97 protein-coding genes and 2 pseudogenes (2 of these 99 cut by a window edge) are annotated in these 115,343 nt (G+C 70.9%); 43 read left to right on the top strand and 56 right to left on the bottom strand.

Annotated elements, in window-relative coordinates; genetic code table 11:
* Positions 1 to 1,770: the 5' portion of a SpoIIE family protein phosphatase gene (locus tag ACWD4G_RS09725; RefSeq protein ID WP_451291971.1), read on the bottom strand. The gene continues 375 nt to the left of window position 1, outside the view; the window shows 1,770 of its 2,145 coding nt (coding positions 1-1,770); it begins with the start codon at positions 1,768 to 1,770; its stop codon lies off the left edge, out of view.
* 168 nt (positions 1,771 to 1,938) lie between these two features.
* Between ACWD4G_RS09725 and ACWD4G_RS09720 the strand changes: the two genes are divergently transcribed.
* On the top strand, positions 1,939 to 4,368 hold the full coding sequence (locus ACWD4G_RS09720) for a SpoIIE family protein phosphatase (protein WP_451291969.1): 2,430 nt from the start codon (positions 1,939 to 1,941) through the stop codon (positions 4,366 to 4,368).
* Positions 4,369 to 4,422: 54 nt separating this feature from the next.
* Here the strand turns inward: ACWD4G_RS09720 and ACWD4G_RS09715 are convergent, their stop codons facing one another.
* The 4 genes from ACWD4G_RS09715 to ACWD4G_RS09700 all read right to left on the bottom strand — a co-directional run bounded on the left by ACWD4G_RS09715 (position 4,423) and on the right by ACWD4G_RS09700 (position 8,661).
* Positions 4,423 to 5,319 carry an RNA polymerase sigma-70 factor gene (locus ACWD4G_RS09715; protein WP_451291967.1) on the bottom strand — a complete coding sequence of 299 codons (897 nt, stop codon included), beginning with the start codon at positions 5,317 to 5,319 and terminating at the stop codon, positions 4,423 to 4,425.
* Entirely contained in the window at positions 5,316 to 6,509 is a 1,194-nt protein-coding gene (locus tag ACWD4G_RS09710; protein WP_451291965.1) for an NAD(P)/FAD-dependent oxidoreductase, read from the bottom strand. The genes ACWD4G_RS09715 and ACWD4G_RS09710 overlap by 4 nt, the downstream gene beginning before the upstream one ends.
* Positions 6,510 to 6,617: 108 nt before the next feature.
* A complete protein-coding gene (locus tag ACWD4G_RS09705; RefSeq protein ID WP_451291964.1) occupies positions 6,618 to 7,337 on the bottom strand; it encodes a TetR/AcrR family transcriptional regulator in 720 nt (239 codons plus the stop codon).
* Positions 7,338 to 7,431: 94 nt separating this feature from the next.
* The gene (locus ACWD4G_RS09700) at positions 7,432 to 8,661 is read right to left on the bottom strand and encodes an FAD-dependent monooxygenase (RefSeq protein ID WP_451291962.1); all 1,230 of its coding nucleotides are present in this window, start codon (positions 8,659 to 8,661) and stop codon (positions 7,432 to 7,434) included.
* Positions 8,662 to 8,775: 114 nt separating this feature from the next.
* On the opposite strand from ACWD4G_RS09700, the gene ACWD4G_RS09695 reads away from it, so the two are divergent.
* The gene (locus ACWD4G_RS09695) at positions 8,776 to 9,279 is read left to right on the top strand and encodes a metallophosphoesterase family protein (protein ID WP_451291960.1); all 504 of its coding nucleotides are present in this window, start codon (positions 8,776 to 8,778) and stop codon (positions 9,277 to 9,279) included.
* A gap of 50 nt (positions 9,280 to 9,329) precedes the next feature.
* Here ACWD4G_RS09695 and ACWD4G_RS09690 read toward each other — a convergent pair whose 3' ends face one another.
* Entirely contained in the window at positions 9,330 to 10,478 is a 1,149-nt protein-coding gene (locus ACWD4G_RS09690; protein ID WP_451291958.1) for an XdhC family protein, read from the bottom strand.
* A 473-nt stretch (positions 10,479 to 10,951) separates the two neighbouring features.
* On the opposite strand from ACWD4G_RS09690, the gene ACWD4G_RS09685 reads away from it, so the two are divergent.
* On the top strand, positions 10,952 to 12,814 hold the full coding sequence (locus ACWD4G_RS09685) for a cellulase family glycosylhydrolase (RefSeq protein WP_451291956.1): 1,863 nt from the start codon (positions 10,952 to 10,954) through the stop codon (positions 12,812 to 12,814).
* A 35-nt stretch (positions 12,815 to 12,849) separates the two neighbouring features.
* Here ACWD4G_RS09685 and ACWD4G_RS09680 read toward each other — a convergent pair whose 3' ends face one another.
* Complete coding sequence (locus tag ACWD4G_RS09680; RefSeq protein ID WP_451291954.1) at positions 12,850 to 14,121, bottom strand: YncE family protein; 1,272 nt, start codon at positions 14,119 to 14,121, stop codon at positions 12,850 to 12,852.
* A 205-nt stretch (positions 14,122 to 14,326) separates the two neighbouring features.
* Between ACWD4G_RS09680 and ACWD4G_RS09675 the strand changes: the two genes are divergently transcribed.
* Entirely contained in the window at positions 14,327 to 14,989 is a 663-nt protein-coding gene (locus ACWD4G_RS09675) for a TetR/AcrR family transcriptional regulator (protein ID WP_451291952.1), read from the top strand.
* 13 nt (positions 14,990 to 15,002) lie between these two features.
* Here the strand turns inward: ACWD4G_RS09675 and ACWD4G_RS09670 are convergent, their stop codons facing one another.
* A complete protein-coding gene (locus ACWD4G_RS09670; RefSeq protein WP_451292297.1) occupies positions 15,003 to 16,229 on the bottom strand; it encodes a glycosyltransferase in 1,227 nt (408 codons plus the stop codon).
* 190 nt (positions 16,230 to 16,419) lie between these two features.
* Between ACWD4G_RS09670 and ACWD4G_RS09665 the strand changes: the two genes are divergently transcribed.
* Entirely contained in the window at positions 16,420 to 17,799 is a 1,380-nt protein-coding gene (locus ACWD4G_RS09665) for a hypothetical protein (RefSeq protein ID WP_451291950.1), read from the top strand.
* A 325-nt stretch (positions 17,800 to 18,124) separates the two neighbouring features.
* Here ACWD4G_RS09665 and ACWD4G_RS09660 read toward each other — a convergent pair whose 3' ends face one another.
* A complete protein-coding gene (locus ACWD4G_RS09660) occupies positions 18,125 to 18,490 on the bottom strand; it encodes a nuclear transport factor 2 family protein (RefSeq protein ID WP_451291948.1) in 366 nt (121 codons plus the stop codon).
* A gap of 164 nt (positions 18,491 to 18,654) precedes the next feature.
* Between ACWD4G_RS09660 and ACWD4G_RS09655 the strand changes: the two genes are divergently transcribed.
* Positions 18,655 to 18,954 carry a hypothetical protein gene (locus ACWD4G_RS09655; RefSeq protein WP_451291946.1) on the top strand — a complete coding sequence of 100 codons (300 nt, stop codon included), beginning with the start codon at positions 18,655 to 18,657 and terminating at the stop codon, positions 18,952 to 18,954.
* Between the two features lie 195 nt (positions 18,955 to 19,149).
* Complete coding sequence (locus ACWD4G_RS09650) at positions 19,150 to 20,610, top strand: aldehyde dehydrogenase family protein (RefSeq protein ID WP_451291944.1); 1,461 nt, start codon at positions 19,150 to 19,152, stop codon at positions 20,608 to 20,610.
* Here ACWD4G_RS09650 and ACWD4G_RS09645 read toward each other — a convergent pair.
* Together ACWD4G_RS09645 and ACWD4G_RS09640 are read right to left on the bottom strand one after the other, a co-directional pair.
* Positions 20,598 to 22,391: an ABC transporter ATP-binding protein gene (locus ACWD4G_RS09645; protein ID WP_451291942.1), complete on the bottom strand. Its 1,794-nt coding sequence runs from the start codon at positions 22,389 to 22,391 to the stop codon at positions 20,598 to 20,600. The two genes, ACWD4G_RS09650 and ACWD4G_RS09645, sit on opposite strands and share 13 nt — an antisense overlap.
* Before the next feature lie 47 nt (positions 22,392 to 22,438).
* On the bottom strand, positions 22,439 to 22,990 hold the full coding sequence (locus ACWD4G_RS09640; RefSeq protein ID WP_451291940.1) for a rhodanese-like domain-containing protein: 552 nt from the start codon (positions 22,988 to 22,990) through the stop codon (positions 22,439 to 22,441).
* 84 nt (positions 22,991 to 23,074) lie between these two features.
* Here ACWD4G_RS09640 and ACWD4G_RS09635 point away from each other — a divergent pair, with 84 nt between their 5' ends.
* Positions 23,075 to 23,362: a metal-sensitive transcriptional regulator gene (locus tag ACWD4G_RS09635; RefSeq protein ID WP_451292295.1), complete on the top strand. Its 288-nt coding sequence runs from the start codon at positions 23,075 to 23,077 to the stop codon at positions 23,360 to 23,362.
* A gap of 62 nt (positions 23,363 to 23,424) precedes the next feature.
* Here ACWD4G_RS09635 and ACWD4G_RS09630 read toward each other — a convergent pair whose 3' ends face one another.
* A complete protein-coding gene (locus tag ACWD4G_RS09630) occupies positions 23,425 to 24,171 on the bottom strand; it encodes a sulfite exporter TauE/SafE family protein (protein WP_451292293.1) in 747 nt (248 codons plus the stop codon).
* A 162-nt stretch (positions 24,172 to 24,333) separates the two neighbouring features.
* A pseudogene (locus tag ACWD4G_RS09625) lies at positions 24,334 to 24,492 on the bottom strand (rhodanese-like domain-containing protein); the annotation flags it as partial.
* 388 nt (positions 24,493 to 24,880) lie between these two features.
* On the opposite strand from ACWD4G_RS09625, the gene ACWD4G_RS09620 reads away from it, so the two are divergent.
* The 9 genes from ACWD4G_RS09620 (at position 24,881) to ACWD4G_RS09580 (ending at position 36,066) form a co-directional block, all read left to right on the top strand.
* The gene (locus ACWD4G_RS09620) at positions 24,881 to 25,969 is read left to right on the top strand and encodes an S-(hydroxymethyl)mycothiol dehydrogenase (RefSeq protein WP_451291938.1); all 1,089 of its coding nucleotides are present in this window, start codon (positions 24,881 to 24,883) and stop codon (positions 25,967 to 25,969) included.
* Positions 25,969 to 26,598 carry an MBL fold metallo-hydrolase gene (locus tag ACWD4G_RS09615; RefSeq protein WP_451291936.1) on the top strand — a complete coding sequence of 210 codons (630 nt, stop codon included), beginning with the start codon at positions 25,969 to 25,971 and terminating at the stop codon, positions 26,596 to 26,598. Before ACWD4G_RS09620 ends, ACWD4G_RS09615 begins: the two co-directional genes overlap by 1 nt.
* A 256-nt stretch (positions 26,599 to 26,854) precedes the next feature.
* Positions 26,855 to 27,769, top strand: a complete 915-nt coding sequence (locus tag ACWD4G_RS09610; protein WP_451291934.1) for an SDR family oxidoreductase — start codon at positions 26,855 to 26,857, stop codon at positions 27,767 to 27,769.
* Positions 27,770 to 27,892: 123 nt separating this feature from the next.
* Complete coding sequence (locus tag ACWD4G_RS09605; protein WP_451291932.1) at positions 27,893 to 28,480, top strand: hypothetical protein; 588 nt, start codon at positions 27,893 to 27,895, stop codon at positions 28,478 to 28,480.
* A gap of 31 nt (positions 28,481 to 28,511) precedes the next feature.
* The gene (gene pabB / locus ACWD4G_RS09600) at positions 28,512 to 30,635 is read left to right on the top strand and encodes an aminodeoxychorismate synthase component I (protein ID WP_451291931.1); all 2,124 of its coding nucleotides are present in this window, start codon (positions 28,512 to 28,514) and stop codon (positions 30,633 to 30,635) included.
* Entirely contained in the window at positions 30,632 to 32,287 is a 1,656-nt protein-coding gene (locus ACWD4G_RS09595; protein WP_451291929.1) for an AMP-binding protein, read from the top strand. The genes pabB and ACWD4G_RS09595 overlap by 4 nt, the downstream gene beginning before the upstream one ends.
* A gap of 69 nt (positions 32,288 to 32,356) precedes the next feature.
* Positions 32,357 to 33,940, top strand: coding sequence for a class I adenylate-forming enzyme family protein (locus ACWD4G_RS09590; RefSeq protein ID WP_451291927.1), 1,584 nt, complete (start codon positions 32,357 to 32,359; stop codon positions 33,938 to 33,940).
* The gene (locus ACWD4G_RS09585; protein WP_451291925.1) at positions 33,937 to 35,145 is read left to right on the top strand and encodes an FAD-dependent monooxygenase; all 1,209 of its coding nucleotides are present in this window, start codon (positions 33,937 to 33,939) and stop codon (positions 35,143 to 35,145) included. The genes ACWD4G_RS09590 and ACWD4G_RS09585 overlap by 4 nt, the downstream gene beginning before the upstream one ends.
* A gap of 108 nt (positions 35,146 to 35,253) precedes the next feature.
* Positions 35,254 to 36,066 carry an aminotransferase class IV gene (locus tag ACWD4G_RS09580; RefSeq protein WP_451291923.1) on the top strand — a complete coding sequence of 271 codons (813 nt, stop codon included), beginning with the start codon at positions 35,254 to 35,256 and terminating at the stop codon, positions 36,064 to 36,066.
* 170 nt (positions 36,067 to 36,236) lie between these two features.
* Here the strand turns inward: ACWD4G_RS09580 and ACWD4G_RS09575 are convergent, their stop codons facing one another.
* On the bottom strand, positions 36,237 to 36,722 hold the full coding sequence (locus tag ACWD4G_RS09575; protein ID WP_451291921.1) for a carboxymuconolactone decarboxylase family protein: 486 nt from the start codon (positions 36,720 to 36,722) through the stop codon (positions 36,237 to 36,239).
* A gap of 133 nt (positions 36,723 to 36,855) precedes the next feature.
* Between ACWD4G_RS09575 and ACWD4G_RS09570 the strand changes: the two genes are divergently transcribed.
* Positions 36,856 to 37,551 (top strand): L,D-transpeptidase family protein, encoded by a 696-nt coding sequence (locus tag ACWD4G_RS09570; protein ID WP_451291919.1) that lies wholly within the window; start codon positions 36,856 to 36,858, stop codon positions 37,549 to 37,551.
* 66 nt (positions 37,552 to 37,617) lie between these two features.
* Here the strand turns inward: ACWD4G_RS09570 and ACWD4G_RS09565 are convergent, their stop codons facing one another.
* The 4 genes from ACWD4G_RS09565 to ACWD4G_RS09550 all read right to left on the bottom strand — a co-directional run bounded on the left by ACWD4G_RS09565 (position 37,618) and on the right by ACWD4G_RS09550 (position 42,134).
* Positions 37,618 to 38,820, bottom strand: a complete 1,203-nt coding sequence (locus ACWD4G_RS09565) for a Gfo/Idh/MocA family protein (protein ID WP_451292292.1) — start codon at positions 38,818 to 38,820, stop codon at positions 37,618 to 37,620.
* 94 nt (positions 38,821 to 38,914) lie between these two features.
* The gene (locus tag ACWD4G_RS09560; protein WP_451291918.1) at positions 38,915 to 40,258 is read right to left on the bottom strand and encodes an ABC transporter substrate-binding protein; all 1,344 of its coding nucleotides are present in this window, start codon (positions 40,256 to 40,258) and stop codon (positions 38,915 to 38,917) included.
* 10 nt (positions 40,259 to 40,268) lie between these two features.
* A complete protein-coding gene (locus ACWD4G_RS09555; RefSeq protein WP_451291916.1) occupies positions 40,269 to 41,216 on the bottom strand; it encodes a carbohydrate ABC transporter permease in 948 nt (315 codons plus the stop codon).
* Between the two features lie 18 nt (positions 41,217 to 41,234).
* Positions 41,235 to 42,134, bottom strand: coding sequence for a carbohydrate ABC transporter permease (locus ACWD4G_RS09550; protein WP_451291914.1), 900 nt, complete (start codon positions 42,132 to 42,134; stop codon positions 41,235 to 41,237).
* A 196-nt stretch (positions 42,135 to 42,330) separates the two neighbouring features.
* Here ACWD4G_RS09550 and ACWD4G_RS09545 point away from each other — a divergent pair, with 196 nt between their 5' ends.
* Positions 42,331 to 43,515, top strand: coding sequence for an ROK family protein (locus ACWD4G_RS09545; protein ID WP_451291912.1), 1,185 nt, complete (start codon positions 42,331 to 42,333; stop codon positions 43,513 to 43,515).
* A 67-nt stretch (positions 43,516 to 43,582) separates the two neighbouring features.
* Positions 43,583 to 43,771 carry a hypothetical protein gene (locus tag ACWD4G_RS09540; protein ID WP_451291910.1) on the top strand — a complete coding sequence of 63 codons (189 nt, stop codon included), beginning with the start codon at positions 43,583 to 43,585 and terminating at the stop codon, positions 43,769 to 43,771.
* A gap of 137 nt (positions 43,772 to 43,908) precedes the next feature.
* On the opposite strand, the gene ACWD4G_RS09535 is transcribed toward ACWD4G_RS09540, so the two are convergent.
* The 3 genes from ACWD4G_RS09535 to ACWD4G_RS09525 form a co-directional block, all read right to left on the bottom strand.
* Positions 43,909 to 45,279, bottom strand: a complete 1,371-nt coding sequence (locus tag ACWD4G_RS09535) for a S1 family peptidase (protein WP_451291908.1) — start codon at positions 45,277 to 45,279, stop codon at positions 43,909 to 43,911.
* Between the two features lie 124 nt (positions 45,280 to 45,403).
* Positions 45,404 to 45,925, bottom strand: a complete 522-nt coding sequence (locus ACWD4G_RS09530; protein ID WP_451291906.1) for a GNAT family N-acetyltransferase — start codon at positions 45,923 to 45,925, stop codon at positions 45,404 to 45,406.
* Positions 45,925 to 46,770, bottom strand: a complete 846-nt coding sequence (locus tag ACWD4G_RS09525; RefSeq protein ID WP_451291904.1) for an SAM-dependent methyltransferase — start codon at positions 46,768 to 46,770, stop codon at positions 45,925 to 45,927. The genes ACWD4G_RS09530 and ACWD4G_RS09525 overlap by 1 nt, the downstream gene beginning before the upstream one ends.
* Before the next feature lie 279 nt (positions 46,771 to 47,049).
* On the opposite strand from ACWD4G_RS09525, the gene ACWD4G_RS09520 reads away from it, so the two are divergent.
* Positions 47,050 to 47,682: an HAD family acid phosphatase gene (locus ACWD4G_RS09520; protein ID WP_451291902.1), complete on the top strand. Its 633-nt coding sequence runs from the start codon at positions 47,050 to 47,052 to the stop codon at positions 47,680 to 47,682.
* An 89-nt stretch (positions 47,683 to 47,771) separates the two neighbouring features.
* The gene (locus ACWD4G_RS09515; RefSeq protein ID WP_451291900.1) at positions 47,772 to 48,161 is read left to right on the top strand and encodes a PPOX class F420-dependent oxidoreductase; all 390 of its coding nucleotides are present in this window, start codon (positions 47,772 to 47,774) and stop codon (positions 48,159 to 48,161) included.
* 35 nt (positions 48,162 to 48,196) lie between these two features.
* On the opposite strand, the gene ACWD4G_RS09510 is transcribed toward ACWD4G_RS09515, so the two are convergent.
* The 5 genes from ACWD4G_RS09510 to ACWD4G_RS09490 all read right to left on the bottom strand — a co-directional run bounded on the left by ACWD4G_RS09510 (position 48,197) and on the right by ACWD4G_RS09490 (position 53,314).
* Positions 48,197 to 48,880, bottom strand: coding sequence for a hypothetical protein (locus ACWD4G_RS09510; RefSeq protein WP_451291898.1), 684 nt, complete (start codon positions 48,878 to 48,880; stop codon positions 48,197 to 48,199).
* Positions 48,881 to 49,098: 218 nt separating this feature from the next.
* A complete protein-coding gene (locus tag ACWD4G_RS09505) occupies positions 49,099 to 49,785 on the bottom strand; it encodes a response regulator (protein ID WP_451291896.1) in 687 nt (228 codons plus the stop codon).
* Positions 49,786 to 49,903: 118 nt separating this feature from the next.
* Positions 49,904 to 51,907, bottom strand: coding sequence for an FtsX-like permease family protein (locus ACWD4G_RS09500; RefSeq protein ID WP_451291894.1), 2,004 nt, complete (start codon positions 51,905 to 51,907; stop codon positions 49,904 to 49,906).
* Positions 51,908 to 52,187: 280 nt separating this feature from the next.
* Positions 52,188 to 52,871, bottom strand: coding sequence for an ABC transporter ATP-binding protein (locus ACWD4G_RS09495; protein WP_451291892.1), 684 nt, complete (start codon positions 52,869 to 52,871; stop codon positions 52,188 to 52,190).
* Positions 52,872 to 52,945: 74 nt separating this feature from the next.
* Positions 52,946 to 53,314, bottom strand: coding sequence for a DUF4333 domain-containing protein (locus ACWD4G_RS09490; protein WP_451291890.1), 369 nt, complete (start codon positions 53,312 to 53,314; stop codon positions 52,946 to 52,948).
* Between the two features lie 183 nt (positions 53,315 to 53,497).
* On the opposite strand from ACWD4G_RS09490, the gene ACWD4G_RS09485 reads away from it, so the two are divergent.
* From ACWD4G_RS09485 to ACWD4G_RS09475, 3 genes are all read left to right on the top strand, one after another.
* Positions 53,498 to 54,781: a sensor histidine kinase gene (locus tag ACWD4G_RS09485; protein ID WP_451291888.1), complete on the top strand. Its 1,284-nt coding sequence runs from the start codon at positions 53,498 to 53,500 to the stop codon at positions 54,779 to 54,781.
* 76 nt (positions 54,782 to 54,857) lie between these two features.
* Positions 54,858 to 55,637, top strand: coding sequence for a peptidoglycan-binding domain-containing protein (locus ACWD4G_RS09480; RefSeq protein WP_451291886.1), 780 nt, complete (start codon positions 54,858 to 54,860; stop codon positions 55,635 to 55,637).
* 92 nt (positions 55,638 to 55,729) lie between these two features.
* Positions 55,730 to 58,120, top strand: coding sequence for a SpoIIE family protein phosphatase (locus ACWD4G_RS09475; protein WP_451291884.1), 2,391 nt, complete (start codon positions 55,730 to 55,732; stop codon positions 58,118 to 58,120).
* Positions 58,121 to 58,474: 354 nt separating this feature from the next.
* On the opposite strand, the gene ACWD4G_RS09470 is transcribed toward ACWD4G_RS09475, so the two are convergent.
* Together ACWD4G_RS09470 and ACWD4G_RS09465 are read right to left on the bottom strand one after the other, a co-directional pair.
* Entirely contained in the window at positions 58,475 to 60,403 is a 1,929-nt protein-coding gene (locus ACWD4G_RS09470) for a phosphatase PAP2 family protein (RefSeq protein ID WP_451291882.1), read from the bottom strand.
* Positions 60,404 to 60,569: 166 nt separating this feature from the next.
* On the bottom strand, positions 60,570 to 61,469 hold the full coding sequence (locus ACWD4G_RS09465; protein ID WP_451291880.1) for an N-acetylglucosamine kinase: 900 nt from the start codon (positions 61,467 to 61,469) through the stop codon (positions 60,570 to 60,572).
* Positions 61,470 to 61,791: 322 nt separating this feature from the next.
* Between ACWD4G_RS09465 and ACWD4G_RS09460 the strand changes: the two genes are divergently transcribed.
* The 6 genes from ACWD4G_RS09460 (at position 61,792) to ACWD4G_RS09435 (ending at position 70,024) form a co-directional block, all read left to right on the top strand.
* Positions 61,792 to 62,922, top strand: a complete 1,131-nt coding sequence (locus tag ACWD4G_RS09460; RefSeq protein ID WP_451291878.1) for an ROK family transcriptional regulator — start codon at positions 61,792 to 61,794, stop codon at positions 62,920 to 62,922.
* A gap of 276 nt (positions 62,923 to 63,198) precedes the next feature.
* Positions 63,199 to 64,521, top strand: a complete 1,323-nt coding sequence (locus ACWD4G_RS09455; RefSeq protein WP_451291876.1) for an ABC transporter substrate-binding protein — start codon at positions 63,199 to 63,201, stop codon at positions 64,519 to 64,521.
* A gap of 125 nt (positions 64,522 to 64,646) precedes the next feature.
* Positions 64,647 to 65,567, top strand: a complete 921-nt coding sequence (locus ACWD4G_RS09450) for a carbohydrate ABC transporter permease (RefSeq protein ID WP_451291874.1) — start codon at positions 64,647 to 64,649, stop codon at positions 65,565 to 65,567.
* The gene (locus tag ACWD4G_RS09445; protein ID WP_451291872.1) at positions 65,564 to 66,466 is read left to right on the top strand and encodes a carbohydrate ABC transporter permease; all 903 of its coding nucleotides are present in this window, start codon (positions 65,564 to 65,566) and stop codon (positions 66,464 to 66,466) included. The genes ACWD4G_RS09450 and ACWD4G_RS09445 overlap by 4 nt, the downstream gene beginning before the upstream one ends.
* 2 nt (positions 66,467 to 66,468) lie before the next feature.
* Complete coding sequence (locus ACWD4G_RS09440; protein WP_451291870.1) at positions 66,469 to 68,178, top strand: hypothetical protein; 1,710 nt, start codon at positions 66,469 to 66,471, stop codon at positions 68,176 to 68,178.
* Between the two features lie 13 nt (positions 68,179 to 68,191).
* Positions 68,192 to 70,024 carry a hypothetical protein gene (locus ACWD4G_RS09435; protein WP_451291868.1) on the top strand — a complete coding sequence of 611 codons (1,833 nt, stop codon included), beginning with the start codon at positions 68,192 to 68,194 and terminating at the stop codon, positions 70,022 to 70,024.
* Positions 70,025 to 70,046: 22 nt separating this feature from the next.
* Here ACWD4G_RS09435 and ACWD4G_RS09430 read toward each other — a convergent pair whose 3' ends face one another.
* The 7 genes and pseudogenes from ACWD4G_RS09430 to ACWD4G_RS09400 form a co-directional block, all read right to left on the bottom strand.
* Positions 70,047 to 70,349 carry a hypothetical protein gene (locus ACWD4G_RS09430; RefSeq protein WP_451291866.1) on the bottom strand — a complete coding sequence of 101 codons (303 nt, stop codon included), beginning with the start codon at positions 70,347 to 70,349 and terminating at the stop codon, positions 70,047 to 70,049.
* Between the two features lie 115 nt (positions 70,350 to 70,464).
* Positions 70,465 to 71,154: a nucleoside/nucleotide kinase family protein gene (locus tag ACWD4G_RS09425; protein WP_451291864.1), complete on the bottom strand. Its 690-nt coding sequence runs from the start codon at positions 71,152 to 71,154 to the stop codon at positions 70,465 to 70,467.
* Between the two features lie 64 nt (positions 71,155 to 71,218).
* A complete protein-coding gene (locus ACWD4G_RS09420; protein ID WP_451291862.1) occupies positions 71,219 to 72,367 on the bottom strand; it encodes a serine hydrolase domain-containing protein in 1,149 nt (382 codons plus the stop codon).
* A 151-nt stretch (positions 72,368 to 72,518) separates the two neighbouring features.
* Positions 72,519 to 73,795 (bottom strand): annotated as a pseudogene (locus tag ACWD4G_RS09415) (CAP domain-containing protein).
* Between the two features lie 40 nt (positions 73,796 to 73,835).
* Positions 73,836 to 74,153 carry a YkvA family protein gene (locus tag ACWD4G_RS09410; protein ID WP_451291860.1) on the bottom strand — a complete coding sequence of 106 codons (318 nt, stop codon included), beginning with the start codon at positions 74,151 to 74,153 and terminating at the stop codon, positions 73,836 to 73,838.
* Positions 74,154 to 74,257: 104 nt separating this feature from the next.
* The gene (locus ACWD4G_RS09405; protein WP_451291858.1) at positions 74,258 to 74,641 is read right to left on the bottom strand and encodes a hypothetical protein; all 384 of its coding nucleotides are present in this window, start codon (positions 74,639 to 74,641) and stop codon (positions 74,258 to 74,260) included.
* A gap of 255 nt (positions 74,642 to 74,896) precedes the next feature.
* Entirely contained in the window at positions 74,897 to 75,820 is a 924-nt protein-coding gene (locus ACWD4G_RS09400) for a MurR/RpiR family transcriptional regulator (protein ID WP_451291856.1), read from the bottom strand.
* A gap of 226 nt (positions 75,821 to 76,046) precedes the next feature.
* Between ACWD4G_RS09400 and ACWD4G_RS09395 the strand changes: the two genes are divergently transcribed.
* A complete protein-coding gene (locus tag ACWD4G_RS09395; RefSeq protein ID WP_451291854.1) occupies positions 76,047 to 76,430 on the top strand; it encodes a hypothetical protein in 384 nt (127 codons plus the stop codon).
* 39 nt (positions 76,431 to 76,469) lie between these two features.
* On the opposite strand, the gene ACWD4G_RS09390 is transcribed toward ACWD4G_RS09395, so the two are convergent.
* Positions 76,470 to 78,182 (bottom strand): cholesterol oxidase substrate-binding domain-containing protein, encoded by a 1,713-nt coding sequence (locus ACWD4G_RS09390; protein WP_451291852.1) that lies wholly within the window; start codon positions 78,180 to 78,182, stop codon positions 76,470 to 76,472.
* 148 nt (positions 78,183 to 78,330) lie between these two features.
* Between ACWD4G_RS09390 and ACWD4G_RS09385 the strand changes: the two genes are divergently transcribed.
* Complete coding sequence (locus tag ACWD4G_RS09385; protein WP_451291850.1) at positions 78,331 to 78,843, top strand: DUF6328 family protein; 513 nt, start codon at positions 78,331 to 78,333, stop codon at positions 78,841 to 78,843.
* 90 nt (positions 78,844 to 78,933) lie between these two features.
* Entirely contained in the window at positions 78,934 to 82,146 is a 3,213-nt protein-coding gene (locus ACWD4G_RS09380; RefSeq protein ID WP_451291848.1) for an amidohydrolase family protein, read from the top strand.
* Between the two features lie 86 nt (positions 82,147 to 82,232).
* Here the strand turns inward: ACWD4G_RS09380 and ACWD4G_RS09375 are convergent, their stop codons facing one another.
* From ACWD4G_RS09375 to ACWD4G_RS09365, 3 genes are all read right to left on the bottom strand, one after another.
* The gene (locus ACWD4G_RS09375; RefSeq protein WP_451291846.1) at positions 82,233 to 83,519 is read right to left on the bottom strand and encodes a 4-hydroxybenzoate 3-monooxygenase; all 1,287 of its coding nucleotides are present in this window, start codon (positions 83,517 to 83,519) and stop codon (positions 82,233 to 82,235) included.
* Between the two features lie 64 nt (positions 83,520 to 83,583).
* Entirely contained in the window at positions 83,584 to 84,549 is a 966-nt protein-coding gene (locus tag ACWD4G_RS09370; protein WP_451291844.1) for a pyridoxal-phosphate dependent enzyme, read from the bottom strand.
* Between the two features lie 57 nt (positions 84,550 to 84,606).
* Positions 84,607 to 84,963, bottom strand: a complete 357-nt coding sequence (locus tag ACWD4G_RS09365; protein WP_451291842.1) for a UBP-type zinc finger domain-containing protein — start codon at positions 84,961 to 84,963, stop codon at positions 84,607 to 84,609.
* A 273-nt stretch (positions 84,964 to 85,236) separates the two neighbouring features.
* Between ACWD4G_RS09365 and ACWD4G_RS09360 the strand changes: the two genes are divergently transcribed.
* The gene (locus tag ACWD4G_RS09360; RefSeq protein WP_451291840.1) at positions 85,237 to 86,109 is read left to right on the top strand and encodes a universal stress protein; all 873 of its coding nucleotides are present in this window, start codon (positions 85,237 to 85,239) and stop codon (positions 86,107 to 86,109) included.
* Between the two features lie 69 nt (positions 86,110 to 86,178).
* Here ACWD4G_RS09360 and ACWD4G_RS09355 read toward each other — a convergent pair whose 3' ends face one another.
* On the bottom strand, positions 86,179 to 87,426 hold the full coding sequence (locus tag ACWD4G_RS09355; protein ID WP_451291838.1) for a DUF4032 domain-containing protein: 1,248 nt from the start codon (positions 87,424 to 87,426) through the stop codon (positions 86,179 to 86,181).
* A gap of 192 nt (positions 87,427 to 87,618) precedes the next feature.
* The gene (locus tag ACWD4G_RS09350) at positions 87,619 to 89,532 is read right to left on the bottom strand and encodes an AMP-dependent synthetase/ligase (protein ID WP_451291836.1); all 1,914 of its coding nucleotides are present in this window, start codon (positions 89,530 to 89,532) and stop codon (positions 87,619 to 87,621) included.
* Positions 89,533 to 89,847: 315 nt separating this feature from the next.
* Between ACWD4G_RS09350 and ACWD4G_RS09345 the strand changes: the two genes are divergently transcribed.
* A complete protein-coding gene (locus ACWD4G_RS09345) occupies positions 89,848 to 90,372 on the top strand; it encodes a hypothetical protein (RefSeq protein WP_451291834.1) in 525 nt (174 codons plus the stop codon).
* On the opposite strand, the gene ACWD4G_RS09340 is transcribed toward ACWD4G_RS09345, so the two are convergent.
* From ACWD4G_RS09340 to ACWD4G_RS09330, 3 genes are read right to left on the bottom strand one after another with little or no spacing between them, the layout of a single operon-like run.
* The gene (locus ACWD4G_RS09340) at positions 90,329 to 91,840 is read right to left on the bottom strand and encodes a tripartite tricarboxylate transporter permease (RefSeq protein WP_451291832.1); all 1,512 of its coding nucleotides are present in this window, start codon (positions 91,838 to 91,840) and stop codon (positions 90,329 to 90,331) included. The genes ACWD4G_RS09345 and ACWD4G_RS09340 overlap by 44 nt on opposite strands.
* A 1-nt stretch (position 91,841) precedes the next feature.
* Complete coding sequence (locus ACWD4G_RS09335; RefSeq protein ID WP_451291830.1) at positions 91,842 to 92,381, bottom strand: tripartite tricarboxylate transporter TctB family protein; 540 nt, start codon at positions 92,379 to 92,381, stop codon at positions 91,842 to 91,844.
* Positions 92,378 to 93,361 carry a Bug family tripartite tricarboxylate transporter substrate binding protein gene (locus tag ACWD4G_RS09330; protein WP_451292290.1) on the bottom strand — a complete coding sequence of 328 codons (984 nt, stop codon included), beginning with the start codon at positions 93,359 to 93,361 and terminating at the stop codon, positions 92,378 to 92,380. Before ACWD4G_RS09330 ends, ACWD4G_RS09335 begins: the two co-directional genes overlap by 4 nt.
* Before the next feature lie 315 nt (positions 93,362 to 93,676).
* Between ACWD4G_RS09330 and ACWD4G_RS09325 the strand changes: the two genes are divergently transcribed.
* Positions 93,677 to 95,401, top strand: a complete 1,725-nt coding sequence (locus ACWD4G_RS09325; RefSeq protein ID WP_451292288.1) for an ATP-binding protein — start codon at positions 93,677 to 93,679, stop codon at positions 95,399 to 95,401.
* Positions 95,398 to 96,096 carry a response regulator gene (locus ACWD4G_RS09320; protein ID WP_451291828.1) on the top strand — a complete coding sequence of 233 codons (699 nt, stop codon included), beginning with the start codon at positions 95,398 to 95,400 and terminating at the stop codon, positions 96,094 to 96,096. Before ACWD4G_RS09325 ends, ACWD4G_RS09320 begins: the two co-directional genes overlap by 4 nt.
* Here ACWD4G_RS09320 and ACWD4G_RS09315 read toward each other — a convergent pair.
* The 5 genes from ACWD4G_RS09315 to ACWD4G_RS09295 are packed head-to-tail and all read right to left on the bottom strand — an operon-like array spanning position 96,048 to position 101,371.
* The gene (locus ACWD4G_RS09315; RefSeq protein WP_451291826.1) at positions 96,048 to 96,947 is read right to left on the bottom strand and encodes an STM4011 family radical SAM protein; all 900 of its coding nucleotides are present in this window, start codon (positions 96,945 to 96,947) and stop codon (positions 96,048 to 96,050) included. The two genes, ACWD4G_RS09320 and ACWD4G_RS09315, sit on opposite strands and share 49 nt — an antisense overlap.
* An 8-nt stretch (positions 96,948 to 96,955) precedes the next feature.
* Positions 96,956 to 98,350 carry an STM4012 family radical SAM protein gene (locus ACWD4G_RS09310; protein WP_451291824.1) on the bottom strand — a complete coding sequence of 465 codons (1,395 nt, stop codon included), beginning with the start codon at positions 98,348 to 98,350 and terminating at the stop codon, positions 96,956 to 96,958.
* Positions 98,347 to 99,171 carry an STM4013/SEN3800 family hydrolase gene (locus ACWD4G_RS09305; protein WP_451292286.1) on the bottom strand — a complete coding sequence of 275 codons (825 nt, stop codon included), beginning with the start codon at positions 99,169 to 99,171 and terminating at the stop codon, positions 98,347 to 98,349. Before ACWD4G_RS09305 ends, ACWD4G_RS09310 begins: the two co-directional genes overlap by 4 nt.
* 34 nt (positions 99,172 to 99,205) lie before the next feature.
* Positions 99,206 to 100,381: an STM4014 family protein gene (locus ACWD4G_RS09300; protein ID WP_451291822.1), complete on the bottom strand. Its 1,176-nt coding sequence runs from the start codon at positions 100,379 to 100,381 to the stop codon at positions 99,206 to 99,208.
* 21 nt (positions 100,382 to 100,402) lie between these two features.
* Positions 100,403 to 101,371: an STM4015 family protein gene (locus tag ACWD4G_RS09295; RefSeq protein WP_451291821.1), complete on the bottom strand. Its 969-nt coding sequence runs from the start codon at positions 101,369 to 101,371 to the stop codon at positions 100,403 to 100,405.
* Positions 101,372 to 101,631: 260 nt separating this feature from the next.
* On the opposite strand from ACWD4G_RS09295, the gene ACWD4G_RS09290 reads away from it, so the two are divergent.
* Positions 101,632 to 101,958 carry a hypothetical protein gene (locus ACWD4G_RS09290; protein ID WP_451291820.1) on the top strand — a complete coding sequence of 109 codons (327 nt, stop codon included), beginning with the start codon at positions 101,632 to 101,634 and terminating at the stop codon, positions 101,956 to 101,958.
* A gap of 137 nt (positions 101,959 to 102,095) precedes the next feature.
* Entirely contained in the window at positions 102,096 to 103,175 is a 1,080-nt protein-coding gene (locus ACWD4G_RS09285; RefSeq protein ID WP_451291819.1) for a DUF6745 domain-containing protein, read from the top strand.
* Between the two features lie 37 nt (positions 103,176 to 103,212).
* On the opposite strand, the gene ACWD4G_RS09280 is transcribed toward ACWD4G_RS09285, so the two are convergent.
* From ACWD4G_RS09280 to ACWD4G_RS09265, 4 genes are all read right to left on the bottom strand, one after another.
* Positions 103,213 to 103,833 (bottom strand): L-threonylcarbamoyladenylate synthase, encoded by a 621-nt coding sequence (locus ACWD4G_RS09280; protein ID WP_451291817.1) that lies wholly within the window; start codon positions 103,831 to 103,833, stop codon positions 103,213 to 103,215.
* 192 nt (positions 103,834 to 104,025) lie between these two features.
* Positions 104,026 to 105,390: an FAD-dependent oxidoreductase gene (locus ACWD4G_RS09275; protein WP_451291816.1), complete on the bottom strand. Its 1,365-nt coding sequence runs from the start codon at positions 105,388 to 105,390 to the stop codon at positions 104,026 to 104,028.
* A gap of 190 nt (positions 105,391 to 105,580) precedes the next feature.
* A complete protein-coding gene (locus ACWD4G_RS09270) occupies positions 105,581 to 106,564 on the bottom strand; it encodes an aldo/keto reductase (RefSeq protein WP_451291814.1) in 984 nt (327 codons plus the stop codon).
* An 82-nt stretch (positions 106,565 to 106,646) separates the two neighbouring features.
* Positions 106,647 to 107,612, bottom strand: a complete 966-nt coding sequence (locus ACWD4G_RS09265; protein ID WP_451291812.1) for a DUF1152 domain-containing protein — start codon at positions 107,610 to 107,612, stop codon at positions 106,647 to 106,649.
* A gap of 174 nt (positions 107,613 to 107,786) precedes the next feature.
* Here ACWD4G_RS09265 and ACWD4G_RS09260 point away from each other — a divergent pair, with 174 nt between their 5' ends.
* The gene (locus ACWD4G_RS09260) at positions 107,787 to 108,668 is read left to right on the top strand and encodes an alpha/beta hydrolase (protein WP_451291810.1); all 882 of its coding nucleotides are present in this window, start codon (positions 107,787 to 107,789) and stop codon (positions 108,666 to 108,668) included.
* On the opposite strand, the gene ACWD4G_RS09255 is transcribed toward ACWD4G_RS09260, so the two are convergent.
* The 3 genes from ACWD4G_RS09255 to ACWD4G_RS09245 all read right to left on the bottom strand — a co-directional run bounded on the left by ACWD4G_RS09255 (position 108,601) and on the right by ACWD4G_RS09245 (position 113,362).
* Complete coding sequence (locus ACWD4G_RS09255; protein ID WP_451291808.1) at positions 108,601 to 109,386, bottom strand: hypothetical protein; 786 nt, start codon at positions 109,384 to 109,386, stop codon at positions 108,601 to 108,603. The two genes, ACWD4G_RS09260 and ACWD4G_RS09255, sit on opposite strands and share 68 nt — an antisense overlap.
* A 213-nt stretch (positions 109,387 to 109,599) precedes the next feature.
* Positions 109,600 to 110,487 carry a Gfo/Idh/MocA family protein gene (locus ACWD4G_RS09250; RefSeq protein ID WP_451291807.1) on the bottom strand — a complete coding sequence of 296 codons (888 nt, stop codon included), beginning with the start codon at positions 110,485 to 110,487 and terminating at the stop codon, positions 109,600 to 109,602.
* A gap of 109 nt (positions 110,488 to 110,596) precedes the next feature.
* Positions 110,597 to 113,362, bottom strand: coding sequence for a SpoIIE family protein phosphatase (locus ACWD4G_RS09245; protein ID WP_451291805.1), 2,766 nt, complete (start codon positions 113,360 to 113,362; stop codon positions 110,597 to 110,599).
* Between the two features lie 204 nt (positions 113,363 to 113,566).
* Between ACWD4G_RS09245 and ACWD4G_RS09240 the strand changes: the two genes are divergently transcribed.
* The gene (locus tag ACWD4G_RS09240) at positions 113,567 to 113,929 is read left to right on the top strand and encodes a hypothetical protein (RefSeq protein ID WP_451291803.1); all 363 of its coding nucleotides are present in this window, start codon (positions 113,567 to 113,569) and stop codon (positions 113,927 to 113,929) included.
* A 673-nt stretch (positions 113,930 to 114,602) separates the two neighbouring features.
* A protein-coding gene (locus ACWD4G_RS09235; RefSeq protein WP_451292284.1) for a hypothetical protein crosses the window boundary here: on the top strand, positions 114,603 to 115,343 show its 5' end (the start). Its footprint extends 771 nt past the window's final position; the window shows 741 of its 1,512 coding nt (coding positions 1-741); its start codon is at positions 114,603 to 114,605; its stop codon lies beyond the right edge, outside the window.

Genomic DNA, 115,343 nt, shown 5'->3' with positions numbered 1-115,343 from the left:
GAGCCGCAGATACAGACAACTGGCGAACAACTCCGAACCCAGATCGATGAGCAGCCGATTGGTGCTGCTCATGACATCCCCCGGCGCCTGCCCGACGGTCGTGTACGCCCGTACGGCCGTACGCAGCTGCCCCATCAACCCGGCCGCCGTCACGTTGTGCCCCTGCACATCGCCGATCACGGCCGACGCCCGCCCGTGCGAGAGCACGAGGTCGAAGAAGTCGCCCCCGATGTCCATGCCCCGGGTCGCGGGCAGATAGCGGGAGGCGGCCTCGATACCGGGGATCGACGGCAGGGAGTGCGGCAGCAGCGCCGCCTGCAGCCCGTGCGCGAGCTGGTGCTTGGCGTCGTACACCATCGCCCGGTCCAGGGCCTGCGCGATGAGCCCGCTCAGACTGGTGAGCACGGCCCGCTCGTCGGCCGGGAAGGGATGCGGCTCCGCGTACCCGAGCACACAGGTGCCCACCGGCCGCCCCGAGGCGATCAGCGGCAAATACGCCCACGCGGCCAGCCCGTCCGGCGAGGACCCGCGCGTCGGATACAGGTGCTCCAACTGCTGCCGGTTCTCGAAGAACGCGGGGACCCCGCTGCTCAGGGCATGCGCCCCGGCGGTCTGGGCGGTGAGCGGCATCCCGTCGAAGCGTTCCACCACGCGCGCGTCGGCGTAACCGCGGTGCCCGAGCACATGCAGGCGCCCCCCGCGCGAGCCGAGCATGACGAACGCCTGGCTGCCCACGGCCGGCGCGATCTCGCCCGCCACCAGCTCCACCACGTCCTGCACCCCCACGGCCTCGGTGAGCGCGCTCGCCACGTCCAGCACATGGTGGATGGTGACCAGCCGACGCGATCCGTCGCCCTCCCCGCGCGCGGCCGCCTCCATCTCGGTGACCGCGCGGGCCGGGGCGATCCGCACGCTCAGCCCGTTCGTCCCCGGGTACAGCCGGAACGACAGCCAGTCCTTCGGCGGCTTGAGCGCCACGAACGACGTGACCTGCTGGCTCATCAGCGCCGCCCGGTACCGGTCCTCGTAGGAGGGATCGTTCAGCCAGGGCACGGACGCCCACAGCTGGGTGCCCAGCAGACCGCTCACCGGGATGCCCAGCAGCTCCGCCGTCGCCGCGTTGGCGAAGGAGATCCGCCCGTGCAGATCCAGCGCGCACATCCCGTACGGCAGCCGCGCCACCATCCGCGCCGCCTCCACCGTGCCGAGCGTGCCCGCGACGGTCGTGGTGGACGGCGCCGACAGATCCGGCTCGGGCAGCACCGGCCGGCCCTCGTCCTCGGCGCGCTTGAGCCGGATCGCGAGCCGGTCGCACGCCGAGGTGAGCGTGTCCCGCTCGCGTTCGCTCAGCTCCGGTGGATGGGAGCCGGGCCACGTCAGGAAGACGGCCCCGTACGTCGTGTCACGGGTCGCCACCGGCAGCGCGGCCAGGGCGAAGGGGTAGGGGAGGACCACGGCGATCCGGGGGTAGCGGCGGGCCATCTGCTCCTCGCCGCTCACCCACACCAGCCGCCGGTCCCGTACGGCCTCCGAGACCGGCACCGGCGCGCTCAGCCCGACCCGCTCCCACGGCGCGGCGAACGACCTGGGCAGCCCCGCCATGACGGCCATCTCCAGCACGGGCTCGTCGGGGGCGAGGAGATACACCGCGCCGGAGTGGGCCTGGACGTCGTCCAGCATCGAGGCCAGCGCGAGCGACAGCAGCGGATGGCCGACACGGGCCGCGGTCTCGACCGTCGTCCGCTCCCCGGACGCGCGCCTGTCGGGCACGGCGACCACCTCCTCGCACCAGCGCGACGGGCCCCCGCGTCAAGGCTCCCTCCTGCCGGACACACCCGCACGGCGAACAGCGCGGCCCCTGTGACCGTTCCGGGCGCGGGCTCCCCGGAACGGTCACAGGGGCTGCGCGAAACGGGCAGAAGCGCTGTAATTGCGGACGTGGTCAGTGAGGGCGCAGCGGGACGCGGGACGAAGACGCTGCGTGCCGAACTCGCCTTGAAAACCCTCACCGGCGACCTCGATCCCCATGAGCGCCTCCACGCCATCCTCGAACAGGTGCTCGTCTTCACGGAGGCGACCCACGCAGCCGTGTACACCCCGGACGGCGACGGCGAACTGCTCTCCCTGATCGCGTCGGCCGGCGTCCCCAGAGGCATGTACGGGCTGCGGGACAGCTACCGCTGCACCGGTGACGCCCCGGTCGCCGAGGTGTGCCGCTCCCGGGAGCCCCGCTGGCTGGACGCGGGCGACCTCCGGCAGCCGGCCGATGTCTCCCGCTCCCGGCCCCGGGACCGCTCGATGGGTGTGCTGCCCCTGGGGGAGCGCGGCTGCCTGGTCGCCGTCAGCGACGACGTGGACGGCTTCGGCGCCGAGGACCGGCAGTGCCTCGAACTCCTGGCCGAGGCCGCCGCCCACGCCGCCCCGGCCCCGCCCGCCGGCGCCGCTTTCGAGTACTCCATGGACACCGGGCTCGTCGAGGTCGACGACGAACTGCTGGAACTGCTGGGTATCGGCCCCGGCGAGTTCGACGGTCGGGTCGAGACCCTGATGGCGATGACCGTGCCCGAGGACCTGCCCGCGCTGATGTCCGTCGTGGAGGCGGACCACATGACCCTCGGCGACCGCGAGCTGGAGTTCCGCATCCAGCGGCCCTCCGGCGAGCAGAAGTGGCTGCGGCTGCGCGGCCGGATGGTGGCCGGCGGCGAGGGCCGCCCCACCCGGCTGGTGGGCACCGTCGCCGACGCCTCCACCATGCGTTCCGGCCTCAACGACGTGGCCCGCATCCAGCGCCTCGCCGCGGCCCTCGCCACCGCCGGCACCGTCCGCGACGTCAGCCAGGCCGTCGTCACCGCCCTGCGCAAGCCCCTCCAGGCCGACCGGATCGCCCTCGCCGAACTGGAGGGCGACCGGCTGGTCGTCACCGTCCTCGATCCGCCGCAGCCGGAGGCATGGCCCGAGGTGTGGCGTGCCGAGTGGCGCTCGGAGTGGCCCGACGCGCCCGTGCGCACCATGCCGACCCTCGCCGCCGCCCTGCGGGAGGGCCGTACCGCGATCTGGCCCGCCGGCACCGATCTGGAGCCCGCCCTCGCCGAGGTCGGCCCCGGCGGACTCGCCGTCCTGCCACTGCCCGCCGGCGGCCGGATGGCCGGCGCCTGTCTGATCGGCTGGGACGTCCCCCACGACTTCGGCACCGACGAACGCGCCCTCCTCACGGCCGCCGCCGGTCTCGCCGGCCAGGCCCTGGTGCGCGCCCGCGCCTTCGACGCCGAGCACGAACTCGTCGACATGCTCCAGCGCACCCTCCTCCCACGCCGACTGCCCCAGCTCCCCGGCGCGGTCGCCGTCGCCCGCTATCTGCCCACCACCGCCGGTCTGGAGGTCGGCGGCGACTGGTACGACGTCATCCCGCTGCCCGACAACCACGTCGCCCTCGTCATCGGCGACGTCCAGGGCCACAACGTCGGCGCCGCCACCCTCATGGGCCAGATGCGCACCGCCCTGCGCGCCTACGCCGTCGAGGGCCACCCGCCCGACGTGGTCGTCTCCCACGCCAACCGGCTCCTCGTCGACATGGAGACCGACCTCTTCGCCACCTGCTGCTATGTCGACATCGACATGGAGGAGGGCTCCGCCTGGTACGTCCGGGCCGGCCATCTGCCGCCCGTGCTGCGCCATCCCGACGGCACCACCACCATCACCGAGTCGGAGGGCGGACCCCCGCTCGGCGTCGTCCGCCAGGCCGACTTCCCGATGACCCCGCTGCGCCTGACCCCCGGCACGCTGCTCGCCCTGACCACGGACGGCCTCGTCGAGTCCGCCCAGATCGACATCGAGGACGGCCTCGACCATCTCGCCGACCAACTGTCCGCCGCCGACCCCGCCCACCTGGGAGCCGTCGCCGACACCCTCCTCGGGGGCGCCAACCGCGACGACGACGTGGCCCTGCTCCTCATGCGCTACGAGGGCATGGCCCTGCGCCCGCAGCGCGAGAACTGGACCGTGTGGCGCGTGCCCCAGGCCGTCGGCCAGGCCCGCCGCTACTCCCGCCGGGTGCTCAGGGCCTGGGGCGTCGAGTCCGAGTCCGACACCGTTCTCCTCGTCGTCTCCGAACTCGTCACCAACGCCCTCGTCCACACCGACGGCCGTGTCCGCCTCGACCTCACCCTCCTCTCCGACCGCCTGCGCGTGTCGGTCACCGACACCTCGCCCCGCACCCCGAGAAAGCCCCCCAACATCGGCTGGGAGGCCACCGGCGGCCGAGGCATCCTCCTGGTGGAGGCCATGTCGACCGCCTGGGGCACCCTCCCGGTCAGCGGCGGCAAACAGGTGTGGGCGGAGATCCCGATGGGGGAGTCCGCCCAGGAGTGAGCCGCTCCAGGGGCCACCTCACCCGGGTGGCCCCCGTGTGTTTCTCGGCGGTGGTCAGCGGGAGGTGAGCGGGGTCGCGGACTCGACGCGGGTGAGCTTCTCGGGGTTGCGGACGTAGTAGAGGCCGGTGACGCGGGCGTTCTCCACGCGGAAGGCCAGCACGCCGTCGATCTCGCCGTCCAGACGAAGGATCAGTCCGGGGTTGCCGTTGACCGTCGTCAGCTCACCCACGAGGGTGCCGCCGGCCTTGCCCATACTGCCGGCCATGTAGCGGAGCACCTTGTCGGCGCCGACGACCGGCTGCAGGGCCGCCCGTTTGAGGCCGCCTCCGTCGCTGACGAACACGACGTCCGGGGCGAGTACGTCGAGCAGGCCCCGCACGTCCCCGGTCTCCAGCGCGCGCTGGAACGACTCCAGCGTGGCCCGCGCCTCCTCCGGGGAGACCGGTGTGCGCGGCCGGCGGGCGTCGACGTGCCGGCGTGCGCGGTGGGCGATCTGGCGCACGGCGGCGGGGCTCTTGTCGATCGCGGCGGCGATGTCCTCGTAGCCGATGTCGAAGACCTCGCGCAGCACGAAGACGGCGCGTTCGGTCGGCGAGAGGGTTTCGAGGATGAACATCAGCGCCAGCGACAGGCTCTCGGACAGTTCGACGTCCTCGGCGACGTCCGGCGTGGTGAGCAGGGGCTCGGGCAGCCAGGGACCGACATAGGTCTCCTTGCGCCGTTTGAGGGCGCGCAGCCGGTTGAGCGCCTGCCGGGTCGTGATCCGGACCAGGTAGGCACGCGGGTCCCGCACCCGCGCCAGGTCCACCTCGACCCATCGCAGCCAGGTCTCCTGGAGTACGTCCTCGGCGTCCGCCGCGGAGCCCAGGATCTCGTAGGCCACGGTGAACAGCAGGTCCCGGTGCGCGACGAAGGCCTCGGTCGAGGGATCGGTGACGTGGTCGTTCACGACGTGCGCTGTTCCGGCCGGGGCGTCTCCGGGCGGTCGGTGCGGTCGGTGCGGTCGCCGTGGTCGCCGTGGGATGCGTGGGAACCGGCCTTGCGGGCCCCGGACACCAGCTTGTTGAGGGTGAACCGGCAGGCGATCTCCTTGACACCGGCGCCCGTCCGCCCGCTGATGCGGAGCGCGTTCACCTTGTCGTTCGGGTAGGAGAACTGGGTGACGCCCTCGTTGCGGCCGAGGCTGAGGCACTGCCCGGCGAAGAACATCCGCACGGGAGAGGGTGACCTCCCCGCGATCCGGCGCAGGATCGTGGCGGCGGCCGCCGGACCCAGCTGCACGGCGGCCTGGCAGCTCATCCGGAACGGGTGGTCGGTCATCACCGCCGCGTCCCCGGCGGCGACGATGCGCTCGTCGTCCACGCTGGTGAGCGTCCCGTCGGTGACCAGACGGCCCGCGCCGTCGGTGCGCAGCCCGCTGCGGGCGGCCAGATCCGGGACACGGAATCCCGCTGTCCAGATCGTCACCGCGCTGGGCAGCTCACGGGCGCCGTCCAGCCGTACGCCGTCACGGGTCACCTCGATCACCTGCGCGCCGGGACCTTCGAGGACGGTCACACCCAGTCTGGCGAGCCGGCGGGCGACCGGGCGGCGGACGCGGGCGTGCAGGGAGGGGCCGAGCACATCGCCGCAGACCAGGGTGACCTTGCGGCCCGCTTCGGCCAGCTCGGCGGCGGTCTCCAGTCCGGTCGGGCCGGCCCCGACCACGGTCACCGGAGCCGCTGCGGGTTTCGCGTCCAGCGCCGACCGCAGTCGTTCCGCCCCTTCCAGGTCCGACACCCAGTGGGCGAACTCGGCCGCCCCGGGGACGCCTGGATCGGCTGCGCCGCTGCCCACCGCGTAGACGAGGTAGTCGTAGGAGACCGTGTCGCCACCCGCCAGGGACACCCGGCGCCCGGCGGCGTCGATCCGGGTCGCGGTGTCGACCACCACACGGACGTTCGCGCCCAGAACCTCGTCGAAGCCGATGACCGCGTCGTCGGAGCCGGTCACGCGCTGGTGCAGGCGGATGCGCTCGACGAAGTGGGGACGGGGATTGACCAGGGTCACCGACACACCAGCGCGGCGGGCCAGGCTGTTGGCCGCCGTCACACCCCCGTATCCGCCGCCGATCACGACCACCTCGACGTTCCCGCTCATCATGTCTCCTCGTTCCTCTGGACTCGGCATTGAGACACCGGCCGGGCATCGGGTGTGACAGTTCGCGGATGTGACGTGGCGCACAGGAGGGGCCCTGGAGGGCGCGGGTCATCGGGTGCCGGCGGCGCCCGTCGCGACGAGTCCCAGGAGGTTGTCGTGGATCTCGGTGAACCGGGCCCGCACCGCCTCCGCCGCCTCGGCGACCTCGCTCGCGGCGGGGTCGTGAGGCCGTTCGAGGAGCAGATGGACGGTGTCGGCGAGGGCGGTTTCGGGATCGTCGACGCTGAGTGAACCCGCGACATGGCCGTCGTTCATGACGGTGAGGAACCCGACCAGCACGGCGTGCAGGGCGTACATCTGCCGGGCCGGCGGGAGATCGTCGCGCACGATCCCGTGGTCGCGCAGGATCGTCAGGACCGCGTTGCCCATCGCGCTGGTGGTGGCCTCGGCGAAGCGCTCCTGGTCGGCGGGGCGGTGGAGCAGCTGGCGCAGTGCGCTGTCGTCGCTGCGGAGCCATCGCAGCCATGGGTTGTCGAGTGTCGTGCGGATGAGCAGCGGAGCGAGACGGCGGGGCAGGACGGACTGCGGGTCCTCGGCGATCCGGTCGTCGACGGTCTCGATCCAGGCCATCACCTCACGCGCGGCCAGCCCGACGAACAGGTCCTCCTTGGTCTCCCAGTACAGGTAGACCGTGCCCTTGCCGACGCCCGCGGCCGAGGCGATCTCGGCGATGGTCACCTTGCCGACGCCGTGTGCGAGGACCAACTCGCGTGCGCTGTCGAGGATTCTGGCCGCCTTGACGGAGTCGTGTTCGATCAGCCGGCTCACCGTCGTGGTTCCTCCCGTTCGCTCTCCGGCGTCATGACGTCACGGGAGTGCACGGAGGCGATGAGCCCATTGCGCGGCGGCCCCTGAGGCCGGGTCAGGCCAGGCCGATGTCGACCGTCTTCATCCGGGAGGCCTTGCTGTGGTGCTCCAGCTTCGACACGAGCGTCCTGCCGAGCGTCGTCCCCACCACATGGTCGAAGACGGACCGGATCTCGTACTCGGCGCGGTCGGCCGGGACGAAGAGCTTGCGCATGACCATGCCGCTGCCCTGGTGGAACTCGATGAAGGGGCGGAGCTTCGCCTCCCATGCCGCCAACGCCCGAGGCACGTCCGCCGGATACCGCTCCAGCATCGTGCCCAGCATGTCGGCCCCGGCCAGGCCGCTGGAGGCCCCCATCCCGGAGTAGAGGGTCAGACACCACGCCGAGTCGCCGACGAGCACCACCCTGCCCCGGTGCCAGGTGTCGAGGCGCACCTGCTCGGCGGTGTCGAACAGATGGTCAGGCGCCTGCTCGAACCGGTCGAGGAGCCAGCCCAGCGTCGAGCCCGTGGGCTCCGGTCCGAACACCGCCCGCAGCGAGTCGATGGCGGGCCGGGTGAACTCGCCGTCCACGTCGTCGGTCCGGTAGGTGAACAGCACCGTCGGCGGCCGGTCGGCGAAGGCGAACACCCATGCCGAGCGGCCCAGTTCGGACATCACGATCCCGTCCGTGCTCCGGAAACCGGGCACCGGGCCGGGCAGGGCGCACGCCGCCCGCATGTAGCCGAGACGGTGGATACGGCCGTCATCCGGCCCGAACGCCAGCCGGCGCACGGTGGAACGCAGCCCGTCCGCCCCGACCACGAGGTCGAACCGTTCGGTGGTCACCGCCCCCGAGGCCCGGTCCTCGATGTCGACCCGCACACCGTCCGTGTCTTCCGCGCTCTGGTGGAGGGCGACCGGAACGGACGAGTACCGGATCTCGACGTCCTCGGGCAGGGCGTGGAACGCGGCCTCCTCGACGTCGCCGCGCACGACCGGGCGTGACGCGCCGGGCACGGCCTCGGCGAAGCCCATGCCGCGCCGCCGCCGGCCCGCGCGATCGACGTTGTAGTAGGCGATCTCCTCCGAGAAGCGGTCCGGCACCTCGATTCCCAGGCGCTCCGCCGCGGTGATCCCGGTGCCGAAGAGGGTGAGGAAGTACCCGCCGCGGCGGCGCTCGGCTGCCTTCTCCAGGACGACAACGTCCCAGCCCGCCCTGTGCAGCCGCAGCGCGGAGGCGGTTCCGCTGACACCGAGCCCGACTACGAGAGCCCGCTGTCGCGGGGTGGTGTTCGTCTTCATGCGCCCGCGTAGACCGACTGACTAGATTGGTTATTTAGTCAGTCGGCGAGTGTGAACTCGGTCTTGGGTGCGGTCGGCCCTCCGACGGCACCCTGTCGATGGCACCCTGGCCGGGTGCGACTCCTGTTGATGTCCGACACCCATCTCCCCAAGCGCGCCAAGGCCCTGCCCGAGCCGCTGCTCGCCGAGCTTCCCCGGGCCGATGTGGTCGTCCACGCCGGTGACTGGGTCGACGAGGCCACCCTCGACCTCCTCGAAACCCGCTCCCGCCGTTTGATCGGCGTCCACGGCAACAACGACGGCCCCGGACTGCGCGCCCGCCTCCCCGAGGTCGCCCACGCCGAACTCGACGGCCTCCGGCTCGCCGTCGTCCACGAGACCGGCCCCGCCCAGGGCCGCGAACGCCGCTGCGCCGACCGCTTCCCCGACACCGACGTGCTGGTCTTCGGCCACAGTCACATCCCGTGGGACACCACCACGGACTCGGGCCTACGCCTCCTGAACCCCGGCTCACCCACCGACCGCCGCCGCCGGCCCCACTGCACCTATATGACGGCGACGATCACGAACGGCACCCTGACGGACGTACGTCTGCACCGCTTGCCGCCCCGCGCCTGACGGCCACCTCGGACCGGCCGCCCCACCACCGCGCACGCGGATGAACGGGGTCACCATCCCCGTGGATGAATGGCCCCGTCCGTCACCGTGAGCGGCGCCCCGCTGCCTCCCCAGCGCAGCGCGACGATCTCGGCGGCGACCGACACGGCCACCTCCTCGGGTGTACGGGCCCCGAGGTCGAGCCCGATCGGGGAGCGCAGCCGTGCCCGCTCGGCCCCGGTCAGCCCGGCCTCGTCCAGCCGCCGCATCCGCTCCTCATGCGTACGGCGGCTGCCCATCGCCCCGATGTACGCGGCCGGCCGCCGCAGCGCCTCCTCCAGCAGCGGCACATCGAACTTGGGGTCATGGGTGAGGACACAGACGACCGTGCGGTCATCGGTCGCGGTGTCCCGCAGATAGCGGTGCGGCCACTCGACGACCACCTCCACGGCGGCGGGGAACCGCTTCGGCGTGGCGAAGACGGGCCGGGCGTCGCACACGGTCACCCGGTAGCCGAGGAAGTCGCCGATCCGGGCGACGGCGGCGGCGTAGTCGATGGCGCCGAAGACCAGCATGCGCGGCGGCGGCGCGAAGGACTGAAGGAAGACGGTGACGGCGTCCTCGCGGCGCTCGCCGTGCGGCCCGTAGTGCCGCTGCCCGGTGGCGCCCTGGGCCAGCTCGCCGCGCGCGTCGGCGGTGACCGCCACATCCAGCCCCGCCGAGCCGAGGGAGCCCAGAGTACTGAGGGGGCCGAGGGAGCCGAGGGTGCTGAGGGGGCCGGACACCGCTTCCGGCCACACGGCGAGCGTGGCCCCACGCGGGGCCGGCCCGTCGATCACGGTCGCCACGGTCACCGGACGCCCGTCGCCCACGGACTCGACGATCGCCCCGAACGCCGGGTCCTCCTCCGGCGTCACCCTCCGCACCAGCAGGGTGATCTCGCCGCCGCAGGTCAGCCCCACCGCGAACGCGTCCTCGTCGCTGTACCCGAAGGTCGCGAGCCGTGCCCCGCCGGAGGCGACCACCTCCTGGGCCAGCTCGAAGACGGCCCCCTCCACACACCCGCCCGACACACTGCCCACGACCTCGTCACCGGGCCCCACCGCCATCGCGGCCCCCGGCCCACGCGGCGCACTCCGGCTCACCGCGACGACGGTGGCGAGACCGAAGGGCACGCCCGCCGCCCACCACTCACCGAGCCCCGGGAGGATCTCACGCATCACAGCTCCCCTCCAGAACCGGAACCTGACCACCCCCTCTGCCAGCCTCGCACCACCCCCCGAACACCGCGCCCCACACCACCCACCCGCAGTCCCCAACCTGCCCGCACAGGCCCCTACCCCGCCGCTCCTCCTCCCGGACCGGCACGCCTCCTACGTGCCCGCGCAGGCCCCCGGTCCCGCCGCTCCTCCTCCCGTCCGCAGGCCCCCCGGCCCCGCCGCTTTCCTCCCGACCGCACGCCCCCCCACCTGCCCGCACAGGCCCCCACCCCGCCGCTCCTCCACCCACCCGAACGCCCCACCCGCACGCCCCCGACCCGCCCGCACAAGCCCCCCTCAAGCCGTGTGAGGGCAAAGAATCGGTCGTGGCAGGTGAACTCTCTTGAGAATTCGGGTACTTACTCGTGCGTCAGATGCTATTGACGGCTCGCCTGCCCATTGGGACCGTTGGGAACATGTCGAATGTGGCGGACATGTCAAGATTGCGTACCCGTCTGCTCGGTGTCCTCGTACTCGTCACCGGCTTCCTGACCACGGCGGGCCCCCAGCCCTCCTCCGCTCTCACTGATGAACTCTGGTTCGACGCCCAGGCCGCGGCCACCCTCACGGTCGACGGCGGCACGTTCAAGGACGGCCTCGGCCGCGAGGTCGTCCTGCGCGGCTACAACGTCTCCGGCGAGACGAAGCTCAAGGAGAACAACGGTCTGCCCTTCGCCTCGGTCGCCGACGCCAAGAAGTCGGCCACCGCGCTGAGGGCCCTCGGCGGCGGCAACTCCGTCCGCTTCCTGCTGTCCTGGGCCTACGCCGAACCGGTGCGCGGCCAGGTCGACACCACCTACCTAGCGGCGGCCACCGCCCAGATGGGCGCCTTCCTGGACGCCGGGATCAGGGTCTACCCGGACTGGCACCAGGACCTGTACTCCCGCTGGCTGTTCGACTCCGACAGCTGGTACACCGGCGACGGCGCCCCCAAGTGGGCCGTCGACCTCGGCGACTACCCCGACGAATACTGCGGGATCTGCCCGTTCTGGGGCCAGAACATCACCTCGAACGCGGCCGTCACGGAGTCGACGTACGACTTCTGGCACAACACCTACGGCCTCCAGGACTCCTTCCTGAGCACGGCCCAGAAGACGATGACGTACATCAAGGCGAACCTCACCACCGAGCAGTTCCAGGGTGTCGTCGGCTTCGACCCGTGGAACGAGCCGCACTTCGGGACCCTCGACTCGGGGCAGACCAGCAGGACCTGGGAGAAGGACGTCCTGTGGCCGTTCTACGTCAAGTACCGCGCCCGGATGGACGCGGCGGGCTGGCAGTCCAAGCCGGCCTTCGTCGAGCCGAACCTCTTCTGGAACGCCAACCTCGACTTCCAGAAGCAGGAGGGCGGACTGCTGGACGCCGGCACGATCGGCCCGCGCTTCGTCTTCAACACCCACTTCTACGACCAGAAGGCGATCTCCGGCGTCTTCATGTGGGGCAAGGCGGAGAACGGCCAGTACGTGACCGACTTCGGGACCGTCCGTGACCGGGCCGCGGCGAACGGCACGGCCGCGATCATCAGCGAGTTCGGGCACCCGCTCAGCGGATCGGTCTCCGACAAGGCGCCCACCGTCTACAAGGCCATGTACCAGGCGCTCGACTCCCGCGTGAAGGGCGTCGACTGGTGGTCCGACCCGGCGGCCTCCGGCCCGGTCCTGTCCGGCTCCCAGTGGCAGTGGGACATCTACTGGGGCCGCCACAACGAGCTGATGAACGACAACCCCGACAAGGTCCAGATCGAGGGCGACGCCTGGAACGGCGAGGACCTCTCCGCCGTACGCCTCGACGACTCCGGTACGCCCGTGCTCCGCCAGGACGCCCGGATGCTGGACCGTGTCTACCCGAGCGCCACGGCCGGCAGCGCCCTCGCCTTCACCTTCGAGGACCGCTCCCGCGACGGCTCCACCACCCTGACGTGGAACCCGGTGCCCAGCTCACTGCCGAACGTCTCCTCGCTCGTCGGCTCCGGCCAGTACGCCCTTCTCGTCTGGCGCTCCGACGGCAGCACCGAGCCGAGCGAACTGCACCTTCCGGCGTCCTTCCCGACGGCCTCCACCACAGTGGTGTCCGACCTCGGGGTGACGTCCTCGCCGCCGGCGTACACCACCTCGACACCGATCGCCGCCGCCAAGGAACCGGGCGGCACCGGCAGCCGCCGGCTGCTGCTCACCGCCGCCGACTCGGGCAGTCTGCACTACGCCCTGGTCACCAACGGCGCGACAGCCCCGTCCTCGACGCTGCTGAACGCGGCGCGGACGGAGCTGTCGAACTGGCTGGCCTCGGAATTCGGTTAGCCGAGGAACTCGGCCGACGGAAGAATCCAGTGGATTCAGTCGGCCGAGGTTCCGGTCCAGTCGGCGGGCACCTGCGCCAGCCGCACCCGCTGGGGGTGGTCGCCGACTGCGACGGACACGGTCTTCTGCCCGGTGGCGAAGTCGATCGCGGTGACCTGGTCGGCGCCGCTCTCGGAGACCACACAGGACTTGCCGTCACCGCTGACGGTCGCCCAGTACGGCTTGGAGGCGGTGACGAGCGGGCCCTCCTGGAGGGTCGCGCGGTCCACCACGGTCGCGTAGTCGTCCATGGTGCCCGCGACACACAGCTTGGTGCCGTCCGGTTTCATCGAGATGCCGTGGTGGCGGGAGTCGTTGACCATCGTGGTGCGGTCGTCGCTGGTCGCCGGGTTCTTCGGCAGGGTCTTCGTACGGGTGATCCTGTCGGTGGCGATGTCGTACTCGAAGAAGCCGTTGAAGAAGGACACCTGGAAGTACAGCTTCGTCTCGTCGGGGGAGAACGCGGCGGGCCGTACGGCGTCGGAGTAGTCGGTCAGACCGATCGCGTCCAGCCGCTCACGCATGTCGATGATCTTGACCTGCTGGTAGGTGTTCGCGTCGACGACCGTGATCTTGCGGTCGCCCTTCGTCCAGTCCAGCCAGGGGTCGTCGGTCTGGGTGTTCACATCGCCGATGGCCATGTTCCAGATGTATTTGCCGTCGCTGGTGAAGATGTTCTCGTGCGGCTTGTCGCCGGTCTTGAACGAGCCGAGCTGGCTGCCGGTGACGATGTCCAGCACATGCACGGTGTTCGATGTGGAGGCCGAGACGGCGACCCGCTTGCCGTCGGGGGAGACCGCCATGTGGTCGGCGCGGTAACCCGACACGGGGAAGCGCCAGTTGATGTCGCCGGTGGCCAGGTCGATCGAGACCACGTCGGCGAAGCTGGGGCGGGAGACGACCATCGACGAGCCGTCGGGCGTGGAGTACATGTCGTCCACGAACTGGTCGTGGCCCTCGCCGACGCTGTTGCGGATCGCCATGAAGTAGATCCACTTGATCGGATCGGCGTTGATCTCCGCCATCCGCTCGTCCTTGTCCGGGATGACGTTCACCCGGCCGATCTTCGCGAAGTCACCGGAGGACTTGATGACGTCCGCCGTGCCCTCCCAGTTGTTGCCGACGAACATCACCTCCCGGAGGGCGGCGGCTTCGGCGGTGGGCGCGGCGGACGCGGACGCGGCGGCCGTGGCGGTCAGGGTGAGGGCGGCGGCGACGGCACACAGATGCCGGGCTCTGAGACGGCGGGGGCCGGGGGCGGCTGACATGGGTGTCTCCTCCTGCTGGCGGTGGCCATGGCAAGGCGGCTCAAGGGAGTCGGGTATCGGAACTCTGAATACCCCTGCGTTCAGAGTTGACTTACTGGAAAGTAAGGAACGCGCCTGCTTCGCCACAAGACCGCGGACACGACAAAATCGACGGACGGCCGAACAAGCCGTCGAACGGGTGGAACGCACGGGCGGGAGGAGAAGCGTGGCGGGCAGGCTCAAGCAGCCCACCGGACGTTACGGGGGGAGGTCCGCCGAGGAGCGACAGGCGGAGCGCCGCCGCCGTTTCCTGGAGGCGGGACTCCAGCTCTTCGGCGACAGCCCCGGCTATCGGGGGACCACGATCGCGGCGCTCAGCGAGGCGGCGGGGCTGTCGACCCGTCAGTTCTACGAGGAGTTCCGCACCTTGGAGGACGTGCTCGCCGCCCTCCATCTCCAGGTCAACGACTGGGCGGAGGAGGCCGCGCTGGCCGGGCTCGCCACGGCGGAGGGGAAACCGCTGGTCGAGAGGGTCACCGCCACGTTCCGCGCCTACGCCGCGAACGTCACCGACGATCCGCGCCGGGCGCGCATCACCTACACGGAGATCATCGGCGTCAGCCCGCGCATGGAGCGTCAGCGACTCGAACGCCGCTCCCGCTGGATCGACTTCATCTGCGCCGAGGCCGCGGCGGCCGCCGCACGCGGAGAGGCCGCCGACCGCGACTACCGCATCGCCGCCACCGCCTTCATCGGCGGAGTCAACGGTCTCCTCCACGACTGGCAGGCCGGCTGGGTGGACGCCGACCTCGACGAGGTGGTCGACGAACTGGCCCGCCTGCTGCTGGGGATCTTGAGGCCACCGGGGTGGCGACCTGAACACCACTGAACCGGCCTCGTCCTCAGACGAGCCGGTCCAGCGCCGCCAGCACCGGGGCCGTACCGTCCTCCGTCCGCAGCTCCTCCGCCAGGGCCCGGGCGCGTCGGCCGTACGACGGGTCGCCGGTCGCCCGGCGGAGCAGCGCCGCCAGGGCGTCCGAGGTGAAGCCGCGCAGCGGTACGGCGCCCGGCGACACACCGAGCGCGGCCAGCCGGGCGGCCCAGAAGGCCTCGTCGAACTGGACCGGCACGGGCACGGCCGGGACCCCGGCGCGCAGCCCGGCCGCCGTGGTGCCCGCCCCCGCGTGATGCACCACCGCCGCCGTCCTCGGGAACAGCAGCGAGTGCGGCACCTCGCCCACCGTGAACATGTCGTCCCCCTCACCCCGCAGCTCCCCCCACCCCCGCTGGATCACCCCACGCAACCCGGCCGCCCGCAGGGCCCGTACGACCGACGCGCTCATCCGCTCGGCGTCGGGCACGGTCGCGCTGCCCAGGCCCACGAAGACCGGCGCGGGCCCGGCGTCGAGGAAGTCCAGCAGCGGGGCGGGCAGTTGCTCCTCACGGTCGTACGGCCACCAGTACCCGGTGACGTCCAGCCCTGCCCGCCAGTCGTCGGGCCGGGGCACCACCCGGGGGCTGAAGCCGTGGAAGACCGGCCAGCCGCGCCGCTCCCGGGCCTGCCGCGCGGCGAACCGGCCGGTGCGCGGCAGCCCGTACTGGGTACGCAACCGCCGTACCTCCTCCGTGAAGACCCACTCCACGGAGAGGTTCACCGCGTGCCCCGCCGCCCGGTTGAGGACCGGGCCCCATGACCGCACCCCGGTCATGGGCGGCGCGAACTCCCTTGTGGGCGCGAGCGGTTGGAGGTTCACCCCGAAGCTCGGCACCCGCAACCCCTCGGTGACCGTGTGCACCAACGGCGCCAGCGTGCCCGCCACCAGCACGGCCTCGCTGCTGCGTGCCGCCGCCTCCAGATCGCCGGCCATCCGACCGATCACCGTCCGCGCCAGCCGCACCGCCCGCAGCAGCTTCCCGGCCCCCGTGCTGCTCCGATGCAGATCACGGCCGCGCTCCGACTCCAACTCGGCCCTCGGATCGACGGGCAGGGAGTGGAAGGAGACCCCCGACCCCGCCACCAGAGGCTCGAACCGGGCGTGCGTCACCAAGGTGACCTCGTGCCCGGCCCTCACCAACGCATGCCCCAGCCCGGTGTACGGCGCCACATCGCCCCGGGAACCCGCCGTCATGATCGCTACGCGCACGCCCGCCAGTATGGCCGCCGGGCCCCACAGGAACCGGCGGATCGGACGGCGATGACCCGAAAGAGGCCCTGCCCGGCGCGGAGGGGCCCTGTGACGGACAGATGGCTGCCCCGCCGACAGCTCCATTGCGACCGTACGATGATCCTTCCACGGGGCGAGGCGGGGGCGAGCGGCGATGAACCTGCGGTACGAGATTCTTCAGGGGCTGGCCCGGAACACGGCCGCGAGCGCGGACGTACTGCTCCGTCTCCTCCACCCCGAGGCCAAGGCCGCCTGGCGGTGGCTGTGCACCCGGCGCGGGCTCCCGCCCGTCGTCGTCGCCGCCCTGGTCACCCACCCCGACTGGCGAGTGCGCGGCGAGTTCGCCCAGAGCCCCGGAGCCGCCCCGGCGGACCGGACACGGCTCGTCGACGACCCCGAGAGCAGAGTGCGGGAGGCCCTGGCATACGGCCCCGAGCCGCACTGGGGGCCGGCCGAGCCGCTCGCCGACGCGACGTACCGGCGACTGCTGGCCGACCCCGAGCCGGGCGTACGTGAGGACGCGGCCCGGTCCTGGTCCGTCCCCGACCGCGTCCTCGCCGATCAGACCGCTCACCCCGACGCGGCGGTCCGCCGAGAGGTGTGCCGGGTCTGGGACGTCCTGGAACCCGCCGCCCGCGAGGCACTGCTCGCCGACCCCGACCCCGCCGTGCGCCGGGCGGCGACCCGGCAGGCGTGCCGTACCGACGCGCGCCTCACCGACGACGTGCTCGCGGCGGCCAAGGGGTTCGAGCGCGGCGAGGTCCTGGCCGAGGCCCGGCTGTCCCATGCCATCGGCGAGCGGCTCATGGACCTCGACGACCCGTACGAGAGGCGGGCCCTCGCCCGCAACGCCTCACTGCCACCCCCACTCGTGGCGCGGCTCGCCGCCGACCCCGAGCACGACGTACGCCTCCAGGTCTCCGCCCGTCCGGAGCTGACGGAGGAGCAGCGGGCGGCGATCGACCACGAGGTCGCGCGGACGGACCGGCTCCGCCCGCTCGCCTGGGTCCTGGCACTCGACGCCGACGCCCTGCGCCCCGTCGCGACCTCCGCCCATCGCTGGCTGCGCCGGAGCGCGGCCGTCCACCCGGAACTCCCGGCCGATCTGGTGGAACGGCTCGCGCAGGACGAGGACTTCGGGGTGCGGCTGATGATCTGCGAGCGGCAGCCGGACGCCCCTGCCGAGGTCCTGCTGCGGACCGTTCTGGAGTGGGACGGCTATTCGAGCCACACCATGCTGCGCCTGCCGCAGTTCCCGAGGAAGGGGCTGGCCCGATACGCGGACGATCCCTCTCCCGCCCTACGGCGTCTCGCGGTGTTCGATCCGGACGCGTCGCCGGAGCTGATCGAGAGGCTCAGCCGGGACGAGTCGGTGTGGGTCCAGAAGTTCGCGGCGGCGGATGAACGGCTGCCGAGGACCCGGATCGAGGAGTTGCTGGGAGAGGTGTCGCTCGCCCAGCAGGCCGCCACCAACCCCGCGCTCACCGACGCCGACACGCACCGCCTCCTCGACGAACTGGGCGTCCCCGACTGACCGCCAGCCGCCCACCCCGCGGCGTCGCGCGCAGCGCCGCGCCGACCAGGGCGGCACAGAGGCGCCGCCCGGCCGCCGTGAACGGACCGCGATGCCCGGCCCGGGCTCCTCGGCTCAGATCCGCCTGCACCGAGAAGGACCAGGTCAGCCGGGAGGAGACCCGGAAACGAGCCATGGGGCGCCCCCTGTGCGGTTTCGTGTCCGCGCTCGTCGTGATCGGCTGCTCGTCCCAGGGACCGGAGATCAACTACTCGTCCAGGGACCGGAGATCAACTACTCGTCCAGGGACCGGAGATCGGCTGCTCGTCCAGGGACCGGAGGTCGGCTACTCGTCCCAGGCCTGGATCAGGGTGTGGTCGACGATCTTGCCGTCGCGCAGGGTGATCATCGAGCTGGCCAGGACGCGCACCCCGTCGGGGTACTCGCAGGACTCGGTGTAGGCGACCTGGTCGCCCTGGACGACGCACTGCTCCAGCTTGTGCGTCATCTCCCGGCCGCAGACGTCCTCCAGCATCTCGCCGATCTCGGACCGGCCGTGCATGACCTTGGGATGGCTGGGCTGGGTGTTGCGGTCCACGACGCGCATCTCGGCGTCGTCCGCGTACAGCGACAGCAGTGTCGCCGCGTTCGCTTGCTCCGTGCCCCGGCGCAACGCCTCGGTGTCGAAGGCGGGGCTTGTCGCGGTGCCCATGGGTGACCTCCTTCGCAGGCCCCGGCCCGGCGGGGAGGCGGGCGGTCAGGGGCCCCACCTATGAGGCTCCTCCGCCGTGCGGGACCCGGCAAGCGCGGCCGGCGCCGTGGGCCACACGGGTGAGCGGCGGTGACCGCCCCCGGCCGGGCGGCGTTGCGCAGGGCATGATCTCAACTCGACGTATCGCCGCCGCCGTGGGTCTCGCCATCGGGGTCACGGGCCTCACCGCGACGACGGCGAACGCGGCCGACGCCGCCTCGGACGTGACCGGGCTCAGCCTGATGTCCACCCTCGACTCGCTCGCCGTCAGCGACATCCCGGAGCGGCACAAGGCGGCGATCCCGCGCCCCTCCGAGCAGCTCCAGAGCCTCAACAAGGTGCATGAGCTGAACCGGCTGAACGAGTTGCACCAGATCACCGACCTGGCCGCGCCCGCCCTCGGTCTGCTGGGTGCCATCGAGTAGCGGAACCGGCGACGGAGCCGGTCCCGTACGGGTGCTTCCGATGCCGACAGCCCCGCCGTGTGACAGCACGGCGGGGCTCTTGACTTTCCCGGCGGCCGGGCAGAGCATCACGGGACAGTAAAGGTGAATTGAATTTCACTTCGCGAACGAAATGTCATGCATTGTCGTCATCCCGTACCCCGAGGAAGCCGCACCATGGCCATAGCGCGTGACCTGTTGATCGGTGGCAAGGACGTGCCCGCCGCGTCCGGACGGACCGCCGAGGACCTCGACCCGTTCACCGGGGAGGTGTACGCGACGGTCGCGGCGGCGGGACCGGAGGACGTCAAGCGGGCGGTGGACGCCGCCGACGCGGCGTTCGAGGAGTGGGCGGCGCTCGCGCCCTTCGCCCGGCGCGCGATCTTCTTCAAGGCCGCCGAACTCCTGGAGAGCCGGGGCGACCAGGTTGCCGACATCATGGCCCGCGAGGCGGGCGGCACCCGGCCGTGGGCGTACTTCAACGTGGCGCTCGCGGCGAACATCCTGCGCGAGGCCGCCGCCGCGATCACCGCGCCGCGCGGTGAGGTGCTCAGCACCCAGGAACAGGGCGCCCTCGGACTCGCGGTGCGCGAACCCCTCGGTGTGGTCGCGGCGTTCGCGCCGTGGAACGCGCCCGTCATCCTCGGCGTACGCGCGGTCGCCGCGCCCCTGGCCGCCGGCAACACCGTCGTCGTCAAGCCCAGCGAGGACGCCCCCATCGCGTGCGGACTGCTGGTCGCCGACGTCTTCCGGGAAGCGGGTCTGCCCGACGGCTTGCTGAACGTGGTCACCAACGACCCCGCCGACGCGGCGGAGATCGCCACCGCGCTCATCTCCGACCCGCGGGTGCGCGCCGTCAACTTCACCGGCTCCACCGGGGTCGGCCGCATCATCGGCGAGCAGGCGGGACGCCTTCTCAAGCCCGCCGTACTGGAGTTGGGCGGCAAGAACGCGGTCATCGTCCTCGACGACGCCGATGTGGACTACGCGGTCGACGCGGCCACCTTCAGCGTCTTCATGAACGCCGGGCAGATCTGTATGTCCGGCGACCGCATCCTCGTCCATGAGTCGCTGGCCGAGGAGTTCGCGCAGAAGTTCACCGCCAAGGTCGCCACGCTCCAGGCGGGAGACCCGAGCGACCCGCACACGGTCATCGGCCCGCTGGTCAGCGCCAAGGCAGCCGAGCGGGTCGCCGCGCTGGTGGAGGACGCGGTGGCCAAGGGCGCCACCGTGCTCACCGGCGGCGGGCGGCCCGAGGGCGCGGTGCACGCCGCGACCGTCCTCACCGATGTCCCCAAGGACGCCGACCTCTACTACACGGAGTCCTTCGGCCCCCTCTGCGTGCTGGAGACATTCAGCGAGGACGATGCCGCCGTGGCCATCGCCAACGACACCGACAACGGCCTGACCTGCGGCATCATCACCGAGAACGCCACCCATGGGCTCGTCGTCGCCCGCCGCGTCCGCACCGGCATCGTCCACATCAACGACCAGTCCGTGGCCGACGAACCCCAGGTCCCCTTCGGTGGAGTGAAGGCCTCCGGTTACGGCCGCTTCGGTGGACGCTGGGGCATCGAGGCCTTCTCGAACACCCGCTGGGTGACCATCGCCACCCAGCAGGCGCACTATCCGTTCTGACCGACGGGGGCCGGCTCGTCCAACTGCTCCGAAGCCAGGAACTGCGTGGCCGCCAGCTCCGCGTACAGCGGGTCGGCGGCCACCAGTTCACGGTGGGTGCCGACCGCGCGGACGCGTCCGGCGTCCATGACCACGATGCGGTCGGCCATCGTCACCGTGGACAGCCGGTGGGCTACCACCAACACCGTGGTCGTACGGGCCACATCGGCGACCGTGTCGCGCAGCGCCGCCTCGTTCACCGCGTCCAACTGGCTGGTGGCCTCGTCGAGGAGCAGCAGCCGGGGGCGGCGCAGCAGGGCGCGGGCGATGGCCACCCGCTGACGCTCACCACCGGAGAGCTTGGTGCCCCGGTGACCGACCAACGTCTCCAGGCCCTGGGGGAGTTTGGCGACCAGGGCGTCGAGCCGGGTCGTCTTCAACACCCGGGTGAGGTCGCTCTCCTCGGCCGCCGGGTTGCCCAGCAGCAGGTTGTCGCGCAGGGAGCCCGACAGCACGGGCGCGTCCTGCTCCACGTAACCGATCGCGGACCGCAGTCGGGGAAGCTCCCACTCGGTGATCTCGCGGCCGTCGACCGTGATGACACCCGACTCGGGGTCGTAGAACCGCTCGATCAGTGAGAACACGGTGGTCTTGCCCGCGCCGGAGGGGCCCACGAACGCGGTCATGCCCCGGCCCGGCACCTCGAAGGTCACACCGTGGTGGACGTACGGCAGATCGTCGGCGTAGCGGAAGCGGACGTCGTCGAAGGCGAGTGCGGCGGGCTCCGCGTCCGGTGCCGGCAACGGCGCGGGCTCCGCGACCGGTTCGGCGGGCAGCCGCAGCGCCTCCTGGATGCGGGAGAGCGCGGCGGCGCCGGTCTGGTACTGGGTGATGGCGCCCACGACCTGCTGGATCGGCGACATCAAGTAGAAGACATACAGCAGGAACGCCACCAGCGTGCCCACGTCGATCACGCCGGTCGCGACCCGGCCGCCACCCACCGCCAGCACGGTGATGAACGCGATCTGCATCGCGAGCCCGGCCGTGTTGCCCGCGGCGGCCGACCACTTGGCGGCCCGTACGCTCTGCCGCCACGACTCCGTGGCCGCCGCGTGGATGGTCTCCTCCTCCCGGTGCTCGGCGCCGGACGCCTTGACCGTGCGCAGCGCTCCGAGGATGCGCTCCAGCGAGGCACCCATCGCGCCGACCGCGTCCTGCGCGGCTCTGCTCGCCCGGTTGATACGCGGCACGATCACCCCGAACACCACACCCGCGCCCGCGATCACCCCGAGCGTCACGGCCAGCAGCACCGGATCGACGAAGGCCATCAGCGCCACCGTCGCCACCAAGGTGAGCCCGCCCGTGCCCAGACCGACGAGCGTGTCCGTGGCGACCTCGCGCAACAGCGTCGTGTCGGAGGTGATCCGCGCCATCAGATCGCCCGGCTCGGTGCGGTCCACCGCCGATATCCGCAGCCGCAGCAGATACGACGACAGCCTGCGCCGGGCCCCGAGCACCACGGACTCGGCCGTGCGCCGCAGGACGTACGAACCCAGCGCGCCCACCGCCGCGTTGGTGAGAACAAGCAGCGACATCAGCAGCAACGCCCAGGTGATGGCACGGTCGTGCGACAGGTCGTCGATCAACTCCCGTGCCACCAGCGGCAGCGCCAGCCCGGTGGCACCGGTGACGAGGGACAGCAGCGCGCCCAGCAGAAGTGCCCAGCGATGGGGTCGTACATAGTCGAGCAGCAGCCGCCAGGTGGGCGGCTGCTGCTCGACTCCGGTGTCAGGGGTGCTCACGAGGCTCCTCGGCAGATCGGTCGGGGAGTGGGGACGGGCGCGGAGCTTCAGCGTACGTCGGCGGGGCGCGGTCGGTTGTGGGGGAGCTTGCCCAGCGGCGCGGCCATGCCGCGGGTGTTGGTCAGCGCGGAGAAGACCAGGCCGCCCGCGACCCCGGCGGACAGCAACTGCCAGGCGGGGTGCGGCAGTCCGAGGCCCAGCCCGATCAGGACGAGGGCACCGGCGGTGAACCTGACCTGACGGTCCATCGCCCAGGTGGCGCGTGCGCCGTCTCCGGCCGGGCGGTGCAGTTCGTGGCCACCGGCCGCCCAGGCGCTCGTACCGCCGGTGAGGGTGGCCGCCGGGATGCCGTGTCCGACGAGCACCGCGCACGCCTTCTCGGACCGGGCGCCCGAAGCGCACACGACCAGCAGGTCGCCCGCGGACTCCTTCAGCACGGGCAGCGCGCTGTCCAACTGGTCCAGCGGGATGTTCAGGGCACCCGGCAGATGTCCGGAGGCGTACTCGCCCGGGGTGCGGACATCGAGGACGGTCAGCTCCGGCAGCCGCTCTCGGGCCTGTGCCGGGTCCAGACGACGGGGGGTGAGGGGAGAGGCCATGGGGTACTGCGATCCTTTCGTGAGAGCCCACGAGGGGGAGGTAAAATACCCCCAAGGGTATGTAGGTGGAGGGAGTGGGTGGCAGTGGAGCTGCAGTTCGAGGGCGATGAGCTGAAGTCGGTGCTGAACCGGCTGCGCCGGGCGCAGGGTCAGATCTCCGGAGTGATCAAGATGATCGAGGAGGGCCGCGACTGCGAGGACGTCGTCACCCAGCTCGCGGCGGCCTCCCGCGCACTCGACCGCGCGGGCTTCGCGATCATCGCCACCGGTCTGCAGCAGTGCCTCACCGACACCGACGGGAACGAGCGGAACGGTGAGACGACGGAGCAGATGAAGGCCCGCCTGGAGAAGCTGTTCCTCTCACTGGCCTGAGAGGGGGGTGACGGGTCGGCCGGCCTCTGGTTCGGTCGGTCGCGCCGCCGCGTCCGGCCGGGTCACATCACCGCGTCGACCAGCATGAACGCGGCCACCGCCAGCAGCACCCAGGCGAACAGTCGGCGGAGCGTGTCGCCGGAGACCTTGGCGGCGAGACGCTTGCCGTCCCAGGCGCCGAGCACGGCGGCGCCCGCGAAGGGGGCGACGACGGCCCAGTCCAGCCCCTCGGCGGAGCCGGTACGGGCGGCGAGCGCGGCCAGTGAGTTCACGGTGATGACGAGCAGGCTGGTGCCCACGGCGTCCCGCATCCGCAGGCCCACCACGTTCACCAGGGCCGGGACGGCGAGGAAGCCGCCGCCCACACCGAGGACACCGGTGACCGAGCCGAGCCCGGCGCCGGAGAGGGCGACCCGGCTCGTCCGTACCGTCGAGGCGTCCCGCCGTGTCGCCGAGGGGCGCAGCATCCGATGGGCGGCCACCCCCGCGACCAGCGCGAACGCCCCGGCCAGCAGGGTCGGCGGCAGCTCCGCGGACAGCGCCCCGCCGAGCGCCGCCGGTACGAGGCCGGCCGCCGCGAACAGGCTCCCGCCGGCCCAGCGGACGTTGCCCGCCCGGGTGTGCGCGGCCAGCGCGGTCGCCGAGGTGAGCGTGACGATCACCAGACTCGCGGTGGTGGCCGCGGCCGGTGAGAACCCGAGCAGATAGATCAACGCGGGCACCGCCAGCACACTGCCGCCACCGCCCAACGCCCCGAGCGACAGCCCGATCACCCCACCGGCGACCAGCGCGAGAACGAGCGCGCTCACGCCGCCGGGCCACCGCTCGTACCGGCCGGGGCCCGCGTCACCACCGGCAGCCCCGCCTCCGTCCAGGCCACCATCCCGCCGAGGACGTCCACCACGTCCGCGCCGCCGCGTGCGGCGGCCCGAGCGGCAGATCACCACGAGGGGGCGGTCCTGGGCGTGCCAGGGGAGGAGCGCGTCGGCCGTCAGGTCCGACAACGGGACGTGCACGGCGGACGGGGCATGGACCTCGGCCCATTCGTCCCGTTCCCGTACGTCGAGGAGTACGGCGTCGCCGTCGGCGCCCGTGCGCGCGTGGGCCCGGGCCGGGGTGATCCGTGACATCGGGAGCCCGGCGTCGAAGGCGGCGGCGAAACCGTCGTCCACGGCGACGACCGCGCGCCCGGCCGCGTCGAGCAGCGAGGCGGCGATTCCCGCCCGCATACCGGCCGCGCACTGCACCCACACCGTGCCATCGGGTATCTCGCCCAGCCGGTCGCGCAGTCGGTGCACGGGGATGTGGAGCGACCCGGCGATGTGCCCACCGGCCCGCTCGGAGTCCCGCAGCGCTCCTCTCCTCGTTCGTTACCGGACGACCCCTCGGGCTGGGTACCCCTGGGGGTATTCAGGGAAGGGGGGAGGGGTGCACATCACAGCGCCCTACCGGCTGGTCAGTCCGTAGGGTGACCATGGGCGGGGGACCGCCCGCCTTGTATCGACGGAAAGGTTCGCCATGGCGCAGGAAGTACGCGGCGTGATCGCACCCGGCAAGAACGAGCCGGTGCGGATCGAGACGATCGTCGTCCCCGACCCGGGTCCGGGCGAGGCCGTGGTGAAGGTGCAGGCGTGCGGGGTCTGCCACACCGATCTGCACTACAAGCAGGGCGGCATCAACGACGAGTTCCCGTTCCTGCTCGGCCATGAGGCCGCCGGTGTGGTGGAGTCGGTCGGCGAGGGCGTCACCGAGGTGGAACCCGGTGACTTCGTCATCCTCAACTGGCGTGCGGTGTGCGGCAATTGCCGCGCCTGTCGACGCGGCCGGCCCTGGTACTGCTTCGCCACGCACAACGCCAAGCAGAAGATGACGCTCGCCTCGACCGGCCAGGAACTGTCACCCGCCCTCGGTATCGGCGCCTTCGCGGAGAAGACGCTCGTCGCCGCCGGGCAGTGCACCAAGGTCGACCCGGCCGCCGCCCCCGCGGTCGCCGGACTGCTGGGCTGCGGCGTGATGGCGGGCATCGGCGCCGCGATCAACACCGGCAATGTGGGCCGGGGCGACAGCGTCGCCGTCATCGGCTGCGGCGGCGTCGGCGACGCGGCCATCGCCGGGTCCCGGCTGGCCGGCGCCGAGAAGATCATCGCCGTCGACATCGACGACCGGAAACTGGCCACCGCCAAGAGCATCGGCGCCACTCACACGGTCAACTCCAAGGAGACCGACGCCGTCGAGGCGATCCGCGAGCTGACCGGCGGTTTCGGCGCCGACGTCGTCATCGAGGCGGTCGGCCGCCCCGAGACGTACAAGCAGGCCTTCTACGCCCGTGACCTCGCCGGCACGGTCGTCCTCGTCGGTGTCCCGACCCCCGAGATGAAGCTCGAACTCCCCCTGCTGGACGTCTTCGGCCGGGGCGGCGCGCTCAAGTCCTCGTGGTACGGCGACTGTCTGCCCGACCGCGACTTCCCCATGCTGATCAACCTCTACCTCCAGGGCCGGCTCGACCTGGAGGCCTTCGTCACCGAGACCATCGCCCTCGACGAGGTCGAGAAGGCGTTTGAGCGGATGCACCACGGTGACGTGCTGCGCTCGGTGGTGGTCCTCTGATGGCCGCGCGCGTCGAACACCTCGTCACCTCGGGCCAGTTCAGCCTGGACGGCGGCACCTGGGACGTCGACAACAACGTCTGGATCGTCGGCGACGACCACGAGGCCGTCGTCATCGACGCCGCCCATGACGCCGACGCCATCGCCGAGGCCGTGGGCGGGCGCACCCTGCGGGCGATCGTCTGCACCCACGCCCACAACGACCACATCGACGCCGCCCCCGCGCTCGCCGAGCGCACCGGCGCGCCGATCTGGCTCCACCAGGACGATCTGCCGCTGTGGAAGCAGACCCACCCCGACCGGCTGCCGGACCAGTGGCTGACCGACGGCCAGATCATCGAGACGGCCGGCGCCGACCTGCGCGTCCTGCACACCCCGGGCCACGCCCCGGGCGCGGTCTGCCTCTACGACCCCGGCCTCGGCACGGTCTTCACCGGCGACACCCTGTTCGCCGGCGGCCCCGGCGCCACCGGCCGCTCCTTCTCCCACTTCCCGACGATCATCGACTCCATTCGGGACCGTCTCCTGGCCCTCCCCCCGGAGACGGTGGTCCACACGGGCCACGGCGACAGCACGACAATCGGCGCCGAGGCCCCACACCTCCAGGAGTGGATCGACAGGGGCCACTGATCAAAGGGTGCGAATGACCGGCCGGGGCCCGGCTGCCGAGAAGGCATGGCAGCCGGGCCCCGGTACCTTGTGGCTCCCGCTGAGGGCAGCGCCCTGAAGAGGCGCGGGGAACTGCGCGACAAGCCACGTACAACTCGCGGCCGCCAAATCACCCGACTGATCGAGCTCTTGGGCGACACCCAGAAAACCCGACAGCAGATGTCCGACTTCCACGACACCCTCGTGCCAAAGAACCCGCACACAGGAGGTCGGACCCATGGCAAAGCCACTCACAGGCAAGGTCGCCCTGGTAGCGGGCGCCTCACGAGGCGCCGGCCGTGGCATCGCCGTAGAACTGGGCGCAGCCGGAGCCACCGTCTACGTCACCGGCCGCAGCACGCGTGCACACCGCTCGGAGTACGACCGTCCCGAGACCCTGGAGGACACGGCCGACCTGGTCACGGCGGCCGGAGGCCACGGCGTCGCCGTACCCACCGACCATCTGGACCCGGCCCAGGTGAAGACCCTGGTGGACCGTATCGCCGCCGAGCAGGACCACCTGGACGTGCTCGTCAACGACATCTGGGGCGGCGAGAAGCTCTTCGAGTGGGACTCCCCGGTCTGGGAGCACGACCTCGACAACGGCCTGCGGCTGCTGCGGCTGGCCGTCGAGACGCACGCGATCACCAGCCACCACGCCCTGCCCCTGCTGCTGCGCCGCCCCGGCGGACTGGTCGTGGAGATGACCGACGGCACCGACGAGTACAACCGCGCGAACTACCGGAGCTCCTTCTTCTACGACCTGGCCAAGGCATCCGTCCTGCGGATGGCGTTCGCCCTCGGCCATGAACTCGGCCCGCGCGGCGCCACGGCGGTCGCCCTCACCCCGGGCTGGCTCCGCTCGGAGATGATGCTCGACACGTTCGGAGTCACCGAGGACAACTGGCGCGACGCCCTCGCCCGCGTCCCCCACTTCGCGATCTCCGAGACCCCGCGCTATGTCGGCCGCGCGGTGGTCGCCCTCGCCGCCGACCCGGATGTGGCCCGGTTCAACGGCGACTCCCTCTCCAGCGGCGGCCTCGCCCAGGTGTACGGCTTCACCGACCTCGACGGCAGCCGCCCCGACGCCTGGCGCTATCTCGTGGAGGTCCAGGACGCGGGCAGACCGGCGGACACGACGGGCTACCGCTGAGCCGACAGCCGCCCCGAAAAACAGGACGTGTGACCCCCCTGCCGCAAACTCGCACGATACGGACACTTGAAAAAGTTTCGTTGAGATTTGAACGGGGCCCGACTTTCTCGCGTATTCGACGTCGTGAGCAGGAATCCCGTTACCGTCACCGTCGCATACCAGGTGGTGCCGGGGCGTGAGGCCGACTTCCACTCATGGGGGTGGGCCGCGCTGCGTACGACCGCGCAGCAGCAGGGTTTTCTGGGGGGAGGCATACTCGTCGACGGAGAGGCGGAGTGGCATATGGTCTACCGCTTCGAGAGTGAGACTCTCTCCCGGAACTGGGAGAACTCCTTGGCCTGGGCCCAATGGACGGCCCGCGCCGAAGGGCTGGCATGGGAGACCGGACGCCGCACGGTGGTCGGCTCCAAGGCCTGGTTCGACTCCCAGGCGCACCGGGACCCGGCGCCGTCCGCCCCGCGCCCACCCCCGAAATGGAAACTGTGGCTGGTGAACATGAGCGCGGTTTTCCCGCCCGTTCTCCTGTTCAACCTGCTCATTCTTCCTTATCTCAATGATCTCAATCCGCTATTTCGCACACTCTTACTGTGTCTGTCGGTGACGGCCATCGTCACCTGGATTCTCATGCCGAGACTCCAGCGATTTCTCAAGAAATGGCTGTACCCGCCGCTGCAGGCGCTGCGCGGCCGGCACAAACGTCGGACCGCCTAGGTCAGAGAACCATCAGAGGGGGGTGGGCCGGATGAAAACCCTGCTCATCGACAATTACGACTCGTACACCTACAACCTGTTCCAGCTGATCGCCGAGGTGAACGGCGAGGAACCGGTGGTGATCCTCAACGACACTCCGGTCGACGAGATCCCGCAGCTGCGCGGCTTCGACAACGTGGTGGTGTCGCCGGGACCCGGCCACCCCGCCGAACCGCGTGACCTCGGTGTCGCGGCCAGAGTGATCGCCGAGGCCGAGATCCCCGTACTCGGGGTCTGCCTGGGACATCAGGGCATCGCGGTGGGCGAGCGGGCCGATGTCGAGCCCGCGCCCTGGCCCCGGCACGGGCATCTGTCCACGGTGCGGCACGACGGCCGGGACCTGTTCCACGGCCTGCCGCAGAACTTCACCGTGGTCCGCTACCACTCCCTGTCCGTGCGCGAGCCGCTGCCGCCCACCCTGGAAGCCACCGCCTGGTCGGAGGACGGTGTCCTGATGGGCCTGCGGCACCGCACCCGGCCACTGTGGGGCGTGCAGTTCCACCCCGAGTCCGTGCTCACCGACCACGGCCACCGCCTGCTGGTCAACTTCCGCAATCTCACGGCGGAACGGGCCGGCAGCCCCCGTACGAAGAAGACCACGGTCACCCCTCTCACCGGCACCATCCCCCGCCCCCGACGAGCCCCCGGCCCCGCGTACCGGCTGCACACCCGCCGTATCGAGGGCGCCGTCGACACGGAGGCCGCCTTCCACCGGATGTACGGCGACTCGCCGCGCGCGTTCTGGCTGGACAGCTCCCGCGTCGAGGAGGGCCTGTCGCGGTTCTCGTTCCTCGGCGACGACAGCGGCCCGCTCGCCGAGTACGTCCGCTACGACGTCGACGCCAAGGTCTGCGAGATCGAGCGCGCCGGACGGCCCACCCGCAAGGTCCAGGCCAGCGTCTTCGACTACCTCAAGCGGCAGTTGGCGGCCCGCAAGGTGGACGCCACCGGCCTCCCCTTCGACTTCACCGGCGGCTATGTCGGCTACTTCGGCTACGAGCTGAAGGCCGACACCGGCTCCCCGAACCGGCACTCCGCCGAAACCCCGGACGCCTGCTGGCTGTTCGCGGACCGGCTGATCGCCGTCGACCACGAGGAGGGCTTCACCTACGCCCTCTGTCTCGCCGAGGACACCCCGGCCGCCTCCCGCGAGGCCGGCGACTGGCTCGACACGGCGCTGGCCCAGCTGACCTTCGTCGCCGCCCGCACCGACACGCCGTCGCCCTCACCCTCCGGCAAGGCCTACCCGCGCGCCGCCGAGCCCTGGCTCGTCCGCGACCGCGCCACCTACCTCGCCGACATCGACGCCTGCAAGGCCGAACTCAACGCCGGCACCAGCTACGAGGTCTGCCTCACCAACGCGGTCCGGTTACCCGCCCCGTACGACCCGTACGACTTCTACCGGGTGCTCCGCCGCATCAACCCGGCCCCGTACGCCGCCTACCTGAGGTTCGGCGACCTGGACGTGGCGGGTTCGTCCCCCGAACGCTTCCTCCGCGTCACCCGCGACGGCATCGCCGAGGCCAAGCCCATCAAGGGCACCGCACCGCGCGGCTCCACCCCGGAGGAGGACGAGAAGCTGCGGCACGAACTGGCGCGGGACGCCAAGACCCGCGCCGAGAACCTGATGATCGTCGACCTGCTCCGCAACGACCTCGGCCGCGTCTCGAAGACCGGCACGGTCCGCGTCTCACGCCTGATGGCCACCGAGACCTACGCCACCGTCCACCAGCTGGTCTCCACGGTCGAGGGCAGACTGCGCGACGACACCGACGCCGTCGACTGCGTCCGGGCCTGCTTCCCGGGCGGCTCGATGACCGGCGCCCCCAAGCTCCGCACGATGGAGATCATCGACTCGCTGGAGACCGAGGCCCGGGGCGTCTACTCCGGAGCCATCGGCTACCTCGGCTGCGGCGGCGGCGCCGACCTCAACATCGTCATCCGCACAGCGGTCTTCCAGGGAGGCCGGATGCACCTGGGAGCGGGCGGCGCGATCGTCCTCGACTCCGACCCGGCCGCCGAGTACGACGAGATGCTCCTCAAGACCGCCGCCCTCATGCGAGCCCACCGGGAGCACGCCTCCGCCCCGGTCGTCACCGAGGAGACCACCGGATGACCGCCACATCGGAGCCCGCCCTGATCCGGGCCGGCCTCAACATCCCCGCCCAGCGATCCGCCTCCGCCCCCCTCCCAGCAGCCACGAACGCCCCCGGCAACCTGGCCGCCCACCTCGCCGACCTCTCCGAACGCCGAGGCTGGACCCCCCGCCCGGCCTTCTACCAGGGCCACCGGGCGCATACACACGGGGAGATCCACGACCTGGCGTCCCGCGCCGCAACGGTCCTGTCCGAGCACGGGGTACGCCCCGGAGACAGGGTCATGCTGGCCCTACCGGACTCGGTGGCCTGGGTGACAACTTTCCTGGCCCTGGCCCGCTTGGGCGCGGTAGCGGTCCTGGTGAATCCGGAACTGACCCCACCCGAACTCCGGTTTATGGCGGAGGATACGGAGGCTGTTCTTTGGGTGACGGGCCCAGGGCTGGAGAATCACATTCCGGTTCACACGGGCGCGCCCTTGAAGGGGCGCGGGGAACTGCGCGACCAGCCACAAACAACCTGCACTGTCCCCACAACCGTCACGAGGCACATCACCTCCGACCACCTCACAGCCCTGAGCACCACCGCCAACCCAATGGCAACGGCACACCCGGTAGACGCCCACACCCCCCTCTACGTCCAGTACACCTCCGGCACAACTGGCGGAGCCAAGGGCGTCGTACACGTACACGGCGACCCCAAGACCTACCACGACCTCATCGGCCGCCGTCTCCTCCGCGTCGCCCACGACGACGTCACCCTCTCCGTCTCCCGGCTGTACTTCGCCTACGGCTTCGGCAACGCCTTCGTCTTCCCCCTCTTCTCCGGCTCCAGCGCGGTGCTCACCGACCGCCGCCCCACCCCGGCGATCGTGGACGAACTCGTCGCCCGCCACCGCGTGACCCTGCTGTACTCGGTCCCCTCGGCATACGCCGCCCTCGTCACGGACCGGGCAGGCGGCCACGAGGGCTGCTTCGCCTCGGTGCGCGCGGCGGTGTCGGCCGGCGAGGGGATGCCCGCGGGGCTCGGCAAGCAGGTCACCGAACTCCTCGGCGCCCCGGTCCTGGAACAGATCGGCTCCACCGAGGCCGGCCACGCCTTCTGCGCCAACAGTTTCGACCACAACCACCCCGGCACCGTCGGCCGCCCCGTCCCCGGCTTCGAGGTGGAACTGCGCGACCGCGCCGGCAACCAGGTCCCCGACGGCGAGACCGGTGAACTCTGGGTACGCGGCCCGACGATCACCCCGGGTTACCTCAACCGGCCGGAGGAAGCGGAACGCATACTCGTCGGCGGCTGGCTCAACACCCGCGACCGGGCACGCCGGGAACCCGACGGCACCTACCGGCACCTCGGCCGCGCCGACGACATGGAGATGGTCGGCGGTATCACGGTCTCCCCGCTGGAGGTGGAGGCGTTGCTGCGCACCCACCCGGCGGTCCGGGACGTCGCCGTGGTGGCCGTCACCGACGACCGGGGCGCCAGCAGGCTGCGTGCCTTCGTCATCCCCGTCCCCCCGATCCCGGTGGGCCTGGAGGCCGAACTCATCTGCATGGCCCGCGACAAGCTGGCCGCCTTCAAGGTCCCCCGCAGCGTCAGCTTCGTCCCCACCCTGCCCCGCACCGCGACCGGCAAGCTCCGCCGCCACCTCGTCCGCCAAGGGGCCTGGTGAGCCATGCCCGACACCCCCGCCCCCACGGAGGGGGCCGAACCCCCCACCCCCGCAGAAAGGTTGGGCACCATGCGAGACCAGCAGGCCGCTCGACAACCCGCGCTCGCCACAGGCCGCGGCTTCTATCTGGGCTCCATGCTCAGGGAGGCCGCCGAGCGCCACGGCCCCGTCTTCGTCACCCTGGACCGGCCCCTCGACGTCAACCCCGATGTCGGCACCGACCTCTCCTACGTCAATCTCGCCGATCTGGTCGACGAACTCTCCGGCTGGCTCTGGGAAGCGGGTGTCCGCCCCTCCGAAGAGGTCGTCGTCCACAAGACGGACAACGTCGACATCGTGCTGCTGACCTGCGCGGTCTCCCGTATCGGCGCCGTCCCCGTACTGCTGTCGCCCGGTCTCGCGGGCGCGACGGCCGGTCAGCTTCTCGAACGGCTGCACAAGCCCTGGCTGATCACCGACCGCGCCAAGCTCGAAGGCCCCCTGAAGGGCGTCGAACTCACCGAACTCGTCCGCCGCACCCTCTCCGTCGACGACGCCCCAGGCGCCGAACCCCTCCAGAAGTACGCCGGTGCCGCGACCCCCAACGCGGTCCGCCTCCACCCCCGCGACCCCTCGCTCATCACCCACAGCTCGGGCACGACCGGCATCCCCAAGCTGGCGGTGCACAGCCCGAACACGATGTGGAACCGGCTCGTCCCGCAGAAGGCGATGGGCTGGCCCACCCGGGGCGAGACGGCCGCGCTGCACATGTCGTTCGTGCACTCGCGCTTCTACCATCTGCTCGGCGTCCTGCTGCACTTCGGCAGCCCGCTCGTCCTGATCACCGACCCGGAGCCGTCGAACGTGGGCCCGCTGCTGGCCCGCCACCGCCCCGGCATCGTCGAGACCCACCCCAACACCTTCGTCCTGTGGGAGGAGTTGGCCGACGCCCCCGGCGCCCCGCTGTCCCGCGTCCGCTCGTACGGCTCCACCTTCGACGCCATCCATCCGCGTACCGTGCAACGGCTCCTTGACGCCTCCAAGCGGCGCTCGCCGTGGCTGATCCAGCTGTACGGGCAGAGCGAGACGGGGCCGGTCGCCTTCCAGTGGTTCACCCGCCGCAGCGCCGCACGCGCGGACGGACGCCGGGTCGGGATCGGCATCCCCGGGTTCACGAGTGTCCGTGTCGCCGACGAGTCCGGTCGGCGGGTCGCGCCCGGGACCGCCGGCCGGATCGAGGCCCGTACCCGGGGCCGTATCCTCACCTACCTCGGTGCCCGTGAACGCTATCTCCGCCAACTCAACGACGGCTGGTGGGAGATGGGCGACATGGGCTACCAGAGCCGCTGGGGAGGCCTCTACCTCATCGACCGGGAGATCGACCGGATCGACTCCGTGCACAGCAACCTGGAGGTCGAGGACACCCTGATGTCCCGCCTGGAGGAGCTGCGCGAGGTCGTCATCGTGCCCGGCGCCGACCGTGAGCCCGTCCCCGTGGTGTGCGTGCGCGGCGAACGCCCCCTCGACCCCGAGCGCTGGGCCGAGGCAACCGCCGATCTGCCGACGATGGCGGAGCCGAGGCAGTGGCGGTTCGAGGAGCTGCCCATGACCGCCACCTGGAAGGTCAAGCGGGTCGAGATCACCCGCATGCTCGCCGAGGGCGCCCACGCATGACGAAACCGGTACCGGGCCCGTCGGCCGGCTCACGTGTGCTCGTCGTGGGCGCGGGCCCCGTCGGACTCTCCGCCGCCCTCGCCCTGCGCGCCCACGACCTCCCCGTCACCCTCCTCGAAGCCGACCCGGAGAGCCGCGAACGCCCCGGCAGCCGCGCCCTGTTCGTCCACCGCGAGACCCTCGAACTCCTCGACGGGATGCGCCCGGGCCTGGCCGCCGAGATCGCCGCGTACGGCCAGACCTGGCACACCAAACGCACCCTCTACCGGGGCCGAGAGGTGTACGCCCGCACCTTCCCGCCGTCCACCGGCACCCCGCCCTTCACCAGCCTCCGCCAGGTCGACACCGAGCGTTTCCTGCTCATCGCCTGCCGGGACGCCGGGGTGGAGTTCGTGTGGGACGCCCGCGTCACCGGCGTACGCACCGACCCTTCCGGGGTGACCCTCACCGACGACGACGGCCGCACCTGGAAGGGCACCCACGCCATCGCCGCCGACGGCGCCCGCTCCGCAGTACGCCGCGAACTCGGCATCCCCCTGGAGGGCACCCACGGCGAGGGCTTCCACGTCGTCGCGGACATCGCCGACATCCCCGGCGCCGAACTGCCCCTGGAGCGCGTCTTCCACTACGAGCACCCGGCGCTCGGCGGCCGCAGTGTGATGCGGGTGCCGTTCACCGGCGGCTTCCAACTCGACCTCCAGTGCCGCGACGACGACGCCACCGACGAGTACGGCACCGAGGAGGCCGTACGGCGCTGGCTGCCGGAGGTCGTCGGCGACGGGTACGACGAGCGCGTCCTGTGGGTGTCCACCTACCGCTTCCTGCGGAAGGTCGCCGCCATCTTCACCGACCCCCACCACCGGGTGCTGCTCGCCGGTGAGGCCTGCCATCTGTTCCCGCCGTTCGGGGCGCGCGGTATGAACAGCGGGATCGCGGACGCCGCCGCGGCGGCCCGCGCCATCGCCGACGGCTCGCCCGAGGCGGTCGCCTCCTTCGCCGGCATCCGGCGCTCGGCCGCCCTGTTCAACAGCGCCGCCGCCGGTACGGCGCTCGATCATCTGCGGCCCCGGAGGCGTATCGTCCGGGTCAAGCAGCGCGCGGCGGCGGCCCTCGCACCGGTCGTGCCGAGGTGCGGCGCCTGGCTGGAACACGCCCCCTACGGGCCCCGGCACGGCTCCCCGGCCGTCGCGGGCCGCAAGTACTGAAGGCGTCGCGGGCCGCGAGTACGGAAACAGTCGCGGGCCGCGCGCGTACGGAAAGAAGCGAACCGGGCCAACCCGAGGAGTATCGGGACGAGCATCAGGAGTACGGAAGTGACACAACCCGCCATCGCGGAAGGGCTGTCGATCTGGTCGCCCGAACACGGTCTGACCCCCGACCGGACGGCCCCGCCGGGCCAGGCACAGGGCGGGCGGCTGCTCGTCGCCGACTCATGGCTGCTGCGCGACGGACGGGTGCGCGCCTTCGACCGGCACCGGGAGCGGTTCCTGCGGGGCTGCGGAGAGTGCGGGGCACCGCCCCTGGGCCGGGTCGTGGAGTTCCTGAAGAACGTGACCACCGCGCTGCCCCGGACGGGGGAGTGGTTCCCCCGGATCGAACTCGCCGCCGGATCACTGGAGTTGAGGCTCCTGCTGCGGCCCGCACCGCCCATCACGGCCGACGTCCGGGTCTGGGCCGCCGGCCAGCTGGACCCGCGAACCGTGCCCCGCCGCAAGGGACCCGACCTCGACACGCTCGCCAGGGTGCGCGGCCGGGCGTCCGGTGCCGGCGCCGACGAGGCCGTGCTGATCTCGCCCTCCGGGCTGGTCCTGGAGGCGGCCAGTAACAGTGTGCTGTGGTGGGAGGACGACACCCTCTGCCTGCCCCCGGCCCACTTCCCGCTGCTCGCCGGGGTGACCGTGGGGCTCATCCAGGAGCGCGCGGCCGAGATCGGTGTCCAGGTCGCCCATCGCGAGCGCTCCCTCGGTGAGTTGGCGGGCCGCGAGGTGTGGCTCGTCAACGCCCTGCACGGTATCCGCCCGGTCGCCGCCTGGACCGGCCGCCCGATGACCGCAGGCGCGGCCGTGCACGCCCCGGAATGGCGCACCTGGCTGGACGGCCTGGCGGAGCCACTGCCCGACAGCTGAATTCGACAGCCGCACAAGCCGTACAAGTCGCACAAGCCGCACACACAAGCGCCGGGCCGCATTCGATACGGCCCGGCGCAATTCGGCGTTCCTGAATTATGTCCCGGATATGGGAAACGTCTTCCCGGAGATTTTCGGATGTTTTCGGAGGTATTCGAAGGCTTTCCCGGCTACTTCTTGACCGGCTGATAAGCCCCCGGAACCAGCCGCTGCGCGATGGCGATCCGGTTGTACGCGTTGATGACCGTGGCCGCCCAGATCAGTGCCGCGATCTGCTGCTCGTCGAACACCTCGGCCGCCACCGCGTAGACCTCGTCCGGGACATGACCGTCGTGGACCAGCGTCACCGCCTCGGTCAACGCCAGTGCGGCGCGCTCGCGGGCGGAGAAGAAGGGGGTCTCCTCCCAGGCGCTCAGCGCGTAGATCCGCTGCTCGGTCTCGCCCTGGGCGCGGGCGTCCTTGGTGTGCATGTCCAGACAGAACGCGCAGCCGTTGATCTGTGACGCGCGAATGCGGATCAGTTCCAGGATCTCCGGCTCGACCTTCGCGTCCGTCGCCGCCGAAACGGCGGCGGCGTGCAGGGAACCCATCGCTCCGGACACATCGGGGGTGATTTTCTTCAGGGCCACGCGAGATATGGAAGCGCTGTTGCTCATGAGGAGAACTCTATATCCGAAATTCTCGCCGTGTAACTGTTTCGTCTCGACCGGGCCGACACCACAACCGCCGAGCCACGCACGGTGTCTACCTCCCCGTCCGGACAATGCGCAGGAAAGGGAAACACCCACCATGGGGGATATCGGAAGAAAAGGCGCGATAGCGCTCGCCGTCACCGGGCTGCTGACCCCGCTCGCCCTCGTGGCGACCGCCGCGCCCGCACAGGCCGAGAGTTGTACGACCAGCGCCGGGCCGTACCAGAAGCAGGTCGAGAAGTTCCTCGGCCGCCCGGTCGACGGCAAGCAGTCCGCAGCCGACTGCAAGGCCATCAAGGCCTTCCAGACGAAGCACGGCATCACGCCGAACATCGGCTACGCGGGGCCCGTCACCTGGGGCGTGATGGACCTCATGAACAAGCAGAAGGCCGTGGGCAAGAACCCCAACAAGGCCGGCAAGTGCCCGACCAACAAGGGCCGTATCGCCTGTGTGAACCTCACCCTCCAGCTGAGCTGGATTCAGGACGGCAAGAAGCTCGTCTACGGGCCTGTCCCGGTGCGCACCGGCCGCAACGGCTACGAGACCCGCACCGGTCTGAAGAAGATCTACTGGCGGCACATCGACCATGTGTCGTCGATCTACCACGTCCCCATGCCGTACAGCCAGTTCTTCGACGGGGGCCAGGCCTTCCACTCCGTCGGCGTCAGCATGTGGAACCCGCCCGGCTCCCACGGCTGCGTCAACATGACGAAGACGGACGCCAAGAAGTACTGGTCGCTGCTGAAGAAGGGCGACGACGTCTACGTGTACGGCCGCAAGCCGGGCACCTGACGGAAAGCCAGGAGCCCGGCGGGCCACCGGTGGTGAAACGTCACGCCTCCAGCGGGCGGCGCAAGGTCACGCCTCCGGCGCGTCCCCGAAGTCCGGGATCTCCAGCCGTACCCCACCCTGCCGCGCGGAGTCGTGCGCGACGATGCCCGGCAGGGTGTAGCGGGCCGCCACCCAGGCGTTGACCGACGGCAGCGTCCGGGTGTTCACGGCGGTCACGAAGTCGTCCACCAGGAAGTGGTGGCTGCCCTCGTGTCCGTTGTGCAGCTCGTCGAACTCGCGCGGCAGCCGCGCCCGGTCGTGCACCGGCGCCGACCCGGAGGTGAACGCCGCCCGCAGATCCGGCGCGATATGCCGCAGGGAGGGGTCGTCGGGGGACAGCGTGGGCTTGGGCTCAAGGAGTTCGCTGATGTCCTTCACCCCCTTCTTGTCCTGCCACAGCGCGACCGTGGCCAGCTGTTCCATGCTGGCCTCCGTCCCGAAGAACCGGAAGCGGGACTCCCGGATGTGCGAGGGATAGCCGACCCGCCGGAACTCGTTCGTACGGAACGAACCGCCGCCCGCCACCTCGAACAGCGCGGTCGCGTTGGAGAAGTCGTTGCCGAACCGGCTGACCTCCTTGTCGAACACCCCGTCCCCGCGCTCGTCGACGACCCCGAGCGCGGACACGCTCACCGCGTGCGTCTGCCAGGCCCCGAGGACGCCGCCCACCGAGTGCGTCGGGTAGAGCAGCGGGGGATAGCTGGCGGTCTCCTTCCACCGCTCGCCACCGCTGTACTGGTACGCCTCGTAGAACCCCAGGTCCATGTCGTGGACGTAGTCGCCCTCGGCGTAGAAGATCCGCCCGAAGGCGCCCTCGGCGATCTGGTTGCGGGCGTGCACCGTGGCCGGGTTGTACTGACTCGTCTCACCCATCATGTACGTCAGCCCGGTCGCCCTGACCGCGTCGATGATGGCCGCTATCTCGTCCCGCGTGATCGCCATCGGAACCGCGGAGTACACATGCTTGCCGGCGCCGAGGCCCTGGAGCACCAGGGGCCCGTGTGTCCAGCGCTGGGTGAAGATCGCGACGGCGTCGACCGCCTGCGACTCCAGCATCGCCTCGTACGAGGGGAAGGTCCCGGCCAGGCCCTGCGCGGCGGCCAGCCGCTCGGCGCGCTCGGGCAGCAGATCGGTGACGTAGACGTCGCCGACGCCGGGATGGGCGTGGAACAGCGTGGCGAACTGGCCGGAGAACTGGCCGGCACCGACGATGCCGAGGGAGAACGTCATGTAAGGCGTGCCCTTCATGGGTCGGGAGATCACTGAGGAACTGGAGGGACTGGAGGAACCGGAGGAGCTGAGGTAGTTGGAGGAGTTGGCGGAACTACTGGGAGAGGATCAGATTGATCTGGTCGTTGGTCTCGTCGAGGCTGGTCACGGATCGGCCGTTGCCATAGATGTCCTCCATCGCGGGCGCCATCAGCGCGGTCACATCGGCCGCGTAGTTGGTGATCGGGTACGAGAAGGTCCTGAAGTTCTTCTTGTCCGCCACGGGTTCGGTGAATGCCGTGACGTCGATGCCCTTCTCCTCGAACGCGGCGATCGCGGCCTCGGTGCCCGCCGGGGTGGCGGGGAAGACGGCCCCCGCCTCGCCCACGACGGTCTGGCACTTGTCCGAGGCCAGATAGGCCACCCACTTGCGGGCGCCCGCCTTGTTCTTGGCGGCCTTGGTGATGGAGTCGGCGAGGCCGTTCATCATGGTGGCCCGCTTGCCGGTCGGACCGACGGGTGTCAGGGCGGTCTTGATGTCCATCCCCTTGAAGCCGTGGTACGTGGAGATCATCCACGCGCCGTCGAAGGAGGCGGCGGCCTTGCCGGCGGCGACCTGGGTGTTGCTCGGGTTGGACTGGACGTTGTAGTCGGACAGCGGCGCCAGATAGCCCTTCTCCGCCAGACCGAAGTACCAGTCGATGACGTCCTTGAAGGTCTCGCTGTCGTACTGGTACTCGGTCCCCCAGCGGGCCTTGTCCGTGTAGCTCCACCCTGCGGAGGCGGCGAACATGCTCCACTGCGTCTGCCCGTCCCCGAAGCCGCCGCCGTTGCTGGCCAGCCCGTACACCTTGACGTTGTTCTTGTCGAAGCCGGGCTCGTCGCCCCGCCGGCCCTTGTCGTCGACGGTGAGACGCGCGAGGGCCTTCTCGAAGGTGCCGCCGTCCTTCGGGTTCCAGTCGAGGTCGTCGAGTTCCCCGGCGGTGAGTCCGGCGTCCTTCGCCATCTTGTCGTTGTAGAAGAGCGCGACGGTGTCCCAGTCCTTGGGGGTGCCGTAGCGATGGCCGTCCTGCCCGATCCAGTTGGCGGCGAGCCCCGGCTGGTAGTCGGAGTCCTCGATGCCCAAGTCGTCCAGGGGCTCCAGCACTTGGAGATCGGCGAACTGGCCGAACTTCTGGATGTGGTCGGTGAAGACGTCCGGCTGGGTGCCCGCGATGAACCCGGCGGTGAGCTTGGTCCAGTAGTCGCTCCACCCCAACTGTGTGATCTTCACATCGAGTCCGGGGTTCTCCTCCTCGAACCCCTTCGCACACGCCTGGTAGGCGGGCAGTTGGTTGGCGTCCCACAGCCAGTAGGTCACCGTGTCCGAGGACGCCCCGGTGCTGTCGCCCTGCGCGCATCCGGAGACCAGGGCCAGCGTCAGCGCGCAGGCCGGCGCGGTCAGCGTACGAAGTCGCATGTCCGTTCCCTCACTTGATCCCGGTGAAGCCGATGGAGCTGACGATGCGGCGGGCGAAGCAGGCGAAGAGCACCAGCATCGGCAGCGCGGCGATCAGCGTCGCCGCCATGAGCCCCGACCAGTCGACACCACTGGCCGGGGTCTGCGCCCGGAAGATCGCCAGCGCCACGGTGAGCACACGTGAGCTGTCGCTGTAACTGACCATCAGCGGCCAGAAGTAGTCGTTCCAGGACGTGATGTACGTCAGCACGGCCAGCGTGATGATCGGTGTGGACGCCATGGGCAGGACCACCCGGAAGAAGATCCGTACCTTCCCCGCCCCGTCGAGCAGCGCCGCCTCCTCGACCTCGTGCGGGATGTTCAGGAAGAACTGCCGCAGGAAGAACACCGCGAAGGGCGTCATGAAGAGGCTGGGCAGGGCGATGCCGAGCAGGGAGTCCACCAGGTGGAGCTGCTTGATCAGCACGAAGTTCGGCAGCAGGGTGAACAGGGTCGGCACCATCAGTCCGGCCAGGAACAGCCCGAACACCGTGTCCCGGCCCCGCCAGCGCAGCCGGGCGAAGGCGTACGCCGCCATCGCGGAGAAGAAGATCTGGCAGCCGGTGATCAGCGTCGACACGATCACCGAGTTCAGCAGATACCGCCAGAAGTCCAGCCCGCCGCCCGCACCGCCCTGCGCGATCACCTCCTCGGCCGACTGAAGGCCCAGCGCCCGTTCGAAGCCGCTGGTGGTGAGGCCGACCGGGAGGGGGTTCGCGGGGTCGGCGCCCAGACCGGCGTTGGTGGAGAGCGCGGTGCGGACGATCCAGTAGAACGGCAGCAGGGTGATCAGCACGATCAGCCCCAGCCCGGCCCAGGCGGCTGCCCTCCCGAAGGACAGGCGGCGCCCGGTCGGTCGTACGGTCGGCTCGGTCGCCGGGGGTGCGGCCGGTGTCGCGGGTGTGGTCATGGTGGCCATGTCGGCGGTTCCCCTCCCTCAGCCCAGATCGCTTCGGCCGGCCCGGGTGAGCCGGTACTGCAGGACGGTGATCGCGCTCAGCACGACCAGCAGGGCGACGGACATCGCCGAGGCATAGCCGAACTGGAAGCGGCCGAAGGCGGAGCCGTAGATGTAGTACTGGAGCACGTTGGTCGCGTTGGCCGGGCCGCCCGCCGTGGTCACCGCCACGGTGTCGAAGACCTGGAACGACCCGATCACCGTCATGATCAGCACCACCGCCAGCACCGGCCGCAGCAACGGCATGGTGATCCGCCAGAACATCCGCCACTCGCTCGCTCCGTCGACCCTGGCCGCCTCGTACACGTCGTTCGGGATGGCCTGGAGACCGGCGAAGAGCAGCAGCGCGGTGTAGCCGACGTGCCGCCAGACATTGATCAGGGCGATGGTCGGGACGGCCCAGGTCTCGTCGTTGAGGAACGGGATGCGGTCGGCACCGAGCGCGCTGACGATCTCGTTGCCGATGCCGAGCTGGGTGTCCAGTATCCACAGCCACACCAGACCGGCGACCACGTTGGACATCAGATACGGCGTGAGCACGATGCCGCGCAGCACGGCCGACTGGGTCAGCCGTTGCAGCAGTACGGCGATGGCGAGGGCGGCGAACGTCTGCACACCGATGTTGATCACCACATACTCGACGGTGACCACCAACGAGTCCCAGAAGATCGGGTCGTTGACCATCCGGACGTAGTTGTCGAGGCCCACCCACTCCGCCGGTGTCAGCAGATTGAACCGGGTGAAGCTCAGATAGATCCCGCGCAGTGTCGGCCAGGCGAGGAACACCAGGAAGCCGAGCATCGCCGGGGCGATGAACACGGCGGCCAGCGCGCCGTCACCTCGCCGGGGTATCGGTGGACTGGTGGAGGCGATGGTCATCGGGACTCCCTCGACGGCGCTCAATGGGCGGCTCTGCCTCAAGCTCGGACCACTTACTTTTGACGCGAAATAATTCCCGCGTCAAGGGGTGCGGCGGATCGGGGTCGGATCGGCCCTCGTGGCGGATTCGATGACCTTCGATGGGGCTTGTTACTTCCATTGCGAAACAAACGCCTGGGGTGGGAGTCTGATCCCCATGACCGCACTCGCCGCCAGCTGGCTGCCGCTGAGCCCCGGGGAACGCGCGGTGGCGATCGAGGTACTCGTCCACGGCCCGCTCTCCCGGACCGAACTCGCCCGCCGCCTCGGCCTCTCCGCGGGCAGCCTCACCCGGCTGACCAAACCGCTGATCGAGTCCGGCCTGCTGATCGAGGCCGTCGAGGGCGCCGCCGCGCTCGGCGAGTCCCGGCAGGGGCGCCCCTCACAACCGCTGGACATCGTCGCCGAGTCCCGCTCCTTCCTCGGCTTCAAGATCACCCAGGACATGGTGTACGGCGTCGTCACCACCCTCAGGAGCGACATCGTCACCCGGTACGACCGCCCGCTCACCACCCACGACCCGGAGCGCGTCGCCGACCAACTCGCCGGCATGGCCGGTGAACTAGCCCGCACCCACCCCTCGATCGCCGGGATCGGCATCGGAGTCGGAGGCCTCGTCGAGGACCGGGCGGTCGTCGGGGAGTCACCGTTCCTGGGCTGGCGGGATGTGCCGCTGGCCCGGCTCGTCGAGGAACGCACGGGGCTTGCCGTGGTCATCGAGAACGATGTCGCCGCGCTCGTGGAGGCCGAGACCTGGTTCGGCGCCGGGCGGGGCCTCGACCGGTTCGTCGTCCTCACCATCGGCGCGGGCGTCGGATACGGGCTCGTCCTCGGCGGAGCGCGCGTCCTGTGCGCCGAGCAGGACCGGGGATTCGGCCGCCACTGGATCGTGGACCCCTCCGGCCCGCTCACCCCCGAAGGCGAGCGGGGGAGTGCCGTCTCGATGCTGAGCATCCCCAGCATCCGCTACCAGGTCCAGGCCGCCACCGGGCGCGAGACCACCTACGAGGAGATCCTGGCCGGGGCCGCCGCCGGTGAGCCCCTGCCGACGCGGGTTATGACCGAGGCGGGCCGGGCTCTTGGCACCCTCGTCGCCCAGATCTCCAACTTCGTGATGCCGCAGAAGATCCTGCTCGCGGGGGAGGGGGTCGGACTGATGGAGGTCGCCGGGAAGGCCGTCGACGAGGCGATCCGGGCGAATCGGCATCCGCTGGCCGGGCCCGTGCCGCTGGAGACCAAGGTGTCCGATTTCCATGACTGGGCCCGGGGGGCCGCTGTGCTGGCCATCCAGGTGCTGGTGCTCGGGGCGGCCGAGTCCCCGACGGGTGTAAGCGCAGAGTGATCAGGTTCACGTTCCGTAATGTCTGAAGTGGGACCTTTACTCACATCGCCTTCACGTTCGAGGTCATATGGTTTACAGCATGTCCACTACCCCTGATGTCGTCCTGGAAAGATCGGAAAGTTCGGCACGAACGGCCGCCGAGGTCAACGAGGAGATCCGGGCGCTCTGGTTCCGGAGCGGGGGGACGTTGAACACGGAGCAGCGCGGTGAGTACGAGCGCCTCGTGCTGGAGTGGGCGGTGCGCTCCGCGGAGTAGGTCGATGAGGGGATTCGTCTGCCGGGTTCGGTTGGTCGCCGACTGCGGGTTGGGTGTGGCTGGTCGCGCAGTTCCCCGCGCCCCTGGGTAAGTTGGGCGCGTCCCATGTCCCATGACGCGCCCCTTGTCTTTGCTCCTCAGCCCCAGCTCTGGGAGTACTGGCGGCGGTATGCGGCCCTGTCCTGTTCGGTGCGGATGAAGCGGGTCGCGGCCAGCGCCACCAGGCTGCCCGCGATGACCAGCATGCCGGGGCCCACGTTGCGCGGGTCGGCGAGGCGGTCGACGATCTCCGAGAGCGCGCCGGCGCCTTCCACCTGTTCCAGGGCGCCCGGCTCGACGGCGTTCGGGGCGGTGCTGTCCTCAGGGGTGTCTCCCGTGGCGCCCGCGGAGGCCGTGGCCTGGGGGGCCGCCTGAGGAAGGCCGGCGAGCTGGACATTGAGGTCTTCCAGGGCCGGAGTCAGGGGCTGGAAGAACGTCGTGCCACCCGACTGGCAGTCCCCGTTGCCACCCGAGGTCACGCCCAGGGCCACTCCCTCGGAGAAGAGTGGACCGCCGCTGTCGCCGGGCTCGGCGCAGACCGTGGTCTCGATGAGACCGGTGACCGTGCCCTCGGGGTAGTTGACCGTCGCGTCGAGGCCGGTCACCTCGCCGTTGCGGAAACCGCTGGTGCTGCCGCTGCGGAACACCCGCTGGCCCACCGCCGCCTCCCCGACGGAGGTGATGCGGACCCCTCGGCCGTCACCGACCGCGACCACGTTGGAGGAGTTGCTGGGCGCGTCCTCCAGATACCGCACCAGCGAGTAGTCGGCGCCGGGGAAGTTCGTCGCGGTCGTCCGGCCGATCTCCTGCTGCCCCTGGTCGTCGGAGAACCACACCGAACCCTCGGGGCCGCAGTGCCCTGCGGTGAGCATGAACTCGTTCTCGCCGTCGGTCACATTGAAGCCGATCGAACAGCGACCGCCGGTGCCGAAGATCGGCTGGGCGCCGTTGAGGCGCATCGTGTACGAGCCCTCGGTGCGCTCCATCCGCACGGACCCGCCGATCTCCTCGGCGAGGCCCGTCAGCTTCTTCCAGTCCTTGGCGGAGACCGTGCTGTCGGCCCGGACGACGACCTCGTTGGACGCGGGGTCGATCGCCCACGAGGTGCCCGACACCCGGGGCGCCGAACGCAGGGCCTCCGTCGCGGACTTCAGGTCCTTCCCGCTGTACTCGACCATCTTGGGCCGGGCCCCGGCCTCCTCGACCTCGGCCGCCGCCTCCTCGTCGGTGACGGCGACCACGGGCCGGCCGTCGTCGGCGATCCAGGTGCCCGCCGTGCGGTCGGAGCCCAGCTTCGTCACCAGGCCCGTACCGGTGCCCGATGCCGCCAGCACCGCGCTCCGGGCGGGCGGTTCGGCGGATTCGGTCGCCATCGCCGCCTGTGTGACCATCAAGGCCCCGCAGAGCAGTCCACCGACCGCTGTCAGCCGTGCCACTCGCTTCACGACTCGTCGTCGTGCGTGCCTCATTACCTGGCTCCCGAACCCCGTCCGACACGGCGTCAACACCGCGAGGGCGTCCGGTCCTTGAGCGCCCTCCCTCTATACGTGCGGCGGTCGCCGAGTGTTCACCGGTCGGTGTCGATGCACATGGTCACCAGTCCGCTTCGACGTACCCGAGCGTCCGGTTCATGGCGATCGCGTGGGCGTTGGCGGGATGGTGCAGCGTACGGACGGTGCTGACCCCGCACATCCCGGCGAAGCCGATGCCGAACGTCTTCATGGCGAGCGAGAGGCCCCGGCCCCGGTGGCAGGACCGTACGCCGGTCATCTCGTTGAAGACGAAACCCGACTTCCGGCGGTCCGAGGTGGCCGCCATCCCGACCCACCGCTCCCCGTCGAGGGCCACCACGACCCCGCGCGGATCGTAGGCGGGCGCCTCGAAGCGGAGCCGGTGGTACTCCTCGTAGGAGAAGAACTCGCCGCGCTCGGGGATGTCCGCCGAGCAGACCTTGTTGAGTTCGTACAGTGCCCGGCGGTTGTCCGGGGTGTCGCCCAGCTCCGAGAGCGTCGTCAGCCTGATCCCGGAGGTGCGGCACTTGTCGACGTACGGCTGGAAACGCGCCAGGTCGAAGTCGGTGACGTCCAGTTGCAGCCTGACCCAGTCGATCGTCATCAGAGCTTGCCTCCCACTCCGCAGTACATGGCAACTTCCTTGGGTTCACCTGGTGGGGGGTTGTCCGGGCCCGTCGGCTCCGGGCGCCAGCGGGTGCACGAGACGACGCCCGGATCGAGGAGGTCGAGCCCGTCGAAGAAGCGGGCGATCGCCGCCGGAGTGCGCTGGGTCAACGGAGGGGTGCCGTGCGCGTTCCACCAGGCGGCCGCCACGTCCACGTCGGGCCACTCCGGGCTGGTGATGGTGTGCGAGAGCACCAGATGACTGCCCCTGGGCAGGGCGTCCATCAGACGGCGCGCGATGCCGTACGGGTCCTCGTCGTCGCGGACGAAGGCCAGCACGTCGAGCAGCATCAGCGCGACCGGCTGGGTCAGGTCCAGGGTGCGCGCGGCGTGTTCGAGGACCGAGTCGACGTTGCGCACGTCCTCGTCGACGTGGTCCGTACGGCCCTCGGGCGCGCTCGTCAGCAGGGCGCGGGCGTGGACCAGGACCAGCGGGTCGTTGTCGACGTAGACGATCCGGGAGTCCGGGGCTATGCGCTGGGCGACCTCATGGGTGTTCTCGGCGGTCGGCAGTCCCGCCCCGATGTCCAGGAACTGCCGGAGTCCCAGGTCGGCGGTCAGATGGCGCACGGCCCGCCTCAGGAACTGCCGGTCCGCGAGGGCGTAGTCGCGGATGCTCGGATGCAGTCGATGTATCTCGTCGCCGGCCTTCCGGTCGACCTCGTAGTAGTCCCCGCCGCCGAGCCAGTAGTTCCAGATCCGGGCGGCGCGCGGCCGTGTGGTGACGATACGGCTGTTCAACGACGAGGAGGGGAAGTCCGAGGCTGCCGGGTTGTCCGTCACGGCACCAACTCCTGGATCTTCTGTGAAGGTGCATAGTCAACGGGCAATGTAGACCCGCAGGTTGGTGTTCGCCCCCACTTCGGCGATCTTCATAGGGTCCGGGACGGCCTGCCCCTCGGGGCGATCTTTCCGCGGGCCGCCGGGTGAATGAACGTCGAACCCCTTCTACCAATCGGTAACTTCTGTGTGGTCTTCCGTCCATGAATGGGCATGAACATGTCGGGCGCGGTGAAGGTCGGATCGATCTCACCGCTTTGACATCGGAAAAAGGGGACGAACATGACAGCAAGCGGTGTGGGACGCCGTATCACGACGGTCGCGGCGGTGGCCGCGCTCGGCCTCGGCGGCTCGGTGACGGCGGCGGTCCCGGCGGCCGCGGCGCCGAGCGAGGCCGCCGTCGCCGCGGCCGCCGCCGAGGTCGACTACGCGACCTGGCAGCAGGATGTGAAGGCCGTCATCGACACGGCGACGCCCTACATCACCCAGCGCACCGCGAATGCCTCCGGCCAGAAGCTCGCCATCGTCTTCGACATAGACAACACCACGCTGGAGTCGCACTACACGCCCTGGTACCAACTGCCCACCCCGGCGCTGAAGCCCTCCCTGGACCTGGCCACATACGCCAAGTCCCGTGGCGTCGCGGTCTTCTTCGTCACCGCTCGCCCCGGCATCATCCACAGCGTCACCGACTGGAACCTCAAGACCGTCGGCTACCCCGTCGACGGCCTGTATGTGCGCGACCTGCCCGACCTGTTCGAGGAGGTCTCCGCCTACAAGACCGCCTCGCGCGCGGACATCGAGTCCGACGGCTACACGATCATCGCCAACGTCGGCAACAACACCACCGATTTGGTCGGCGGCCATGCCGAGCGCACCTACAAGCTCCCCGACTACGACGGCCTGCTCGACTGACACCGTCCACGGTTCCCGGACGTGCGCCCGCCGGCCCCGGTCGACGGGCGCACACCCGACCGATGAAGGGGCGGCCTAGACTCCCGTCCATGGCCGACGACACCGCGCTCGACGCGCTCGCTGCGGGCAACTACCTGCTGATCACCACCTACCGCAAGAACGGCACCGCCGTCCCGACCCCGGTCTGGGTGGTCCGCGACGGGGACGCCCTCGGTATCTGGACGGTCAGCGACTCCTGGAAGGTCAAACGGATTCGCAACCGCGCGGACGTCCTCGTCGGCCCATGCGACCTGCGCGGCAACCCCACCGGCGATTCCGTCCCCGCCCGCGCCGAGATCCTCGATGCCGCGGGCACCGCCCACTACCGCCGTCTCCTCGCCCGCAAGTACGGCCTCCTCGGCCGACTCACCCTCCTCGGCAGCCGCCTCCGCCGTGGGACTTCCGGCACGACGGGCATCCGCGTCACCCTCACCCCATGAGACCCCCATGAGACACCGGATGGGATGACGTCGCCTCAGGCGTAGAACGGGGCCGGCGTCGCCCAGGTCGTCGAACCGAAGACATGCGGATCGTCGATGGTGATCCTCACATCACTCACCTTGAGACCGTACTGGGTCGCGGTCATCCCCTCGGGGCAGTTCACCTCCACCGGGGCGAAGTTGACGAAGAAGGGCGGACCGAAGTCCCGGTCCGGGTAGTCGCGGAACTGGGTCAGCAACCAGCGGCTGTCGGGTTCGAAGTAGACCGGCGACAGGGGCTGTTGGACCGTGCGGACGACGAAACTCGTGTCATGGTCGAAGCTTCCGTCGGCCCGCAGACAACCGAAGGTCCGGGCCGTGTCCGCGTACGCCTGGAAGTACCCTCCCTCGCTGTTCAGCCCTGCTGTGTATCCGGGCTGGGCGCGGACGTTGTGCAGGGTGGCCTTGAGCTCGAAGCCCCCGCAGCCCGGAGTCGCGAAGTACTGGTGGTACCGCAACAGACACTGACGTTCGCCGGAGGATGCGTTGGGGTCGGGACTGTAGGGCTGGGGGACGACGGCCCGCCGGAACTCCACGGTCGCCGAGATACCACCCTCCGTGGGCGCCGGAACCTCGACCGTGGTACTCGCCCGGGCCGCCCCCGGACCGGCGAGGACAAGGCCCGCCCCCACGAATAAGGCGACGATCAGACGCACCGACAGCGCACGCATGCTTCTCATGACTCGGAACACCCCCCTTGTGCACCTGGGTGCACACTCACTCGAACAGTGGCATGTGCACGCTATCGAGGAAGAGGCTGCCTATCCGGCATACGTCCCAACCCTCACAAACGGAGCGCACACCCCACGGCCGCCGAGAACACATCCGAGCCGCTGCCACCCGGGCTTCCCCGGGCTGAGGGCCGGCGGCTGCCGGGCGTCGACTTCGATGGCACCCCCTACGACCCCTCGCCCGCATGCCCCGTCCGCCATGCCCAGGCCGCGATCTCCACGCGGTTCCGGGCGGCGAGCTTCAGCTGGATGCTCGCCAGATGGGTCTTGACCGTGGAGAGGGAGACGAACATCGACGCGGCGATCTCGGCGTTGGTGTGGCCGAGAGCGACGAGACGTACGACGTCGAGCTCGCGGTCGGTCAGCGCCTCCTGGGGACGGCTCACCTCCGGGGCGCCGACACTGTCCTGCTTCTCCGCCGTGACGTGCTTCAGAAGGCGGACCGTCACCGACGGGGACACCAGGGAATCGCCGACCGCCGCCGCGCGTACCGCCTCCGCCAGCAGCGTCGGACCCGAGTCCTTGAGCAGGAAGCCGCACGCACCGCCGCGCAGCGCGCCGTACACATACTCGTCGAGGTCGAACGTGGTCACCACGACCACCCGCATGGGATCGGCGACACCGGGCCCGGCCAGCAGCCGGGTCGCCTCCAGGCCGTCCAGCTTGGGCATACGAATGTCCAGCAGACAGACATCCGGCCGCATCTCGCGGGCCAGCCGTACGGCCGTCTCGCCGTCGGAGGCCTCGGCCACCACGGTGATGTCCGGCTGTGCGTCGAGAAAGAAACGGAAGCCGGTGCGGACCATGTCCTGGTCGTCGGCGATCAGGACGCGGATCGGGCTGCGGTCGGTCATGGGCGCATCATGCCTGAGTCGAGGAGACGGGACAGAGAGCGGGTGGCTGGACGGGGTCGTCGCGTCGGCCGGGGGCCCGCCCGTCGGACGGGCCTCCAGGGGCCCTCGGCGCTCTCCGTCAGTCCGGGTCCTGGGCACGCTCGGCCGTCACCTTCCGCAGCAGCGGCCTGCTTCCGGCGAGCGCCGCGAACATGGTCACCGTGCCGACCACCACACAGAAGGCGAGCCGTATGGCGCCGGAGTCGTCCGGTGCCGCATGGAACGCCTCGTTGACCTTCATCCCGGCATAGATGCCGGTCGCCGTCGTCCCCCCGGCCAGGACCACCAGCGGTACCGCGGTCTCCCGAATCCGCGCCCGGTCGAGGACCTTGAGCGGCGTACCGGCCAGCCGCAGCAGTCCGTACACCCGCCGTCGGTCCAGTACCGTCGCCGCCGCCGTGAGCCCGGCGGAGGCCGCAGCGACGAGGAAGCCGACGGCGAGGACCGCGAGCCCCATCTGACCGATCAGCCTGGTCGTCATGTCGCTCTCGACCTCGATGTAGTCCTGTGTGAACGGCAGGTTCCCCGGCGAGAGCGACAACAGCGCCGTCGTGGCCTCGTCGATCCGCGCCTGACCGCCCTCGACCTTCGCCACGATTCCGGCGTAGCCGGTCAGCAGCCCGTCCCACTGGTCGTCGCCCCGCGCCCGCACGGTCGCCCTCACCCCTGCCTCGGATAGCAACTCACGGGCCTTGACGGCGAGTTCACGTGGATTCTGGTCCGAAGCGCGCACGGCGACCTGATCGGGATACCCCGTGCCGACGACGCCGATCTGACCGACGGTGAAGAACCCGGCGACGAGGCCCGCCAGCACCAGCCCGCTGACGGTCCGCCAGGCACCACGCGGATCGTCACTGAGCCGGCGCGCGGCCAGCAATGTCGCCGGACGGCGCGCGAAGCGCCCCAGCACCCTGCCGAGCATGTCCACGACCCACGGGCCCAGCGTCCAGAACGCCCCGTACACCAGGATGATCAGCGCGATCTGCTGTCCGGTGCTCAGCCCGCCCCCGTGTGCGCTCACCACCACGTACAGCAGGACGGCCACGAACAACACCAGCCGGATCATCCGTGTCCGCCGGGGATTCGCCTGCTGCGCCACACCCAGCGGTGACCGCGCCACACCGCGCAGCATGCTCGTCGCGCTGACCGCCGTGAGGACGGCGACGACCGCCACCATCGCGAGCACCCACCCGAGGCCGACCCACAGATCACCGGAGTACCAGGTGCCGATGCCGTACGGCAGCCCCGCCAGGACCGGGATCGACAGGCCGTAGGCGAGTGCGCCCACGCAACCGCCGGCCAGGCCGACCACCGCCGACTCGGCACCGGTCATCGCGAGGATCTGCCTCGGTGTCGCACCCGCCAGCCGCAGGGCCGCGAGACGCTGCTCACGACGGGCCGCACCGAGCCGACCGGCGGCCGAGGCCAGCACGATCACCGGTACGACGAGGATGGCTCCGCCCATGACCGCGGTCTGCTGGTCGAACTTCGTGAACTGGCTCGGTCTCGTCCCGGCGAAGCCGTCGACGCGGGCGTGTCCGGCCAGGGTGTCGAAGTCGTCTCCCTCCGGCGCTCGGGTGATCGCCGGGTCGTCGGGGGCGTGGCCGACGACCGCGACGAGTTCCTCGGGGGAGCCGAGACCGGCCTCGCCGATCGTGCCGTAGTCGGTACTGCTGGAGAACCGGGCCGCGAGTCGCTTCTTCGGCAACTCCCCCATCAGCTTCTCCAGAGCGGGGGAGAGATAGGTGTGGCCGGGGGACGGGAAGCTGTCCAGGCCCGGTGGGGCGGGGGTCGCGGGGCGGTTCGGGAGCTGGGCCAGTGAGACTACGGTGATCGGCTTGTGGTCCACATACATGGTGGCCAGGGTCTGTACGGCCGTGGCCTCCTTCGCGGGCACGGCGTCAGGGGTGCGCCAGGCCGTTCGGTCGGCGCGGGTGCCCGCGCCGAGGGCGGCGGCGAGCAGCAGAAGCAGGACGAGGGCGCCGACGGCTGCCGCGGCGGCCGAGAGAAGCTGGCTCTGCAGGCCACGTCGGCCCGAGGAGCGGGCCAGGTGCCAGGTGAGGGGGAGGACGGGGGAGCGCATTTGGGTACTCCGGAGAGGACTTTGGTGCCTGATAGCTCGGTCGGGATGGTGAGTTGGCGGGTACGGGTGGGTGCGGGCCGGTCGCGCCCACGCGGCGGAGCCGCACATCGATAGAGCCCCACGCCCCTCGAATGTCGGGTTGCGCCCTCCTGCGAGGCCGGGCTGCGCCCTCCGCCAGAGGCAGATGGCCGGGCTGCGCCTCCTTCAAGGCCCGGCTGCGCCCTCTACCGGAGGCTTCGGCCCGCACTGTGGCGTCGGTCTTTGCCGGAGGCGGTGGTGTTCACACCACCGTGTACTGGCTGAAGCCGCTGATCTGGCCGTCTCTCACCTGGAGTATGCGGTCGCAGTGGGCGGCCACCTCGGAGTCGTGGGTGACCATGACCAAGGACGCGCCCTGGTCTCGGGTGACCGAGGTGAGGAGGCGGATGACCTCCTCGCCGGTGCTCTGGTCGAGGGCGCCGGTCGGCTCGTCGGCGAAGACCACGTCCGGTTCCACGGCGAGGGCGCGGGCTATGGCGACCCGCTGGGCCTGACCGCCGGAGAGCTGGCCGGGGCGGCGCCGTTCCAGCCCGGTGAGGCCGAGTGGGGCGAACCAGCGGCGGGCCCGCTTGACGGCCTGGCGGCGGGGCACGCCCTCCAGCATCAGCGGCAGCGCCACATTCTCCTCGGCGGGCAGCTCCGGCAGCAGCTGGCCGAACTGGAAGACGAACCCGAAGCGCTTGCGACGCAGGGCGCTGAGCCTGTTCTCCCCCCAGTGGTCGATGCGGTCGCCGCGCAGCAGCACCTCACCGTCGTCGGGGCGGATGATGCCGGCGAGGGTGTGCAGAAGCGTGGACTTGCCCGAGCCGGAGGGGCCCATGATGGCGAGGGACTCACGCTCGGCGACGCTCACGTCCACCCCGGCCAGGGCGGTGGTCTTGCCGTACTTCTTGACGAGGCCGTGACCGGCCAGAACGGTGCTCATGGGAGGGCGGGTTCCTTTCCTCTGCCCTGACCGCCGGTGACATGGGCCTTGATCACCGGCGCGTGCGGATCTGACTACTGACGCTCGAACTTCCACGTGACCTTGGTGTCGCTCGCCTTGACCACGGTCACCGGTATCGAGAGCGCCTCGCCGTCTCCGCCCTTCGCCGTGCAGGTGATCTCCGTGCCCGACTCCGCCTTGAGCGCGGGGCACTTCACGTCCGACAGGTCGGTGCCGACCCAGGGCAGCGGGCTGTACTTCGACTCGGTGCGACCGGCGACGATGTTGCCGTTCAGCGCCTTGGCGCCGTCGACCTTGACCGTGTTGTACTCGTCGAGTCCGGTGGTCGACTCGGTGCCGCTCAGCGCGTAGGTGAGAGCGCCGCCGCCGACGGCCACGGCGGCGATCGCGGCGCCGGTGATGATCAGAGGCTTGCGTTCCATCGAGTGCTCCAGTGTCGGGAGAGGGAAGGTGCGGTCGAGGTCGTCCGCTGTGACGTCACCAACATCTCCCGGCGCCGGGGGCGCCCGCCTCGGCCGAACGGCCAGGCTTCCCGGCCCGTCCGGCGGGCCTCCTCAGCCGTACGGCCGATACGGCGGGCCTCGTGGCTGCCTACTGTGATGGGCGTGAACCTCGCGCTCGACATCAAGGAACCCACGGACGACGGCACCCAGGGGCCGGCACGTCCCCCCCGACCGGGCTGCCTGCGTATAGGCGGCATCGTCGCCCTGCTGCTGCTCTGCGCGTCCGACTTCCTGTTTCTCGAGGAGGAGTCGGATGTCGGCACCCTCTGGTTGCATCTGATCGTCCTGCTCGTCGGCCTGGCGGCACTGCTGTGGCCGGTGCGTCGGCGGCCCGACTGGCTCACGCCTCAGCTGCGCACCGGCGTGCCTGCCGTCGTGACCATGGCGTACCTGACGGTCCTGCTCGTGGTCGGAGACGTGGGCGGCTTCGGCCCGGGGCTCGCGGTCGTGTTGGTGAGCCTGCTGATGACCGCCATCCGCACCTGCCCACCCGGCTGGGCCCTGTCCTGCGGCCTGCTCGACGGCACCGCCCTGCTCGCCCTCACGCTTCCGTACTACTCCGTCGATTCCGACGCCAGCCTCTTCGGCGTGGCCACGGGGACGCTGTTGATAGGCGGGGGCCTGGCCGGGCTCGCCGCCTATCTGCGTACCCTCGACCACCGGCGCGGTCAGGCCGTCATCGAGACCCGCCGCTCAGAGCGCCTCGCCATGGCCGCCGACCTGCATGACTTCGTGGCCCACCACGTCACCGGCATACTCGTGCAGACCCAGGTCGCCCGGCTGATGGCCACCACCGAGGCCGAGCGAGCCCACACGGAGGCTTCCCCCGACGAAGCCTGGGCCAGGCTCGACCCCGTGCTCGCGGGCATAGAGCGCGCCGCGACGGAGGCGCTGGCCTCCATGCGCCGCACGGTCGGCGTTCTGCGTGAACACGACGACGACACCGAGGCCGACCGCCGCCCGGTCGGCGACCTGGCGGCCATCGACGAGCTGGTCCGGGGCTTCGACGGCGTCGGCGGTGTCGACGGACGCACGGCCCGGCTCGACCGTGCCCCCTCCCTCCCCGACGATCTGCCGCACGAAGTGCAGACCGCCGCCTTCCGCGTGGCGCAGGAGGCTTTGACCAATGTCCGCCGGCATGCCGCCGACGCCACCGAGGTCACCGTCTCCCTCCGCTATGCCCGCGGCGACCTGGAGGTCGCGGTCCGCGACGACGGCCGGGGCGGCGCCCGGCTCCCCGAGGCGGCCCGCGGCGGCGGCTTCGGACTGGTCGGCCTCACCGAACGCGTCACCGCGCTCGGCGGCCGTATACAGGCCCGCCCCCGCGAGGACGGCCCAGGTTGGGAGGTCCTCGCCGTGCTCCCGGCCGAGCCCGCCGCCGGATGAGCTGAACTTCCGGGCCGGGCTTCCCGTATCTCCTCACGGGGATGGCGGGAGACCGCGTGTACGGAGGGAGACCAGCGTGTCCACACCGCCCGAGCCCGGGCAGAGGGCGAAGCGGCCCACGATCGAGCCGACGTATGTCATACGCCGACGCCGGACCGAGGCCCTCGCGGAGCTGCTGCGCGAGATGGAGCTGTACAAGGGGACGATCACCCCGGACGACGAGTACGAGACCGTCGCTGTGCCGCCGGTGACGGAGTCCACCCCGGGCCCGAAGCCGTCCTCGGCCTCGCCCCGGCCTTCGGCCAGGCGTCGGGGGCGAATCCTGCCGCAGCCGGAGGAGCCCGAGACCGAGGAACTGCCCCCGGTGGTGGTCGGCGAGGACTTCGGCGCCGACCAGGTGGTCTCTGGCGGACGACGGCAGCGGCGCCGCCCGGCACCCGCGGGCGCCGGTCTGAAGCGGGCCGCGGTGGTCGTCGGCGTGGGCGCGGCGGCCCTCCTCGGCTTCGGCGCCGCCCTGCTGCTGCCCGGCGCCGACAAGGACAGCGAGGCGAGCCCGGCCCCCACCCCGACCCCCACGGCCCCCGACACCCCCGCCCCCGCACCGGATGACGGCGTCGACCCCGACGGCGCCGGCACCCTTCGCGAGGGGGACACCGGCCCCGAGGTCTCCGAACTCCAGGAGCGGCTGCGCCGCATCCCGAACGTGTACGACAACGGCTCCACCTCGGGTCAGTACGACGTCGTACTGCGGGAGGCGGTGGCCCGCTTCCAGCTCTGGTACGGCATCCGGGGCGACGAGACGGGTGTCTACGGCAACGACACCCGCAAGGACCTGGAGTCCCGCACGACGCTCTAGCCGCTCGGGCGGGGCCGAACCCCGGTGCAGACCCGGCGCACCCCCGCTGTACCCGGGTTGTTGCCCCGCCCCGAACGGACCATCCTTGCCATATGGTGACGAAGGGGTCGGGTTCGTCCTGGGCTGCCCCGGGCGGTGAGGCGATGGCGGTGGTCGACGCGCACGGCCTCGTCACCGGCTGGAGCGAGGGCGCCCGGCGCCTCACCGGGTGGGCGCCCGAGGAGGTGTCCGACCGCCCGGTGGTGGATCTCGTCCACGGCGATGTCTCCATCCTTTGGCGCACCCTGCTGAGGTACGGCGACGGACTGGTGATCCTGCGGTACCGGGACGGGCGCCTCCAGGAGCTGAGGGTGCGGATGTCCCCGCTGCGGGGTGCGGGCGGCGGGCGGCACGGTTTCGTCTTCACGGTCTCCCCCAACCCCGATGAACGGGCTCTTGGCGAGCTGGCCTTCAAACAGGCCTCGATGTCCATGTCGATCTTCGACACCGGCCAGCGCTATCTGCGCATGAACGACTGGGCGTGCCGGGTCATGGGCCAGCCCGAGGAGGAGTTTCTGCACCGCTACTTCCCGGACACCGTGGAGAACGCCGCGCACAGCCGGGGTTTTCTCCGGCATCTGGAGATCGTGGTGGAGACCGGGCAGCCGGTGCACTACGAGAGCTGGACCCGTTCGCCGTCCGGGCGGCGTATGCACGCCTGGAGCTTCGAGATGTGGCCGGTGCACGACCACGCCGGAGAGCTGATCGGCACCGCGCTCGCCGGATTCGACAGCAGCGAGCAGTACTGGGCCCGCCAGCGCCTCGCCCTGCTGAACGAGGCCGCCGGGTCCATCGGCACCAAGCTCGACCTCTTCCAGACCGCCCGCGAACTCGCCGAACTGGTCGTGCCCCGGTTCGCCGACTTCGCCAGTGTCGATCTGCTGGAGTCCGTCCTCCAGGGCGAGGAACCGGAGACGGTCCCGATGGACGGCGGTGTGCGACTGCGCAGGGCCGCCCACCAGTCCCGTACGCCCGGTGTCCCGGAGGCGGCGATCGGCCTGGGCTCCGCCGATGTCTACCCGGCCTTCTCACCACCTGCCCGAGCCCTGCTCACCGGCGAAGCCGTGCTCACCCGCACCGGCGACCACCACCTCGACACCTGGTTCGCCCGGCACGGGCCGCGCTCCGCCAAACTCGACGAGGCCGAGGACCACGAGCTGTCGTTCATGGCCGTACCGCTCGTCGCCCGGGGCACCACCCTGGGCGTGGCCGTCTTCGTCCGCGTACTGACCCCGGAACACCCCGACGCGTTCGACCAGGAGGACGTCTCACTCGCCGAGGAACTGTCCAGCCGGGCCGCCGTCTGCGTCGACAACGCCCGCCGCTACACCCGGGAACGCACGACCGCGCTGGCCCTCCAGCGCAGTCTGCTGCCCAAGGCGATGGCGGGACAGGCGGCCGTGGAGTTCGCCTCCCGCTATCTGCCGGCGCTCTCCCAGGCAGGGGTCGGCGGCGACTGGTTCGATGTGATCCCGCTGTCCGGGACCCGGGTCGCACTGGTCGTCGGTGACGTCGTCGGCCATGGTCTGCACGCCTCCGTCACCATGGGGCGGCTGCGCACGGCGGTGTGGGCGCTCGCCGATGTCGATCTGCCGCCCGACGAACTCCTCACCCACCTCGACGACCTCGTCGAACACCTCGCGGCCGGCGACGGCACCGGAAACAGCGAGATCGGCGCCACCTGTCTGTACGCCGTCTACGACCCGGTCACCCGCACCTGTTCCATGGCCTCCGCCGGGCATCCGCCACCCGTGGTCGTCCGCCCCGACGGCGGTATCGAGGTCATCGAGGTGGCCGCCGGACCGCTGCTCGGCGTCGGGGGACTGCCGTTCGAGGCCACCGAGTTGGAGCTGCCCGAGGGCTCGGTGCTGGCCCTCTACACCGACGGTCTGATCGAGGCCAGGGACCGCGATGTCGACACCGGTACGGCCGCGCTGTGCGACGCCCTGCGCGGGCCGATGGACAGTCTGGAGCGCGCCTGCGACACCGTGCTCAAGGATCTGCTGCCCGAGACGCCCGCCGACGACGTGGCCCTGCTCATCGCCCGCACCCGTGCCCTCGACGCCGAACAGGTCGCGGTGTGGAACCTGACCGACGACCCGGCGCTCGTCGCGGGCGCCCGCAAGCTCGCCACCGACCAACTCGTCACCTGGGGCCTGGAGGAGGCAGTCTTCGTCACCGAGCTCGTCGTCAGCGAACTCGTCACCAACGCCATCCGCTACGGCGGCGCCCCCATCCAACTCCGCCTCATCCGCGACCGCACCCTCATCTGCGAGGTCTCCGACGCGAGCAGCACCTCACCCCATCTGCGGCGGGCCCGCAGCTTCGACGAGGGTGGCCGGGGCCTCCTGCTCGTCGCCCAGCTCACCGACCGCTGGGGCAGCCGCCCCAGCGGCGCCGGCAAGACCATCTGGGCCGAACAGGCACTGCCTCCGGTCCTGTGACCACGACCGTCGCCGTCCACGACCGTCGTCGACCGCGACGGTCGGTCCCGTGCAAACGTCCTCGACCCCCGCGAAAGACCGCCGACCGACCACCGGCCGACCGACCACCGGCCGACCGACCATCGGCCGAACGCCGAACGCCGAACGCCGAACGCCGAACGCCGAACGCCGAACGCCGAACGCCGAACGCCGAACGCCGAACGCCGAACGCCGTACCCGACTACCGACTACCGGCCGGGCCACCGGCCGACGGTCGACCGCCGACTTCCCACCGACCGACCACCGTCCACCCCCTGAAACGACTGTTGGGGGATGGCCCCAGCCACCCCCCAACAGCCCCGCGATCAGCCGGAGTTACCGCTTCCGCAGCCGCACCGACACCCCGTGCGCCGTGAAGACCTGCTCCGCCGTCCACCCCTCGACGGCCACGCTGACCTCGGCGAACCGGCCCTGCAGGGCGCGCGCCCCGATGACCGCCACCGTGCTGCCGTCACGCGGCGCCTGCTCGGCGTCGAAGCGGATCACCAGCGAGGCGCCCTTCTCCAGGACCGCACGCCCGTCCACCACGAGGGCCGCGTCGCCGCCCCGGTCCAGCGTGACGTCGAGGACACCGGCCTGCGCGTACGCGCCCCGCACCCGCACGGTGCGGTCGCCGGTGCGCAGCGTGCCGCCTGCCACCTTGACGTCACCGCGCCCGAACGCCTCCCTCGAACCCGCCGCGAGGACACCCGCCTCGACGGTGGTGCCGCCGGTGTAGCGGTTGGCGCCGGCCAGCGTCAGCGTGCCCGTGCCCCGCTTGACCAGACCGCCGGAGCCGGAGATGTCGTTGCGCCAGGTGTCGGCCGCGTGGAAGCCGCCGAGCGAGGCGTCCATCGTCACCTTCACGTCCGCCGCGAACGCGCCGTAGGCGTCCGCCGCCGCGAACAGGTTGAGCCGGCCCCACTGCTCCCAGCCGTCCAGCAGGACGTACCCGGAGGGCAGCGCGGTGGTGCGCAGCACCTCACGCCGCTGCTCGGCGTCGAGGTACGGCAGCCGCGTCTCCAGCAGGACCTCGGCGCCCTTGGGCACGGTCAGGTCCTCGGACTTGCCGCGCCGGGTCAGCACATACGTCAGCTTCGGCTCGACGAGACGCGCGTTGGCCCTGCGGTCGGCGTACGGGTCGTCGGCGTCCGAGTGCGCGTATGCGAGGAGCGTGTCGGCGGTGGTGCCCGTCTTCGCCGTGAAGTACTCCAGGGCCTGCTTGCGGGCGGCGGCCTTCAGTTCCGCGTTCTTCGGGTCGGCCAGCGCGGCGGCGGCCAGCGCGGTGGCCATGATCCGGCCGCCCATCACATCGAGCGCGGAGTGCATGCCCGAGACGATCCGGTCGTGGCTCGCTTCGAAGGCGCGGGTCACCATCTCCTGAAAGCGCTCCGGTATGGCGTACGCGTAGGCCAGGGACGCCAGGTGGAGGGCGTTGGTGTGCCCGCTGGGGAAGCCGCCGTCCGTGGCCGGGTCCTCGCCGCGCTGCCGCAGCAACTGCGGGACGACGATCACGTCGGAGTCGTACACCGGGAACCCGAACTCGTCGGTCGTGCCGGTGTCGGCGACCTCGCTGTCCTCGTTCATCCGCCAGGGGCGGGGGTACTGGTAGGCGAACTTGGCGGGATTGCTCGACGCGAACGGCCCGCGCACGGTGTTGACCAGCTCGGCCACCTTGCCCAGTTCGGAGGTGGTCGAGCCGGCGCCGTTGGCGGAGCCCGCGGGGGCGTCGGCGGGGACGGAGTCGCTGATCTTGCCCGACGGGGTGCCGTCCGGGGCGGAGGTGATCGCGGTGACCGCCATCGCGCCCGCCTTGTACAGCTCCGCGAGCGGGCCGAGACCGGTGATCACCGAGTAACTCTGGTGCTGCCGGTCGGTGATGAAGGCCTCACGGGCCTGCGCCTCGGTGCGGCGGGCGGTGACCCGGGCGCTGTACAGCATGTTGGCGCGCGTCACCTCCGGCAGCAGCGAGGTGCCCGTGTTCCAGGCGCCCCCGGTCTTCCAGATCTCCGCGAAGCCGCCGAGGGCGCGGACCACCGCGTTGGTCTCGGGGGTGAGGTTCGCGGTGATGTTGGTGGTGTAGTCGTCCACGAACGCGGCGGGGCTCGTCGTCGCCTTCGCGTCGGCGGCTCCCAGCCACGACACGAAGGTGGGCGCGGCCAGCACCCCGGCCGAGACACCGAAGGAGGTCCGGAGGAATCCTCTTCTGTTCACGGCGAGTTCACTGACCGACGAGTCGGAGTGGTGCCCGGCGGATGACGGCATGCGTCTGCCTCTCTTCAGTTCTTCGGCCGTTCGGCCGGGAGGTCGTTGCGATGACAGCCGTGGGGCGGGGGAAGACGTTCGAGCCGGAAGGCGCCCCATGAGGCTACGAGCGAAGATTTACGGGCGAGTTGTGTCGGACGGGGGCGGACCCGGCGTCCGGCAGGTGTCACAGAAGTGAACGCGCCAGCGCCACCGCCCCCTCGACCGGCGGCACCCGCAGCTGTTGTGACCTGGCTGTGGGCACCCTGTCCGAGAGGGCGGAGACAAAGGCGTCGTACAGGACGGGCTGGGCGAGGACGGTACTGCCCGCGACCACGACGTCGTCCACCGCGACGCCGCGGGCGGCGAGCCGGGCGACGAGCGAGGCCAGCGACCGGCCGCCCTCCTCGATGACCCGATGCGCGAGCGGAGAGCCCGCCTCGGCGGCGGCGAACACGGCCGGGGCATGCCGGCCCCACTCGGCGGAGATGTCCTCGGCGGCCTCCATCGCCGCCCCGATCGCGGGGACTTCGGCGACATCGAAGGAGGCGACGAGGCCGAGCGCGAGCGCGTCCGGCTCCTCCCCGCGGTCATGAGCCGCCCATACGGCGCGTGCGGCCTCGCGGACGAGTCCGGCCGCGCCGCCCTCGTCGCCGAGGACCGCGCCCCAGCCGCCCACCTGAACCGGGCGCCCGTCGGGGAACCTGCCCACCGCGACCGAACCGGTGCCGGCCACCAGACCGACACCCTTGTCCAGGCCCGCCGCGGGGACGAGGAGTTCGGCGTCGCCCACGACCAGCGCGGGCACGTCGAAGTGGAGTCGCAGGGCGGTGCGGATCGATGCGCACTGACGCGGGGTCTCACAGGCGTGACCGCCCACGGCCAGAGCGGCCGGGCGGACGCCCGTCGGAAGGGCCTCGGCGGTCAGGGCGGCCAGCCACTGGGCGGCGGCCACGGGGTCGTGCGGCCGCCAGCCACTGCTGGAGCGGACGTGATCGGCGGCCGGGGTGTCACCCGCGAAGGCGCGCAGTTGCGTCTTGGTGCCGCCCACGTCGATACCGACCACGAGGGGTACGGGTTCCTGCACGAATCCTCTTTCGTCGTTGCGCTGTGCGTGCGACGGCGGGCGAAGCCGTGCCTGGAGGAAGGGCAGTCGTACAACTAGGGAAGCCCCGGGACGGGCCTCTGACGGACCACGGCAGGCGAGTACCGTGACGTTCGTTAGGAAGTTAACTAACGAAGTACAGTGCGTCAAGAGAAAGCACGCACTCGACCACCGGACCGGCCCCACCGGGCCCTGGCGGGGAGAGAACGCGTGACCTCATGGCATCCCATCGCCGCCATCCCCGGCAGACGCTTCCACCAGGGCGCGGCGCTCGACCTTTCGTGGGAGAACTGTGGAACACGACGTGGCGGAAGCCCCCCGCCTGACCGAGAGCGCGAGCGCTGTCTTCGCCGTGCTGGCCCGGGCCGGCACGGCGACCCGCCCACAGCTCGCGAGCCTGGCGGGCCTGTCCAAGCCGACGGTGTCCTCCGCCGTCGCGGAACTGGAGAACGCCCGCCTCGCCGCCCACTGGGGCACCGCCTCCGGCACCACCGGCCGCTCCGCCGCCGTATACGGCCTCGGACCGGCCGCAGGCGCGGTGCTCGCCGTCGACCTGGGCCCCGCGCTCACCCGGGTACGCGCCTGCGCCCTGGACGGCACCCTGCTCGCCCAGGCCACCGGCTCCCGGGACGAGGCCGCCGACGTGGTCCGCGAGGCCGTCTTCGCGTTGCCCGAGGGCACCCCGCTGCGCTCCATCGTCGTCGCCGTCGGCGATGTCACCGCGGGGGAGGAGGGCGCCGGGCAGCGACCCGCGACCGCCAAGGCCGGGCCCGTCTTCGACGCCATGGCCGTCGCCCTGCCCCCGGGCGTGCCGGTCCATCTGGAGAACAACGTCAACTGCGCCGCGCTCGCCGAGCTGCACGAAGGTGCCGCCCGCGGCCGTGCCTCGTTCGGCTATCTGCGGATCGGCGTCGGTATCGGTCTCGGCATCGTGGTCGGCGGCCAGGTGCTGCGCGGGGCGAACGGGGCCGCCGGTGAGCTCGCCCGGCTGCCCTACCCCTGGAACGACGACGTGGAGCCGCGCCAGGAGGCCCTGGAGGAGTACATCGGCGCCCGCTCGCTGCTGCGCCGGGCCGCCGAGGCATGGCCGGACACCGACGGGCCCTGTCCGCGTACCGCCGACGAACTCTTCACGCTGGCCCGCCAGGGCCGTGCGGTGGCCTGCGGGCTTGTGGACCGGCACGCCGCCGACATCGGCCGGCTGGCCGCCGCCGTGACCGCCGTCCTGGACCCCGGGCTGATCGTCCTGGGCGGCAGCACCGGCGCGGACCCGCAGCTCCTCGAAGGGGTGCGGGCGGAGATGGCGCGGCTGAGCTGGCCCACCGAGGTGGTCAGCAGCACGGTCGGCGATCTCGGTACCGTGGTGGGCGCCTCCCGCCTCGCGGTGGCCCGGGGAGTCCAAACCGTAACCGATGCGGCGTGGGCGAAGGATTGACGGTTTCCGGCTCGGTCTGCCAATGTCCGGACAAGCGCTTTCTGAGTCGGCCGGGACGCCGGCTCGGAGCGAGCGTCCCGCCCGTACTCGACGTACGGCAATCGCACGAGGGCGTGCCCGTGCGGTGACGGCCACGACGGCCGGGGACCCTCGCCCGTCAGGAAGACGCGGCCGGGCGAGGCCGCGCCCCCCAGAAAGTGACTTTCCTGCAAAATGCACCAGTGCCGCTTCGGTCGGCGCCGTGCTCCGTCCCCTGCGACGAAAAAGGGATCGAAGATGACCAATGTAGGTGCGCGGCACTCCAGCCGACTCGGCCGCGGCGGTATGCGCCGCCTTGTCCCCCTCGCTGCCGTGGCCACGGCAGGTGCCATGCTGCTCTCCGCCTGCGGAGGGGAATCCGACTCGGGCGGCACCTCCAAGTCGCTGACGTTCTGGATCTCCACGGTTCCGGGGCAGGACGCGGGCTGGAAGAAGATGGTGGCGCAGTACGAGAAGGAGACCGGCGTCAAGGTCAAGCTCGTCAACATCCCCTACGACGGCTACGCGACGAAGCTGCGCAACTCCGCGCAGGCGAACTCGCTGCCCGACGTGGCGGCCGTGCCGGCGCTGGACCCGATCTGGTCGAACAAGCTGATCGACCTCAGCGACATCGCCAACAACAAGACGAACAAGATCAACGCCAACTTCGTCGCCAAGGACTCGTCCGGGAAGGTGCTGTCCATCCCCTCGGACGTCACCGCGTCCGGCATGTTCATCAACAAGTCGCTCTTCGAGAAGGCCGGCGTCGACTACCCGACCTCGCCCGACAAGACCTGGACCTGGACCGAGTTCATCAAGGCGGCGAACGAGGTCCGGGAGAAGACGAACGCCAAGTACTCCCTGACCTTCGACCAGTCGCCGTCCCGGCTGCGCGCCATGGTGTACGAGATGGGCGGCAAGTACGTCCACGCCGACGACTCCGGCAAGTTCTCGGTGGACGACGCGACCAAGAAGGCCGTGAAGACCTTCGTCGGATGGAACGACGACAAGACCATGCCGAAGTCGGTGTGGACCAGCGGCGCCGACCCGTCGGCCATGTTCCAGAGCGGTGACGTCGTCGCCTACTGGTCCGGCGTGTGGCAGGTCGCCGCCTACTCGGAGAGCATCACGAAGTTCGAGTGGGCGAGCGTCCCGACTCCCGCCCAGCCGGTGCAGGCCAGTGACGTCAACAGCGGTGGAATGACGGTCGGCTTCAACAACAACGCCGACGCGGCCGCCGCCGCGAAGAAGTTCCTGTCCTGGCTGTACGAGCCCGACCACTACAAGACGCTGTGCGAGACCTCCGGCTTCCTGCCGGTCGAGAGCGGTCTGAACCCGGAGTACCCCTTCAAGTCCGAGGCGGCGCAGGCGGCGTTCAAGCTCTACAACGAGTCCATCCCGCTCTACGACCCGATCTCCGGCTACTTCAACAGCGCGCAGACGAACTGGGTGCTGAAGGGCAAGAGCCTCGCCGACGACCCGACCAAGGCGGAGCTCGGCAAGGCGATCAACGGCGAGCAGTCGTCCGACAAGGCCCTGCAGAACATCGTCGACGGCTACAACCAGCAGGTCGGCGGCTGATCGCAGGCCGACAGGCCCGGGCGGCGGTGTCCCGACCCCGCCGCCCGGGCCCCCGGTCCCCGCGTGACGCCGGGCTCATGGCCTGAGCCCACCGGAACCCCATCCACCAGCACGGAGTCAGGAAGATGACAAAACGCGCCTCGGACGTGTCAAAGGTGTCCGTGAGCCCGCCCAGGAGACGCAGCAAGTACACCCTCGCACCGCTCGTCCTCATCGCGGGCAATGTCGTGCTCTTCGCGCTGTTCTTCGTCTGGCCGGCGGTGATCGGGCTCGTCTACTCCTTCACGAACTACACGGGCGTGGGCGCGTTCCAGTTCGTCGGACTGGACAACTACCAGACGCTGCTCGGGGACTCGACCTTCTACGCCGCGACGACCCGCACGCTGCTGTACACCGTGCTCTTCGTCCCGCTGAACTTCGTGTTGTCGCTGCTCATCGCCAATGTGCTGGTGAGCAAGAACGCCAAGGGCGCGTCGGTCGCCCGCGTCTTCTTCTTCATCCCGTGGCTGCTGTCGCCCATCATCGTGGGTGTCCTGTGGCGGTGGCTGTTCGGTGAGAACTTCGGACTGGTCAACTACTTCATCGAGAAGGTCGGCGGAAGCGCCGTTCCCTGGCAGTCGAACGCGGACCTGTCACTGATCGTGGTCGTGGTGGCGGCGGCCTGGGGCTGGACGGGCTTCTCCATGCTGCTGTTCATCGCGGCGATCAAGAACGTACCGACGTCGTACTACGAGGCGGCCGCGCTCGACGGCGCCGGTCCGTGGCGCCAGTTCTTCAGCATCACCCTGCCGAGCATCGCCCCCACGTCCTTCATCGTCATCCTGCTCAACACGATCCACGCGATGAAGGAATACGCGGTGTTCGCCTCCCTCAACAACGGCGGACCCGGAACGTCGAACAACCTGCTGGTCCAGTACATCTACCAGACGGGGTTCAAGTCGGGCCAGATCGGCTACGCGAGCGCCGCGTCCTTCGTGCTCATGCTCATCCTGATGGTCGTCGCGATGATCCAGATGATGGTCAACCGGCGGGTGGAGAACCGATGACAACCACAGACACAGTGCGCAAGGTCGACGCAGATTCCGTGCCGGCCGTCTCCAGGAAGCCGCGCCGCGGCGCGGCAAGCGGCGGGCTTCGGCGCGCGATTCCCGCGACGACTCTGCTGTGGGTCCTGGCGGCCCTCTACGGGCTGCCGGTGCTGTGGTTCGTCCTCAGCTCCTTCAAACCGGCGGGAGACCTGTTCTCCCTTCCGCTGACGCTGTTCCCGGACGACCCCACCGTGTCGGGTTACAAGGAAGCGTGGGCGAGCGCCAACTTCTCCGAGTACTTCATCAACACGACCATCGTGTGCGTGATCGCGACGATCCTCACGGTGGGAGTCAGCTGCTGCACCGGGTACGCGCTGGCCAAGTACGACAACAAATGGCTGAAGGCGTTCTTCCTCTGCATCCTGGCCACCACGATGCTGCCGGCCGAGGTCATGCTCGCCCCGCTGTTCCTGGTCGTCCGCGACCTCGGCCTCTACAACTCGCTCACCGGCATCATCCTCCCGGCCCTGCTCACCGCGACCGGGTGCTTCATGTTCCGCCAGTTCTTCCTGACGGTCCCCGACGAGCTGATCGAGGCCGCCCGCATCGACGGCGCGCGTGAGCTGTCGATCTTCCTGCGGATCATGGTGCCGCTGTCCCGGCCCATCATGCTGACGCTCGCCATCCTGTCGTTCCAGTGGCGGTGGAACGACTACATCTGGCCGCTGCTGATGCTCAACGACCCCGAGAAGTTCACCGTGCAGATCGGCATCCAGAGCCTCGTCGGTGCGCAGAACATCAACTGGTCGGTGCTGCTCGGCGGATCGGTCATCTCCATGGTCCCGCTGATCGTCGTCTTCCTGGTGTTCCAGAAGTACGTCATGAACGCCGACATCAACGCCGGCCTGAAGGACTGATCTTGTCCACCCCGCTCGACCACGAGTTCGTCCGGTCGGCGGCCCGCGCCGCCGACCGGACGGCCGCCCCCCTGGCGGCCGACCCGGACGTGGAACCCGTCGGAGTGCCGCACCGTGGTCTGGCGCACCGGGTGAAGACCCTGGTCGCGGCGTACCGTTCCCCGGACTCGGCACTGCACGGCAGCGAGCAGGCCGTCGCCGCCGCGATGACCCACCTCCGCGCCCTGCGGGCCGTGCAGACGCCCTCCGGTCTCTTCACGGGCGGCGACAACGTCCAGTCACCGCCCGACTCCGCGTTCACCGTCAACGACGTGTGCGACGCGCACGTCCTGGCGTCCGCCGCGGGACCGGAACTGCGCGAGGTCACGGCCACGCTCGCCGAGATCGCCGGCGCCGCCACCGGCAGTCTCCTGACCGGGGGCGTGCACACCCCGAACCACCGCTGGGAACTGAGCGCGGCCCTCGCCCGGCTGCACCGGTCGTTCCCCGACGACCGGCTGCTCGACCGCGTCGAGGAATGGCTCGCCGAGGGCGTCGACATCGACACGGAGGGCCTGTACTCGGAACGCAGCGCCGTCTACGCGTCCATCGTGACCAACCCGGCGCTGCTGTTGCTGGCCGAGGTGCTCGGGCGCAGCGACCTGCTGGACGCCGTCGAACGCAACCTCGCCACGACCCTGGACCTGATCAGGCCGGACGGCACGGTGGAGACCGTCCACTCGCGCCGCCAGGACCAGAGGCTTTCGTTCTCGCTGTGGCCCTACCTGCCGCACTACCGGCTGCTCGCGATCCGCACCGGCCGGGGCGACTTCGCCCGCGCGGCCCGCCTGGCGGCCGCCGACGGCATCGAGGACCCCGACCTGCTCGCCCAGACCCTCCTCACCCCGGATCTGTGCCGCGTCCTGCCGGCCCCGGACGCGGAGACACTTCCGCGCGCCCGGTACCTCACCACCGCACGCCTCGCGCAACACGCCTCGGCCACCGCGCACACGGTGGTGTACGGCGGCTCCGATGTGCCCGAGCACCGGCGCATCCGCTCGGGCCTCGCCTGCAACCCCACCTTCCTGCGCATGTTCGCCGGTGCCGCCGTCCTCGACGCGGTCCGCCTCTCGCGGGTCTTCTTCGACCTGGGCCCGTTCCGTGCCGCCGGCATGGAACAGCTCGCCGACAACCGGTACCGGCTCACCCAAACTCTCGCAGCCGCCTACTACCAGCCGCTCCCGAAGGAGCAGAGGCGCGCTGACGGCGCCTACCGCCTGGTGGACGAGGGCCGTTTCTCCGCAGCGATGGCCTTCCCGGACCGGCCGCAGGACGAGTTCTCCCACACGATCCGCGTCGAGGTGGACGTGCGGGAGGACGGCGCCGAGCTGCGGATCGACATCAGCGGACCACCGGTGCCCTGGTCTCTCGAACTCACCTTCCGGCCGGGCGGCGAGCCGCGGGGCGCCCTACCGCTCGCAGACGGACGCTGGTGCCTGACGGCCGAGCCGATGACGTACCGCGTCGGCGACGACGAGATCCGGGTCGAGGCCGCCGTCGAGACGGGCGAACCCCTCGCCGGACCGGACCGGTCCGATGTACTGCGCTACGACCCCGGGCAGGACTACACCGTGGCCGGCGGCACCGACGCGACGACCGGAAACCGCGTCTACCTCGGTGGGTACGGACCGCAGACACTGACCCTCACACTGCGCGCCACCTCTCAGTCATGAAGGGCTGATCTCCTTGCACCTCCCTCGCCAGCTCGGCCCGTTGCACGACCTGCCGGACTCTCCCGAGGCTTACGACGCCGTGCTCGCCGACGTCACCGAGCAGGCCCTCGCGCGCCTCACGCCCGAGGGAAACCTCGAACACCCCGACTGCGTCGACGACATCGGTGACACCTCCCTCGGCATCACCTCCCTGCTCGCGCTCGCCTGGCAGCGCACCAAGGACCCTCGGCTGCCGGAGGCGGTCCGCCGCAGCCTCGCCTTCCATCTGCGCGAGCGGGTGTACACCGAGGACAACCCCGGCTACCCCAATCTGCGGGCCCGCAACTCCGGTCTGCCGTACGCCCGTTACACCCTCGCGGCCGGTGCGCACCCCATCGGGGACTGGCCCAGCACGGTCTGGGCGCTGCTCCAGGCGGTCAACCTGCTGGACACGGCGGACGGTCTCGTCGGCGACGAACAGCGCGGCGAACTGCTCGCAGTGGCGCGCGGCTACTGGAGCTGGCTGACCGAGGCGACGTTCTTCAACCCCCAGGAGGCGGGCAACCAGGCGATCGGCTGCGTCGTCGGCGGGCTGATGCTGGCCGGCCATCTGCCGTCCCCCGACCGGGAGTCGGTCCGCTCGCGCGCCCTGGAGCTGTACACCGACGAGATCCGCGCCCACCGGGTCCGCGACCGCAGCGCCCTGCTGCCGCCCGAGCACGGCGGTGCCTACGACAACAACTACGGCCCGATCTCCCTGTCCTTCCTCGCCCAGGCACACCGGGTCAGCGGCGAGGAGATCTTCGCCGAGGACGGTGACGCCGTCGCCCGCTACATCGACGCCCGTCTGACGGGTGGCGGCTTCGACAACGGCGGTCCCCGCTACAGCGAGCAGCACTCCGCCTTCGAGTCGGTCCTGGGCCTGCGCTACTTCGGCGCCCGGATCGGCTCCGACCTCGGCCGCTACCGGGGCGACAGCCGCTGGGCCCGGCACGCGGCCAAGGCGGACGGCGGAGTCGACGGCCACTTCGCGTGGATGCTGGTCTGGCAGATCCAGGACCCCACCCGCTGGCACCGCGAGCCGTCCACCGCCGCCGCCCGGCACCAACTGCGCGCCGGCACGGTGTCGGTGGCGTTCGACGATCACATGACCCCGTCGGTGGTCGAGGCCGACGGCACGTACTTCCTGCCGGCCGCCGTCAACCGCCAGCACGGTTTCGGCCCGGTCGTCGACGGCTTCCTGCTCTGCCGCCCCATGGGCGAGGTCCGCGTCCGCGACGTCCGCGCCGACGGCCTGACCGCCAAGCTGGTCACCAAGCCGATCGTCACCCGCGACCATGTCCTGCGCCACGTCCAGTCCCTGTACGTCACCGACGGCACCCGTCTGTGGACCACGGTCGCCGTCGAACGCCTGCCCGGCGCCCCGTACCTCCTGGCGGGCCTGCCGTACGCGGCGGACGACGGCGACCGCCTGCGCCGGATCGCGGAGGCCGAGGTGACGTCCGCCGGCGACCTGCGGCTGACCCACCCGACCGCCGAGGGCCCCGACCACTTCGACGCCCGCACGGACACCACCCAGGAACTGGCCGCCTTCGCACTGGCCGCCGATCCCCGCGGCTACGGCAACCCCGACGAGGGCTGGCAGCATCTGGTGACCTCCACGGCGTACGAGGCGACCCCCGTCCCGGGCGCCCCGGACGACCTGAACGTCTTCGCGGTGCGCTACGGCCGCGGCGAACACCCCTTCGAGTTCGCCGTCGAACACACCCCGGAGGGTCTGCTCGTCCGCACGGAGGCGTTCACCGCGCTGGTCGGCGACCCGGCGGGCGACGAGAAGGGCGAACCGACGCTGACGCTCGGCGCCTGAGCGTCAGGCCCACGGAGCGACCTCACCAGGGGAGGCCGACCAGTCCCCAACCTCGCCGGTCGGCCTCCTCCACGACCTCCCCCCACTGCCGGAGCAGCGAGGCGAACTCGTCGAAGTCCGCCATCCAGCGCCCCGGACGGGCCGCGTGTGCGGCATACGCCTCCCGGAGTCCGTCCAGCGGGGGCGCGGCCCGCGACCAGAACCCCGCCAGCGCCGACACGGTCTCCGGCCGACAGCACACCAGCGGAGTCCCGGGCTCCGCACCCGGCGGAGACAACTCGTCGTCGAAGACCCGGCCTTCCCCGTCGGGCCTCTCCCAGATCAACGGCCCCAGAAACCCGTCGAGCGGTTCCCGCAGCTCGGGCGCGGCGAACTCCCGTACGTCGTCCCACGCGTGCCCGGCCCAGAAGTGCGGCTTGATCCAACCCCATGCCGGCAGACTAGACCGAGTCGATCTTCGGCATCGCCGACTCCGGTACCACCAGGTCGGCCCTGCCCCTGGTCGTGGCCACCAGGTCCGCGTTGCGCTGGTCCGTGTCCAGCACCCAGGCGACGGCCTCGTCGTGCTGCTTGCCGAACTCCTCGTGGCGGGCGACGAGACGGCGGATGCGCTCGGGCTCGGAGAGTTCGCAGAACCAGACCTCGTCGAGGTGGGAGCGGACTCGGGCCCAGGGGCCGTCGTCGACGAGGAGGTAGTTGCCCTCGGTGATGATCAGCCGGGCGGTGGGCGGCACCGGGATGGACCCGGCGATGGGCTGCTCCAGGGTTCGCTCGAAGCCGGGGGCGTAGACGGTGTCGTCCTCGTCGCGGCGCAGCCGCTCCAGCAGAGCCGCGTAGCCCGATGCGTCGAACGTGTCCGGTGCGCCCTTGCGGCCCCGGCGGCCCAGCCGCTCCAACTCGACGTCCGCCAGATGGAAGCCGTCCATCGGGACGTGCGCGACCCAGGGCTCCCCGTCGCCGTTGAGCACCGACGTCAGCCGCTCGGCCAGGGTCGACTTCCCGGCGCCGGGGCCGCCCGTGATACCGAGCAGCGCCCGGCGGCCGGAGCCGACGAGCGCGGCGGCCCGCGTCGACAGATCCTCGAACGTGAGGGAGACGTGCGGGGCGCGCACCTCGGAACCGGATGTCATGCCGAGACCGTAAACCCTGGGACGGGCGCCCCGCGACGGAGGACCGACCGCGGTGACCGGGAGGTCAGCCGCAGAACGCGGATTCCAGGGTGCGGTTCATGGTCGAGTACACCGTGCCGTTGTTGGAGGTGTTGGCGAACGACGTCAGACTCCGCTTGCCGTCCTTCGACGTGAACGCCCAGGTGTAGTAGCCCTGCACGGTGCCCGTGTGCCCGTACACCGAGATCCCGCACGACAGATCACGCCGCCGCAGCCCCAGCCCGTACGCCTGGGTGCTGTTGACCGGAGTCCAGGTCAGCATCTGCTTCAGCTGGGCCGAGGAGGTCAGCTTCCCCTTCATCAGGGCGGTGAGGAACTTGTTGAGATCCTTCGCGCTCGACACCAGGGCCCCCGCGCTCTGCGCCCACGACACCGTCTGCTCAGTCGAGTCGATCTTCCGACCGGAGGAGTCGGCCGTCATATAGCCACGGGAGAACTTCCCCGGAATGGTGTTCTCGGGGTGGACATAGAACGTCTCGGTCAGTTTCAGCGGCTTGATGATCCGGTTCTGGTACGCCGTCGCCACTGGCTTCTTGGTGATCTCCTCGATGAGCATGCCTGCTACGACGAAGTTCGCGTTCGAGTACGCGTACGTGGCCCCCGGCTTGTTGGTGAGCGGCTTGGCCAGCGACATGTCCATCAACTGACGGTAGGTGTAGACCTTGTTGCGCACCTTCTCGAACCCTTGGACGGAGGGGGTGAACAGGGTGTTGGCGTGGTCGTACAGCCCGCTGCGGTGGCTCAGCACATGGCGGACCGTGATCCGTTGGTCGACCAGCCCCGGCAGATGGGTGTTGACCGGGGAGTCCAGCTTGAGCTTGCCCTCGTCGACGAGTTGCAGCAGGACCACCGCCGAGAACGTCTTGGTGACACTGCCGACGCGAATACGGTCCCCGGTGCCGAGGGCGCGCTCGCTGACCCGGTCGGCGACACCCTCCGCCAGATGCAGCGCCTTGCCGTTGTCGTCGATCCGCGCGAAAGCGCCTGGTGCGCCCTGGGAGAGTGCCGTGCGCAGTGATGTGCGCAGCGCCGTCCGATCCGGTGCGGCAACGGCGGCGGCAGCGGTGTCCGGAGGGGTGTCCGGTCGGGGGGCCGCCTGGGCGGGGACCGTCAGCAGGGACAGCGTGATCGCGCCCAGAGCCGCCGCGCTCATGCCCACCGTTGTCGAAACCATCTGATGCGTCTCCCGTCGCCGGCCGAGGCGTACACAGTGAGTTGAGCTGTGCACAGTCCGCATTGCAGTCGAGCGATCACAGAGAGTCAAGTAGCCGAGTGGGGAGGCGAGTTGACCGACCCGAAAGAGGGAGGTTTCCGTGAGTCGGGTTTCAGGCGCCGAAGAGCTGGGTCCAGTACGTCCCCGCCGCGCCGCCTCCCGCGAAGCCCACACCCATGTGGGTGAAGCCGGGTTTGAGGATGTTCGCGCGGTGGCCGGGGCTGTTCATCCAGCCGGTCACCACCTCGGCCGCCGAGCGCTGGCCGCACGCGATGTTCTCACCGATGGAGCGCAAGGGTGAGCCCGCGGCGGCGGCACGGTGCCAGGGTTCGCTGCCGTCGGGGTCGGTGTGGGAGTAGAAGGCGCGCTGGATCATGTCCGTGCAGTGCGCTTGCGCCGCGCCGGCGAGGAGCCGATCGGGGGTGAGGGGGCGTAGGCCTGCGGTTGCGCGCTCGGTGTTGGTGAGGGTGATGACCTCGGTGGTGATCTGTGCCAGACCGGTGGGGGTGTACGGCTGGGCCCAGAGAGCCGTCCAGAAGACCGTGCCTGTACGGGGTTGGGGATGTGGGCGATGCCGACGTCTGTGCAGCGGGGGTCTTGGAGTGTGTGGAGTGACTGGGGGGTCGAGAGGCAGTAGTCCACGAACTCGGCGGGGGTGCGGGGGCCGGAGACGAGGTGTTCGCCGACCGCGAGGTAGGTGTAGCCGGTCGCTGTGATGCGTTGGTGGACGGAGAGGCCGTCTGTGGTTTCGGAGGTGAGGTGGCCTTGTGCGGACATCGCTGTGGCGTGGGAGTGGGCCGCGTTTGTCAGGTGGGGGTTGAGCGTTATCGGTGGGGAGCCGACGGAGGAACGGGCTGTGTTGACCAGGGTCAGGAAGTCGGTCGCGGGACGAGGTGTCGAAGTCGCCGTCTCCTCGATCACATCCACCCCGAAGTCCCTTGCCACGCCCGCCAGTCCGTCCGCGTAGCCCTGGCCCAGTGCTCGGAGTTTCCAGGTCGGGCCCCTGCGATAGATCTCCGCCAGGAGCAGTACCGTCTCCTGCCTTGGGTGTGGTGGGGTGAAGCGGGCGAGCAATCGGCCGGCTGAGTCCGTGATCTGGAGGGTGGGGGCCGGCTGTTGGCCCAACGGTGTGCCCGGGTCCGCCGGGCTGATGGCCACCGTCACCCTGGTCGCCCCAGCCCGCAGCGCCGGCGGTGTCACCGTCAGGGTCTCCCCGTCCAAGCGGGTGCCCGGGGCCGTCGGCTGGTTGTAGAAGACGAAGTCCTCGTCGCCGTCCACCCTGCCGCTGTCGTCGGTGATCAGGGCCGACACGTCGAAGGGGCCCGGCACCCTGAGCGTCAGGGTGCTGGGCGGCAGGGGCAGATTGCCCCCGGGGAGCAGTTCGTTCATCGGTGCCGCCCGTCGCAGTGACCGTCAGCCCGACAACGACTCATCCTCGTAGGGCGGTTCCCGGGTCCTGCTGTCGTTCGGCTGTCAGCGTGTCGTCGCGGCCGGCGCGCATCGACCTCAGGGCCAGGAGGAGGACGCCGATGTCGTCGAGGTACATCGGATCGGGGAGCAGGTCCGTCGGGAGGACCAGATAGGCGACGGCTCCCCAGAACACCCACTTGGGGCCGGTGGGAAGGCCGGCCCGGCGCAGTTCACGCCGGGTGTTGACCAGTCGTAGCAGCAGCTTGACCGCCACGCCGAGAACGACCAGGGCGACCACCGCGATCACGATGATCGCGCCCCAGACCCAGGAATCCATCCGTCCCGCCCCTCACTCGTACGCCTGTGTCCTTCCCATCGTCTTCCCTGTGCGGGCGTCCTCTACCGCGACGCGCTGGACAAGGGGGCGGTAGAGGCGCGGTGTCAGTGGGCGGCTCGGGCGAGGTTGTGGTCCACGAGGGCCTGGCTGACGGCCCTGATGCTGCGGGCTATGTGGTTCAGCTGCATGACCTCGGCCGCGTACATCTTGATCGTGTGCTCGATCACCGACTCCGACATGCCCATGCGGGGCAGCTCGGAGCGGGCCGTCTGCAGGGCCGTGCGGGCGACCCGGATCTCGTGCTGGACCTGGATCTGGGCATGCCGGGCGAGCAGCACGGGATGACGCATCATCGCCGGATAGCTGCCGTAGCGGGCCGGTACCAACTCGCGCAGCCACTTGGCCGCAGACCTCTCCCAGTCATAGCTGCCGGGTGTCTTGACCTGACACGGCCAGTCCGTGTGGGTCGGCGAGGAGGTCAGGGCCATGTTCAACGCTCCGGTCTTGCATCGACGCCAGTGGGTGCGACTCGCGTGGAGTCCTGGGCGGCCCCGGTCTAGGGGATGGCCGGGGCCGCGCGCCCGGGCGCCGTGGCGGGTAGGAGCGGACGGTCCCGGGCGGATGACGTGACTTCGGCGTCCCACCGCGTCACGATCCGCGAGCAGTATTTATATATACCGATGAGTTTGCAAGAACATGAAAAAATTCATATGTGCCTGGTTCAGGCCTTTCGGCCCAGACCTTCAGTCCCTGAGGAAGAACTGGTGCTGCTCCGAGACCTGCTCGTACGCCTCCAGCCGGGCCTGGGTCCGTTCCGGATCGGCGTCGGTCATGGCCTGGAGCAGTGCGGCGGACATCATCACGGGGGCGGCGTAGGAGTCGAAGACCAGGCGTGAGCCGGTGCCGGTGGCGAAGGCGACGTCGGCCTCGTCCGCGAGCGGTCCCAGCCCCAGGTCGGTGACCAGGGCGACCTTCAGCCCGGCACTGTGCGCGACCCGCAGCGCGGTGAGCGTCTCCTGTGCGTGCCGGGGCATGGAGAACGCCAGCACCCAGGTGCCGCCCGCCTCCCGGGACTGCAGCAGGGCGTCATAGGCGACGGTGCCGCCCTTGGTCACCAGCCGGACATCGGGGTGGATACGGCGGGCGGCGTAGGCGAAGTACTCGGCGAGCGCGCCGGAGATACGCAGTCCGAGGACGGTGAGCGGGTTGGAGCGGGACAGGGCACGGCCGACCTCGATCACCTGGTCGGGGTCGGCGAAGTCGCGCCGCAGGTTCTCCAGGTTCTCGATCTCGGCGTCCACGGCCGACTGGAGTTCATTGCTGCGGTCCGGCGCGAGAGTGCCCGGAGGGCTGCCGAAGGTCGCGAGCGCGATGGCCTGGAGCTGTTCGCGCAGGGCCGGGTAGCCGCTGAAGCCGACGGCGGCGGCGAACCGGGTCACCGAGGGCTGGCTCACCCCGACCCGCTCCGCGAGGTCCGTGATCGACAGGAACGCGGCCTCGGTGATGTGCTCGATGAGGTACTGGGCGATCCGCCGCTGGCCGGGGGAGAGCCGGGGCCCGTCGAACAGTTCCCTGAGCCGGGACGTGGGCGACTGCTCGCTCTCCGGGGCGATGCGCCCGGACGTGATCGCTGATGCCTGCGCACGTGCCTGCTGCGGCGATGGCACCCGTGCGCCTCCTTCGTCTGCCACGACCACTCAACATAGCCGACGGCGCATGGGGTCCCGGGCGGTCCGAACCGGACCCGGGGGTGGCCCTGGGCCTCCGCGGGGGCCGGCGGTGGCGCTCGGCCGGGCGGGTGACTCGCGTGCGACCTGCGCGAACACGGTTTCGGGCACACCATGGGGGTACCCGGGCCTACGCCCGCCCCGCCGTCCACATCAGGAGATCGCCGTGACCCTGCCCCGACTGCCCGTGTCCCAGGTCGAGGTCGTGCTCTGCGACTGCTCCGCCCAGGACGCCGAACGTGTCTTCGCCTGTCTGTGCGCCCACTTCGAGTCGGACCGCCGCGTCGACGACCCGCCGCACGAGGCCCACAAGGAGCGGCCGACCATGTGGACCGGCATGTACGACACCGCCGTCGTGCCCACCGGCGCCGAGGAACCCCCAGAGCCGCTCTCCGGCCCCGTCACCGTGGACGCGCAGGGCAGCCCACCCGCCGTACGACTGCTGCGGGCCGCCCTGGAGGAGACGTACTCCTCCGTGCGGCAGATCGGTGTGGACGCCGGTGACCAGGAGGTCCAGCTGCAGCTGAGGGTCGAGGGCACGCACCGCTAGCCCCTTCGCGTCGCCGGCCCCCTTCGCGTCGGGCGACGGTCAGGGAAACAGCCGGTCGAGGAAGGCGTTGGCGTACACCCGGTGCGGGTCGAGGCGGTCGAGGATGTCCAGGGCGCCGGCCCAGCCCGGGCCCTCGCCGTCGTCGAAGGAGGCGGGGACGACGGTACGGATGACCTCCTCGTCGCTCCAGGCGGCCTCGTCGGTGTAACCCCAGCCCTTGGACCACTCGACGCGGGTGAGGGCATGACCGCCGTCGTACGTGGTGAGCAGGAACCGCTCCAGCTCGCGGAAGAACGCCTCCGCGTCCGGAGTCCCGGGCAGGGTCAGCACGTCCAGCCATACGGCGGTGTCCCACTCGGGGTGGTCGGCGCGCGGGCGCAGCGCCGACAGGAGCGGGGCCCGCGCGCCCGGCACGCCGACGTCCGCGGGGTCGTCGAGTCCGCTCACCCGGATCTCCACCGAGCCGTTGACGGGGAAGCGGCCGTCGGCGGCGTACGCGGTGAGGCGCTCGCGGTAGAAGGCGGCGAACTCGGAGACCACGCGCTGCACCTGCTCCCGTGAGGTGAGCACCGCGTACCCGTTCGCCGTGACCCGCAGTGTCGTGGGCTTCAGATACAGCAGGGTGTTCTTCGACGGCCCCCAGATGTCCGCCGACAGCGTGGTCACCAGCCCCAGCGACGCCACACTCGACTGCGCGTTGCCCAGCACCGGTGCCAGATACCAGGCACCCTCCGACACCATCCGGCCGACGAGGTCCGCGACGACGGTCGGAACGTTGTCCGAGAAGGGGTAGTTGTACGGCGAGGTCACCCGCCGGGAGGTGAGCGGGCGGGTCGGGGCCACGCTCCACACCTTCAGCCAGGGGAACTCGGTGAACGCGAACCAGATCGCCTCCAGCCGCCCCGCCTCGTCCAGGAAGCTCTCGAATGTACGCCCGCCCTCGCCCGGTGCCGCGAACAGCTCCCCGGCGGGGATGTCGGTCCGGCTCAGACACCTGAGATTGGTGTTGGCCCCGACCCGCAGCACGACCTCGGTGACGAGCGCACGGCCGACATGGGTGAACAGGGCGACGGCGTCGGCGTCGTCGCGCGCGAACGTGCGCAGGACGTACGCCTCGCTGCCTGCGTCCCACACCACCGCCGTCAGCTCCAGCACCAGATTGCTGAGCGAACCGTAGGTGTGACCGGGGAGCCGGGTCTCTCCCGAAGCCGGTACGGAGGTGCCGTGGGCGTCGATGGCGAGCATGCCGCCGACCGACAGATCGCCCGGCGCCGGACAGGCCGTGATCCCGAGCCCATGGCCCTCCAGGAAGGTCAGCAGGCCCTCCAGGGTGGCGCCGGTGGCGACTCGGACGGCGGCCGGGTCGGTGGATTCGAGGGTCATGGCGGTGAGGTGCGCGGTCGTGTCGACGAGCATGACCGGGGCGCCGGGCTCCGTGTCGTGCGTGATCGTCAGGGGCGACCAGCCGTGGGAGAGGCCCCGGGCGCGGACCTTCCAGCCCTGCCGCCGGGCCCAGTTGACCACCGCCACCACCTGGCCCGCGTCCGCCGGCGCGCAGGCCCACAGATCGGATGCGGTGAGGTCGCCGCCCCAGTTCCGGTACGACGAGCGGTACAACTCGACGTCCTCGGGGAAGCCGGGCAGCTCGGCCGCCGCCGCTGCCGGGTCCTGGCGGACGAACTGCGGAGTGAGGGCGAGGGCGGCGGCGGTGAGCAGGAATCCTCGGCGGGAGGGTGCGGAAGAGTCGGTCACCGCAGTCACGTTAGGCCAGGATTAACACAAGTGACCGATCCGCCAACCGGATTCACTCATGTGAGTGAAGTGTCGTTTGTCCCTGCTGAGGTGTCCGGGCCCTGGCGCCATCCACGGAAGGAGGAATCGACCGAGCCGGGAGGACGCCGTGACCGAGGAGAGCGACAACCGAGGACAGGACCCCGAAGGACCGGGCCGAGGCCGTGACGAGACGGAGGAGGAGCGCGCCGACCGACGCTGGACCGATCTGATCCAGGAGGTGCGGGTCGCCCAGACCGGGGTGCAGATCCTCTTCGGCTTCCTGCTGACCGTCGTCTTCACCCCGCGCTACGAGCAGTTGCCGCAGACCGAGAAGACCATCTACATCGTGACCGTCGTCCTCGGCGCCGCCGCCACCGGAGCCCTCATCGGACCCGTCTCCTTCCACCGTCTCGTCACCGGTCGGCACATCAAACCGGCCACCGTGGACTGGGCGGCCCGGATGACCCTCGCGGGGCTGATCCTGCTCCTCGCGACGATGACGACGGCCCTGCTGCTCATCCTGCGCGTGGCCACGGGCGACGGCTATGTGCCCTGGCTGGTGGGGTGTGTGCTCCTCTGGTACCTGCTCTGCTGGTTCGCGCTGCCGGGGTGGATTCGCAGCCGTCACTCCGGCGGGTGAGAACCGCCGACGGTATGACGGGTGACATCAGCCATTGGCGTGAATGCTGCTGTTGCCCCTGGGGCGTGCGGTGCGCGAGCGTGCGGTGTCATGGACCGTGACCAGAGCCGTTACTCCCCCCACCTGACCCGACGTCAACTCCTCGCCGCCACCGGGGCCACGGCGGTCCTCGGCACCGTCGCCACCGCGCCCCCCGCCCTCGCCGGCCCCCGGACGGCGGCCCGCACCACCGGGCTCTCCCTGACCTTCACCCGGGCCACCAACGGATCGGCCACCCTCGCCCCCGCCGGCGACACCCTTGTCGCCGAGATCCAGAGCGGCCTGTGGTCCCTGCCGCGCACCGGAGGCACCGCGGTCCCCCTCACCCCGGCCGACCTCGAACCGAACCGGCCCACCTTCTCCCCGGACGGCACCCTCATCGCGTTCTGCGCCTACCGGGACGGCGGCTTCCACCTCTGGACCATGCGCCCCGACGGCTCCGAGCTGCGGCAACGCACCGACGGCCCCTGGGACGACCGGGGCCCCGCCTGGTCACCCGACGGCACCCGCCTCGCCTTCGGCTCCGAACGCGGCGGCGACCCCGGCGAGCCCGTCGGCGGATGCCCGTACCGCGTTCACGTCCTGGACCTGAGGACGGGCGACATCACCCGGATCACCGGTCTCCCCGGTCAGGAGGGCCCGCTCCAGGACGGAGGATGGGAGGACTTCGACCCCACCTGGTCCCCGGACGGCACCCGACTGCTGTTCGTGCGCGCCAGGGCCGTCATCACCCCCACCGCCACGACCGTCGAGGCCCGCACCATCGCCTCCGTGGCAGCCGACGGCAGCGGCACGGTCACCGTCGAACACACCGAGACCGAGGCCGCCCAGGTCATGACCCCGGCCCCGGCACCCGACGGCCGCCGTCTCGCCTATCTGCGCACCACCGCCTCACCCGACGGCGCCTGCACCCTCGTCGTCGACGGCGAGCGCGTCCCGGTCGACGGCGACATCGCACCCGTACCCCCGCGCTGGACCCCCGACGGAGAGCTGCTCCTCACCCTCGACGGCCGGTTCACCCTGGTGCGCCCCGACGAACCCGCGAAGCCCGAGGCCATTCCCTTCGAGGGCGTGCTCCCCGTGGACCGGCCGCGCTACCGGGTCAAGGAGTACGACCTCGGGGAGGCCCGGGTACGGCCGGTGCGCGGCATCCATCTGCCCGCGCTGTCACCGGACGGCCGCAGTATCGCCTTCGCCGCGCTCAACTCGCTCTGGCTGGCGGGGACTTCGGGCGGGCGCCCGCCTAAGCGGCTGCGGAAGTCGCCGCCCACCCGCTACCTCCTCGCCCCCTCCTGGGCACCCGACGGCCGCTCCCTCGTCTACGCCGACGACCGCGACGGCCTGCTCGGCGTATACCGTCACGATCTCGCCACCGGCGAGGAGACCGCCCTCGCCACGGGCGGCCGGGTCTTCCCCGCCCTCTCGCCCGACGGCGGGCGCCTGGCCTGCCTCGACATGACCGGGCAGCTCGTCGTCCGCGATCTGGCGAGCGGCGAGGAACGCGTCCTCGTCTCCCCGCTGAACGGTGGCGGCATCCCCGGCCGACCGAGCTGGTCGCCCGACGGCCGGTCCATCGCCCTGTGCGACCGCAACCGCCTCGGCGCCCGCTTCCGCGAGGGCTACAACGTCGTCCGGGTCGTCGACGCCACCACCGGCGCCGACCGGTCGCACGCCGTCGCCCCGCACACCTCGATCTCCGACCGGTACGACTCCGGGCCCGTCTGGTCGCCCGACGGCCGCTGGATGGCCGTGATCGTCGAGTCCGCGCTCTGTCTGCTGCCGGTCGACCCCGACGGCACCCCACGCGGCGAACCGCGCACCCTCACCGACGAACCCGCCGACCACCCCACCTGGTCCGGCGACTCCAAGACCCTCCTCTACCTCTCCGGCACCCGCCTCCGCCTCATCGACACCTCCGGAGGCCGACCCCGAACCGTCCGCGTCCCCCTCGACCGCACCCGCCCCGCCCTCGCCGACACGGTCGTGCACGCCGGACGCCTCTGGGACGGCACCGGCGAGACCGTCAGGGAAGACGTCGACATCGTCGTCCGCGACGGCCGCGTCACCGAGGTGGCACCCCACCGCAGCGGCCGTCACACCCCCCGCCGTCGTGTCGACGCCTCCGCGCACACCGTGATCCCGGGCCTGTGGGACACCCACACCCACCCATGGCACAGCACCTACGGCAGCCGCCAGGCCACCGGCCAGCTCACCTACGGCGTCACCACCGCCGTCTCCCTCGGCGGCTTCGCCTACGAACAGGCCCGCATCCGCGAGGAGGTGGCCGCCGGCCGGCTCGCCGGGCCCCGGCTGCTCACCACCGGCGAACTCCTCGACGGCGCCCGGGTCGCGTACAGCATGGGGCGCGCGCACCGGACCCGGCAGGGGCTGCGCCGCTCGCTGGAACGGGGTGCCGCACTCGACTGGGACTTCGTCAAGACGTATGTGCGGGCGCCCGGCTGGGTGATGAGCGAGGCCGCCCGCTTCGCCCATGAACGGCTCGGCGTCCGCACCGGAGGACATCTGCTCTCACCCGGAGTGCAACTCGGGCAGGATCTGACGACCCACCTCCAGGCCACCCAGCGCGCCGAGTTCGGACACGCCATCACCGCCGCCGGGCACGCCCACCAGGATGTCGTCGAGGTCTACAGCGAGCCGGGCGTCGACTTCTCCCTCATCGCCACCCCGTTCACCGCCGGGCCCCTCCTCGGCGCGGACCCCTCCCTCGCCGACGACCCCCGGGTGACCGCGGTGATGCCCCCTTGGGACGCCGCCCTGGTCCAGCAGTCCGCGGGGGTGCCGCCCACAGCCGCCCAACTGGCCACACTGCGCATCGAGACCGACATCTACCGGCGCGTCCTGGCCGCGGGCGGCCTGGTCGCCCTCGGCACCGACCAACCCCTCGGCCCCGTCGGCCTCTTCCTCCACCTCGCCCTGCGGGCCCTGCACGACGCCGGTCTCACCCCGGCCCAGACGCTGAGCACCGCCACCGTCATGCCGGCCCGCCTCTTCGGCCTCGACGACCACCTCGGCACCCTGGAACCGGGCAAGCTCGCCGACCTGGTCGTGGTCGACGGCGACCCCTTCACCGACTTCACCGACCTCGTCCGTACCGTGTCGGTCCTCAGGGGCGGAACGCCTCACACCACCGAGGAGTTGGTGGCCGCCTACCGGCCGGCCGAGCGCCGCGCCAGGGCCGCCGAGCAGGACTGGCTGGAGGTGGGGAGGCTGATGCTTCGGGACGGGTGCTGCCACGATCACTGACGGGCTCGCGACGGCGCCGTCGCACGGGCGCGAGGACCGGCCCTGAGTATTTCGCGGGGGACCCTGTGCCGGGTTCTCCGCGTCGCTCAGTGGTCGGTCTCCTTGCCGATGAACAGCTCCGCGAAGGTGGACGCGGCGGTGGGGGAGCCCAGGACGCGGCGCAGGCGGGCGGTGGCCGCGCCCGCGCGGAAGGCGTCACCGGACGACGGGCCGTGCAGCAGCTCCGCCAGCCACTGGGAGAACTCCTGGTAGTGCCAGACCCGGCGCAGACAGGTCTCCGAATAGCCGCGCAGCCCGGTGCCGTCGCCCTTGTCGAGGTGAGCGATCAGCGCGTCCGCGAGGAGCAGGGCGTCATGGAGGGCGAGGTTCATGCCCTTGGCGGCGATCGGTGCGACCAGATGGGCGGCGTCACCGGCGAGATACAGCCGGCCGTACGCCATCGGCTCGACGACGTAGTTGTGCATGTCGAGCACCCGCTTCTCGACCAGCGGGCCCTCGGTGAGCGGCCGGGTGCCGGGCACCGCCAGCCGGGCGTGCAGCTCGGACCACACCCGCTCGTCCGGCCAGTTCGCCGGGTCGTCACCGGCCGGGACCTCCAGGTAGTAGCGGGTCACCTCGGGGCTGCGGGCCATATGACCGGCGAACCCGCGCGGATGCACGCCGAGTATCACGCAGTCCGACGACGGCGGCGCCTCCGCGAGCAGCGCCAGCCAGCCGACCCCGTGGTCATGGCGGGCCACGGAGACACGCTCGGCGGGCACAGCCGCCCGGCTGCCCCCTCGGGCACCGTCGCAACCGGCGATGAACTCGCAGCGCAGCAGCCGTCGTTCGCCCGTCGCGGGGTCGGTGTACGCCACGGACGGCCGCTCACCGTCGATGTCGTGCAGCTCGACATCGCGGACGCCGAAGCGGATGTCGCCGCCCCGCACGTCCGCGTACTCCCGTACGAGGTCCGTCACCAGCAGGGGCTGCGGGTACACGAAGTGGTGGTGCCCGGTGATCTCCGTGTACCCGAAGCGTTTGGCCTCGCCGGCGAAACGGAACTCGAACTCCTTGTGGACCGGAGCCCGTTCCACGATCCGGTCGGCCAGCCCGCGCCGCTCCAGCGCACGTACCGCCCACTCCTCCAGGAACCCGGCACGCGGCCGCGTCTCGATGAACTCCCTGCTCTCGGTCTCCAGCACCACACAGTCCACGGAGGCGGCCCGCAGGACGTTCCCCACCGTCAGCCCGGCCGGCCCGGCGCCGACGATCACGACCGGGGTGTGCTCGACCGACGAAACCGATGAAACCGACGAGACCGACGCGGTCGACGCAGTCGACAAGGCCGACTCGGCGTCGGAGAGGAAGACCGGAGAGGTGGGGGAGGTCATTCGAACATTATGGTGGGTGCCGGGCGGCCCCCTTCAAGTGAGCGGCAGGGAGGGCCGGTTGCCGTCACAGGTCGAAGCGGCGGGCCCACTCCATGACGTCCTGCGGTGTCGCGTTGCCCCCGCACACCACGAGGCCCAGCCGGCATCCCTCGCCGACGCGCTCCGCCACCTGCCGGGCCGCCGGCAGCAGGCATCCGGCGGCGGGCTCGGCCCAGACCTTGGCGTGTTCGGCGAGGTCGAGGACACCGCGTACGGCCGCGGAGTCCGGGACCACGAGGACGTCCTCGACGAGGGCGGAGACATGGTCGTAGGTCAGTCGGGAGACCGCGGGCGCGCTGAGGGTGCTGACGATGGAGGAGAGGTCGACCGTCAGCGGACCGCCCGCCGCCAGCGCCTCGGCCATGGCCGTGGCGCCCTCGGTCTCCACACCCCAGACGCGGACCTCGGGCCGCAGCGCCTTGAACGCGGCGGCCACCCCGGAGATCAGCCCACCGCCCCCGATGCTCACGAGGACGTCGGTCGGCGCCCGAGGGCCCGGGGTGTCCTCGATGAACTCCAGGCCGACCGTGCCCTGCCCGGCGATCACCAACTCGTCGTCGAAGGGGTGGACGAGGGTGAGGCCCTCCTCCCGCAGCCGCTCGGTGAGCGCGAACGCCTCGGCCATGCCGTCGGTGAGCCGCAGCGCCGCCCCGCATCCCTCGACGAGGTCGACGGCCCGCCGGGGTGCGGACCTCGCCATCACCACCGTCGCCTTGATGTGCAGAGCGGCGGCCATATGGGCGAGGGCGATGCCGTGGTTGCCGCCGCTGACCGCCACGACACCGGCCGCCCGCTCGGCGTCGGTCAGCGCGAGCAGCTTCGCGGTGGCGCCGCGGGCCTTGAACGAGCCGGTCCGCTGGAGCAGTTCGAGCTTCGCGGTGACCGGGACACCGCAGTACGCGGACAGCCCCGGGCTCGCCACCGTCGGCGTCCGCACCACATGCCCGGCGATCCGCTCGGCCGCCGCCCGGATCTCGGAGATCCCGATCAACACACCCACCCCGTTCCGTACGTCATGGACCTCGATGCTACGGGCCGGACCCGGCGCTCACGCCCGTCGCAGGGTCTCGGCCCAGTTCGCCGGTACCCGTCCCGCCGGGCCCGGCGACGGCTGGTCGGCCGGGTGGCTGAGCGGTGGGGCGAGGTCGGGCCCGGACTCGTACATCTCGGAGGTCTCGTAGTTCCAGAACCAGGACTCGCCGGGCTCGTAACTACGGACGAAGGGGTGCCCCGTGGCGGAGGCGTGCGCGGTGGCGTGCCGGGCCGGGGAGGAGTCGCAGCAGCCGATGTGACCGCACTGCGCACAGCGCCGCAGATGGAACCACCAGCCTCCGGTGGCGTCGCAGTCCCCGCAGCCGTCCCCGCTCGGCGGTACGGACGGGTCGATTCCGGCGGGCAGCGTCATGACGACTCCTCGGGGGCGTCGGGGACGAGGGGGAGACCGGGGTCGGACGGGGGCGCGGTCAGCTCCACCGTGAGGATCACGTTCCGCGCCGGACCGACCGCCTGTCATACGCCTCCCACCCCGAGCAGATGGGCCCATCGTATGTTCGGACCACGGGGTTCGCCCGGTTTCGGAGGACCGGTCGGTACGGGGCCACCTGCCCGTCCGCCCGCGTCATGACCCGGGCGTGGGGAAGACTTGACCCAGCCGTGGAGCGACACAGAGAGGTGGCCGATGACGACGCGCCCGATCACCGCCGCAGTGGACGGTACGACCGAGAGCCTCGCCGCGCTGGCGTGGGCCGGCCGGGAGGCCGTACGGCGGGGGCTGCCGCTGAAGGTGGTGCACGTCTGGCAGTGGCAGCCGCACGAGGCGATCACCGTGGACCGGGACGGCCAGGCCCAGTGGGCGCGGGACGCCCTCGCCGAGGCCGCGCGGACCGTGACCGAGCGGCACCCCGAGCTGGAGGTCACCACCGAACTGGTCGAGGGAAACCCGGTCGACTCGCTGGTCTCCGCCGCCGGGCACGCCGAGACGCTGGTGCTCGGCTCGCGCGGGCACGGGGTCGTGGTCGGCTTCCTGCTCGGTTCCGTGGGACAGGCGGTGCTCGTCGAGTCCCCGCGCCCCGTCGTCCTCGTCCGCGCCGACGACAACCCCTCCGACGAGGCCGCCGGGCGCGAGGTGATCGTGGGGCAGGAGGGCTCGCCGGAGGACAGCGCCGACGTGCTGCGCTTCGCGTTCGAGACGGCGGCGGCCCGCGGCGCCGCCCTGCGCGCGGTACGGGCCTGGACCCTGCCGCCGCTCTACGCCTACAGCCCGGCCTCGCTGAGGCTTCTCGACGAGGCCGGCGGTCTGGAGCCGTACGAGAAGAAGGCGCTGGCGGCGGCGTTGGAGCCGTGGCGCGAGCGCTTCCCCGACGTGCCGGTCACCCAGCACGTCGAGATCGGCAGCGCGGGACAGGTGCTGCTGTCCGTGGCCCCGCGCGCCCAGCTGATGGTCGTCGGGCGGCGGGCCCGCCGCACGGCCGTCGGCGCCCGCCTCGGCTCGGTCGCCCACGGCGTACTGCACCACGCGCCGTGCCCGGTGGCCGTGATCCCGCACGTCTGACGGGCGGTGGCCGTGATCCCGCGCGCCTGACGGGCGGGAGCCGTGATCCGCACGCCCGACCCGGCGGGTTCACATGGGGACGATGCCGTCCACCGGCGGCGACAGCGTCTCCCGGGCCTTCGGCAGCACGTTGGCGATGTAGTCCTTCACCGCCATGTCCAGACCGATGTCGTGCTGGGCCCGCTCGGACAGATACCAGCGGTGTTCGAGGAGCTGGTGGTAGATCTCGGCCGCGTCCATGGAGCCGCGCAGCTCCAGCGGTACGGCCCGTACGGTCGGCCGGAACACCTCCCGCACCCAGCGGTGGGCCAGCACCTCGGGGCGGGCGCCGAGGGGGTCGCCCGGGGCGTAGTCGTCCTGGGTGGCCATCCAGCTCTCCAGGTCGTTCAGCAGCCGCCGGGCCTGGTTCTCCTCGGTGTCCAGACCGGTCAGACGCAGCAGCTGGCGCTGGTGGTGACCGGCGTCCACGACCTTCGGCACGAAGGTGACCGTGTCGCCGTTGGAGGAGTGCTCGATCTGCATCTCGGCCACGTCGAAGCCGAGGTCGTTCAGGCGGCGGATGCGGCGCTCGATGTAGTGGTACTTGCCCGCCGGGTACACCGACCTGCGCGTCAGCTCGTCCCAGAGCGACCGGTAGCGGCCGCAGATCTCGTTGCCGAACTCGATCGCGTCCACCGAGGGGTGCAGCGCGCCGGACGCCTCCAGGTCCAGCAGCTCCCCGCTGATGTTGACCCGGGCGAGATCGAGATCGTAGTCCCGCTGCCCGGTGCTCAGCTGGGGGTGCAGATCGCCGGTCTCGGCGTCCACGAGATACGCGGCGTACGCGCCCGCGTCCCGCCGGAACAGCGTGTTGGACAGCGAGCAGTCGCCCCACGCGAACCCCGCGAGGTGCAGCCGGACCAGCAGTACGGCGAGGGCGTCCATCAGACGGTGCATGGTCGCCGGGCGCATGGTCGTCTCGAACATCGAGCGGTACGGCATCGAGCCGCCCAGATGCCGGGTGATCAGCACCGGCTCCAGGGGATCGCCGGCCTCGTCGACGCGGCCGGTGACCACGCCGAGGGCGTCCACGGCGGGGATGCCCAGCCGGTCCAGGTCGCGCAGCAGCTCGTACTCGCGCAGGGCGGGGCGTTCGGCGAGCTCCTTGACGGCGACGACCTCGTCGCCGGCGCGGGCGTAGCGCACGACGTGGCGCGAGATGCCCCGGGGGAGCGGTACGAGGTGGTGCTCGGGCCACTCCTCCAGCGGCAGATGCCAGGGCAGTTCGAGGAGCAGCGCGGGGTGTTCCGGGTTGGTGGCGCTGATCTGCAGTGCCATGGGTCCTCTGCCTTCGTCTCACAGTCGTGCCGGTGCTCGCGGGCGAGCGGGGTGGCCGCGGTCGGCGGTCGCCCGCCCCCGCTGGAGCATCTCCGCATCCGGAGGACCGTTTCGTCAACTCAGGGGGAAGGGGGCGTGACCAGCGGAGGGCGGTCACCCGACCAGGCCGAGGCCGTCGGCACCCTCCACCGGTCAGGGTCGTGCCCGGCGGAACACGTCGTCGGAGTCGTCCCAGCCCGAGACGTCCTCCAGGGCGGTGCGGCGACCCGCGCGGGCCGTGGCGTACATGGCCTCGATCTCGGCCGCGTACCGCTGCACGATGCTGTCCCGGCGCAGCTTCATCGACGGCGTCAGCAGCCCGCTCGCCATGTCGAACGGCTGGGGGAGGATACGGAAGACCCGGATGGACTCCGAGCGGGACACCGTGCTGTTGGCGGCGGCGATCGCCCTCAGCACCTCCTGGCGCAGGGCGTTCTCCTCGCGTGCCTCACGGCCCAGCAGGGTGTTCTCCACGTCCAGCGCGCCCCGCCAGTGGGCGAGGAACTCCGGGTCCAGGGTGATCAGAGCGCCCACGCACGGCCGGTTGTCGCCCACCACGACCGCCTGGTGGATCAGCGGATGCACCCGCAGCTGCTCCTCCAATGGCGCCGGGGCCACGGCCTTGCCGCCGCTGGTGATGACGATGTCCTTCTTGCGGCCGGTGATCGACAGATACCCCTCGGCATCGATCCGCCCGATGTCGCCGGTGGCCAGCCAGCCGTCCTGGAGCACGCTCCGGGTGCCGAACTCGTCGCCCACGTACCCCTGGAACACCGAAGGCCCGCTGACCAGGATCTCCCCGTCCCGGGCCACCCTGATCTCGGTGCCCGGCAGCGGACGCCCCACGGTGCCGAACTTCTCCCGGCCCACCGGCTGGGCGGTGATGCCCCCGGCGGTCTCGGTGAGGCCGTAGCCGTCATGGAGGTGGATACCGATCCCGGCGTAGAACAGCGTCAGCTCACGGTTGAGCGGGGAGCCGCCGGAGCAGCCGCCCCGGACCCGGCCGCCGAGCGCCGCGCGCAGCTTGCGGTACACGGTCTTCTCGTACAGGGCGTGCTGGAGCCTCAGGTCCATTGCGGGGCCGGGGCCCGCGTCCAGCCGTTGCCGCTCCATGGCCTCGGCGTAGTCCCGTGCCGTACGCACCGCGCGCTCGAACAGCTGGCCACGGCCCGCCTCTTGGGCGCCGCGCAGGAAGTTCTTGTAGATCTTCTCGAAGACATACGGGACGCCGTACAGATAGGTCGGTCTGAAGGAACGTATCGCCGAGGAGAGGGACTGCTCGCGCAGATCGGGTTCATGGGCCAGCAGCAGTCCGCCGCGCAGGCACATGCCCTGGATCATCAGGCCGTAGACGTGCGAGAACGGCAGGAAGGCGAGGAACGCGGGCTGTTCGCCGGGTGCGGCGGCCGTGTGCCGCCAGCCGGCGAGGAGGACGTCGCAGGGGCTGGCCAGGCTGCGGTGGGACAGGGCGCAGCCCTTGGGGTGGCCGGTCGTGCCGGAGGTGTAGGCGATCACCGCGGTGGAGTCCGGCATGACGATGCGGCGCAGCGAGTCCACCGTCGCGTCCGGTACGTCGCGGCCCAGCTCCACCAGACGGGTCAGGGAGTCGTCGTCCAACTGCCAGACGTGGCGCAGCAGCGGCAGCTTGGCGCAGACCGAGCCGACCGTCATCACGTTCTGCTCGTCCTCGACGACCACGCCCACACAGGACGCGTCCCTGAGAATCCACTCGACCTGGTCGCGGGACGACGTCGGATAGATCGGCACGATCTCGGCACCGACCGCCCACAGGGCGTAGCCGAGCACCGTCCACTCGTAGCGGGTGCGGGCCATCACGGCCACCCGGTTGCCGGGGCGGATACCGGAGACCACCAACCCCTTGGCGAGAGCGACCACTTCGTCACGTACCTCGGCCGCGCTCAGCCTGGTCCACTTGTCCGGGTCGGCCGGGTCGCGGCGGGCGATCTGCGGCAGCGCGGGATCGCGGTGGGCCGTCTCGAAGAGTGAGTCGGCGAGTCCCCCGGCCATCGTCTGTGCCGTCGTCGGAGCAATGCCGAAGTTGCTCATGCGCCGCTCCCGAGCCTTCCCTGCGCGCGTGTCCGCCGACTGTTCGGTAACCGGCGGTGGTCGAACGTAGCGCACGGCGCCGACACATGCGCGGGGATTCGGACAAGTCGCCGCCCCATAGCCGCACAGGGGGCGATGAACGTGATGTGCGGCACGTAAGGGGCGGCGCCCGTGAGCCCCTTGCGGGCATTGTCGCTGCACACGGCTTGATCACCTCTGACCGGCGGTGATGCCCCGAATCCGGCCGCTCCCCGGGTGTGGCACTGTGGTGCGCGCGAGCGCGGGAGAGGTCCCGCCGACCTGGAGAGGTGGACGGTGCGCGAGCCGAACGTGATGGGGGACTGGCAGGAGTACGACGGCGACCTGGCCGGCCTGCGGGTGCGCGTCCACGGCCTGGAGTGCGCCGAACCGCCCCGGGGCCGCGACGACGCCGCCGACGCCATGACGTACTTCCGCTTCCGTGTGACCGTGGAGAACCGGGGCGCCGACCACGTGGGCCTGCATCTGGAGGACGGGCAACTCGACATCCGCACCGGGCCCGACGGCGAGAGCGCCTTCCTGGACTGGCGGAACTCCCGCTTCATCGAGGGCTACGACCTCTACCCGCTGCGCCGCGCCACGGCCGTGCTGTACGCCGCCGCCCCCGAGGCACTGCTCTCCCAGTGCGACATCCAGGTCCAGCTGAGGGCCGACGAGGAGTGGACCGAGCGGTATCTGTGGTCCGGGGGCATCGGCGTCGACGAGGAACTCCTCGACCCGGCCGGCGGTACCGGCCGGGAGGGGATCACCGGGCAGATCAGCGCTTTCCTGCAGGAGGAGGCGGAGCGAGGAGCGGGCTGATCAGCCGCTTCAGCAGCGGCCAGGCCAGCAGCAGCACGATCACCGCGTACACGGTCACCGAGAACGGGGTGTTCACCAGGCCGCCGACACTGCCGTCGCTGATCTGCAGGGCCCGCCGCAGTTGTTGCTCGGCGTTCGGGCCGAGGATCACCCCGATCACGGCGGGCAGCACGGGCAGCCCGTAACGCCGCATCCCGAACCCGATCAGACCGATGACCAGCAGGATCACCAGGTCGATCACCTCGCCGCCGACCGCGTACGCGCCGACCGCCGCGAAGAACAGGATGCCCGCGTAGAGATACGGCCGGGGGATGCGCAGCAGCTTCGCCCACAGCGGGGCCAGCGGCAGGTTCAGGGCGAGGAGCAGGACCATGCCGACGAACAGTGAGGCGATCAGGCCCCACACCAGGTCGGGTTCCCGCTCGAACAGCAGGGGACCGGGCTGGATGCCGTACTGCTGGAAGGCGGCCAGCATGACCGCCGCGACCGCCGTCGTGGGCAGGCCGAGCGTCAGCATCGACACCAGGGTGCCCGCCGCCGAGGCCGATGCCGCCGACTCGGGGCCCGCGACGCCCTCGATGGCGCCCTTGCCCCACTCGTCCTTGTGCTTCGACAGCCGTTTCTCGGTGACATACGACAGGAAGGTGGGGATCTCGGCGCCGCCCGCCGGGATCGCGCCGAACGGGAAGCCGATGAACGGTCCGCGCACCCAGGACTTCCAGGTCCGCTTCACATCGCCCCTGCCGAGCCACGGCCGCCCCACCGGGATCGGCTCGGGCGGTCTGCGCCGCAGATGGGCGGCCACCCACAGCGCCTCACCGATCGCGAAGAGACCCACGGCGACGATCACCACGTCGACACCGTCGGCGAGTTGCAGCGAACCGAACGTCAGCCGCTGCTGCCCGGTCATCTGATCCAGCCCGACCAGACCGATCGTCAGACCGATGAGGAGGGAGGCCAGCCCCCGGATACGGGACGAACCCAGTACCGATGTGACCGCGATGAACGCGAGCACCATGATGGCGAAGTAGTCCGGGGCGCCGATGTCCACGGCCAACTCGGCGACCGTCGGCGCCAGCGCCACCAGCAGGAGCGTGCCGACCATGCCGCCCGCGAAGTGCCCGATGGCCGCCGCCGCCAACGCCTGCGCGCCGCGCCCCGACTTGGCCATCGGGTTGCCCTCCATCGCCGCCACCACGGCCGCGCTCTCACCGGGGGTGTTGAGGAGGATCGAGGTGGTGGAGCCGCCGAACATCGCCCCGTAGTAGATCCCGGCGAACATGATGAACGCGCCGATCGGGTCCAGCCCGTACGTCACCGGCAGCAGCAGCGCCACCGCCATCGCCGGGCCGATACCGGGCAGTACGCCGATGGCGGTGCCGAGGAGGACACCTATCGCCGCCCACAGCAGGTTGATCGGGGTGAGAGCCGTACCGAAGCCGTCCAGAAGGGAGTTGAGGGCGTCCATGTCACAGGACTCCCATCAGCGGGCCGCCGGGCAGCGGGACACCCAGCAGGTTGTTGAAGACGGCGTAGGTGACCAGGGAGAGGACGGCCGCGATCAGCGGGTCCCGGTCGAAGTGGCGGCTGCCGAGGGCGAAGGCCGCGCCCCAGAAGAGCAGGGCGCCCGCGACGGGGAAGCCCAGCGGCTCGATGAGCACGGCCGAGCCGAGGAACACTCCGGCGAGCAGCAGCACCGTACGCCAGTCCGCGGGCTCGGAGAGGTCGATGTCCTCGCCGGTCTCGGCCTGGCCCCGGCCGCCGCGCAGGACGTCCACGGCGAGCAGGGCGGCGATCAGCAGCAGTCCGCCGCCTACCACGATCGGAACGGTCCGCGGGCCGACCGGACCGCGCTGGGCGATGTCGACGTCCATGGTGAGCGCGTCGGTCAGGACCAGGACGCCGAGCGCCAACAGCAGGACGCAGACGCCGAGTTCGGAGTGGTCGCGCAGCCAGGAGCGGCGTTCGTCCGTGGCCGCCGGGGAGGTTTCGGTCGTCCGAACGGTCATAGTCCCAGCTCCTTCAGCACCGACACCACGCGGTTGTCCTGGGCCTCCAGGAACTTCCCGAACTCGTCGCCGGTGAGGAACGCGTCGTCCCAGCCGTTCTGCTTCATCGACTGCCGCCACTCCGGAGAGTCGTGCAACTCCTCGATCAGCCGGGTGAGTTTGTCCCGCTCGGCGTCGGTGAGACCGGGCGGGGCCACGATGCCGCGCCAGTTGGTGAAGTTCACGTCGTAGCCCTCCTCCTGGAGGGTGGGCGCGTCCAGACCGGCGACCCGCTTCGGCCCGGTGACCGCGAGGAGGCGCAGCTCACCCGCCTTGATCTGGTCCAGATACTCGCCGACGCCGGACACCCCGAAGGCGACCTTGTTGCCGAGGATCGACGCCAGCAGCTCACCGCCGCCGTCGAAGGGCACGTAGTTGACGTCCTTCGGCGAGATCCCGGCCGCCCGCGCCATCAGCATCGGCGCCAGATGGTCGGGGCCGCCCGGCGACGACCCGCCGCCCACCGGCAGCTTCCCGGGGTCCTCCTTCCAGGCGCCCACGAGTTCGTCGATGGTTTTGTACGGCGAGTCCTTGGCGACCACGACCACGTCCTGCTCCTCGGTGAGCCGGGCGATCGGCGTGGTGTCGGCCAGGGTCTTCGGCGCGTCGTTGGAGCGGACGGCGCCCACGACACCGAGGCCCATGGACATGGCGAGCTTGCCATTGCCGTGCTCACTGACCAGCCGGCTCAGCCCGACGGTGCCGCCGGCGCCGGGCAGGTTGAACACCTCGATGTTGTGGGTGAGCCCGGCGTCCTCGGCGTTCTTGGCCGCCGTACGGGCCGTGATGTCGTAGCCGCCGCCCGGTGTGTTCGGGACCATGAACCGCAGGCCCGGTATCTGCGTGCCCGTCTCGGTGCCGCTGCCGGTCGTCAGCAGCGGCGGTCCCACGAGCACGAGCACGGCGGCGCCGAAGAGGGCGAGCGGAGTGCGCAGGTGCACGGATGCCACCACCTGTCGGAGGTATCGGGGAGTGAAGGTCGGGTTCGGGTCGGGAGAGAAGGTGACCTGTGCCACATCGTGCCCGCGCGTGAGACGCATGTCTCACTTCCGGAAGCAACGGTGGTTGTGGTCATTGAGGTCGTGGCGGTTGTCACCTTATGGGCACTGTCCCCACACGTCCCTTTCGCGGACCATACGTGGGCGCCATGATTGTGCGACCCACCGCACAAGCCGACGCAAGAGACCGCCGTCACACTCCCCGCCGCTGTGAGAGATGAGTACGCCGTGTTCCGTCGCCAGACCCTCGCGGGCGAGATGCTGGTCCTCCAGCTCGCCATCGTCGTGGTGGTGCTGCTCGCGGTGGCCGCGGTCTCCCTCACCCAGTCCGCCGCGACCTTCAACAGGGTGGAGGGCCGCCGCGTCACCGCGCTCGCCGAGCAGCTCGCCGCCAACCCCCTGGTACGCGACCGGCTCGCCCAGCCCGTCGAGCACGAGGCGCTGGCCACTCTGGTGAACTCCCTCCAGACCCAGTCGGGAGTGACGTCCATCACGGTCGCCGACGCCCGTGGGAAGATCGTCAGCTCCACCGACCCCACCGCGATCGGCGAACGCCTCCCCATCGGCGAGGGCGCCGAGCCCGGCCGTGGCTGGGCGGGGTCGCTGACGCTGGACGGCCGCCAGGAACTGGTCGCCCAGGTGCCCGTCCTCGGCGCGACCGACGCCAACCTCGGCCGGCTTCTGGGCACGGTCATGATCGGCGAGGCCTCCCCGACGGTGTGGCAGCGCCTCAGCGGAGCCTCCTCCTACCTCCTCGCCTACCTGGGCATCGCCAGCGGCCTCGGCATCGTCGGCTCCTGGCTGCTGGCCCGCCGCGTCAAACGCCAGACGCTCGGCCTCGAACCCCGCGAGATCGCCGGCCTCGCCGAACACCGCGAGGCCATGCTGTACGGCATCGCCGAGGGCGTGATCGCACTGGACCCCCACCACAGGCTCACCCTCGTGAACGAGGTCGGGCGGCGCCTGCTGGACCTGCCCGAGGACAGCGTGGGGAAGAGCCTGGGGGAGCTGGGGGTGGAGGGGCGGCTGAGGGATGTGCTCGCCGGAGCCCAGGAGCACACCTCGACCAAGCGGGACGAGGTCGTCAAGCGCGACGAGGTCGTCATCCGGCGGGGCCGGGTGCTCGTCATGAACCGGATGACCGTCACCAAGGACGGCCGTCACCTCGGCTCGGTCACCACCCTCCGGGACCGCACCGAACTGGCCCGGCTGGAGCGCGAGATCGGCTCCTTCCGCAGCTCCTCCGAACTGCTGCGAGCCCAGGCCCATGAGTTCGCCAACCAACTCCACACCATCTCCGGCCTCATCCAGATCGGCGAACAGGACGAGGTCGTCCACTACATCCGGGCGCTCAGCAGACGCCGCCATTCCCTCGACGTCACCCTCAGCCGCCGGGTCCGCGACACCGCCGTCGCCGCCCTGCTGATGGCGAAGACCTCCCTCGCCGCCGAACGCCGGGTCACCCTGCGCATCTCCGACGCCACCGCCCTCGACCGGCTCGCCCCCGAGGACGCCGCCGATGTCGCCACCGTGGTCGGCAACCTCGTCGACAACGCCGTGGACGCCGCCGCCTCGGGCGCCCCCGACGACCACGGGACGTGGGCCGGGGCTGGGGCCGCCGGCCGTGGAGGTGGTGGAGGTGGTGGAGGTGGTGGCGGCGGTGGTGACCGCATCGGGTCCGGTGACCGCGAGGCCTGGGTCGAGGTGGAGCTGCGCCAGGACGCCTCCAGCGTGGAGATCGTGGTCCGCGACTCGGGCCCCGGAGTGGCACCGGAACTCGCCCGCGAGGTCTTCTCCCACGGCTTCACCACCAAGGCCGCCCAGGAGGGCGAACGCGGTATCGGCCTGGCCCTCACCCGCCTCGTCTGCGAACGGCACGGCGGTGAGATCTCGGTGACCAACACCCCGGACGGGGCCATGTTCACCGCCCGCATGACCGTCAGCCACCTCACCGACGCGGTGGCGGAAGGAGCGACACCATGAGACAAGGGTTGGACGCCATCGACGTACTCGTGGTCGACGACGACTTCATGGTGGCCCGGGTCCACCGCACGTTCGTCGAACGCGTCGAGCCGTTCCATGTCGTAGGCGTCGCCAGCAGCGGCGAACAGGCGGTGACCGCCGTCGACGAACTCCGCCCCGACCTGGTCCTGCTCGACCTCTACCTCCCCGATGTCTTCGGCCTCGACGTCATACCCCGGCTGCGCGCCGCGGGCCACGACTGCGACGTCATGGTCATCAGCGCCGCCAAGGAGGCCGACAGCGTGCGCGGCGCCGTACGGCACGGTGTCGTCGACTACCTCCTCAAACCGTTCGAGTTCGAGGACCTGTCCTCCCGGCTCCAGCGGTACGCCGCCCAGCGCGGCCGGCTGCTCACCACGGTCGTGCACAGCCAGGCCGACGTGGACCGGGTGCTGGCCGGGGCGGGGGCCACACCGTCGCCGGCCGGCGGTGCCCTGCCCAAGGGCATGAGCGTCGAGACCGCCGACCTCATCGAACGCACCCTGCGCGCCGCCGACGGCACCCTGTCCGCCACCGAGTGCGCCACCCTCACCGGCATCTCCCGCGTCAGCGCCCGCCGCTACCTGGAGTACTTCCACGGCACCGGCAACGCCGAGGTCACCCTCCGCTACGGGGTGGCCGGACGACCGGAGCGCCGGTACAGCTGGCGGGTGTGACCGAGGGCGCCCGGCGTCGGTATGCGCTCCAGGACTCCGCCCGCGAACACGTCGTACAGCGGCAGCGTTTCGAGGTGCACATAGCCGATGTGGCAGTCGCACACGGCCAGCGGGCACGGGCGGGGCGCCAGGGCCCGGCGGAAGGAACCGTCGTAGAGGTTGCCCAGTTCGGCCTTCACGAAGTGGCAGCGCCGTACCGTCCCGTCCCCGTCGACCGACACGACCGACGAACCCGTACGGCACGCCTGCCCCGCCGAGCGGTGCGGATCGCGGCTGAACGGGAAGAGCGGGTCCAACTCGGCCCACAACGCCGCCTGTTCATCGGTGTAGGTGTGCCCGTCGGCGGCGTTCACCCACAGATACACCCGCTCCGGCAACTCCGCGCGCAGCCGCCGGGCATGCCCCAGATGCTCCGGCAGCCCGACGATCCCCACACTGAACCGGACCCCCGTCCCGTCCAGCCGCCGCGTCTTGTCGAGGAACCGCTCGTACGGCGTCTGCCCCGGGTGGTACGTGCACCACAGCGCCACCGTGTCCAGGTCGGCGTCGGCAAGCCACTCGGTGCGACAGCTGAGGTTGGTCTGGATCGCCACCCGCTCGATATGCGCCTCGTGCGACAACTCCACCAGGGCCCGCCGATACCAGGACCGCACCAGCCCCTCGCCCCACGGGGTGAAGAGCACGGAGAGCCGGTCGCCCTTCTGCGCCCGCGCCCACGCCGTGAACCGCTCCAGCGCCGCCCGGTCCGCCCGCAACTGAGCCGTCGAGTCCCGCCGCTTGGCGAACGGGCAGTACGGGCAGTCGTAGTCGCAGGAGGCCAGCGGCCCACGGTAGAGGATCGTCAGGTCCATGGCCTTCTTCACCTCAGCTCGTACTCGGCCATCAGGTCCCGTACAACGGGGGAGAAGAACTCGGGGCCGACGGCGTCCGAGTGGGCGAGCCCTTCGTCGGATAGCTTCAGGAGCTCGGCGGTCACGTCTACGTCAGCCAGCCAGCCGCGCGACGCCAGCCGCTCCAACTCCACCGGGAAGTCGTCGTACGGTTCGCTCCCGAACTCCCTGCGGTAGTCGGCCACCGCCAACCCCTGTGCCTGGAGCAGCGATTGGAGGAGGTAACGGCGGCGGGCCTCGTTCCTGCCCTTGTCGATCTCGAAGCCGTACACGGGTCGGCTGAAGTCCTCGGTGGCCGTGTAGTCGTCGATGATCCCGCGTATCTCCCGCATGTCGACCGCGTAGTCGAAGGAGTAGTGCAGCCCGGACGTGTACGAACGGGCGCCGCAGCCCAGGCCGATCATGCCGTCGGTCTGGCAGGCGTAGTCGTCCGGGCCCTGCGGTGGGGCGTCCGTGCGGCGGAACATCCGCATGGAGATCTGCTCGTAGCCGCAGGCGAGGAGATGGTCGCGGCCCTCGCGGTAGCGGCTCAGCCGGGCCTCGTCCCAGTCGGGGTCCGGGAGGTCCGGGTCGGCGTGACGGGTGGCCAGGCCCGTCTTCGGCCGGACGTAGAGGGGGTACAGGTAGATCTCCTCGGGGCGCCAGGCGAGGGCCGCGTCCAGGGAGAGTCGCCAACTGGCCGCCGTCTGGCCGTCGATGCCGTAGATCAGGTCGATGTTGAGGACGGGGATGGCCGTGTCCCGGATGCGGGAGAGGGCCGCCTCCACATCGGCACGCCGCTGGGGTCGTACGGCCGCCCGCGCCTCCTCGTCGACGAAGCTCTGCACACCGAGGCTCAGCCGGGTGGTGCCCCGGTCGGCCAGTACGGCGAGGCGGTCGGCGGTCGCCGTGGCGGGGGAGGCCTCGACGGAGAGCGGGATCGCGCGCAGGTCCGCGCCCATGTGCCGCTCGGCGATGTCGCACAGCCGCTCCAACTCGGCGGCCTCCAGGAAGGTGGGCGTGCCCCCGCCGAACGCGGCGTTGGCGAACCGCACCGGCTCCGCGTCCCCGAGCGCCTCCCGGACGGTGATCGCCTGCCGCTCCAGGGCGTCGAGATAGCGGCCGGTCAGCCCGTCGGGCGCCCCGATCCGGGTGAACAGATTGCAGAAGCCGCAGCGCACCTCGCAGAACGGGATGTGCGCGTAGAGGGAGAGGGCCTGCTTGGACTCACCGGCCCAGAGGTCGCTGAGGCGACGGGGCTCCGGCAGCTCCCGGTACGCCGTCTTGTGCGGGTAGGCGTACACGTAGTGCTGGTAGGGCCGCGACGACGGATCGGCGGCGGCGGTGGCGGTGGCGACGGTGGCGACAGCGGTGATGACGGTCATGCGGACGGCTCCAGGTGCTCCAGATGCTCCAGGAAGAAGTGGCTGTAGGGAACGGTCCACACGGACTCGTGGCCGAGGCGGTGCCCGGTGTATCCGTCGTCGCCGTAGGCCGTCCCGTGGTCGGAGCAGACGACGGCGAAGCAGCGGCGACGCGAACGCATCGCGGTGAACAGCCGCCCCACATGCCGGTCGATGTACTCCAGGGCCGCCGCGTGCGTGACCAGGCTGTCGCCGGCCTCCCGCGTGGCACCCGGCAAATGGAACCAGTTGGGCTGATGCAGCGCCGAGGCGTTGAGGAACAGGAACAGCCGCTGTTCGGCGGGCAGGTGGGCCACGATCCGCTCGGCGCGGGCCACCTGGGACTCGAACGACGTCGGCGAGGCCACGGAGAACTCAGGCTCCCAGTGGCTCTCCTGGAACAGGCCCGGCAGGACGTTCCCCAGCGCCCCCTTCTTGTTGAAGAAGCCGACCCCGCCGATGCACACCGTGCGGTAGCCGCGCTCGGCGAGCGCCGACACCAGGTCGGGGCTGTCGAAGACGAAGGTGCGCCCGGCCGTCGACTCGCTCCCGGCGAACCGGCCCGCGAACAGTCTGGGGTGCGGGCCGGGTGCCGCCGGGGTCGGCAGGAAGCCCGCGAACATCGCCTGGTGCGAGGCGTAGGTGAAGCTGCCGGGGGCGTGCCGCTTCTCCCAGGTGCCGCCCGGCAGATGGGCCGCCAGATTCGGCAGCCGCCCGGCCTCCGCCAGCTCCACGGCCACGTCGTGGCGCAGGGTGTCGAGGGTGAGCAGCAGCAGATCGTCACGGCCCACCACCTCGTTCATGTCGGGCGGCTCGACCGGGCGCCGGGCCGGGGTGTCAGAAGGGTGCATGGTCTTTCCTTGCCAGGGGGTGCGGGAGGTGAGGGAGGACGTGGTTCCGCACCGCCTCCATCTGGGCCGTGTAGGTGTCGAGGCCCTCCGCCGGGCCGCCGGGGAGACCGGTCAGCCGGGGCAGCAGATCCCCGAAGGCGTTGACCTCGCCGACGGAGAACCGGCGCCAGCCGATCGACGGCAGCAGATCGACACCGACGGACAACGTGCCGGGGAAACAGGCCGCCGCCCGCTCACAGATGTCGAGTGCCTGCCGCCAGCGATCGCCCGCCGCGTCGACGACCGACGCCAGATCGCCCCGCGACCCGCCGAGGTGGAGGTTCGTCATCGGGAAACGGCTGGTGCGTACGACGGCGTGGGTGGCCCGGCCCGCCACGACCACGACCCGCAGATCGGCGGACCTGCCCTGCGCGGACGCCTTCGGCAGCCATCGCTCGATGTGCAGCCCGTCCGGCGCCAGGGCGTCGACGATGCCGGCGATCTCCCGCTCGTCGGTGTACCGGCGCACCCGCAGCGAGTTGTGCAGCCGTGGGGCCGTGTGGAGCCCGCCGTCCGTCGCCACCTCCACCGACGTGGTCGCCCTGATCCGTCCGCCCGCCGCCGACTCGACGGCGAGCACACCGGACGCGGACGACCCATGGGCCGGTTTCACGAAGACCCGCGGCATGCCGTGCTCCCGCATCGCCGCCCGTACGTCGTCCCAGCCGCGCACCGGCAGCACCCCACCCGACGTGGGCGAAGGGGGCACCGGAACCCCGGCCGCGGCGAGCCGGGCATGGCACAGCCGCTTGTCGAACAGCACCGCCAGCTCGGCGGGATCGTCCAGCCGCACCCCGCCCCGCAACGACCGCACGGCGTCGAGGAACCGGTCGTACCAGAGGGCGGAACCCTCCACCCGCGTCGGATCGTCGACGCCCCGCAGCAGCCGGTCCACCTCGGCGTTCTCCCCCGGCGAGTCCAGCCGTACGACCTCGTCGTCGGCGAACTCATGACCGCCGTCGCGCAGCACGTCCCGCCACTCGACGACCCTTGGCGCCCCGATGCCGGCCGCCTCGGCCGCCGCGACGAACAGCCCGACCCGCCGATTGTCCCCGTTGCCGACGACGACCCACCGGTGCGGGCCGGACGCCCCGCCGCCACCGCCGGACCCACCCCCGGACACACTGACCCCCCTCACCTCGAACTACTCGCCGACCGCCACGAAACGCCACACCGTGCCGTCCTCCTCCTCGTCCGACTCCGCGTCGTCCGGGTCGACGTCGACCTGGACGCCCGAGGCCTCCAGGGAGTCGCGGAGGCGGTCGCGTATCTCGGCGCTGAGGTAGTTGTGGTGCAGATCGAGCGTGGTGAGATGGGTGAGCGGCTGGCCGGTGAGCAGCGCGGTCGCGCCGTCGTCGGTGAGGACGCCCATCGACACGTCGAGGACGTCGAGCCGGGCGACGACCGGGGCGGAGGCCAGCGCCACACAGATGTCGTCCTGCACCTCGCTGTTGCGCAGCGCCAGATGGTTGAGCGCGGGCAGCCGGGTGCCGGCCAGGATCGGTGCCAGATCGGCCACCTCAGAGTCACCGCCGTACTCGGAGGTGCCCAGCCAGAGGTCCAGATGCGTGAGGGCCGGCAGATCACTGGACGCCACACCCCGCACCGCCCCGACGGGCATGCCGCCGGTCTCGACGACCAGCTTCCGCAGCCGCTCATGGCGCAGTTCGGGGAAGACCAGCCCCTGGCCGCCGCGCACACCGAACTCCTCCAACTCCGTGAAGGCGCTCAGCAGCGGGCTCACATCGCTCTGGTTGATCCAGGAGATCTCGCACTCCTCCATCACGATGTCGCCGAGGAAGAGGGCACGCAGCGCGGGCAGCTTCTCCTTCGCCGCCACCAGCGCCTCGATCACCGCCTCGGGCCCGTTGTCGTACGCGTCGCTCCAGGCACCCACGATCAGCGCCCGCACCTTCGTCGTGTCGATGGCCGCGAGGAAACGGGCGAAGGCGTCCTCCCACGCCTCGTCGCTGTCGTACGACTCCACGGCGATCCGCCAGGCGACGGAGTCCGGGGCGGGCAGGTGCGGTGCTGCCTTCGGCCCCTTCACCGAGGTGGGGAAGTCATGGACCGGTAGGTCGTGGAAGTCCCGCAAGTGGTCCCCGATGGTCATGTGTCCCCGCCCCTTCGTTCCTGGTCCATGGGCAGCCGAAGCCATGCACGGCTCTGCCCGTCGATCACCCGCACCGCACACAGCGCTGCCGGGTACGGGAGTTCTACCAAGTCCGACTGACAACGCGCTCGGCGGACCCCCGTCCTGTGGACGAACACCGTGCGGCCCTGTGGATAACTGCCGGGGCGCGGGCCGATTGTCAGTGGCTGCCTTTACCGTCCTTTCCGTGGCACAGCGAGTGCCCGACGGGAGGGAGACCCATGTACCGGCAAGGAGACGTCCTCATCGTGCCGTTGGCGGAGACCGCCGTGCCCAGCGGCGCACTTGACGCCGCGTCGGAGCCGCGCGACGGGCGCGGCAGGCTCGTCCTCGCCCTCGGCGAGGTCACCGGCCACGCCCACGCCGTGGTCGGCCCGGGCCGCCTCATCCGCGAGGCGAGCGTGTTCGGCCCGATGCTGCTGCATGTGCCGGAGGGCGCCCGTGTCGTGCACGAGGAGCATGCGGCGATCTCCCTGCCGAAGGGCTGGTACCGGGTCATACGCCAGCGCGAGTACGTGCCCGGCTCGGTACGGGTCGTCGCGGACTGACACCGCGACGGACACAATCCGTCCGCGTGCCGCTCGGGGGAGGGCACGGGGACGGCGGACGGACGACGGCCGTGACGTACGGCCGTCGGTGACACAGAACGACACAGAACGACGACGAGACATCCAGGAGGAACGCCGTGACGGAACAGACGACTTGGCGTGCGGTGGCGGCGGCCACGGGACCGGCCGACCGGGCGCGCGCCGAGGCGGGCGTACGGCTCGCCTACCGGCGGGCGGGGCTGCCGGAGCCCCCACACATCGTGTGGGCCCGCTCACCGCTGGAGGCGGTACGCCTGCTGTCGGGAACGCAGGCGGAGGGCGGCGAGCCCCTGCCGGAGACCGGCCCGAGCGTCCGCGACGCCGTCCGCAACGGCCCCGTCGCGGCCGCTCGCGAACGCCTGCACGCCGGCCTGGGCCCCGCCGGCTGGAGCGACCACTGGCGTGCCACCGGCGCCGACCTGTGGGAGACCACCCGCCCGCTGGTCGACCGCGTCCGCACCGGCGTCATCGAGGCACTCGCCCCTGACGGTCGCAAGGAGGAGACCCGCATCCGACTCCTCCTCCTGGACGCCGTCCTCGGCCAGCACGAGTCGGCCTGGCTCTCGGCCTTCGACGAGGCATCCGGCACGACGACCGACACGGACGACACCCCCGTTTCCGCTGCCTCCGCCGACTCCTCTCTCGACGGCCTCGCAGAGGTCGCTCGTACGGCGGGCTGGTGGTGGCCTTATGAGAAGGTGGCCGTCGTCTCCGAGCGGCCCACGGAACTCCACCGTGACGAGGCCGGCCGACTGGACCGCGGTGACGGCCCGGCGCTCGCCTACGCCGACGGCTTCGCGCTGCACGCCTGGCGTGGACTGCCCGTCCCCGGCGCATTCCTCGAACGTCTCGGCAAACTGACGCCCACCGAGATCCGGAACGAGGAGAACGCCGAGCTGCGTCGGGTGATGCTGGAGTACTACGGCTACGACCGCTACTTGGAGGAGTCCGGCGCGAAGCCGGTGCACCGTGACGAGACAGGGGTGCTCTGGCGGATATCCCTGCCGGGCGACGAGGACGCCGTGATGGTGGAGGTCGTCAACTCCACCCCGGAGCCGGACGGCACGAGCCGCACCTACTGGCTCCGGGTGCCGCCCACCACGAGAACCGCACGGGAAGGGGTGGCCTGGACGTTCGGTCTGAGCGCGGAGGCGTACGAGCCGCTGCGGCAGACGTGAGCCCGGCGAAACGCCCAGAAGACCTTGGCCGTGTCGCTCACTCGAACCGTGAGATGTCCCCGGCGCCCTTGCGGATGATCTCGGCCTCGCCGCTGGAGAAGTCGATGACGGTGGTCGGCTCGGTACCGCAGTCCCCGGAGTCCACCACGGCGTCGACCTGGTAGTCGAGGCGCTCCTTGATCTCCCAGCCCTGGGTCAGCGGTTCCTCCTCGTCGGGGAGGAGAAGAGTGCTGGAGACGAGCGGCTCACCGAGTTCGGCGAGCAGGGCCTGGGCCACCCTGTGATCGGGGATGCGCACACCCACGGTGCGTTTCTTCGGGTGGAGCAGTTTGCGGGGCACCTCCCTGGTCGCGGGGAGGATGAAGGTGTAACTGCCGGGCGTCGACGCCTTCACGGCGCGGAACACGTCGTTGTCGACATGCACGAACTGCCCCAGCTGCGCGAAGTTCTCACAGACCAGGGTGAAGTGATGACGATCGTCCAGCTGCCGGATCGCCCGAATCCGATCGATTCCGTCCCGGCTCCCGAGCCGACACCCCAACGCGAAACAGGAGTCGGTCGGATAAACGATGAGCGCACCGTCCCGAACACTGTCCGCGACCTGGGCGATGGAACGCGGCTGAGGATTGTCGGGATGCACGTCGAAGTACTTGGCCATTGCCCGAGCTTATGCCTCGCAAGGCAGCCGACGGCGACTTACTGCCGCCGCCCGGCACCAAGTTCTTTTAGGGGCGCGGGACGTTGTCCATGTGCGGCTCCGCCGCGTGGGCGCGACCAGCCACGACAAACCCGCGGCCAACCAACATCCCGCAGTCCCCCAACCCCAATCCCGCGCCCCCGAGCGGAGCGCTTACGCTCCGCTCGACCGAAGCATGTCCTCCCGCTCCACGAGCTTCACACGCTCACGGCCCTGCGGCTCACCGAGCGCCTTCTCGGCGGCGTCCAGCTTGTACCAGCCCTCCCACGTGGTGAAGCGCACGTTCCGCTCCGCGAGGAAGGCGTCCACGGCCTCGGGGGTCGGGGCGCTGGGCTCGTGCAGACGGCCGTTCGCGAAGTCGTCCAGGAGGTTGGAGACGGTCTCGTTGGCGTCGCCCTTGGTGTGGCCGATGAGACCGACCGGGCCGCGCCGAATCCAGCCGGTGACATACGTCGACTGCAGGTGCTCGCCGGACTCCTGGATGACCCGGCCGCCCTCGTCCGGGACGGTGCCGGACTCGATGTCCCAGGGCAGCTTGGGCAGCTTGTCGGAGAGGTAGCCGACCGCGCGGTAGACGGCGGTGACGTCCCAGTCCTTGAACTCGCCGGTGCCCTTGACGTTGCCGGTGCCGTCGAGGGCGGTGCGCTCGGTGCGCAGACCGACGACCTTGCCGTCCTCGCCGAGGATCTCCGAGGGCGACTCGAAGAAGTGCAGGAAGAGCTTGTGCGGGCGGTCGCCGATGTCGCGGATCGCCCAGTTCTCCAGGGTCTTGGCGACCATGTCGGCCTGCTTGTTGCCGCGACGGGTGGCGATGGAGCCGTCGTCGTAGTCGATGTCCTCGGGGTCGACGATGACCTCGATGTTGGGGGAGTGGTCCAGCTCCCGCAGCTCCATCGGGGAGAACTTCGCCTGTGCCGGGCCACGGCGGCCGAAGACATGGACCTCCAGCGCCTTGTTGGCCTTGAGGCCGTCGTAGACGTTCGGCGGGATCTCCGTCGGCAGCAGCTCGTCGGCGGTCTTGGCGAGGACGCGGGCCACGTCGAGGGCGACGTTGCCGACACCGAGGACGGCGACCTTCTCGGCCTGAAGCGGCCAGGTGCGCGGGACGTCCGGGTGACCGTCGTACCAGGAGACGAAGTCGGCGGCGCCGTAGGAGCCGTCGAGGTCGATACCCGGGATGTCGAGCGCGCGGTCGGCCGTGGCGCCCGTGGAGAAGATCACGGCGTCGTAGAACGCGCGCAGATCGTCCAGGTTGATGTCCGTCGGGTAGTCGACGTTGCCGAAGAGGCGGATCTGGGGCTTGTCCAGCACCTGGTGCAGGGCGGTGATGATGCCCTTGATGCGGGGGTGGTCGGGGGCCACGCCGTAGCGGATCAGTCCGAACGGGGCGGGCATCCGCTCGTAGAGGTCGATGGACACACCGGGCTCGGTGGCCACGTCGGACTTCAGCAGCGCGTCGGCGGCGTAGATCCCGGCGGGTCCGGCACCGACAATGGCTACCCGCAGAGGGCGGGGCATGTTCAGGTTCCCTTCGAGTGGAGACAGGCGACTCGACGGCAACCCTAAACTAAGGTAACCCTTACCCAGTACGGGGGTCGGGTCTATGACCTCATAAGCCGATCTTATGCCATGGGCGGCCCCTGCGTGGACGCCGAACCCGCGCCCCGGAAGGGCGCGGGTTCGGCGTCCAAGCGCGGCTCCGCCGAAGCTACCAGCGGCCTTCCACCTGCTCCTTGACCCTCCGCTCGTACACCCCCCGAATCGCACCGAGCGTCTCCTCGGTCAGCGGCGGCAGCGCGGCGGCGGCCGAATTCGCACGTGCCTGCTCGGGGTTGCGGGCACCCGGGATCACGGTGGTCACACCCGGCTGGTCGATGATCCAGCGCAGCGCCAGCTGGGCCGGAGTGAAGCCCTCCGGGGCGAGCGCGGCGAACTCGACCGCCGCCTCGACGCCCGACTCGTAGTCGACACCCGAGAAGGTCTCGCCCTGGTCGAAGGACTCACCGTGCCGGTTGTACGTGCGGTGGTCGTTCTCCGGGAACACCGTGTCCTTGGTGTACTTGCCCGACAGCAGTCCCGAGGCCAGCGGAACCCGGGCGATGATCGCGACGCCCGCCTTCTCGGCCGCCGGGAGGACCTCCAGCAGGGGCTTCATGCGGAACGCGTTCAGGATGATCTGTACGCTCGCCACCCCCGGCCGGGCGATCGCCGTCAGCGCCTCCGCGCAGGTCTCCACGCTTACCCCGTACGCGGCGATGCGCTCCTCCGCGACCATGGTGTCCAGCGCGTCGAACACCTCGTCCGAGGAGTAGACCGGCGTGGGCGGGCAGTGCAGCTGGACCAGATCGAGCCGGTCGACGCCGAGGTTGCGGCGGGAACGGTCGTTCCAGGCGCGGAAGTTGTCGAGGACGTAGTTCTGCGGGATCTGCTCCACCCGGCGGCCCATCTTCGTGGCGACGAAGATGTCCAGCTCGGGCCGGGCCCGCAGGAACGTGGCGATGGTCTGCTCGCTGCGACCGTCCCCGTAGACGTCGGCCGTGTCGAAGAAGGTCACCCCCGACTCGACCGCCGCCTCCAGCACCGCCTGGGCCTCGCTGTCGTCGACGTCTCCCCAGTCGGCGCCCAGCTGCCATGTACCGAGACCGACGACGGAGGCCTGCCGGCCCGCCTTACCGAATGCGCGTTCTTCCATGCGGCCAGTCTGACATCCGCCCACCCCCTGTGATCACCCCGCATGTGATCGCACAGCCTCCGACCCATGCCACCGCCTGTGATCAGTGCGGGAACGCCCTCGGCTGCCGCTGCCGGGGCAACTCGTCCCGGAACTCGTTGATGATCGAGCTGATCTGCCGCATGAGCGCGGTGTTCTCCAGCCGGTCGAGATAGAGATTGCGGCGGGCCAGCCCCACCGCGTCCACGCAGAAGTACAGCGCCATCAGCGGGTTGATGAACAACTCGCCGCCCCGTGTCCGCTCACTGAAGTGCACGTCGCCGAAGTCACCGCGTACGGCCGCCGCGACGGAACCGTTGACGATGCTCGGGTGGTCCGGCGTGCAGTGCTGCGCATGCGCCACCGCGTCCAGATACAGCGCGCCCTCGGGGCTGTCGCGCGGCAGCGAGAACGCGCCCAGATAGGCGTCGGCGCGGTCCAGCGCGGCCAGGTTCTCCAGGACCAGCGAGTGGTTGACCCCGTGGTGGGCGTCCACGCCGAAGCCGAGGCAGGCCACCAGCCGCTGCGGCACCTCGTCCAGTCCGGCGACGGCACCCAGAGTGGCCATGTCCTCCTCCGGTGTGCCGAGCCCGTGCTCGTCGCCGCGCATCAGGATGTCGGTCCCACCGTCCACCAGCACGATGGCGTCGACCCCGCCAACGTGTTCGATGAGCGCCCGGTAGGCGTCCCGCAGCGGTGCGACCCCCGTGCGCGGGAACGCGTACACCGTCGAGGGCATCCGATGCAGGTCGAGCCAGCGGGCCAGGGTGTGCTCGGGGAAGTAGCCGCCGCGTGTGACCGTGTCGGGGGCGATGGCCGCGACGTCGTCGGCCACCCACACCTCGCGGTTCAGACCGTGCAGCTCGGAGAAGGACAGGTTCGCGAGATGCACCCGCTTGCCCGCCGAGCGCAGGGCGAACGCCAGCGGGAGTCCGGCGTACACGTCGAAGCCACCACCGGCCCCGGCGACGACGATCCGCTCGGCCTCGGTCAACCGTGTGAACAGCGCGGGCTGTTGGAGGGAGTACACCGGGGGAAGTTAGCAGGGACGCCGACGCCGTTCCTCCCAGCCACCGGTGGAATTCCCCGGCGTACGACGGTGACGCGGGCCCGAGCGGCCGGTTACCGTACCCGGCAGTAACCAGCCCGCCGGCGCCGGACCGCACCGAGGCCCGACAGACCCACCTCATCCCAGGAGGCCCCCATGCCGCAGCTCGACGTCGACGGCGCGACCCTGGTGTACGACGACGAGGGCCCCCGCGAGGATCTTCGTGACGGCGAGGCCCACCACGACAGCGACCGTGTGCCCCTGGTGTTCGTCCACGGCTGGACGGCGAACCGGCGGCGCTGGGACCACCAGTTGGCGTACTTCGCCGCGAAGCGTCGGGTGATCCGGCTGGATCTGCGCGGCCATGGCGAGAGCAGCGGGGCCGGGGTGCGCACGATCGAGGAGTTGGCGAAGGACGTCCTCGCGCTTGTCGACCATCTCACGATCGAACGGTTCGTCCTCGTCGGTCACTCGATGGGCGGGATGATCGCCCAGACCATCGCCCTCTCCCACCCGGACCGGGTGGACCGCATGGTGCTGGTCGGGTCGATCAGCCGGATGACCTACAGCCGCGGCCGGGGCCTGCTCATGGCGGCCTCCACTCGCGTCCCTTACAAGCTGTTCGTCGCCGCCAACATCCAGCGCGCCTTCGCCCCGGGCCACCCCCGCGAGGAGATCCGCGAGCATATCCGCGCCGCGGCGGCCACACCGCGCGAGGTCGTCATGACCCTCTACGGCGCCATGCGGGCCTTCGACGTCCTGGACAGGGTCCCCGAGATCAGCACCCCCACCCTGATCGTGCACGGCTACCACGACATCCAGCTCCCCCTCTCCCAGATGCTCCGCACCGCCAAGGCGCACCCAAACGCCGTCCTGCGCGTCCTGGACGCCGGTCATGAACTCCCCGTCGAGAAGCCGGCCGAACTGACCGCCACCCTCGACGCGTTCCTCACCGGCGATACCGGTGCGGTCAGATCGCCTCGCGGGAGCGCGGTTGCGCCGGGCCACCGCGACCCCCGGGAGAGCGCAGCCACCTGAACACGGCGGCCAGGACCGCCCGCGTCCGCGACAACCGGTCGATGTCGGCGGCGAGGGACAGCGCCGCGCCGGTCCAGGCGAAACCGAAGGACCAGACGGACAGCCACTCGCACAGATACAGCGGGGTGATCAGCCAGTCGTCGCCGACACCGGTGGCCGCCGCCACGGCCGCCAGGCCCAGGAAGACGAGGATCAGGACACCGGCGGCCAGATAGGGGCCACGCACATAGGCGCGGTCCTTGATGCCTGGCGCCCAGTACATCAGCAGACAGAACGCGGCCATCGCGAGCAACAGCGCGACGGCGAACACGAAATGGAGCACCGCGACCGGTGACTCGCTCGCATCCGCCCCCGGCGGCGACGTCGGGAAGAGGGCGACACCGACGGCACCGCAGCCAGCAACGGTGCCGACGACGTCGTTGATCGTGTTGTAGCGGTAGATGATCAGGAAGATTCCGAGCGCGCACAGAGCGCCGACGAAGATGTCGCGCGAACTGGTGTAGTACGCGCCGCTCATGGACCCCGGCCAGGCATCGTCCCCGCTGCGGCCGTCGAGCCGTGCCGCGACCCAGTTGACGACCGGCAGCGCCAGGGGGAGCAGAACACCGATGATCCCGACCCCCAGGCGCAGCCGCATGACCGTACGCCCGTCCTGATCCCGCTGTGCCGCCGTCAGCCGGCCCCGCAGGGACACGGCGGCGATCCTGTCTCGGCTCACGAGCACCTCCTCACCGCAACGCCGAACGCGAACGACGACACGTTCACTCGACGCGAGACGTGGTGTGCGCGGTACGAGGGTGTGCCCGCCATCGGACGATGACCGCAGGAGCCCGAACGCAAACCCGAACACGGCTGTGAGTTGGCCGCGGCTCAGCCGAGCACGGCCGCGAGCTGGGCGCCATTCACCCCAGCCCGGCGACGAGTTGGACCCTCAGCCGCCCAACTTCCCTTCCGCCGCCGCCAGTACCTCCGTCACCCGCAGTGCGAACGCCGCGTCGCACGGATGCGGGCGACCGGTGCGCGCGGCCTCCACCAGCGCGCCGGCGGCCCGGCCGAGCGCTTCGACGGCACCCTCGGCGGACGACGGCAGCACGGTCGCGCCGGTACGGCCGCGCAACTCGACCGTGGCGCCGGAAGCAGCGGGCGGCGCGGTCAGGCTGAGCGTGACCGTGCTCGACGCCCCACCCGCGTGGCGCAGGACCAGATGCACCGTGTCCGCCGGGCCGCGCACGGCGGCGGTCACCCGCTCCACATCACCGAGGACCGGCAGCAGTACGGACAGGGCATGCGGGCCCACATCCCACAGTCCGCCCTTCTCCCGCCGCCACGGCGAGTCCGCGAACGGGCTGTCGCTGTCCCCGTCGAACAGCGAACCCAGCCACTCCGCGCGCCCCGTGAACCAGCCCCCGGCGGCGGTCTGTTGGCCGATCCACGCCTCGATCTCCCTCTGGAAACGGGCCGTGAAGAACACCACGGAGGCCACCCCCGCCTCCTCGGCCGCCTCGACGACCGCCCGGCCGTCCTCGACGTCCAGCGAGAGCGGCTTGTCGAGCAGCAGATGACGGCCCGCCCGCGCGGCGCGTACCGCGAGCGGCGCCTGGATCGCGGGCGGCAGCGCCACGGCGACCGCGTCCACATCGGCGATCAGCGCGTCCACGTCCTCGTACACCGGCACCCCGCCGTGCCGGTCGGCCAGTGCCTTCGCCGCTTCCGGGCGCCGGCCCCACACCCCGGCGAAGTCCAGCTCCTCGTGCGCGATGAGCGCGGGGGCGTAGGCCATGTCGGCCCACGGCCCGGTTCCCAGCAGTCCGATACGCATGCCGCGGTCGTCTCCTCACCAGTGGTGGTTCCCGATGTCCTCGGGACACTTTCCGATCGGTGTCCCTAAAGGTTCTGTCCGTCATCGATCAGGACAGTGTCTGTGTTGATCAGGACAGTGTCTGTTCCGTCCAGATGGTCTTGCCGGTGGGGGAGTAGCGGGTGCCCCAGCGCTGGGTGAGCTGGGCGATCAGATACAGCCCGCGCCCGCCCTCGTCGGTCGTGGCGGCGTACCGCAGATGGGGCGAGGTGTGGCTGCCGTCGGTGACCTCGCAGATCAGCTGGCGGTCGTGGATCAGCCGCACCTTGATCGGGCCGGTGCCGTAGCGGATGGCGTTGGTGACCAGTTCGCTGAGGATCAGCTCGGTGGTGAACACCGCCTCGTCCAGGCCCCATTCGGTCAGCTGCCGGGTGGCGTCGGCGCGTGCCCGGGCCACGGCCGCGGGGTCGTCGGGGACGTCCCACTCGACGACACGGCCGCTGTCGAGGGCGCGGGTGCGGGCGACGATCAGCGCGATGTCGTCGCTGGCCCGGCTCGGCGGCAGCGCGTCCAGTACGGCCTGACAGGTGCCCTGCGGCGACGGGTCGGACCCGGCCAGCGCGGTGCGCAGCAGCTCCAGACCGTCGTCGATGTCCCGGCCCCGGTCTTCGACCAGCCCGTCCGTGTACAGCACCAGCCGGCTGCCCTCCGGCAGGTCCAACTCGGCCGTTTCGAACGGCAGCCCGCCGAGCCCGAGCGGCGGGCCCGCCGGTACGTCCGGGAAGTCGACGGTGCCGTCCGGGCGGGCCACGGCGGGTGGCGGATGCCCGGCGCGGGCCACGGTGCAGCACCGCGACACCGGGTCGTAGATCGCGTACAGACAGGTCGCACCGGTGATCGGGGCACTGCCGTCCGCCGCCTCGTCCTGGTCGATACGGCTGACCATCTCGTCCAGCAGCCCCAGGATCTCGTCCGGCGGCAGATCCAGCGCGGAGAAGTTGTGCACGGCGGTCCGCAGCCGCCCCATCGTGGCCGCCGCGTGCAGACCGTGCCCGACCACGTCGCCGACGACGACCGCGACCCGGCTGCCCGACAGCGGCAGTACGTCGAACCAGTCGCCGCCGACCCCGGCCTGCGCGGGCAGATAGCGGTAGGCGACCTCCAGGGCGCTCTGCTCGGGAAGGGTGCGCGGCAGCAGACTGCGCTGCAGCGTCACGGCCATGGTGTGCTCGCGCGTGTAGCGGCGGGCGTTGTCGATGGAGACCGCGGCCCGGGCCACCAACTCCTCGGCGAGCGCCACCTCCTCCCGGTCGAACGGCTCGGGCTTCTCCGAACGCCAGAAGTTCGCCACGCCCATCACCAGCGGGCCCACCCGCAACGGCACGGTGATCAGGGAGTGGATGCCGTACTCGACGACCTGCGCCGAACGTTCGAGGTCCTGCGCCCGCCAACCCGGCGACCTGCTCAGGTCGGTCTCCAGGATCGAGTGGCCGCTGTCGATGCTGCGGGCCTGCGGCGAGGAGTCCACCAGCAGGATCTCCTCGCCCACCTTGTACAGCGGGGCGTCCCTGCGGATACCGCTGAACGCCGTGCGGCGCAGGGTGGTCGCCGACGCCGGTTCGTCGCCGCTGAGCGCCGCCGGGGTCAGATCCACGGTGACGAAGTCCGCGAACCGGGGCACCGCCACCTCCGCCAGCTCCTCGGCGGTACGGGTCACGTCCAGGCTGGTGCCGACGCCCACCCCGGCGTCGTACAGCAGTTTGAGGCGCCCCCGGGCCGCCTCCGCCCGGCCGGACAGGGCGCGCAGTTCGGTGGAGTCGCGGAGCGTGGCGACGCTGCCGGTCGGCTCGCCCGCCAGATCGGTGGGCCGCTGGTTGACCGCGAGCAGCCGGTCGCCCACCAGATGCACCTCGTCATTGGCGACCCGCCCCGACTCCAGCAGTTCCGCCATGGGCCGTTCCAGGCGCAGCTCCGAGACCTCCCGCCCCTCGGCGTCCTCGGGCAGATCGAGCAGCCGGTGCGCCTCGTCGTTGGCGAGCAGCAGCCGGCCCCCGCCGCCGACGATGATCACACCCTCGCGCACGGCGTGCAGCACGGCGTCGTGGTGCTCGTACATGCGGGTCATCTCGGACGGGCCGAGGCCATGGGTCTGCCGCAGCAGCCGCCTGCTGACCAGCGCCGTTCCGCCTGTGGCCAGGGCGAGCGCGGCTGCCGCGGCGGCCAGCAGCAGGGGCAGCTGGCGCTCGGCGACGCCGCCCACGTTCTCGGTGGTGATCCCGGCCGAGACCAGGCCCACGACCTTGCCGTCCGGGTCCTCGATCGGCACCACGGCCTGCACCAGCGGCCCGAGCGTGCCGTCCACGTGCTCGGTGAAGGACTCACCGGCCAGCGCCGGGGCGATCGTGCCGACGAACTTCTTGCCGATGCGGTCCGGCTTGGGATGGGTGTAGCGGATGCCGTCGGTGTTCATGACGACGATGAAGTCCACCCCGGAGCCGACCCGGGCGGCCTCGGCGCTCGGCTGGAGCGCCGCCGTCGGATCGGGGCCGCTCAGCGCCTCCCGGGTGCCGGGCGCGTCGGCGAAGGACTCGGCCACGGCGAGGGAACGATTCTCCGCCTCCTTGGCGCTGTCGCTGCGCACCTGCAGAACGAGGGCGACCACGGCCGACACGACCAGCACGAGCACGATCACGACCTGGAGCAGGAACACCTGCCCGGCGACGCTCCGCCCACCCAGCGCCGACCGCACCCCCGCGACCGGATGCAGGGGGAGGTGTCTGCCCTTGCCACCCGGATCGGGGGACACCCGCCTGGCGCGCTCGTCCCGGCCCTGCGCGCGCTGACCGTGGGGGCGACGGGTCGACGGATTCCGAGATCGACCCAGGAGACGGACCATGAGCCCATGTCTACACTGCCCCGCGCCCGGAGGCGAGAGGGGGTCACACCCTGTGACACCCGGTGGGCGGGCCCCCACGGCACCGGTCCCGGGGCCATGCGGCGGCGGGGGACCGGCCCCGTCGCGTTCGCGGGCCGCTCGCCACCCCTGTGACCTCATACGACGTAACGCGTCCCAAGAAGTTGCTGTGAATTTTCGACACGGTTGAACACGGCGGCGTCGGCATCCATCGAGGACGGCCCGACCGGCGCCACCGACCGGCGGACCGCCTCCACCGCCGGGACCATCGACTGCCCCGACGCCGGCGCCGAGTTGACGGAGGTGCCCGAAGCGGCGCGCGCCGAGGTCGACGGCCAACTCGCGACCGCGTCGCCGACCGCCCCGACGGCCTCGACCCGCTCGCCGAGTGCACCCTGCACCGCATCGAGAACCCGAACGACGGCCGGAACGGTGGCCCACAGGGCGGACGGGCACCAAGGCGAGCACTTCCACGACTACGTCGGCAACCAGGCCCCCGGCGGCGGCCGAGAACGGCCAGGACGGCGACAACGACGCAGACGCCGCTGACAACGCCGGCGGCGACGGCAACGGCGGCGCGGCCGTGACCGACCAGCGGACCCCGTCCGCGAACGTCACCTCCGCCGCAGGCCAACCCGGCTCCGGCTCCCGGTCGGCCACGGGCGACCGCGCCGAGACCGGAACCCAGTGGTGGCCGGCCGCACTCGGCGGCGTACTCGTCCTCATCGGTGCCGTCCCGCTCCGCCGCTTCAGACGCGGAACGATCTCACCCCCGACCGAAGGACCACTGCCCCGGTCCCTCCTCCACCGCACACACACTCGCACCGGTCGGATTCACGCCGCCGGGAACCGCAACCGCCGTCACGCTCACGGCGTCCTCCGTGTACCGGGTCCTGGACTCCGAACAGGAGTCCGGGAAGGCCGTGTCCCAGGAGTCCGGGACAGCCCCGTTCGCGGAGCGGCCCGCCCGGTGGCCGGACGGGCTCTTCCGGTGCGCGACCGTTCCGGGACCGACCCGTTCCACCTGCCGTTTCGGTGGTTGTCACGAATGGTCATCGATCCCTGCGGGCCGACCGGAATCGCCTGTTCGACCATTCGTTTCGGCCGTACACTGACAATTCGTAAGTATGCGGGTGCAGTTGAGGGGGGACCCGACATGTCCGGAGATCCGTACGCGAGCAGAGACCAGGACGGCTGGAGTCACAGTTATGTGATGCCTCCGATGCCGACGGCACCACCGCCCGGCCCGGTGGACGTGTGGCGGGCCGTCGGGGTGGGGCTGCTCAACCTCAGTGGTCTCGGCCTCGGTTACGCGCTCATCCGAAAGCCGCTGCTGACGCTGGTGTGCTGGGTGGCGACCGGCATTCTGCTGTTCACGGTGCTTCCGGCCGACCCGGACGGCATCTCGGGGACGACCCTTGTCGTCTACGGACTGTTCCTGGTCCTCGTCGCCGTCCACGGCGCCCTGCTGGGCATACGGCACCGACTGGTGTGGACCGGCCGGTCCCCGCTCGCGGTGCTGCTCGGCGTACTGCTCCTCGGTGTCCCGGTCGTGGGCGGTCTGCTCTACGAGAGCGCGCGGAAGGAAGCCGTCGAGGAGATGCTCCTGGACCGGCTGGACAAGGCCGACGAACTGGTGAAGACGGCCGGAGGCAAGTCCTTCGACACCTCCGAGTCCGACTACAACCGAGCCCTGAACGCGTACGACGCGCTGAGCAGCGACCACCCCGACTCCCGTGCGGCGGACCAGGTCCCCGACCGGCTGAAGACCTTCTACACCACGGTCGGCGCCCCGTACGAGGAGCAGGAGTACTGCGACGCCATAGAGCCCCTTGAGTATCTGCGGGACGTGCCGGACAAGGTGAGCAAGGACGACCTCGGCTCCCTGACCAGCTGGCCCGACGACCGGCTCGCCACCTCCCTGTACGAGTGCGCCTCCGACGGACTCGCGAGCGGTACGGAG

It is taken from the genome of Streptomyces sp. NPDC002643, assembly GCF_053592555.1.
This window is presented reverse-complemented; position numbering and strand designations above follow the sequence as displayed.

Coding starts and splice junctions, on each gene's coding strand:
- ACWD4G_RS09710 (WP_451291965.1), bottom strand. CDS start 6,509: ATGAGCGGGAACGTCGAGGTGGTCGTGATCGGCGGCGGATACGGGGGT.
- ACWD4G_RS09700 (WP_451291962.1), bottom strand. CDS start 8,661: ATGAAGACGAACACCACCCCGCGACAGCGGGCTCTCGTAGTCGGGCTC.
- ACWD4G_RS09690 (WP_451291958.1), bottom strand. CDS start 10,478: ATGCGTGAGATCCTCCCGGGGCTCGGTGAGTGGTGGGCGGCGGGCGTG.
- ACWD4G_RS09685 (WP_451291956.1), top strand. CDS start 10,952: ATGTCAAGATTGCGTACCCGTCTGCTCGGTGTCCTCGTACTCGTCACC.
- ACWD4G_RS09680 (WP_451291954.1), bottom strand. CDS start 14,121: ATGTCAGCCGCCCCCGGCCCCCGCCGTCTCAGAGCCCGGCATCTGTGT.
- ACWD4G_RS09670 (WP_451292297.1), bottom strand. CDS start 16,229: ATGACGGCGGGTTCCCGGGGCGATGTGGCGCCGTACACCGGGCTGGGG.
- ACWD4G_RS09665 (WP_451291950.1), top strand. CDS start 16,420: ATGAACCTGCGGTACGAGATTCTTCAGGGGCTGGCCCGGAACACGGCC.
- ACWD4G_RS09660 (WP_451291948.1), bottom strand. CDS start 18,490: ATGGGCACCGCGACAAGCCCCGCCTTCGACACCGAGGCGTTGCGCCGG.
- ACWD4G_RS09655 (WP_451291946.1), top strand. CDS start 18,655: ATGATCTCAACTCGACGTATCGCCGCCGCCGTGGGTCTCGCCATCGGG.
- ACWD4G_RS09650 (WP_451291944.1), top strand. CDS start 19,150: ATGGCCATAGCGCGTGACCTGTTGATCGGTGGCAAGGACGTGCCCGCC.
- ACWD4G_RS09640 (WP_451291940.1), bottom strand. CDS start 22,990: ATGGCCTCTCCCCTCACCCCCCGTCGTCTGGACCCGGCACAGGCCCGA.
- ACWD4G_RS09620 (WP_451291938.1), top strand. CDS start 24,881: ATGGCGCAGGAAGTACGCGGCGTGATCGCACCCGGCAAGAACGAGCCG.
- ACWD4G_RS09615 (WP_451291936.1), top strand. CDS start 25,969: ATGGCCGCGCGCGTCGAACACCTCGTCACCTCGGGCCAGTTCAGCCTG.
- ACWD4G_RS09610 (WP_451291934.1), top strand. CDS start 26,855: ATGGCAAAGCCACTCACAGGCAAGGTCGCCCTGGTAGCGGGCGCCTCA.
- pabB (WP_451291931.1), top strand. CDS start 28,512: ATGAAAACCCTGCTCATCGACAATTACGACTCGTACACCTACAACCTG.
- ACWD4G_RS09595 (WP_451291929.1), top strand. CDS start 30,632: ATGACCGCCACATCGGAGCCCGCCCTGATCCGGGCCGGCCTCAACATC.
- ACWD4G_RS09590 (WP_451291927.1), top strand. CDS start 32,357: ATGCGAGACCAGCAGGCCGCTCGACAACCCGCGCTCGCCACAGGCCGC.
- ACWD4G_RS09585 (WP_451291925.1), top strand. CDS start 33,937: ATGACGAAACCGGTACCGGGCCCGTCGGCCGGCTCACGTGTGCTCGTC.
- ACWD4G_RS09575 (WP_451291921.1), bottom strand. CDS start 36,722: ATGAGCAACAGCGCTTCCATATCTCGCGTGGCCCTGAAGAAAATCACC.
- ACWD4G_RS09570 (WP_451291919.1), top strand. CDS start 36,856: ATGGGGGATATCGGAAGAAAAGGCGCGATAGCGCTCGCCGTCACCGGG.
- ACWD4G_RS09565 (WP_451292292.1), bottom strand. CDS start 38,820: ATGACGTTCTCCCTCGGCATCGTCGGTGCCGGCCAGTTCTCCGGCCAG.
- ACWD4G_RS09560 (WP_451291918.1), bottom strand. CDS start 40,258: ATGCGACTTCGTACGCTGACCGCGCCGGCCTGCGCGCTGACGCTGGCC.
- ACWD4G_RS09555 (WP_451291916.1), bottom strand. CDS start 41,216: ATGGCCACCATGACCACACCCGCGACACCGGCCGCACCCCCGGCGACC.
- ACWD4G_RS09550 (WP_451291914.1), bottom strand. CDS start 42,134: ATGACCATCGCCTCCACCAGTCCACCGATACCCCGGCGAGGTGACGGC.
- ACWD4G_RS09545 (WP_451291912.1), top strand. CDS start 42,331: ATGACCGCACTCGCCGCCAGCTGGCTGCCGCTGAGCCCCGGGGAACGC.
- ACWD4G_RS09540 (WP_451291910.1), top strand. CDS start 43,583: ATGGTTTACAGCATGTCCACTACCCCTGATGTCGTCCTGGAAAGATCG.
- ACWD4G_RS09535 (WP_451291908.1), bottom strand. CDS start 45,279: ATGAGGCACGCACGACGACGAGTCGTGAAGCGAGTGGCACGGCTGACA.
- ACWD4G_RS09530 (WP_451291906.1), bottom strand. CDS start 45,925: ATGACGATCGACTGGGTCAGGCTGCAACTGGACGTCACCGACTTCGAC.
- ACWD4G_RS09520 (WP_451291902.1), top strand. CDS start 47,050: ATGACAGCAAGCGGTGTGGGACGCCGTATCACGACGGTCGCGGCGGTG.
- ACWD4G_RS09515 (WP_451291900.1), top strand. CDS start 47,772: ATGGCCGACGACACCGCGCTCGACGCGCTCGCTGCGGGCAACTACCTG.
- ACWD4G_RS09510 (WP_451291898.1), bottom strand. CDS start 48,880: ATGAGAAGCATGCGTGCGCTGTCGGTGCGTCTGATCGTCGCCTTATTC.
- ACWD4G_RS09505 (WP_451291896.1), bottom strand. CDS start 49,785: ATGACCGACCGCAGCCCGATCCGCGTCCTGATCGCCGACGACCAGGAC.
- ACWD4G_RS09500 (WP_451291894.1), bottom strand. CDS start 51,907: ATGCGCTCCCCCGTCCTCCCCCTCACCTGGCACCTGGCCCGCTCCTCG.
- ACWD4G_RS09495 (WP_451291892.1), bottom strand. CDS start 52,871: ATGAGCACCGTTCTGGCCGGTCACGGCCTCGTCAAGAAGTACGGCAAG.
- ACWD4G_RS09490 (WP_451291890.1), bottom strand. CDS start 53,314: ATGGAACGCAAGCCTCTGATCATCACCGGCGCCGCGATCGCCGCCGTG.
- ACWD4G_RS09475 (WP_451291884.1), top strand. CDS start 55,730: ATGGTGACGAAGGGGTCGGGTTCGTCCTGGGCTGCCCCGGGCGGTGAG.
- ACWD4G_RS09470 (WP_451291882.1), bottom strand. CDS start 60,403: ATGCCGTCATCCGCCGGGCACCACTCCGACTCGTCGGTCAGTGAACTC.
- ACWD4G_RS09455 (WP_451291876.1), top strand. CDS start 63,199: ATGACCAATGTAGGTGCGCGGCACTCCAGCCGACTCGGCCGCGGCGGT.
- ACWD4G_RS09450 (WP_451291874.1), top strand. CDS start 64,647: ATGACAAAACGCGCCTCGGACGTGTCAAAGGTGTCCGTGAGCCCGCCC.
- ACWD4G_RS09445 (WP_451291872.1), top strand. CDS start 65,564: ATGACAACCACAGACACAGTGCGCAAGGTCGACGCAGATTCCGTGCCG.
- ACWD4G_RS09425 (WP_451291864.1), bottom strand. CDS start 71,154: ATGACATCCGGTTCCGAGGTGCGCGCCCCGCACGTCTCCCTCACGTTC.
- ACWD4G_RS09420 (WP_451291862.1), bottom strand. CDS start 72,367: ATGGTTTCGACAACGGTGGGCATGAGCGCGGCGGCTCTGGGCGCGATC.
- ACWD4G_RS09410 (WP_451291860.1), bottom strand. CDS start 74,153: ATGGATTCCTGGGTCTGGGGCGCGATCATCGTGATCGCGGTGGTCGCC.
- ACWD4G_RS09405 (WP_451291858.1), bottom strand. CDS start 74,641: ATGGCCCTGACCTCCTCGCCGACCCACACGGACTGGCCGTGTCAGGTC.
- ACWD4G_RS09380 (WP_451291848.1), top strand. CDS start 78,934: ATGGACCGTGACCAGAGCCGTTACTCCCCCCACCTGACCCGACGTCAA.
- ACWD4G_RS09375 (WP_451291846.1), bottom strand. CDS start 83,519: ATGACCTCCCCCACCTCTCCGGTCTTCCTCTCCGACGCCGAGTCGGCC.
- ACWD4G_RS09365 (WP_451291842.1), bottom strand. CDS start 84,963: ATGACGCTGCCCGCCGGAATCGACCCGTCCGTACCGCCGAGCGGGGAC.
- ACWD4G_RS09360 (WP_451291840.1), top strand. CDS start 85,237: ATGACGACGCGCCCGATCACCGCCGCAGTGGACGGTACGACCGAGAGC.
- ACWD4G_RS09355 (WP_451291838.1), bottom strand. CDS start 87,426: ATGGCACTGCAGATCAGCGCCACCAACCCGGAACACCCCGCGCTGCTC.
- ACWD4G_RS09350 (WP_451291836.1), bottom strand. CDS start 89,532: ATGAGCAACTTCGGCATTGCTCCGACGACGGCACAGACGATGGCCGGG.
- ACWD4G_RS09340 (WP_451291832.1), bottom strand. CDS start 91,840: ATGGACGCCCTCAACTCCCTTCTGGACGGCTTCGGTACGGCTCTCACC.
- ACWD4G_RS09335 (WP_451291830.1), bottom strand. CDS start 92,381: ATGACCGTTCGGACGACCGAAACCTCCCCGGCGGCCACGGACGAACGC.
- ACWD4G_RS09325 (WP_451292288.1), top strand. CDS start 93,677: ATGCTGGTCCTCCAGCTCGCCATCGTCGTGGTGGTGCTGCTCGCGGTG.
- ACWD4G_RS09320 (WP_451291828.1), top strand. CDS start 95,398: ATGAGACAAGGGTTGGACGCCATCGACGTACTCGTGGTCGACGACGAC.
- ACWD4G_RS09315 (WP_451291826.1), bottom strand. CDS start 96,947: ATGGACCTGACGATCCTCTACCGTGGGCCGCTGGCCTCCTGCGACTAC.
- ACWD4G_RS09310 (WP_451291824.1), bottom strand. CDS start 98,350: ATGACCGTCATCACCGCTGTCGCCACCGTCGCCACCGCCACCGCCGCC.
- ACWD4G_RS09305 (WP_451292286.1), bottom strand. CDS start 99,171: ATGAACGAGGTGGTGGGCCGTGACGATCTGCTGCTGCTCACCCTCGAC.
- ACWD4G_RS09295 (WP_451291821.1), bottom strand. CDS start 101,371: ATGACCATCGGGGACCACTTGCGGGACTTCCACGACCTACCGGTCCAT.
- ACWD4G_RS09290 (WP_451291820.1), top strand. CDS start 101,632: ATGTACCGGCAAGGAGACGTCCTCATCGTGCCGTTGGCGGAGACCGCC.
- ACWD4G_RS09280 (WP_451291817.1), bottom strand. CDS start 103,833: ATGGCCAAGTACTTCGACGTGCATCCCGACAATCCTCAGCCGCGTTCC.
- ACWD4G_RS09275 (WP_451291816.1), bottom strand. CDS start 105,390: ATGCCCCGCCCTCTGCGGGTAGCCATTGTCGGTGCCGGACCCGCCGGG.
- ACWD4G_RS09270 (WP_451291814.1), bottom strand. CDS start 106,564: ATGGAAGAACGCGCATTCGGTAAGGCGGGCCGGCAGGCCTCCGTCGTC.
- ACWD4G_RS09260 (WP_451291810.1), top strand. CDS start 107,787: ATGCCGCAGCTCGACGTCGACGGCGCGACCCTGGTGTACGACGACGAG.
- ACWD4G_RS09250 (WP_451291807.1), bottom strand. CDS start 110,487: ATGCGTATCGGACTGCTGGGAACCGGGCCGTGGGCCGACATGGCCTAC.
- ACWD4G_RS09245 (WP_451291805.1), bottom strand. CDS start 113,362: ATGGTCCGTCTCCTGGGTCGATCTCGGAATCCGTCGACCCGTCGCCCC.